The following is a 108169-nucleotide window of genomic DNA, read 5'->3' on the forward strand; positions in this document are numbered from 1 at the left end:
CCGTCGCAGACGAGGTCGTATTTCGGCACATTCTCCCACGCCCAGGCGGCATCGAGGCGCCTGGCATGGATCTCCACCTTCACCTCCGGGTTCAGGGCGCCGATCGTCTCCGCCGCGCTGTCCGCCTTGTTGCGGCCGATCCGGGCGGTGACATGGGCGACCTGGCGCTGAAGGTTCGACAGTTCCAGCCGGTCATCATCGATGATGCCGAGCGTGCCGATGCCCGCCGCCGCCAGATAGAGCGCGAGCGGCGAGCCGAGGCCGCCGGCGCCCACCAGCAGCACCCGCGCCGATCGCAGGCGGGATTGGCCGATCGCGCCCACTTCCTCCAGCAGGATGTGGCGGGAGTAGCGGCGGAGCTCCGCCTCGGTGAAGTCGAGGTCCATCGGCGTGATATGGGCGCGGGCCGGGGGGCGGCGCAATACGGCGCGCGGCACGCCACGGTGTGACATTTAAGTCGCTTAGCCGTTTAGCCCGATTATGCCGATTTAGGACGTTTAGCACCGTGTTCGCGGCCAGGCCGGCACCCGGGACGGGGCGGCGCGGACGCGATGCGGGTCCATGACCATCGGAACATAGAGCGAACAAGGCGGTCGGCGCCATCTTTTTCGTGATTCCTGGCGAAACCCTTCCGGGGGTTGGCGCGCTGCGCCCGCCGGGTTATGCCCCCGGCCCCGCCTTCCGGCGGGTTCCCCCTGCCGCGCGCCAACATGGCCCGCAGGGGTTCCGCGCCCCGGCCCCGCCGGCGCTCGGGCGGGGCCCATGGCCCCAGGCACAGCCCGTTCCGGGTTAACGCCATGGTAGCAACCCCGGCGCCAGATGCGCCGGCGATCGCAGGAGGTGATGGCGGAGCATGCGCATGCGGACGCGCCTTGGGCTGGACGGCCGATCAGTGAAGGACCGTGCCCGTCGCCATGGCCGATGGACCCTGCTGCTGCCGCTGCTGGGCTGGCTCCTCGCTGCCCCGGCGCCTGTTCATGCCCAAACCGGCTGCCCCGACGTGCTGCTGGGCGACAGCCTGGCCGTCGGCATGGCCCCCTTCGCCCAGGCCCAGGGGTTCGAGGTGATCGCCCGCAACGGCGCCGGCATCGCCTGGCTGCGCCAGCAGGAACCCCGCTGCGCCCGCCGCCTGGTGCTGGTCTTCGGCACCAATGATCTGCGCGGCATGCGGAACGAGGAAGCGGACCAGTACCTCCGCCAGATCAGCGCGGTGATGGAGCGCTGGCCGGCGGCGCGCATCATCTGGGCGACGCCCGGCTGCTTCAACCGCGACGCCCAGCTGGAACAGGGCAGCACGGCGCTGGACCGCGTCCTGGCGCGCCGCGTGAACCAGGCCGATGACGCGCTGCGCCACCTGCCCGCCATCCATCGTGGCCGCGAAGCCCGCTGCACCTATGAATCCCATGACGGGGTGCACCCGACCGGGGAATGGTACCGCAACTGGTGGTCCGCCCTGGTGCGGTCGATGGAGCGGACCCAGGTGGCGGGGATGCGCTGACCTCCCGGGCTACGGGGCGACCGGCCGGGAAGCGAGGTAACTCTCCAGCGACACCCGGTCGGGCGGCGGCGTCCAGGGTGTGGGGGTGAGGCCCGCGAAGGCCGTCGCCTCGTCGAACCAGCAGCGCGGGGCCGGGTAGCCCCAATCCATCGTATTGGCCCGCCGCGCCGCATCCCAGCGCACGGGTTCCTGTTCCAGGTCGGTCATGTGGTGCGGGGCTTCCAGCACCAGCTCCACCCGATGGCCGTCCGGGTCGCGGAAATAGACGTATTGCACATGGCCGAGACCGTGCCGCCCCGGGCCGCGTTCGACCGAGGGGCCGTATTTGTGCAGCCCCGCGGCATCGCAGGCGCGGAACATGTCGATCATGCTGGGCGTGACATAGGCGAAATGGTGCAGGCGCGGGCCCGGCCCGGCGAGAAACACCAGGTCCCAGGGGATGTCCTTGCGGTGCATGAAGGCGCCCATCAGCGCATCCTGCGGCCCCGCCACGATGTAGTCCGAGGTGCGGAAGCCGAGCCTCGTGTAGAATTCCGCCGCGGCGGCGACATCCGCCATGTGGATCTGCTTGTGGTCGAAGCGCAGCGCGGCGCCGCCGGGGTGGTGGTCCGTCTGCAGCAGGCGGCGGTCCACCGCCTGCATCCGCGCGCAGAATTCCAGCGGCGTGCCCATGGGGTCCGCCACCTGCATGGTGCGGCCCTGGAAGGGCACATCGACGAAGCGGGGCGTCAGGCCGATGCCATCGAAGAAGGCGGCGGCCTTGTCCAGCTCCTCCTCCGTCTGCACGCGCAATCCCACGCGTTCGCAGATCGGCGGCGCATCGGACTGCCGCAGGACGAGGCTGTGATGGGCGATCTCCTCGATCCCCCGCAGCCAGGCCACGGCGCCCTCGCGCCCCGTCACCACCAGCCCGATGACGCGGGTGTAGAAGGCGATCGCGGCATCGAGGTCCCGCACCGTCAGCACCACATGGCTGGCGCGGGTGGTGTTGAAGGGGGGGTAGTGGACGGGCGGCGGGATCGACATGGGCGGGACTCCGGAACGCTTCATACCAATGGCAGGATGGAGTGACCTGCGGCCGACGAAGTCGGCCGAGGCCGCGAATGCGGCCCGCGGCCAGTGCCGCGAAGCCAAGCCCGCGGAGCGGGCGCCGGCGTTTGAGGCATCAAAAAGAAATACCAACGAGTCGCTGAAAGCGGCCGTTGGCTTCAGATTGTGCGGAACCAGTCTTCGTTCTCGACCTTCAGCGGGCCGTTGATGCGCGCGACCGCATTGTACCAGGCGACCGCCATGACGAGGTCCATCGCCTCCCGCAGCGGGAAGGCGGCGATGAGGGCGGACCAGGTGGCGTCGGAGACCTCGATCTGGCGGGTCGCCTCCGCCGCATAGGCGCAGACCGCGCGTTCGCGGTCGCTGAACAGCGGCGATGTCGCGTGGTCGTCGAGGGCGAGGAGCTGTTCGCGCGTGACGCCGGCGCGGATGGCGTGGTTCCAGTGATGGTCGAATTCGTAGCGGGAATTGGCCGCGCGCGCCGTCATCATGATGCCGAGTTCGCGGTGGTGCTGGTCCATGACGGAGCCGTGGCGCATCTCCTTCGTGAAACTCAGCAGGGAATCCATCAGGTTCGGCATGTTGGCGAGTGCGAGGAAGACATGCGGCGTCGGGTTGCCGCGTTCCCGCTGCATGCGGTCATAGGTGGCGCGGTGTTCCTCGGGGAACTCCTCGCGCGTCGGCAGGGGAACGCGGGCCATGCGGGCGGAACCTCGTGTCAGGCGCGGCGGAAGATGGAATGGCTGCGGCGCGCGGCGATGCGCCACCCCGCCGGGGTGAGCACGAAATCGTCATGGTATTCGACGATCGCTTCCGGCCCGGTGAGCGGTGCCTCCCCGCCCGCATGGCCTTCGTGCCGATAGACCGTGGCGTAGGAGATGCCGCGCGCGGTCGCCGGCCCCGTCACCGTCACGACGGCGTTGGAGGAGACGTGGTAGGACAGCACGTCCCGCGGCCGCCGTACCATGAAGTCCCGTAGCGCCGCATGCCCCTTCAGGCTGGCCTTGGGACGGATCCATTCGCCGTCCTCGGTGAAGATGCCGACAAAGGCCTCGGCATCATGATGGTCGGCGGCCACGGCGTAGGTGGCGATCAGCTTCAGGCAATCCTGTTCGATCGCGCGGCGTTCGTCTTCCGTCATCCCCGCGCTCATGTGCCGAGGATGTTGCGGTCATGGATCACGCGGCCCCATTCCTCCCACTCCCGCTCCACCTTGGCGCGGAGCGCGGGCAGGGGCAGGGGGTCGGTCAGCATGGAGACCTCCGCCGCGCGGGCCCGGCCTTCCGCGCCCAGGGTGATGGCGTTGATCTCGTTGTGCAGGCGCTCCACGATCTCCGCCGACGTGCCGGCGGGGGCGAGCAGGCCGAGCCAGAAATCCATGGCGAGGCCGGGGGCCACGGTTTCCGACACCAGCGGCGCATCGGGGAAGATGGGCGACCGTCTTTCGCCGACGGTGGCGAGCACGCGGCCGCGGCCGGAGGCGATGAGCGGCCTGGCCGTCAGCACATCCAGCAGCGCGACATGGACGTCGCCCGAGAGGAAGGCCGCGCCGAGCGGGCCGCCGCCATTATAGGGCAGGTGCACCATCTCCGTCCGCGTCTGGGCCATGAACATCTCCATGGCGACGTGGCTGAAGGCGCCGACGCCATGGCTGCCGAGGTTGTACTTGCCCGGATTGGCGCGCAGCTCCGTCACGAAATCGCCGATGGTCCTGGCGGCGACATTCTGGTTGACGACGATGACGGAAGGGCCGCTCAGCGTGATCGCGATCGGCACCAGGTCGCGCGGCGTGTTGTAGGGCGCGGGGCGGCGCAGATGGGGGGAGATGAGGAAGCCGCTGTTGGAGGCGTAGAGGATGGTGTGGCCATCGGGGGCCGCGCGCACCGTTGCCAGCGTGCCGACGATGCCGCCCGCGCCCGGCTTGTTCTCCACCACCACCGGCCGGCCGAGGCGCTGGGCGAGTGGGGCGGCGAGGGTGCGGGAGAAGATGTCGGTCTGGCTGCCCGGTGCGGCGGGGGAGATCAGGCTGATCGTGCGGCTGGGATAGGCCGTCTGGGCCCAGGCCGGCGACGGCGCCAGGGACGGCGCCACGACGGTTGCGGCGCCTGCCGCGCCGACCAGGCCGCGGCGCGTGATGCCTCGCATGGGACTTCCTCCGCATTGGTCTTCTTGTGGCGGAGACGCTTTCACGCGTGGCAGGGAGCGTCAAGCGAAAATCGATATTTCGGCGTGGCGGCTAGGCGCCCTGGCCCCAGCGGCTGCGGGGGGTGATGGCGTCGCCCAGGCCCTGGTTGCGGGCGGCGGCCTCGATATCCTCCGCCGTGCGGCGCAGATGGGCGGCGAGGAGGGCGACGGCATCCTCCTCCGCCCCATCCTGCACGGCCTCCACGATCTGCCCGTGTTCGGCCTGCACGTCGCGCGACAGGCCGCGCACCAGGCGCGACATGCGGCGGTAGCGTTCGCTCTGCTCATAGAGCGTGGTGCGGAAGCGCATCAGCCAGTCGAGCCCGCAGGCGCCGACCAGCGCCGCGTGGAAGCGGGCATGCAGGGCGGACCAGGAATCATGCGCCTCCGCACTGTCACCCGGCAGGGGGTGGCGGCTGGTGCGGAGCGCGGTCCAGGACGCCTGCACCGCCTCCCGCCACGCCGCGTCGCCGCGGGCCATGGAGCGGCGGAGCGCCAGGCATTCGATCTCGGCCCGCGTCTCCGCCAGGTCGCGCAGATCGGGCAGGGTCAGCGGGCTGGCGCGGAAGCCGCGCTGGTCTTCGGCCACCACGAGCCCGTCGGCGAGGAGGCGGGAGAGGGCTTCACGGATGATCGCGGCGCTGACCTTGAAGCGCTGGGCCAGCAGGCCGATCAGCAGCTTCTCCCCGGGCCTGATGCGGCAGGCGATGAGGTCGTCGCGCAGCCGGCCATGCACCGCCGTGGTCAGGGTCCGGGCTTCCTCCACGCCCGGGAGGGCGATGGCGACCGGGGTGGTGCGATGGGGGCTCATGGCCATGCCGGAGGATTGGCGAAACCCGCTTCCACGGTCAAACGAAAAACGATATTCGACGGGCATCGGCGTCCCCGACGCCCAAGCCGGCAGTGCCGGCGGCCAGACGCGCTGCCGGCAGCGGTGCCGGCGACCAGTGAGGATCAAGGCATGAGCCAGACGCTGCTGCCCACCACCGTCGTCGGCAGCTACCCCCAGCCGGCCTGGCTCGTGGACCATGACCGGCTGCGCAGCCGCCTGGTGCCGCGCATCCGCACCCCCGACATCTGGCGGATCGAGGAGCCGCGCCTGGAACAGGCGCAGGACGACGCGACGCTGATCGCGATGCGGGACATGGAACGCGCCGGCATCGACATCATCACCGATGGCGAGATCCGGCGGGAGAGCTACTCCAACCACTTCTCCTGCGCGCTCGAAGGCATCGAACACGTCGTGCCCGGCGAGATCATCGGCCGCACCGGCAAGCCGACGCTGGTGCCGCGCATCGTCGGCCGCATCCGCCGCATCCGCGCGGTGGAGGTCCGCGATGTCGCCTTCGCGCGGGCCAACACGGACCGCCCGGTGAAGATCACGCTGCCTGGCCCCTTCACTATGACCGCGCAGTGCAAGAACGAGTTCTATGGTGACGAGGCCGAGGTGGCGATGGATTTCGCCGCCGCGCTGAACGAGGAGATCCGGGAACTGAAGGCCGCGGGCGCCGATGTGATCCAGCTCGATGAGCCCTGGATGCAGGCGTTCCCGGACCGCGCGCGCCGCTTCGCCATCGCCGCCATCAACCGCGCGCTGGAAGGGATCGAGGGCACGACCGCCATCCATCTCTGCTTCGGCTACGCCGCGATGGTGAGCAGCAAGCCCACGGGCTATTCCTTCCTGCCCGAACTCTCCGCCGCCAACGCCCAGCAGATCTCGATCGAGGCGGCGCAGCCGAAGCTCGACCTCGGCATCCTGCGCGACCTGCCGGGCAAGACGGTGATGGTCGGCGTCATCGACCTCGGCACCACGGAGGTCGAGACGGCGGAGACGGTGGCGGGCCGCATCCGGGAGGCGATGAAGGTGCTGCCGCCGGAGCGGATCGTGCCCGCGCCGGATTGCGGCATGAAGTACCTGTCGCGGGAGACCGCCTTCGCCAAGCTGAAGGCGCTGGCGGATGGCGCGGCGATCGTGCGGCGCGAGATCGCGTGACAATCCTGGTGTTCGGCGAGGGGGTGGACCTCTCGCTCGACGCCCTCTCGGCCGCGGCGCCGGGGTATGACTACGTCCTCGCCGATGGCGGGGAGGGGATGATGCGGGCGGCGGCGGAGGCGGAGGTCATCATCGGCCTCGCCCACGCCATCCCCGGCCGCGTGCTGGCGGCCGCAACCCGGCTGCGCTGGATCCAGGCGCTGACAGCCGGGACGGACCAGCTGGAGGCGCTGCCCGAATTGCGGCCCGACGTGCTGGTGACGGCGATGCGCGGCATCCAGGGGCCGCAGATGGCGGAACTCGCCTTCCTGATGATGCTGTCGCTGCTGCGCGACATGCGCGGCGTGCTGGAACGCCAGGCGGCGCGGGTGTGGGACCGCAGGCCGCAGCGGCTGCTGCAGGGGCGCACCGTCACGATCCTCGGCGTCGGCGCCATCGCGGAGCATCTGGCGGAACGCTGCCGGCTGTTCGGCATGACGGTGATCGGCGTCAGCAATGGCCGGGCGCGGGTGCCGCATTTCGACGCGATCCTGCCGCGCGATCGCCTGGCCGAGGCCGCGTCGCGCACCGATTTCCTGGTCGTGCTGGTGCCCTATGCGGCGGAGACGCGCCACATCGTCGATGCCGGCGTGCTGGCGGCCATGCGGCCCGACGCCTTCCTCATCAACATCGCCCGCGGCGCGGTGGTGGATGAGGCGGCGCTGGCGGCGTGCCTCGCGGCGGGCGGGATTGCCGGCGCCGGGCTCGATGTCTTCGCGACCGAGCCGCTGCCGAAGGAAAGCCCGCTCTGGGCGATGCCGAATGTCATCGTCACGCCGCATGTCGGCGGCGTCAGCGACATCTACATGCAGCAGGCCCTGCCGGCGGTGGCGGAGAATCTGCGGGCGTGGCGGGAGAAGGGGCCTTCCGGGCTGCGCAACCTCGTGCAGCGGCGGGGCGCGGCGTCGGCGTAGGGGTCGTCCTCCGGCGGCAGGCGCCGCGCAGCCGGTGGACGATCCCGCCGATCACAAGCCGCCTGTTCCTCACCACACAGGCAGGCCCTCGGCTGCGGTGGCGACGATGCGGGCCGCGTCGGGCTGCAGCAGGAAGCCATCGCGCAGGTTGCGCTCCGTCACCTCCCGCACGCGCTGCAGATAGGCGTCGCGCGACGGGTGGAGGCGGCGCAGGGTCGCCGCATCGAAGGGGACATGCGTGCCAGCCTGGCGGCAGGCGCCGTCCGGCACCGGGGCCACGCCGCCCGCATTCCAGCCCGTGTTGAGCGCCACCGGCACCTCGACATCGGCCAGGCGGACGCCGCCACGCGCGATGCCGTGCTCGTCGCGCAGCGCCACCGGCGGATCGCGGGAGAGATCCACGTCCATCGGCGCGGGCATCGAGGGCGGGCGCTCGCCCCCCAGCCAGCGCGCGGTCCAGGCATAGGCCGCCTGGGTGACCAGGTGCAGCCGCACGCGGCTGCGGGCGGGGTCGATGCAATTCGCGGTGTCCGGCGTGATGCCGCGCACGCCGACGTCGCGGAAGCGCACCGGGCTGTTGACGACGAAATTGTGGTAGTCGCTGTGGGAGGAGCCCGCGATCTCCCAGGCAATGTAGCGGTCCGTGTCCGGTCGCCGCAGCCGCGCTTCGGACCGCAGCAGGTCCCATTCGCTGATGATCTTGAAGACGGGCTGGCGCACATCGGTGCGGATCGGGATGTCGATCGGCCCGCCGAGCACGAAGGCGGCGTAGATGGGATCGAGCGGATGCACCACGTTCGCATAGGTCGCCAGGTTGACCGAGGACTGCGAATCGCCGGTGGCGATCAGCGTCCGCGCGCCGGGCAGCCCGCCCAGCGGATCGACGCCGCGCGGCCGCGCGATGGCCTGGCCCGCCTGGCTGAAGATGTCCCATTTCAGGCTGTCATCGGTGATGGTCCCGCCCGCCGTCACGTCCAGCGTGCCATACCGGCGCGGGTTCCAGGCGCGCAGGCCGTTCGGCGTGCCGTGCACGCCCGCGCGCTGCGGCCCGACGCCGACCCAGGCATAGCCTTCGCGGATGAAATACTCCGACGCGCGGTACCACTGCACGTCGAGTTCCCAGTTGTTGGTGACGTTCTGCCACTCCACGATCACGCGCCCGTTGAAGCGCGCCGGATCGGCGGGGCGGCGCACCACCAGGCGGATGCGATAAGGGTGGCCATCGCTCACCACCCGCGCCGGCTCCTCCGAGGCCGCAGCGGCGCAGAGCGTCTGCGGGCAGGCGGTCGTGTAGCGGTTCGCCGTGCCCGCAAGGAAGAACTCCTCCTCGACATAGCCGCCCCCCGGCGGGAAGAGGGTCGTGGCGAGGAAGGGATAGTCGCGCGCGGGATCGCCTGGCGCGACGGTCGCGGGGACGGGGGCGGTGACGACGGGATCCGGGATCGCCCGGGCCGGTGACGCCGCAAGGCCGAGCAGCAGTGCAGCAGCGGCCAGCGCGCGGATCATCGCCCGCTCCTCCCGCTGCCGAGCGTCGTGGCGAAGAAGTCCAGCGTGCGCGCCAGCATCGCGCGGCTGGTGTCGCGCGTCTGGTCGTGGCTGCCGCCGATGAAGCTGTGGTCGATGCCGGGGAGGATGACGAGATCCGCGGCGACGCTGGCGGTGCGCAGCCGCTGGTGGAATTCCTGCGACTGCGCCACCGGCACGGTGCGATCCGCATCGCCATGGATCAGCAGAAAGGGCGGGTCGCTGCGGTCGACGTAATGCGCGGGGCTCGGCGTATTCAGCCGTTCCTCAGGGCAGGTCGCGCTGCCGCAGTTGAGGTAGGGATGCTCGCGGTGGTTTGTCGTGCCGGCCGGCGGGCGGCGCAGCGTCGCGAAGTCGAAGATGCCGTACCAGGCGGCGACGGCCTGCGCGCAGTCGGATTGCTGCAGCAGCCCGGCGGGCGGGCTGATCGGCTGTTCGACATTGGCGTTCATCCGCGGCGCCACGACGGGTGGCGCCAGGGCCTCCACGCCGCAACTCGTGCCCGCCAGCGCCGCCAGCTGCCCGCCGGAGGAGGCGCCCCAGAGCCCGACCCTCTCCCGGTCGATCCCCCAGCGATGCGCATGGGCGCGCAGGAACCGGATCGCCGTCTTCACGTCGTGGATGGCGGCCGGGAAGGGTTCCTCCCCGGCGAAGCGATAGGCGACGGAGGCGACGACGAAGCCCTCCGCCGCGACGGAGGCCAGGACCTCCGGCCAGTTCGCGAAGGCGGCTGAAAGCCGCGGCCCGCCGCCCATCCAGCCGCCGCCATGGATGTAGACGATGAGGGGCCTCGGCCCGCCGCCCGGCGGCGGCAGATAGAGGTCGAGCTTCATGGGCCGGTAGCCCGCGATGGTCGAATAGGTGATGTCGGCCAGCCCCGTGACGCCACCCGTGAAGGTGTGGCGCCGTTCCGGCCAGGGTTCGTGCACATCGCCGAAGATGCGGTAGTTCACGACCGCCTGGCCGGCCACCCGTTCGCCGGGCGTTTCGGCCAGGGCGACGCCGCCCCAGGCCAGGATACCGAGCGCGAGGCCCGACAGGCCCTTCCACATCGTCATCGATCCTTCCTCCCCGTCAGTTGGCGGCGTTATCGAGCATCTCCCGCAGCGACCGGATCGCGGTGGCGTAGCCGCGCGCGCCGAGGCCCGCGATCACCGCCGTCGCCACGGTGGAGACCAGCGAATGCTGGTGCAGCGCATCGCGGCGATGGATGTTGGAGATATGCAGTTCCACGACCGGCCGCGTGAACATCCGCAGCGCATCGACCAGCGGGATGGAGCGGAAGCTGAGCCCGGCGGGGTTGATCACCAGGCCGGCCGCGTCGCTGTCGATGGCGTCGTGGATCCACTCCACCAGCTGGCCCTCGTAGTTGGTCTGGCGGAACACGACCGTGTCCGGCCCGGCAGCGTCGCGGCACAGCGCCTCGATCTCCGCCAGGGTGGTGCGGCCGTAGATCTCGGGCTCCCGCTTGCCGAGGCGATCCAGGTTGGGGCCGTTCAGCACATGCAGCCTGCGGGTCATCGCGTTCAGCCTTGGTAGCCGAGCTGCCGCGGCAGCCAGAGCACGAGTTCGGGGACGTAGGTGATGAGCGCGAGCGCCGCGATCATGGCGAGCAGGAAGGGCAGCGTGTCCCGCACCACCGCCATCAGCGGCTGGTTCGACAGCTTGGCGACGATGAACAGCAGCAGCCCGTAGGGCGGCGTCACGAGGCCGATCATGATGTTGACGACGACCATGACGCCGAAATGCACCATGTCCACGCCCAGCGCCTGGGCGGCGGGCACCAGCACGGGCACCACGATCAGCAGGATGGTGCTGCCTTCCATCAGGCAGCCCAGCACCAGCAGGATGATGTTCACCAGCAGCAGGAACTGCCACTGCGACAATTCCCAGCCAGCCAGGATGCCGCGCACGGCATTGGGCACGTTCTCGCTGGTGATGACGAAGTTCAGCGCCAGCGCGCCGGCGATCAGCATGCCGATGGCGGCGGTGGACCGCGCGCTGTCCACCACTGCGGACCAGGTCTGGCGCAGCGTCAGGCTGCGGTAGAAGACGGCGGCGATCAGCCAGGCATAGGCGGCGGCGACGGCCGCGGCTTCCGTCGGCGTCATCACCCCGCCATAGATGCCGCCCAGCAGGATGACGGGCATCAGCAGCGCGGGCAGTGCCTCCACCGTCAGGCGCGGCACTTCGCGCAGCGGCACCTTCTCCGCGATCGGCCAGTTGTGGCGATGCGCCATCCAGCTGTTGATGCCCATCTGCGCCGCCGCCATCAGCAGCCCGGGGATCACGCCGCCCAGGAACAGGTAGCCGATGGAGGCATCGGCGACGAGCGCGTAGAGCACCATCGGGATGGAGGGCGGGATGATCGGCCCGATCACGGCGGTGACCGCGGTGAGGGCAGCGGCGTAGCTCGGCGTGTAGATGCCGCCCTTCGTCATCATGTCGATCTGCACCTTGCCGCTGCCGGCGGCATCGGCGACGGCGGAACCGGACATGCCCGCGAAGATCACGCTCTGCACGATATTGACGTGGCCGAGCCCGCCGCGGAAGCGGCCCACCAGCAGGTCGCAGAAGCGCAGCAGCCGGTCCGTCAGGCTGCCCGCATTCATCAGCCCCGCGGAGAAGATGAAGAGCGGCACGGCCAGCAGCACATAGCTGCCGTTCAGCCCGTTCAGAACCTGCTCCGCCGCGATCGACATGTCCTGGCCCGAGGCGCCGAGATAGACGATGGAGGCGCAGATCATCGCGACGCCGATCGGCAGGCCGAGGCAGGAGAGGCCGAGCAGGGTGATGAGGCAGAGCGTGAGGGGGGAGAGCATGGTCAGGCCCCCCGCGCCAGGCCGCGCCCGGTGACACTGCGCCCGGTGACGGACCGCCAGACGATCAGCGCATGGCGCACGATCTGCGCGATGGCGAAGATGACGTAGACGGAGAAGACGAGGTCGAAGCGAAGCCCCAGATAGGCGGTCTTCTCCACCTTCATGAAGGTGACGTAGTCCACCACCGCGGGCAGCGACCAGGTGAAGATCGCGACCACGGCGGTGCCGGTGACGGCATCCGCCACGCGCTTCACCGCGGGCTTCATGGCGCCGTAGATGACGTCGAAGCGGATCTCCTCCTCATCCCGCAGCACCAGGCCGGCGCCCCAGAGGATGCCCCAGACCCAGCACAGGGTGGAGAACTCGGCCGTCCAGCTCAGCGGTGCGTTCAGCACGTAGCGCGTGACGATCTGCAGCAGGAAGGCGACGAACATCGCCACCAGCAGGGCGGAGAGCACATCCTCCGCCCGGCGGCCGAGCCAGTGGACCACGACGCGCGATCAGCGGATCGCGTTGATGCGGTCGAGGATCCCCGCCGGCCAGCCCTGGGACTGGGTGGAGGCGAGGTAGCGGCGCTGCGCCTCCGCCCGGAAGGCATCGACGTTGGGGGCATAGACCTCCAGCCCCTGGGCGCGGAAGAAGTCCAGCATCTCCTGCTCCTGCGCCACATGGCGGCGGCTGCTTTCCGCGATCGCCTTGTCGGCGGCGGCCTGCATGGCGGCGCGCTGGGCGGGCGTCAGGCCATCCCACACGCGGGCGGAGACGGAGAGCAGGTCATAGGCGACAAGGTGGCTGGTCAGGACGAACTGCGTCGTCACCTCATGGAACCGCATGGTGCGGCTGGTCGGCAGCGGGTTGTCCTGGCCATCCACCGTGCCGGATTGCAGCGCGGTGTAGAGTTCCGCGAAGGCGACCGGCGTCGGGTTGGCGCCGAGTGCCTCGCCCAGGAACTGCCAGGTCTCCCCGGGCGGCATGCGCAGCTTGATGCCGCGCATGTCGGCCGGCGTCGTGATGCGCGTGCGCGGCTTCAGGTTGACATGGCGCGTGCCGAAATAGAGCGGGCCGAGCACCTGCACGTTCAGCTGTTCGCGCGCCATGCGCTTGAAGTCGTCGCCGATCGGGCTGGCGAAGACCTTGGTCATGTGGTCGACGTCGCGGAACAGGTAGGCCGACGCCATCACGGACCAGGCGGGAATCTGGCGGGAGAAATCCTGCGGCGCGAGGTTCGCCATCTCCACATTGCCGCGCTGGATCGCGACCAGTTCCGTGCCCTGGCGGAACAGCGTGGCGTTGAGGTGGAGTTCGACGTCGAAATCGGCCGCCAGGTCGCGCTGGAAACCCTTCATCGCATCCGCGCGGATGTCCTGGTCGGAGAAGACGGCGGTGAAGCGGATGCGGCGGCGCTGCTGGGCGCGGGCCGGCAGGACCGGCGCGGTGGCCAGCGCGGCGGCGGCGGCCAGCAGCGGGCGGCGCCCGATGAGCGATGACATGGCGTTCTTCCTTCCCTCGGTCGTCCTTGGCCGCCAGGCGGCATGGAGGCGGAAGGCTACTGGCGGCGATACCGGCGATCAAGCGGGATTTCCGCTGATATCGGAGATTCAGTCTTTCATCCGATGTTGCGGCAGCCGATCCGCCGGCCAATACTGCGCCTGCCAGGGAGGGACAGCGCGGTGATCCGCAGCACCGGCGGCAGCGGGGAGGGGGAGGGCGGCGATGCCGCCTATCGCCGGCTGCGCGCCGATGTCGTGCTCGGCCGGCTGCGGCCGGGGCAGAAGCTCGGCCTCGATGCGCTGCGGCGGGAGTACGGCTTCGGCGTCGGCACGCTGCGGGAGGCGCTGAACCGCCTGGCGAGCGAGGATCTGGTGGTGGCGGAAGGACAGCGCGGCTTCACCGTCGCCCCCGTCTCCGCCGCCGATTTCTGCGAGATCGCCGATCTGCGCCTGCTGCTGGAACGGCACGCCATCACGCTGTCCTTCGCCGCGGGGGATCTGGACTGGGAAGGCCGCGTGGTCGGCGCCCACCACAAGCTGGCGGTGCTGGAACGCCGCCTGCTGGCCGGGGAGGCAGCGGACGCCATGCTCTGGAAGCGCTGCGACCGCGACTTCCACCAGGCGCTGATCGATGCCTGCGGCAGCGCCGTGCTGATGGAAAGCTATGCGGCGGCCTATGACCGCTACCTCCGCTACCAGATGGTCGCGGTGGTCTTCCGCGGCGCCGTCGCGGCCGGGCAGCACGCACAGCTGCTGGACTGCGCCTTGCGGCGGGACGCGGAGGGCGCGGGCCGGTTGCTGGAAGCCCATATCGCGGGCTGCGTCGACCAGGTGCTGAACGACGACGCCCTGGCACCCTTCGCGGCGGCGCCGCGACGCCGCCCGGCGAGGCCGGCATGACGGCCCCGTCTGAAACGGCCCCGTCTGAAACAGCGGGGGAGCGCGCCTATCGCCTGATCCGCGCCGATATCCTGCGCGGCGTGCTGGAGCCCGGGCGCAAGCTGAAGCTGGATGCGCTGCGCGACGCCTATGATGCCGGCGTCGGCACGCTGCGGGAGACGCTGTCGCGCCTGGTGGCGGAACGCCTGGTGATCGCCGAGGGCCAGCGCGGCTTCGAAGTCGCGCCCTTCTCGCCCACGGAACTGCGGGAGCTGGCGGGCCTCCGCCTGCTGCTGGAAGGCCATGCGATGGAACAATCCTTCCGCGCCGGCGATGTGGAGTGGGAGGCGCGGGTCGTCGCCGCGCATCACAAGCTGTCCCTGATGGAGGAAAGGCTGCTTGCGGGGGATGGGGCGGCGCTGGACGGGTGGCGACGCTTCGATGCCCAGTTCCACCAGAGCCTGATCGCGGCCTGCGGATCGCGCACGCTGATGGCGATGCATGCCGCGATGTTCGACCGCTACCAGCGCTACCAGAACCGGGCACTCGGCTTTCGCGGCGCGATCGCGGCCGGGGAACATGCGGCGCTGCGCGATGCCGCGTTGCGGCGCGATTCCGGCGCCGCGCGGCGCATCCTGGACGCCCATATCCTGGGCGGCGTGAACCACGCCCTGGCGAGCGGCTTCCTGTAGCGCCGGCACCGGCCCTTGGCGGGCGTGGGCATTCGCCGTAATCGCAGCGCCAACATCCGCAGCCCCGCCGCGGCAGCAAAGGAACCACCCGCCCATGTCGTGCTCCGAGATCGAGAAGGCGGAGGCGATCGTCGCCGCGGTGACGGGCACGCTGGACCTGGCCCATGGCGCGGACCAGGACGTGGTGCCGGTCAACCTCTATGCCGATGAGGAGGCGTTCCGCCTGGCGCATCCGGCGGCGACGCGGATCGGGCCCGCCGATCACCCGCGCATCGCCCGGACCGTCGCGCGGGCGCTGCACCGGCACGGCTTCGAGGTGGCCGTGCATGTGCTGCGCGCCGCGCCGATGCGCGCCTGGCTGGCGGCGCAGGGGGGGGATGCCGACCTCTCGGCCTATCCCGGGGAGCCCGCGGACAGGCTTTCCGGCGATGCGGCGCTGCGGGCCCTCGGCCTGCGGGCCGCGGACCTGCGCGAGGCGCCGCGCAAGCCCTCCACCGGCCGGACGCTGGCCGCGCGCATCGCGCGCTGGGCGACCGACCCGGAGGCCGATGAGGACCAGATCGACCTGCTGACGGAGGAATTGCTGTCCCAGCGCCTGGACGGGGCGCTCGGCGTGGTGGAATCGATGCTGGAGCCCCAGGACTACGCCTATGCCCGCCAGGCCATCGAATTCGCGGCAGCGACCCATGTGGTGGGCGAGGCGGGGGAGGAACGCCTGGCGGCCCTGTTCGTCAGCCCGGTGCTGCGCCACGGGGAGGAACCGCGCGACCCCGCGATCCCGGCGACGCTGCAGGCGGCGCTGACGGAGGTCGCGATCGACCCGGCCTTCACGCCGGTGATCCTGGCGCCCTTCTGGATTGCGACCGCCGCCATCGCGCGGCTCCGCCCGTCCGATCTGCGGGAGGCCGCGGAGGCGCTGGTGAACGGGCAGGAACCGCCGATCCCGCGCGCGGCGCCGCTGGACCGCGATGTCTGCCTGCTCGGCCTGACCGTCTCCGTCGAGCCCGCGGGGGACCAGCCGGACGAGGCCGAGACGGGCGCGCGGCTGGACCGGTGGGAGGCGATCATCGCCGAGGCCGCGGGGGGTGGGCAGGCCTCCGCCCCGCTGCCGCTGGCGATGGCGCTGGACCTGCTGCGCCGCGCCAGGCTCGCCATCCCCGATGATGGACCCGCGGATGAGGAGGAGGGCGAGGAGGAACCGGCGGTGGACGAGGCGTTGATCGCGGCGCTGGCCGGGCACCTCGCCGGCATCGGCACCGGCAGCGCGCTGATCACCGGGGAGGAGGGTGGCGTCGTGGCGCTGTCCATCGCCGATGGCGTGGTCGACATGGCGCTGGAGGATCTGGTCGAGGTGCTGGCCGAAGCCCTGGCGGAGGGCGGCATCCTGTTCGTGGTGCCGGCGACCGCCGGGGCGGCCCGGGGCCATGCCTATGTGCTGGAGCGCGGGGAGGCCGAGGGCGTCTCCGCCGCCGATGCGGCGGCAATGTTCGCGGAGGAAGCGCCGGCCGACTGGGCCGCCGCCCCCGCCGCCTGGGCGGATGCGCCCCCGCTGGACTACGACCCCGGCGCCTGACGGGCGCGCGGCCTATCCCGCCACGGCCTGCCCGATCTGCGCGGCAGCCGTGGCCAGGGCAGCGCGCATCGCGGCCTCGTCCGGCTTGTCCATCAGGCCGAAGCTCGTGCTCAGTCCGGCGCGGATGCGCCCGTCCCGCCCGATGATCGGCACGCCGAGGGAACGGAGCCCGAGCCGCAATTCCTGGTCCACCAGGCAGGAGCCAGCCTGCCGCACCGCGGCCAGGCCGGCCAGCACATCCGGCACCGCGACGCGGGTGAAGGGCGTGTAGGCGTCGAGCGGCCCGGGCCCGAGCAGCGCCGCCACCTGCGCCGGTTCCAGCCAGGCCAGCAGCACGCGCCCGATCGCGGTGGCATGGGCGGGCAGGCGGGTGCCGACGGAGCGGTCCAGCCCCGCCACGGGGTTCGGCGCGGCATAGGCCACATAGACGACCTCCGCCCCATCCAGCACACCCACGGCGCAGGGATGGCCGAGCCGCGCGGCCAGCGGCCCGATATGGCGCTGCGCGTCCCGCCACCAGGGCTGGGAGGCGAGATAGGCATAGCCGAGGTCGAGCACCGCGGGGCGCAGGGCGAAGTGCTTGCCATCCTCGCTGGCGACATAGCCGAGGGCCTGCAGCGTCAGCAGCAGCCGCCGCGCCGCGGCCCGGCTGATGCCGGCCTGCGCCGCGGCCTCCGACAGCGTCAGGCGCGGCCGGTCCGCCCCGAAGGCACGGATGACCGCCAGGCCGCGGTCGAGGCTCTGCACATAGTCGCCATCGGCAGGCTGCTCTTGACGCTGCGGCATGGGGATTCCAGTGTTGTGCGCAATACGCCCTTGATGTGCGATAATCGCACAAATTGAGGGGCTGCGCCAGTCCCGGCCGGGGGCGGGCAGGAAGGTGATGGATGTCCGCTCGCGTGCCGCCGCGCTATCACGAGGCCATCGACCTGGACGCGCTGTGCCAGGAATTCCCGCCGGCGCCCGAATTCTTCGACACGGTCTGGACCCTGCCGGAGGAAGCGCTGCGCGCGCGGCGGGAAGCGGCCTTCCTGAAGCAGATGGAGCGCGCCTGGCAGGTGCCCTTCTACCGGCGCCGCTGGTCGGCAGCGGGGCTGCAACCCGGCGATATCCGTTCGCTCGACGACCTGAAGCTGATCCCGACCTTCTCCGTGCATGACATGCGGGAAAGCCTGGAGCGCGACCCCTTCTGGCCCGATTATTTCGGCGTGAATCCGGCGACGGACGAGGCACTGCCGCTGGTGTTCCAGACCTCCGGCGGCACCACGGGCCTGCCGCGGCCGATGATGTTCGCGCCGAGGGACCGGGAGGTGATGAATATCGTTACCGGAAGGCGGTTGTTCATGCAGGGGGTGCGTCCCTTCGACCGCCTGCAGGTCACGCTGTCGCTCGGCCTGCCGAATGGCGGGCTGCTGGTGCGGGAGGGAATCCAGAAATACACGGGCGCGGTGCCGATCATGACGGGATCGGGCGCGCAGACGCCGACGCGCCGGCAGATCGAGCTGATGCGCGCCTGGGGCGTCACGCACCTCATCGGCTTTCCCGCCTATCTCCGCCACATGGCGCTGGTGGCGCGGGACGAACTCGGGCTCGACCCGCGGGGCTTCGGCATCAAGGGGCTGATCACCCATCTCGGCGTGGAGGATCGCGGCACGCTGGAGGAGCTGTGGGGCGCCGATGTCTACGACACCTACGGGATGAACGAATTCGGCAGCGTCGCCGTGGACTGCGCCGAGAAGAGCGGCATGCATGTCTTCGAGGATTGCTTCGCGGTCGAGGTCCTGGGCCTGCCCGATGAGCACGGCACGCGCCGCCTGGCCGCGGAGGGCGAGGACGGCAGCGCCATCGTCACGACCTTCTTCAAGCATGTCGCGCCGATGATCCGCTTCGACACCAACGACATCACCAGCTTCGCCCCGGGCCGCTGCGCCTGCGGCAGCACGCATCGCCGCATCACCGGCATCCGCGGCCGCGCGGATGGGATGGTGAAGCTGCGCGGCGTGAATGTGTTCCCCGAGGCGATCGGTGCGCTCGTCGCGGCCGATCCGCGCGGCAATGGTGAATTCCTCTGTGTGCTGGAGCGCGGTGAACGCATGGTCGTGCGCGTCGAGATGTCTGACGGCAGTGTTGCGGCGGATGTCTTCGCGGCGGACCTCGCGGGCCGCTTCAAGGAAGCGCTTTCCGTCAGGCTGGAGGTGGAGGTGGTCCCGAAGGGAACGCTTGCGCCGCTCACGGGCCTCGACACCACCTCGAAGATCCGCCGGCTGATCGACCGCCGCGCGGTGCAGGAAGCCTGACATGCGGATGCTGGACGCCCATTCCCACTGGGGCACGAAGCGCGGCTACCTGTTCCGCACGCCGGAAGCCCTGGCCCGGCAGCAGGCGATCTGGGGCACGGAGGTGGAGTATTTCACCGAGGACGGCATGTGCGACGAATTCGTCCGGCACGAGACGCGCGCGATCCTCGACCTGTCCTATCCGAAGTTCTGGCCGATCGAGGAGATGCGGGCGGAGAACGACTACGCCTTCGACCTCGCGCGCCGTCGCCCGGATGCCATCGCCGGCCACTGGCTGCAATTCGATCCGCGCCGCGGCTATGAGAGCATCAAGGAGTTCGAGCGTGCGCTGGGCGCCGGCGCGGGCTTCGTCGGCATCGGCGTGAACGGCCAGGTCACGGGCGTGCCGGCCAGCGATCCGCGCTGGGACGTCTTCTACCAGGCGGCGCAGGCCCATGGCACGCCGGTGATGATCCTGACCGGCCTGACCGGCATCGGCCAGGGCCTGCCGGGCGGCGATGGCATCGAACTCGACCACGGCCATCCCCGGCACATCGACAACGTCGCCTCGCGCTATCCGAAGCTGAAGATCCTCGCCGCGCGCCCCGCCTATCCCTGGCAGGACGAGATGCTGGCGATCCTGCGGCACAAGCCGAATGTCAGCTACGAACTGCATGGCTGGGGGCCGAAGCGCTATTCGCCGGAACTCCGCAAGGCGATCGCCACCTGGCTGCAGGACCGCGTGATGTTCGGCTGCGACTTCCCGGTGCTGCGGCACGCCAAGCTGAAGGCGGACTGGCTCTCCATGGGCTTCGCCGACGATATCCTGGCGAAGGTCCTGCACCGCAACGCGGAAGCCTATTTCGGCCTGGGGGAAACAACGACATGAACGATGCCATGAAGAGGCGAACCGTCCTGGCCGCGGCGGCGGGCGTGCTGGGCGCGGCCCCGGGCGCCAGGGCGCAGGCGGCCTTCCCGGCCCGCCAGGTGCAGATCGTGGTGCCCTTCCCGCCGGGTGGCGCCACGGACCTGATGGCGCGGCTGCTGGTGGAGCCCATGACCCGCTCGCTCGGCCAGTCCGTGATCGTGGAGAACCGCGCCGGCGCGACCGGGGCGATCGGTGCCCAGGCCGTGGCGCGGGCGCCGGCCGATGGCCACACCATCCTGATGGGCACGGCCAGCGTGAATTCGGTGCTGACGGCCGTCCGGCCCGATGTGGGCTACGACACGCTGCGGGACTTCGCGCCGATCCTGCTGGTGGCGAGCTTTCCCAACATGCTGGTCGTGCATCCTTCCGTCCCCGCGACCAGTATCGCGGAACTCGTGGCCCTGCTGCGCCGGGCGCCGGACAGCCTGACCTTCGCCAGCAGCGGCATCGGATCCTCCGTCCACCTGGCGGGGGAGTTGTTCAAGCTGATGACGGGCACGCAGATGACGCATGTGCCCTATCGCGGCAGCGCGCCGGCGGTGACGGACCTGCTGGCCGGGCGCGTCAGCATGATGTTCGACAACATGACGACCGTGCTGCCCCATGTGCAGCGCGGCCAGCTTCGGGCCCTCGGCGTCACGGGGCGGGAACGGTCATCGATGACGCCGGAGGTACCGGCCATCGCGGAAACCCTGGCGGGCTATGACGCGACATCCTGGGTCGGCCTGATGGCGCCGGCGCGGACACCCGATGCCGTGGTGCAGCGCCTGGCCGCCGATGCCCGCGACGCCCTGGCCCAGCCCGTCATCGCCAACCGGATGCGCGAACTCGGCGCCGATATCGGTGGCGGATCGCCCCAGGACTTCGTCCGCTTCCTGGAGGAGGATGTGGCGAAGTGGCGGCGCGTGGTGCGGGACGCCGGCGTGAAGCCGGAATAGCGCGCCGTCGCCGCCCGGGCGGGTTTCACGAAGGCGCCGCCGATCTGTCATGCGACGGTCGCCCACCAGGACTAAGCCGAGGCCGTCAGGACAGGGCGGACCTCCATGCGGCAGCGGCGCAACGTACTTCTCATCGTCGTCGACCAGTGGCGCGCGGATTTCGTGCCGGCCCTCGGCGCGGATTTCCTGCGCACGCCGAACCTGGACCGCCTGTGCCGCGAAGGGGTGACCTTCCGCAACCATGTCACGACCGCGGTGCCCTGCGGCCCCGCCCGCGCCAGCCTGCTGACCGGCCTCTATTTGATGAACCATCGCGCCGTGCAGAACACGGTGCCGCTGGATGCGCGCCACACCAACCTCGGCAAGCAGCTGCGGCTGCTGGGCTATGATCCCGCGCTGATCGGCTACACCACCACCACGCCCGATCCGCGCAGCAGTGGGCCGAAGGATCCGCGCTTCACCACGCTCGGCGACCTGATGGACGGCTTCCGCAGCGTCGGTGCCTTCGAGCCGAACATGGATGGCTATTTCGGCTGGCTGGCGCATCAGGGCTACACGCTGCCGCCGAAGCGGGAGGATATCTGGCTGCCGGAAGGCGAGGATGCCGTGCCCGGCGCCACCAACCGCCCCTGCCGCATCCCCGCCGAACTCTCGGACAGCACCTTCTTCACGGAGAAGGCGCTCACCTACCTCAAGGGCAAGGGCGAAAAGCCCTGGTTCCTGCATCTCGGCTACTACCGCCCGCATCCCCCCTTCATCGCGCCCGCGCCCTACAACACGATGTACGACCCGGCCGACATGCCCGCGCCGATCCGGCGCGAGCGGTGGGAGGAGGAGGCCGCGCAGCACCCGATGCTGCGCCACTACCTCCGCGGCATCCGCCAGGGCAGCTTCTTCCATGGCGCCGGCGGCGTGGCCACGGGCCTCGACGAATTCGCCATCCGCCAGATGCGCGCGACCTATGCCGGGTTGATGACGGAGATCGACGACTGCCTCGGCCGCGTCTTCTCCTACCTGGAGGAGACGGGGCAGTGGGACGACACCACCATCATCTTCACCTCCGACCACGGTGAGCAACTCGGCGACCATTGGCTGCTCGGCAAGGTCGGCTATTTCGACGAAAGCTTCCGCATCCCGCTGGTGGTCAAGGGCGCCGGCGCCGAGCACCGCGCCGGTGAGATCGACACCGCCTTCACCGAGAGCGTGGACGTGATGCCGACCATCCTGGAATGGCTGGGGGGCGAGGCGCCGCGCAGCGTCGATGGCCGTTCGCTGCTGCCCGTCATCGCCGGAGAGAAGCCGGCGGATTGGCGTGACGTGCTGCACTACGAATATGATTTCCGCGACGTCCACTACTCGAAGCCCGAGGGCGAGCTCGGCCTCTCGATGGATGAGAGCAGCCTCTGCGTCGTGCAGGATGCCGACTACAAGTATGTGCATTTCGCCGCGCTGCCGCCGCTGTTCTTCGACCTGGCGCGCGATCCGAACCAGTTCGAGAACCTCGCGGAGAATCCCGACTACGCCGCCCTGGTGCGCGACTACGCGCAGAAGGCGCTGTCGCTCCGCCTGCGCCATGCCGAGCGCACCCTGACCCATTTCCGCGCCACGCCGCAGGGGCTGGAGGAGCGCAAGCCCGACCCCGCGCCCGTAGCCACGCGCGCAGCCGCCGAATAAGGAGCCACGCCGATGATCCCGCGCCGCCTGCTGCTCGCCACGCCCGCGCTCCTCCTGCCGCGCTTCGCCATCGCGCAGGCGGACCAGCGCCCTTCCATCACCATCGCCGTGCAGAAGATCAGCAACACCAACACGCTCGAAGTGCTGCGCGAGCAGTCGAATGTGGGTGAGCGGATCTTCTTCTCCTCGATCTGGGAGGGACTGATCGGGCGCGACTGGCTGGGCGGTCTCGGCCCGGTGCCGGGGCTGGCCACCGAATGGCGGCGCCTGTCCGACAGCGTGATCGAGCTGAAGCTCCGCCCCGGCGTCCGCTTCCACAATGGGGAGGAGATGACGGCGGAGGATGTCGTCTTCTCCTTCTCCCGCGAACGCATGTTCGGGGAGACGCTGGCGACCGCGCATGGCCGGACGATCCCGATCGGGGAGGGGATGCCCGCCCCGCGCCCGGGCAAGGAATTGCCGCCGGAGGTTCCCGCCGTGGCCCGCCGCGCCTGGCCGGCGCTGGAACGGGTGGAGGCGGTGGACCGCATGACGGTGCGCTTCCACAACGCGACGCCGGACGTGACGCTGGAAGGGCGCCTGTCCCGCTATGGCAGCGAGATCGTGAGCCGCCGCGCCTTCGAAGCCGCATCCTCCTGGCTCGACTGGGCGCGCAAGCCCGTCACCACCGGCCCCTATCGCGTGCAGGAATTCCAGGCCGACCGGTCGCTGCTGCTGGTGGCGCATGATGATTACTGGGGCGGCCGCCCGCCGCTGCGCCAGATCCGCTTCGTCGAGGTCCCCGAGGTTTCATCCCGCGTCAACGGCCTGCTGGCCGGCGACTACCACTTCGCCTGCGACATCCCGCCGGACCAGATCCCCGGGATCGAGCGCAACCGCGCCTTCGAGGTGCAGGGCGGCACCATCCTCAACCATCGCCTGATCTGCTTCGACAAGAGCCACGCCCAGCTGCGCGATGCCCGGGTGCGCCGCGCCATCACCCATTCGATGGACCGCAAGGCGATCGTGGAGAGCCTCTGGGCTGGCCGCACCGAGGTGCCGAAGGGCCTGCAATGGCCCTATTACGACCAGATGTTCCATGCGGATTGGGACGTGCCGGCCTATGACCCCGCGGAAGCGCGGCGCCTGCTGCGGGAGGCCGGCTATCGCGGCGATCCCATCCCCTATCGCCTGCTGAACAACTACTACACCAACCAGAACGCGACCGCGCAGGTGCTGGTGGAGATGTGGCGCTCCGTCGGCCTCAACATCCAGATCGAGATGAAGGAGAACTGGGCGCAGATCCTGGAACGCACGCCGACGCGCGCGGTGAGGGACTGGTCGAACAGCGCCCCCTTCAACGATCCCGTCTCCTCCCTGGTCGCGCAGCACGGCCCGAACGGCCAGCAGCAGCAGGTCGGCGAATACAGCAATGACGAGTTGAACCGGCTGTCGGTGGAACTGGAGACGGGCACGGACCGCGCCCGCCGCCGTGCCGCCTTCCGCCGCATGCTGGAGATCGCGGAGCGCGAGGACCCCGCCTACACCGTCATCCACCAGAACGCGACCTTCACCGCCAAGCGCCGCGATATCCGCTGGAAGGCCAGCCCCGCCTTCGCCATGGATTTTCGTCAGTCGAATTGGGGTGTTTGAGCCGATGATCTCGCGCCGTCTCCTCCTCGCATCACCCGCGCTCCTGGCGGCGCCCGCGCTCGCGCAGGCCGATCAGCGCCCGGTGATGACGATCGCCGTGCAGAAGATCGCCAACACCAACACGCTGGAGACGCTGCGGGAGCAGTCGAACGTCGGCAGCCGCACCTGGAATTCCTATGCGGAGACGCTGATCGACCAGTCCTGGACCGGCGACCTTTCCCTGCGTCCGGGCCTGGCGGAATCCTGGCGGCGGATCGATGACCGGACGCTGGAACTGACGCTCCGCCAGGGTGTGCTGTTCCATGACGGCCGGACGATGACGGCGGAGGATGTCGCCTTCACCTTCAGCGCGGAGCGCATGGGCTGGAACCTGACGGTGGAGCAGGCCCGCAACCTGTTCGGCTCCGTCCCGGGCCAGACCCAGGGCCGCACACCGCCGCCGGAGGCGCTGGCCGTGGCGCGCCGCACCTTCCCCGGCCTGGATCGCATCGAGATCGTCGATGCCCGGACGATCCGTTTCCACAACCGCGTGCCCGACGTGACCCTGGAAGGCCGCATCAGCCGCAACGTCGCGATGATCCTGTCGCGCGATGCCTTCGAGAAGGCGGGTTCCTGGCTGGACTGGGCGCGCCGGCCCATCGGCACCGGGCCCTTCCGCGTGGTGGAGTTCCGCCCCGACCATTCGCTGGTGCTCGACGCCTTCGACAACTATTGGGGCGGCCGCCCGCCGGTGCGGCGGCTGCGCTTCCTGGAAGTGCCGGAGGTGTCGTCGCGAATCAACGCGCTGCTCTCGGGCGAGGTCGATTTCGCCTGCGACATACCGCCGGACCAGATCGCGACGGTGGAACGAAGCCCGCGCCACCATGTCGTCGGCGGGCCCATCATGAACCACCGCCTGACGGTGTTCGACAAGAACCACCCGCATCTGCGCGACGCCCGCATCCGCCGCGCCTTCACGCACAGCATCGACCGCGATGCCATCACGCAGGCGCTGTGGGGCGGCCGCGCGCCGGTACCGCGCGGGCTGCAATTCGAATTCTACGGCCCGATGTACCACGCCGACTGGTCCGCGCCCCGCTTCGATCCCGCGGAGGCCCGCCGCCTGCTGCGGGAGGCCGGCTACCGCGGGGAACCGATCCCCTATCGCCTGCTGAACGGCTACTACACCAATCAGGTGCCGACCGCGCAGATCCTGGTGGAAGGCTGGCGCGCCGTTGGCCTCAACGTTGTCATCGAGATGCGGGAGAATTTCCCGCAGGTCCTTTCGCGCGAAGGACAGCGCGGCGTGCGGGACTGGTCCGGCAGTGCCAGCTTCAACGACCCCGTCTCCTCCATCGTCGCCGCGCATGGGCCGGAAGGCCAGCAATGGCAGATCAATGAATGGCGGAACGAGGAATTCGGCCGCCTGTCGAACGCGCTTGAAACGGGCACCGATCCTGCCGAGCGTCGTCGCACCTTCCGCCGGATGCTGGAGATCGCGGAGCGCGAGGACCCCGCCTACACCGTGCTGCATCAATCCGTGAACCTGACGGCGAAGCGACGCGACCTCGGCTGGACGCCCGGTCAGTCCTTCCAGATGGATTTCCGCAGCCGGAACTTCACGGCGTGAGTGCGCTCGTCTCGCTGCGCAACCTGCGCGTCAGCTTCGACGGCCAGGCGGCCCTGCGGGGCATCGACCTGGATGTCGCAGCGGGCGAGGCGGTGGGTCTTGTGGGCGAATCCGGCTGCGGGAAATCCGTGACCTGGCTGGCTGCGCTCGGCCTGCTGCCGGGCAAGGCCCGCGTGACGGGCAGTGCCACGCTGCAGGGGCAGGAACTGCTCGGTACCGCCCCCGCCACGCTGGACCGTGTGCGCGGTGGCCGCATCGCGATGATCTTCCAGGACCCCGCCAGCAGCCTGAACCCGGTGATCCGCATCGGGCGCCAGGTGGAGGAGGCGCTGCGCCTGCATCGTGGGATGCGCGGCGCGGCGGCGCGGGCGGAGGCGAAGCGGCTGTTCGACCAGGTCGGCATCCCCGATGCCGCGCGGCGGCTGGATGCCTGGCCGCATGAACTCTCCGGCGGGCAGAACCAGCGCGTGATGATCGCGATCGCGCTTGCCGGGCGCCCCGAATTGCTGGTGGCGGATGAACCGACCACGGCGCTGGACGTCACCATCCAGGCGCAGATCCTGACGCTGCTGCAGGATCTGCGGCGCGATACCGGCATGGCGCTGGTGCTGATCTCCCACGATCTCGGCGTGGTGGCGGATAGCTGCGACCGCGTCTGCGTCATGTATGCCGGGCGCATCGTGGAACAGGCGCCGGTGGCGCGGTTGTTCGCGGCGCCGACGCATCCCTATACGCGCGGCCTGCTGGGCGCGCTGCCACCGCTCGACGGACCCCGGCGTCGCCTGGCGGCGATCGGCGGCAGCGTGCCGGAGCCCTGGGCCATGCCCAGGGGCTGCGCCTTCGCGCCGCGCTGCGCGGAACGCTCCCCGGCCTGCGACCTCGCCGTGCCGGACGCCGTCCATCTCGCATCCGGCCACCAGGCCGCCTGCATCCGCGCGACCGCCATGGACCTGCTGAAGGAAACCGTCGCCGCATGACGCCGATGCTGGAGGCCAAGGGCCTGGTGCGCCGCTACGCCATGCGGCGCGGGCTCATGGGACGCAGCGTGGAGGTCCGCGCCGTCGATGGTGTCTCGCTCTCCGTCGAACGGGGCCGCACGCTCGGCCTCGTCGGTGAATCCGGCTGCGGCAAATCGACGACGGGCCGCCTGGTGCTGGGGCTGGAGGCGCCGGATGCCGGCAGCGTCGCCTTCCAGGACAAGCCCATGCCGCCGGCGGGCACGCCCGCCTGGCGCGCGCTGCGGTCGCGCATGCAGATGGTGTTCCAGGACCCGCTGGGCGCGCTGGATCGCCGCCTGCCGATCGGCGCGCAGGTGCAGGAACCCCTCGACATCCATGCGATCGGTGAGGCGAAGGACCGCCCCGCCCGCGCGATCGAGGCGCTGCGCGCGGTCGGGCTGCGGCCGGACCAGGCCGCGCGCTACCCGCATGAACTCTCCGGCGGCCAGCGCCAGCGCGCCGTGCTGGCGCGGGCGCTGGCGACGGAACCCGCGCTGCTGGTCTGTGACGAGCCGATCAGCGCGCTCGATGTCTCGATCCAGGCGCAGGTGATGAACCTGCTGATGGAGCAGCAGGAACGCCTCGGCCTTGGCATCCTGTTCATCAGCCACGATCTGCGCGCGGTGCGGCAGGTGAGCCACCGCGTCGCGGTGATGTATCTCGGCACCATCGTGGAGGAGGGGGAGCCCGATGCGGTGCTGCACGACCCCGCCCATCCCTATGCGCAGGCCCTCGTCTCCGCCATCCCGCATCCCGGCCGCACGGGCAACCGCATCGTGCTGCAGGGGGATCCGCCGAATCCCGCGGACCGCCCGACCGGCTGCGCCTTCCACCCGCGCTGCCCCGTCGCGACCGCCTTCTGCGCGCGGGAGGCGCCGGTGCTGAAGCCGCGCAACAGCGATGGCCGCCTCGTCGCCTGCCATGTCGCGCAGGGCGATGTCGCGCCTGCCGTCACGCAAAGGGCTGCCTGAGATGATCCGCTTCCTCGGCAGCCGCCTGCTGCGCGCCGCCATCACCATCGTGATGGTCGTGACCTTCGCCTTCGTCGTGCTGCGCCTGTCCGGCGACCCCGCGCAGATCATCATGGGCGCGGATGCGCCGCCGGAGGCGGTGGATGCCTTCCGCGCGGCCTGGGGCCTCGATCGCCCCGTCTGGATCCAGTACTTTCATTACTTCGGCGCGATCCTGCAGGGAGACCTTGGGCGATCCATGCGCGACGGGCGCGATGCCATCGTGCTGGTGGCGGAGCGGATTCCCGCGACGCTGGCGCTGACCCTGCCGGCGCTGGCCATCAAGGTGGGGCTCGGCATTCCCGCGGGGATCACCGCGGCGCTGCATCGCAATTCCTTCATCGACCGCGCGGTGATGATGCTGGCGGTGGCCGGCTTCACCGTGCCGTCCTTCGTGCTCGGCCTGCTGCTGGTGCTGGTCTTCGCGGTGCAGCTGGGGTGGTTGCCGTCGGGCGGGCAGGACAGCTGGCGGCACGCGATCCTGCCCATCATCACGCTCGGCATCGGCGGGGCCGCCGTGCTGGCGCGCTTCACCCGCAGCGCCATGCTGGAAGTACTGGGCCAGCCCTATATCCGCACGGCCAGCGCGAAGGGCGTGCCCTGGCGCGCCGTGGTCTGGGGCCATGCGCTGCCCAACGCCGCCATCCCCACCGTCACCATCGTGGGCTTCATGGTCGGCAGCCTGATCGCCGGCGCCGTCGTCGTCGAAAGCGTCTTCTCCTGGCCCGGGGTCGGGCGGCTGCTGGTGGTGGCCGTCGCCAACCGGGACCTCGCGGTGGTGCAGTGCATCCTGCTGCTGGTGGCGATGACCATGGTGACCTCCAACCTCATCGTCGATCTGCTCTACGGGCTGCTCGATCCGCGGCTGCGCAACCAGCCGAAGCGCGCGGCGGGGATAGCCTGACATGTCCGACATGACCCTGCCCGCCATCGCGGACGCGCCGCCGCGCGCGAAGCGCGCCCTGCCGCCGCCGATGGTGCTGTTCGGCCTCGTCTGGCTCACGCTCATGCTGCTGACGGCGGTGCTGGCCGATGTCATCAGCCCCTATGCCTATACCGCTCTCGACCTCCGCAACCGCCTGGCGCCGCCGGCCTTCATGGGCGGCACCTGGCTGCATCCGCTGGGCACGGATGAGCTGGGCCGCGATGTGCTGGCCCGCCTGATCTATTCGATCCGCATGAGCCTGCTGATCGCCTTCGGCGCCACGATCATCGGCGCGCTGATCGGCACGACGCTCGGCTTCCTCGCCGCCCATTTCAGGGGTTTCGTGGAGCAGGTGGTGCTGGCGCTGGTCGATTTCTCGGCCAGCCTGCCCTTCCTGATCCTGGCGCTGGCGGTGCTGGCCTTCTTCGGCAATTCGATGGTGCTGTTCATCTGCCTGCTCGGCCTGCATGCCTGGGAACGCTACGCCCGCATCGCGCGGGGCCTCGCCATCAGCGCGGGGTCGCAGGGCTATGCGGCGGCGGTGCGGCAGCTCGGCGCCTCTCCCTGGCGGATCTATGGGCGCCACGTTCTGCCGAACATCGCCTCCACGCTGATCGTGTCGATGACCTTGGCCTTCCCGGAGATCATCCTGCTGGAAAGCGGCCTGTCCTTCCTCGGCCTCGGCGTGCAGCCGCCTTCGACCTCGCTCGGCTCCATGGTGGGTTATGGGCGCGAATACCTGACGCGCGCGCCCTGGATCCTGCTCTCTCCCGCCCTCACCATCGTGCTGACCACGCTGTCCGTCTCCCTCATCGGCGACTGGCTGCGGGACCGGCTCGACCCCACGCTGCGATAGGCCCTTCCCCATGACGCGCTTCATCCTCGTGGCCCTCGATGGGCTGCGGCCCGACATGGTGTCAGCGGCCGCAACGCCATATCTGGCGGCGCTGGCCGCCGCGGGCACGCGCTTTGCCAATGCGCGCAGCGTCTTCCCGAGCGAGACGCGCGTCGCCACGCCCTCCCTCATCACGGGGTGCCGCCCCGGCGGGCATGGCATGGTGGCGAACACGCTGTTCGACGCCAGCGTGGCGCCGGACAGACTGCTGCGCACCAAGCTCGTCAGCGATGTCCTCGCCATGGCGCAGGGCGGTGAGAGCCCGCTGGAACGGCCGAGCCTGGCGGAGCGCCTGGCGCCGCAGGGCCTGTCCTTCGCCCTCGTCAGTGCCGGCACCGCGGGCGCGGCGCGGCTGCTGCACCCGGCGGCGGAACGCCTCGGCAGTTTTCGGTGGAACGTCGAGGATGAGGCAGGCGAGACCGCCCGCCTGGTCAGCGACCGGCTGGGGCCGACGCCGCCCCATGCCGTGCCCAACCTCGCGCGGCTGCGCCACGCCGCGCGCGTGATGCTGGAGATCGTGCTGCCGGAACGCCGGCCCGATGTGACGCTGCTGTGGCTGTCGGAGCCCGACATCGCCTTCCATTGGGGAGGGCTGCTGTCGCCGGAGGCGCAGGCGGGCCTGCGCGCCGCCGATGAGGTGCTGGGCGATATCGTCGCCTGGCGCGATGCGCAGCCGGATGCCGATGACATCGCCATCATCGTGCTGTCCGACCACGGCCACGTCACCGGCCGCGGCAAGACATCGCTGCGCGATGAACTGTGCCGCGCGAGCTTCCGGGCCGGCACGGGGCTGGGGGAGGGCATCGACATCGCGGTCGCGCCCGCGGCGGCGCCGGGCCTCTGGTTCCGCGATCCGTCGCTGGCGCCGCAGGTGGCGGCCTTCCTGGCGGAACAGAACTGGGCCGGGCCCTTGCTGGCGCGCGATCCCGCGATCCTCCCGCCCGGGCAGGCCACGCCCCTGTCGCTGCTGGGCAGTGGGCACCGCCGCAGCGCCGACCTCGTCGTCACCTTCGCCGGCAGCGAGGCGTCCGACGAATGGGGCCTGCCCGGCTTCGCGCCCTTCGATGCGCCGGATGTGCCGGAGGGTGGCGGCATGCATGGCGGGCTTCACCGGGCGGAGCTGGCGACCGTGCTGGTGATGCAGGGCGGGCCGTTCCGCGAAGGCGCGGTGGCGCAGATGCCGGCGGACCTGACCGACATCGTGCCGACCATCCTGCATCTGCTGGGGCTGGAGCAGGAGGGCCTGGAAGGCCGGCCTTTGCTGGCCGGCTGGGATGCGGCGGCGGATGCCCTGCCGATGCGGGAGCGAGTGATGCTGCCGCGCGGCTTCGTGCTGGAGGCGATGCGCGCGACGCCGGAAGGGCGCCTCTACCCCACCGCGCTGCGGCGCTGTGGTTGAACAGGCGCGCTTGTCATCAAAACTTCAATGAAGCGTCATCAACCTGTCCCTGCCGCCTGTTGCCCGCGCTGACGCCGCGGTCGACCCTGCGGGGCGGATGGGGAGTGCGTGCGGATGGGCCAGGGTTGCGATGCCGGTGCCTTGCATTATCGCGGGCACTGCATCCGCGCATGGCGCCGCAAGCGCGGCTGGACCATCCGCGTCAGCCGCGCCAGCGTCACGACATTGCCGCCCGCGGTGCTCGTGATGCTCCGCAACAACGTACCCCATGGACGCGCCATGCTGATGACGGAGGCGCGCCACTGGATCGATCGCCTGGTCGATGGCCCGCCCTGGCAGGGTAGCCCCTGACGCCACGACAACGTCACGGCATCGTCAAGCGATGGCAATGCAGCCTGTCTAAAGCCCGGCTACGACATCCGGGGATGGACAGGATACGATGCGCGCCCTTCTGCTTGCCGCCACCGCGCTGATCGGGCTGGCGCCCGCGGCGATCGCCGACCAGCGCTTCGACGCGACGCTCGCCGGCCATGCGATCCTGCCCGCCTTCACCATGGCCGTGCCGCCGGCGGATGCGCCGCGGGATGCGCTGGTCTCCGGCAAGTTCGCCGGCCCCGGCAACCTCCGCGTGGACCGGCCGGGCGCCATCATGGGCGATACCGGCCCGCTGCATGGCCGGCGAGAGACCGGCATCGCCTTCCCCTTCATCGGCCAGCCCATCCAGGGCTTCTCCGGCATCAAGCCGGTGGCGGGCGATCCCGGCGCCTATTGGGTGCTGACCGACAACGGCTTCGGCACGCGCCGCAACAGCCCCGATACGCTGCTGATGTTCCACAAGGTGCGTCCTGACTTCCGCACCGGCCAGGTGGCGGTCGAACGCACGACCTTCCTCTCCGACCCCCAGCGCCGCATTCCCTTCCGCATCACCTATGAGGGTACCGAGGCGCGCTACCTGACCGGCGCCGATTTCGACCCGGAGAGCATCCAGCCGCTCGCCGATGGCAGCTTCATGATCGGCGAGGAATTCGGCCCCTTCCTGGTGCATGTCGATGCCGAAGGCCGCGTGCTGCGCGTGGTGGAGACGCGCATGGACGGCCAGGTGCTGATGAGCCCGGACAACCCCGCCCTGCAGGTCGCGGCCACGCCCACGGCGGGCGTCGCCTATCGCGTGCGGCGCTCCGGCGGGTATGAGGGCATGGCCCTGACGCCGGATGGGCAGACGCTGTGGGCGATGCTGGAACAGCCGCTCTTCGCGCCCAATTCCGACCAGCCGGAGGGTCAGTTCCTGCGCGTGCTGGAATACAGCGTGCCGCGCGGCGAATGGACCGGGCGCACGGTGCGCTTCCGCCTGGAACCCGGCGCGACCGCGATCGGCGACTTCAACTTCATCGACGCGACGCGCGCCCTGGTGATCGAGCGTGACAATGGCGAAGGCGACCCCGGCCTTGCCTGCCCGCAGGGCCAGCAGCCCACCCGCGCGCAGCCCTGCTTCCCGCTGCCCGCCCGCGTGAAGCGCGTGACGCTGGTGGACATGGCGCAGACCGATAGCGAGGGCTTCGTGCGCAAGATCGGCCATATCGACCTGATGGCGATCCGCGACAGCGAAGGCCTGGCGCGGGTGCGGGGCGACCTGCCCGCCAATGCGCCGCGGGACCGCTTCACCTTCCCCTTCTTCACGATCGAGGATGTGGCGGTGGTGGATGAGGACCACATCATCGTCGGCAACGACAACAACCTGCCCTTCAGCGCCGGCCGCCACTTCTTCCAGGCCGATGCGAATGAGCTGATCCTGCTGCGCGTGCCCGAATTGCTGCGCGCGCGCTGAGAGCTTGTGAATTAATGCCCGAAAGCGCCGGAATCCGAGGAAATATCCCAATGATTTCAACGGGCATTAATGCTCAAGCTCGCTTCTTTCACAGGCTCTGAGGACCGGCACCATGCATCGCCGTCGCATCCTGCTCTCCGGCGCCGCGAGCCTTCTCGCGGCGCCTGCCCTCGCCCAGGCGGATTGGCGGACCCAGTTCCGTGAGCTTCGCCTCGGCATCTCCTCCGCCGAGAATGAGCGGGATGCGGTGGCGCGGCAGCAGCCCTTCCAGGACTACATCCAGCGCGCGCTGGGCATTCCGCTGCGCGTCTTCCGCGCCACCGACTATGCGGGGGTGGTGGAGGCGATGCGCAGTTCCAACATCGAATTCGCCCGCATCGGCCCGGCCAATTACGCGCTGGCGCGGCGCGTGATGGGCGACCGCGTCATCCCCTTCGCGCGCGACCGCGACAATGAAGGGGAGACGGGCTACTACGCCGTCGCCTTCGTGAAGGCCGACAGCCCCTTCCGCCGGATCGAGGATCTGCGCGGCCGCAGCTTCGCCTTCGCCGATCCCAACTCCACCTCCGGCTTCGCCTTCCCCGCCTATTTCCTGCGCCGCCAGGGCTTCGTGCCGGAGCAGTTCTTCAGCCGCACCGGCTTCTCCGGCAGCCATGAGCAGAGCGTCATCGCCGTGCTGAACGGCACCTACGATGCCGCTGCCACCTTCTGGTCCAACGAACGCCACGGCAACATCCAGCGGATGGTGGAAAAGGGCATGGTCGCGCCCGGGTCCACGCGCATCGTCTGGACCAGCCCGCAGATTCCGAACTCCCCCTGGGTGATGCGCGCGGAACTGCCGGAGGGGCTGCGCCGTGCCTGGCAGGAAGCGGTCTTCGCCATGCCGGAACGCGACCCCGCCGCCTTCCGCGTCGCGGCCTCCGGCGCCAGCGGCCTCGCGCCGACGCGGCATGAGGACTACCTCGATGTCATCGCCGTGGTGGAGGAGAATCTCGCCCGCCGTCGAAACCGGGGCACGTGACCCGGGCCCTGGCGGCGGAGGCCGCCTGGCAGCGGGCGCGCCGGCACCATCGCCGGCAATGGCTGCTGTGGTCCACGGCCTTCCTGTTCGCCATGCTGCTGGCGTCATGGGTCGGGGAGGTTGACTTGGCGCGGCTGCTGCGCGGGCTGCCCATGGCGGCGGATTATGTCTGGCGCACCATTCCCACCCTGCGCGTCGCGACGCTCGGGGAGGATCTGGCGGAGTGGCTCTGGGGCCTCGATGTCTGGGTCGTGCTGCTGCTGGATACGCTGCTGATCGCCTATGCCGGCACGCTGCTCGGCGCCGTCGCGGCGCTGGTCTGTTCCTTCCCCGCGGCGGCGACGCTGGCGCCGCGATGGGCCATGGGGCCGGCGCGGCGCGTGCTGGAATTCGCTCGCACGGTGCCGACACTCGTCTTCGCGCTGATCTTCGTCTACGCCTTCGGCCTCGGCCCCTTCGCGGGGGTGCTGGCGCTGGTGCTGCACAGCTGGGGCGCACTCGGCAAGCAGTTCGCGGAGGTGCATGAGAATGCGGACCTGCGGACCGTGGAGGCGATCCGCGCCGCGGGTGGCGCCTGGCCGCAGGCCATGCGCTACGGCGTGCTGCCGCAATCCCTGCCGGACATGCTGTCCTTCGGCCTGCTGCGCTTCGAGATCAATGTGCGGGAGGCCTCCGTACTCGGCATCGTCGGCGCGGGCGGGATCGGGGAGGAGCTGTACCTCTCGGTCCGCCAGTTCAGCTATCCCGACATCTCCGCCATCCTGCTGCTGATCCTGCTGACGGTGACGGCGATCGATCTTGCCTGCGGCTGGCTGCGCCACCGCATCATCGGCCCCGGCGCGGCGGCTGGCGCATGACCGCGCGGCGTTCCGTCCTGCTGGTGTCGCTGGGCTTCGCGCTGCTGCTGCTGGCGCTGTGGCGCGTCGATGCCTCGCCGCAGCGAGTCTGGGACGGGCTCGGCAAGCTCGGCTGGCTGGTGGTGCTGATGTGGCCGCCATCGCCGGGCGGGGCGCTGCCGGACCTGCTGCGCGCGCTGGCCGAGACGCTGGCCATGGCCTTCCTCGGCACCTTGCTGGCCGCCGTCGTGGCGCTGCCCTTCGCTTTTCTCGGCGCGGGCACCATCGTCGCCAATGCCTGGGCGCGCTTCACCATCCGCCGGGGCTTCGACGGGCTGCGCGCGATCGACAGCCTGGTCTGGGCGCTGATCTTCGTCTCCGCCGTCGGCATGGGCCCTTTCGCCGGCATCCTGGCCCTCGCGCTGCCGGATATCGGGACCTTCGCAAAAACCTTCTCGGAGGCGCTGGAGGCGACGGAGCGGCGGCAGGTGGAGGGCGTGCGCGGCGCCGGTGCGTCCCGCCTGCTGGTCATCCGCTACGGGCTGATCCCGCAGGCCCTGCCCATCATGCTGTCGCAGGTGCTCTACATGTTCGAGAGCAACACGCGATCGGCGACGATCCTCGGCGTGGTCGGCGCCGGGGGCATCGGGTTGGCGCTGTCCGACCGCATCCGCATCAACAACTGGGACGAGGCCGCCTTCATCCTGCTGATGATCCTGGTCACCGTCGCCCTCATCGATGGAGCCAGCCGATGGCTGAGGCTGAGACTGATCCGCGCCTAGGTGCCTACCAGGACCCGGGGAGCGCCACGAAGGCGCTGGGCCTGAAGCCCTTCATCCACGAGACCGCCAAGGTGCGCGACAGCGAATTCGGCATCTATACCGAGGTCGGTGCCCGCAGCACGGTCGTGGAGACGGTGTTCGGGGACTACTCCTACGTCGTGCACGACAGCCAGATCATCTACGCGACGATCGGCCGCTTCTGCTCCATCGCCAGCCATGTCCGCATCAACCCCGGCAACCACCCGCTGGATCGCGTGGCGCTGAGCCATGTGACCTACCGCGCCAGCGCCTATGGGCTGGGGGAGGACGAGGCCGGGTTCTTCGACTGGCGGCGGCAGAAGCGCGTGACGCTGGGGCATGATGTGTGGCTGGGCCATGGCGTCATCGTGCTGCCTGGCGTGAGCATCGGCACGGGGGCCGCCATCGGTGCCGGCGCCGTCGTGACGAAGGACGTGCCGCCCTTCGCCATCGTCGTCGGCAATCCCGGCCGCGTTCTGCGTTTCCGCTTCCCGGACGCGGTGCGGGACAGCCTGCTGCGCATCGCCTGGTGGGACTGGCCGCGGGACAGGCTGGCGGCGGGCATCGCGGAGATGCGCAATCTGTCGGCCGAGGATTTCTGCCGGCGCCACGATCGCCACGGGGCCGATTGAGCGTTCCGGCGGCGGGGGAGGAAGCCAGCGGCGCGCAATACCGCTACCCCAGCGTACCACTAACCCACTAAAAGAAATTGGCGGACCCGATACGATTCGAACGTACGACCTTTGCCTTCGGAGGGCAACGCTCTATCCAGCTGAGCTACGGGTCCCGCACCCCCTCCATAGCCAATGCCGGCGGCGGAAGGAAGCCCCGGCGTCGCCATGCGCGGGCATTTCACCAGAAGCCCTGCCTCGGCTACCCTTCGCGGCAATGAAGGGGAGGGTCCCGGCCCATGACAGACGCGCTGCCGACCGGCACGAACGACGCCAAGGCGCTGCTCCAGGCGCTGTACGCCGAGATGGCGCCCAAGCACCTGTTCCCCTTGTGGGAAGTGCTGGCGGCCCTGGTCACGCCGACGCCGGCCTCCCCGGTGCGCCCCCATCTCTGGCGCTACGGGGAAGCGCGGGACCACCTGATGCGGGCGGGCGACCTGATCTCCGCCGAACAGGCGGAGCGCCGGGTGCTGATCCTCGAGAATCCGGGCCTGCCGGCCTCCTCCTCCGTCACCACCAGCCTCTATGCCGGGCTGCAGCTGATCCTGCCCGGGGAGGTCGCGCCCTGCCACCGCCACACCCAATGCGCTCTCCGCTTCGTGATGGAGGGCGACGGCGCCTTCACGGCGCTGGATGGGGAGAAGGCGGTGATGCGCCCCTTCGACCTGGTGCTGACGCCCAATTGGCAGTGGCATGACCACGGCAACACCAGCGCCGCGCCCATGATCTGGCTGGATGGGCTGGACATCCCGACGGTGCGCCACTTCGCCGCCAGCTTCGCCGAACGCCTGCCCGATGGTGCCATGGCGCATGCGGAGACGGCGCCGGCGGGGGACACCGCCTCCCGCTACGGCCGCAACCTGCGGCCCTTCGCGGGCACGGCCGCGGCGCGGCGGCCCGCGCACCAGCCGATGTTCCACTACCCCTATGCCGAATGGCGGGACAGCCTGGCGGCCATGGCGCGCGCCGGCGATCCCGATCCGCATCTGGGCCATGCCCTCGAATTCGTGAACCCGGCGGATGGCGGGCCGGTGATGCCGACCATCGCCGCCCATGTCCGGCTGCTGCCCGCCGGCTTCGCCACCCGCCCGCGCCGGTCGACGGACGCCATGGTGCTGGTCGTGGTGGAGGGCCACGGCACCGCCCGGATCGGCGACCAGGCATTCGCGCTGGCGGAGCGTGACCTGCTGGTCGTCCCCTCCTGGTCCAGCCTGACCCTGTCGGCCGAGAGCGACCTGGTGCTGTTCGGCTATTCCGACGCGGCCGCGCAGCAGAAGCTCGGCCTGTACCGGGAGGCGCGCCTCTAGCCGCGTCGAGGCAGGCGCGGCCGAAGCCGCGACGTTGGAAGCACGGCTGAAGCCGCGATGCGGAAAGCGCGGCCGAAGCCGCGATGCGGAAAGCGCGGCCGAAGTCGCAACGCGGAAAGCGCGGCTGAAGCCGCGACGCGGCCCGGCAACCCCGCGCGCCCCGGACGCGTTGCCAGGGCCAGGGCTGCCGGAGACCGTCCGGCGGCCGCCAGCCGAGGGCTCACGCCATGTCCGACATCACGCCGCGGGCGAAACCCGCCGAAACCGCCGACCGCCAGGTCGACAAGGGCAGCATCGACAGCTTCCCCGCCAGTGACGCGCCCTCCGGCACCACCCAGGGCAGCCGGGCCGTGTCGCCGGAAGACATGATGGCGGCGACGCGCACCCACACGCCCCACCCCGTCACCCTGACCCGCCACTTCCCCGATCCCGAATCCGCCAAGCTGGCGCTGGAGAACCTGGTCCGCTCCGTGCCGCTCGACCGCGACTGCACGGCGATCGAGGGGCTGGAACTCCGCCTGCAGGTCCCCCGCGACGATGCGGCGCGGGTCGAGGGCATGCTGATGTCGGCGTGACGTGGCCCGGGCGGCGGGGGTGCTTCCCGTCCGCCGCAGGGACGCGTAGGAACGGCCCGTGCCTGGAGAATGAATGGCCATGCGCTGGGTCCTGTTCCTGCCGTTGCTGATCCTGATCGCCCTGTTCGCCCTGTCGAATACGCAGGAGGTGGAACTGCGGCTCTGGCCCTTCGATATCGGCTGGGCCTCGCCGCTCGGCCTTGCCGTGCTGCTGCTGTCGGGCGTGGGCTTCCTGCTGGGCGCCTCGATCGCCTGGGCGGCGGCGCTGCCGGCCCGGCGCCGGGCGCGGGAACTCCAGAACGCCGCCCGCCTGATGGAAGCCGAACTCGCGGGCTACAAGGCGCGGGAGGAACAGGCGAGGCGGGATGCCGATCTCGGCCGCCTGCCCGCACCGACCGCCTGACCATGGCCACGACCCGGAACGCGCCCTGCGGCCTCTGCGTCGCGCTGGATGCGCCTGACCTGGCGACGGCGGAGGCCTGGGCGGCAGCTGTCGCACCTTCCGCCGGGCTGCTGAAGGTCGGGCTGGAGCTGTTCTCGGCCGAGGGCGCGCCCGCGGTGCGGCGGATCGCCGCGCATCGCCCGGTCTTCCTCGACCTCAAGCTGCACGACATCCCCAACACGGTGGCCGGCGCGATCCGGTCGCTGGCACCGCTCGGTGCCGCCTGGATCACAATCCATGCCGCGGGCGGCGCCGCCATGGTGGCGGCGGCGCGGGAGGCGGCGGAGAAGGCCGGCGGCGCCAATCGCCCCCGGATCCTGGCCGTGACGGTGCTGACCAGCATCGATGCCGCGACTCTGTCGGACATCGGCGTCGCCGGCGGCACCATGCAGCAGGTGCTGCGCCTCGGCCGCCTGGCGGTCGCCGCCGGCGCCGATGGCCTGGTGTGCTCGCCGCGGGAGGTCTCGGCCCTGCGGGACGCACTGGGGGAGGGGCCTGCCCTGGTGGTGCCGGGCATCCGCCCCGTCGGCAGCGTCGCCGACGACCAGGCCCGCACCGCGACGCCGGAGGCGATGGCCGCGGCGGGCGCGACCTGGGTGGTGGTCGGCCGCCCCATCACCAAGGCCGCGGACCCCGGCGCCGCGGCGCAGGGCATCGCCACCGCGCTGGGCTGGTAGGCACCCCCATGCTGGTGAAGATCTGCGGGATCAACGACGAAGCCGCGATGCGCGCGGCGGCGGGGGCCGACCTGGTCGGCTATGTCTTCTTCCCGCCCTCGCCCCGCGCGGTGACGCCGGCGCGGGCCGCGGCGCTGTCCGCCACCGTCTCCGGCGGGCCGCTGCGCGTCGGCCTCTTCGTCGATCCCACGGATGACCAGTTGGCGGAGACGCTGGCCGCCGTGCCGCTCGATATCCTGCAATTGCACGGGGAGGAGACGCCCGATCGCTGCGCCGCGATCCGCGCCCGCTTCGGCCTGCCGGTGATGAAGGCGCTCGGCATCGCCTCGGCCGCCGATCTCGATGCCCTGGCCGCCTACGCCCCGGTGGTGGATCGCTTCCTGCTGGACGCCAAGGCCCCGCCCGGCGCGCCGCTGCCCGGCGGCAATGCCGCCCCCTTCGACTGGACGCTGACCGCCGGCCGCGCCATCCCCCGCCCCTGGCTGCTGGCCGGGGGGCTGACCCCGGACAATGTGGCGGAGGCCATCCGCATCTCCGGCGCGCCCGGCGTCGACGTATCCTCGGGCGTCGAGGCCTCTCGCGGTGTGAAGGACCCGGCGCGGGTCGCCGCCTTCGTGGCGGCCGCCCGGGCGGCGTGATCCGGCCCGCGACCCGCGCCGACGCCCCCGCGATCGGGGAGATGCACGCCCGCGCCTGGACGGAAACCTACCCTGGCCTGGTTCCCGCGGCGCTGTTCGAGGAGATGACGAACCCCGCCCGCCGCCGCGCCGCCTGGGCGCGCAACCTGGCCGAACCGCTGCTGGAAGGCGGCACGTTGGTGGCGGAGGAGGCGGGCGCCATCATCGGCTTCGTCAGCGTCTGCCGGGCGCGGGACGCCGCCCTGGGCACGGCGGGGGAGGTCTCCGGCCTCTACCTGCTGCGCCAGGCCCAGCGCCGCGGCCTCGGCCGCGCCTTGCTGGCGGCCGGCGCCGCGCGGTTGATGGCGGCGGGCATCACGGACGCCGCCGCCTGGGTGCTGGATGCCAATCACCAGGCCCGCGCCTTCTATGCCGCCACCGGCGCCGTCCCAGGCATCAGCCAGACCGGCTACCACCGCGAAACAGCCGTTTCCGAGACCGCCTATCTCTGGCGCGATCTGTCTTGCATCCCACCTCATCACCACACGGGTCCCGCTTCGGCGTCAGCCGCCGCGAAAGCCCGCGGTATCTGACGCCGAAGCGAGACGCCCCGGGCCCGTGACCCTTCCGCCGCCCTGCGCTAAAGACGGCCCGACGCCCAGGAATAATGCCCGTGAACAAGCCCCTTCCCAATTCCCTTCGCCAGGGTCCTGACGGCCGCGGCCGCTTCGGTGAATTCGGTGGCCGTTTCGTCGCCGAGACCCTGATGCCCCTGATCCTCGAGGTCGAGGCCGCCTACGAGGCCTCCAAGAAGGACGCGGCCTTCCAGGCGGAATGGCGCCGGCTGCTCACGCATTACGTCGGCCGGCCGAGCCCGCTCTGGTACGCGGAACGCCTCACGACCCATCTCCGCAAGAAGGCGGCGCCCGGCAAGGGTGCCAAGGTGTATTTCAAGCGGGACGAGCTGAACCACACCGGTGCGCACAAGATCAACGCCGTGCTCGGCCAGATCCTGCTGGCGAAGAAGATGGGCAAGACGCGCATCATCGCGGAGACGGGTGCGGGCCAGCACGGCGTCGCGACGGCCACCGCCTGCGCGCTGATGGACCTGCCCTGCGTCGTCTACATGGGCGCCACCGATGTGGAGCGGCAGCAGCCCAACGTCTTCCGCATGAAGCTGCTGGGCGCGCAAATCGTGCCCGTCACCTCCGGCGCCGCGACGCTGAAGGATGCGATGAACGAAGGCCTTCGCGACTGGGTCGCGAATGTCCACGACACCTACTACTGCATCGGCACCGTCGCCGGCCCCCACCCCTATCCCGCCATGGTGCGCGACTTCCAGAGCGTGATCGGCACCGAAGCCCGCGCGCAGATGCTGGAAGCCGAAGGCCGCCTGCCGGATGTGCTGGTCGCCGCCGTCGGCGGTGGCTCCAACGCCATGGGACTGTTTTATCCGTTCCTCGACGACAAGGATGTCGCGATGGTCGGCGTGGAAGCTGCGGGCCGTGGCCTCGACACGCATGAACACGCCGCCGCGCTCTCCCGCGGCCGGCCCGGTGTGCTGCATGGCAACCGCACCTACCTGCTGCAGGATGGCGACGGCCAGATCACGGAAGCGCACAGCATCTCCGCCGGCCTCGACTATCCCGGCGTCGGCCCCGAACACTCCTGGCTGCATGAGATCGGCCGCGTGCAATACGTGGGCGCGACGGATGACGAGGCGCTGGAAGCCTTTCAATTGTGCTCCCGCCAGGAAGGCATCATCCCGGCGCTGGAGCCCGCGCATGCGCTGGCCCATGTCATCAAGGCGGCGCCCGAGATGCCGGCCGACAGCATCATGCTGATGAATCTCTGCGGCCGCGGGGACAAGGACATCTTCACCGTGGCGAAGCACCTGGGCGAGAACATCTGAGATGAGCCGCATCGCCGCCAAATTCGCCGCCCTCCGCCAGGAAGGTCGCGGTGCCCTCGTCACCTACCTCCAGGCCTTCGATCCGGACCGGGAGACCTACCGCGCCATCCTGCACGGCCTGCCCGCCGCCGGCGCCGATGTCATCGAAGTGGGCGTGCCCTTCACGGATCCCATGGCCGATGGCCCGTCGATCCAGAAGGCCGGGCAGCGCGCGCTGAAGGCCGGCGCCACGGCGGCCGGCGTGCTCGACCTGGTGCGCAGCCTGCGGACGCTGGATGACACCACCCCGGTGGTGCTGATGGGCTACTACAACCCGATCCTCACCTACGGCGTCGAAGCCTTCTGCAAGGATGCCGCCACCGCCGGCGCCGACGGCCTCATCATCGTCGATGTCCCGCCGGAGGAAGCGGATGAGGTGGAGCCGCATGCAACGGCCAACGGCCTCGACCTGATCCGCCTGATCGCCCCAACCACGGACGAGGCGCGGCTGCCCAAGGTTCTCGCGGCCACCACGGGCTTCATCTACTACGTCGCCATCACCGGCATCACCGGCACGCGCAGCGCGGACTATGCGTCCATGGCGCCGACCATCGCGAACCTCAAGCGCCACACCGACCTGCCCGTCGCGATCGGCTTCGGCATCCGCAGCCCCGCGCAGGCGGCGGAAGCGGCGCAGGCGGCGGACGGTGCCGTGGTCGGCACGGCCCTCGTGGACACGCTGGCGGCGAGCCTCGACAGCGAAGGCCGCGCCGGCCCGGACACCGTGAAGAACGTGCTTGGCCAGGTCAGCGGCCTGGCGCAGGCCGTGCGCGCGGCGCGGAAGGTCGCGGCGTGAGGCAAGCAGCAGGGGGACGCTGTCCCCCTGCACCCCCTGCCAGGGTCCAACGGGACCCTGGACCGCGAGGTTTTATCGGCGGGTGAAGGGAGGGGCCTGGAACGCGCGCTTGTCCGGCGCGGGCTCGGTGCCCCTCCCTCCACCCGCCGATCAATTCATGGGTTCCCAAGGGGCCGCTGCCCCTTGGCATGGGGGTGCGGGGGAACGGCGTTCCCCCGCGGGCAACCGCAGCCGCCCTCAGCCCGCGGCGGGCAGGCCCTTGCTCGTGCTGTACTCGAAGTGCAGCGCCTCGCCCGGGAAGACCCGCGGGTGGATGGCGTGGGCGGCCATCGCGGCTTCGGAGAAGCCTTGCAGGATCAGTTTCAACTTGCCCGGGTAGGTCGCGATGTCGCCGATGGCGTGGATGCCGGGGATGGTGGTTTCGCAGGTCGCGGGCGTGACGGCGATGTGGCTGCGTTCCAGCCCGAGCCCCCAATCCGCGATCGGGCCGAGTTCCATGGACAGCCCGAAGAAGGCCAGCAGGTGGTCCGCCGGCACGGTCTTCACCTCCCCCTTAAGGGTCGCGAGCGACACGCCGGTGAGCTGGCCGCCTTCGCCTTCCAGCCCGTGCAGCTGGTAGGGAATCGCCAGCTCGATCTCGCCGCGTTCGGCCGCCTGCTTGAGTTGGGCCGCGCTTTCGGGCGCGCAGCGGAACTTGTCGCGGCGATGCACCACCGTGACCTTGGCGGCGATCTGCTTGAGGCTGAGTGCCCAATCCACCGCGCTGTCGCCGCCGCCCGCGATCACCACCTGCTTGCCGCGGAAATCCTCGCGGCGGCTGACCATGTAGCGCACGCCGCCCGTGGCCTCGAACTCGGCCAGGCGGTCGAGGGGCGGGCGGTTGGGGCCGAAGGCGCCGGCGCCGGCGGCCACCACCACCGCCTTGCAGCGGATGGTGTCGCCCGTGCTGGTGGCGAGGACGAAGCCATCGCCCTCCTGCCGCAGGGCATCGACGCGGCGGCCCATCATCAGCAGCGGGTTGAAGGGCGCGCATTGCTTGTGGAGTTGCGCGATGAGGTCGGCGCCCGCGATCTCGGGATGGGCGGGGATGTCGAAGATCGGCTTCTCCGGATACAGCGCGGCGCATTGGCCGCCGATCTCCTCCAGCGCGTCGATCACCACGGTCTTCATCCGCAGCATCCCGCATTCGAACACCGCGAACAGCCCCACGGGCCCGGCGCCGATGATCGCCACATCCGTCTCGACCACTGCGGTCATCCGATCCGTCCCCATGCCATCCTCGCGCGCACCCCTTGGCCGAAGCCCTCGGCCCGATCAAGAGCGCAGGATCAAATTGGGAACGGGTCCGCTTGTGCCAGGGGGGTGCGGGAGGGCAGATTGGCCCCGCATGTCGCGCACGCTGCTCCTCCCCGATGAAGGCGCCACCGCCGCGCTGGCCGCCCGCCTGGCGCGGCTGGCCCGGCCCGGGGACGCCGTGCTGCTGGAAGGCCCGCTCGGCGCTGGCAAATCCGCCTTCGCCCGTGCCTTCCTGCGCGCTGCATCCGGCGATCCGGCGCTGGAGGTGCCATCGCCGACCTTCACCCTGGTGCAGTCCTACGACCTTCCCGCCGGCCCTGCCTTCCACTTCGACCTCTGGCGCCTCGATGGCCCCGGCGGCCTGGCGGAGCTGGGGTGGGAGGAGGCGCGGGAGGGAATCGTGCTCGTGGAATGGCCCGACCGCCTGGGCGATTGGCGGCCCGACAACGCCCTGGTCATCACCCTGGCGCCTGGTGCCACGGAGGATTCGCGCGTGGCGACGTTGGCGGGATGGGACGGGCGGCTGCAGGACCTCACGGCATGATGCGGGCGGCGGAAGCGGCTTCCTTCCTGGCGGAGCATGGCTATGGCGCGGCGGATTATGCGCCGCTGCCGGCCGATGCCTCCTTCCGCAGCTACGCCAGGCTGCGCGGCGGCCCGCGCCCCGTGCTGCTGATGGACGCGCCGCCGCCGCAGGAGGATCTGCGCCCCTTCCTCGCCATCGCGGCCCATCTGCGCGATGCCGGGCTCTCGGCGCCGGACATCATCGCGGCCGATGTGACGCGCGGCTTCTGCCTGGTCGAGGATTTCGGCGCGGCCACGGTGGCGCAGTTGCTGGATGCCGGCGATGACCCGGCGCCCCATTACCTGGCCGCCACCGCCGCGCTGGCCCGCCTGCACGCCGTGCCCCCGCCGGACGGCCTGCCCGCCTGGGGCATCGACCGCATGACGGAAACCGCCGGCGCCACTTTTCTTCAGTGGTGGTGGCCGGCGACTTTCGGCGCGGCGCCCACCGCGGACGTCATCGCGGCGTTCGAGGGCGCGATGCGCGCCATGCTGGCCCCCTTCCAGGGGACCGGCTTCGTCCACCGCGACTATTTCCCCGCCAACCTCATGCCGCTGCCGAATCGCGAGGCGCCGCTTGATGTCGGCATCCTCGATTTCCAGGACGCCGCCATCGGCCACCCCGCCTATGACCTCGTCTCCTTGACCGAGGATGCCCGGCGGGACGTGGACCCGGCGCTGAGGGCGGCCTGCATCGCGCGCTACCTGGCGCTGCGGCCGGACCTCGATGCGGGCGATTTCCGCGCTGCCATGGCCGCCTGCGCGGCGCAGCGGCATCTGCGTGTCGCGGCGCTCTGGGTGCGGCTGGCGCGGCGGGACGGGAAGCCGCATTACCTGGTGCACGGGCCGCGCTGCTGGGCGCAGCTCGGCCGCGCGCTCTCCCACCCCGCCACGGCACCGCTGCGCGACTTCCTGGATGCGCATGTGCCGCCTTCCATGCGACAGAATCCCCTCGTTCTTCAGGACGCCACGGCATGATCGCCCTCTCCCACGCCATGGTGCTCGCCGCCGGCCTCGGCACCCGCATGCGGCCGTTGACGGATGACCGCCCGAAGCCGCTGCTGCCGCTGGAAGGCCGCAGCCTGCTGCACCATGCGCTGGACCGCCTGGCCGCCGCTGGTGTCACGCATCACGTCGTGAACGCGCATTACTTCGCCGACCAGGTCGCGGAATCCGTCGCGGCGCATGACGCGCCCGGCCGCCTGGTGCTGCGGGAGGATGTGCTGCTGGAAACCGGCGGCGGCATCACCAACGCGCTGCCGCATCTGGGCGAAAGCCCCTTCGCCGTCATCAATGGCGATGCCTTCTGGCTGGATGGCCCGACCCCGGCGCTGGACCGCCTGGCCGCCGCCTTCGACGGTGCGGAGATGGACGCGCTGCTGCTGCTGGTCCGCACCGCCCAGGTGGATGGAGAGGTCGGGCGCGGCGACTTCCTGCTCGACCCGCTCGGCCGCGTGCGCCGGCCGAAGGAGCGGGAGATCTCCCCCTACCTCTTCGCCGGCGTGCAGATCCTCTCGCCGCGACTGTTCCGGGAGGCGCCGCCCGGTCCCTTCTCCCTCAACGTCCTGTTCGACCGCGCGATCGAGGAAGGGCGCATGTTCGGCCTGGTGCATGATGGCGCCTGGTTCCACCTGTCCACACCGCGCGACCTGGACCGGGCGGAGACGATGCTGCGCGCGGGCATGCTCACCGCGTTGTTCTGATGCACCTCTACGACATCCCCGCCGAGCTGCCCTTCCTGGACTGCCTCGCGGCGGGGGTGCTGGATGCGTTGAAGGACCGGCCGCCGGAAGCCCTGGCGCGGGCCACCATCCTGCTGCCCACGCGCCGTTCCGCCCGCGGCCTGCGCGATGCCTTCCTGGCCGCGGCGGAAGGCCGGGCCCTGCTGCTGCCGCGGATGCGCGCCCTGGCCGGGCTCTCGACCGAGGATGCCGACGAACTCGCCTTGCCCGCGCTGCTGGACCTCCCCCCCGCCGTCGCGCCGCTGACGCGGCAGGCCGTGCTGACGGGGATGGTGATGCGCCTGCCGCCCCGCCATGGCGGCCCCGCCACCCCCGAACAGGCCTGGGGCCTGGCGGCCGAGATGGCGCGGCTGTTCGATGAGGTGGCGCTGGAGGAGAAGGACCCCGATCTGCTCAGCCAGGGCAACCCGCTGGCCTATGCCGAGGCCTGGTTGGCACGCCTCGAAGCCCTGGTGCCCGGCGAACAGGCGACCCATTGGCAGATCACCACCACCTTCCTCCGCGGCGTCGCCACCGCCTGGGCCGGGTGGCTGGAGGGCGAGGGGCTGCTGGATATCGGGCTGCGCCGCGTCCTCGCGCTCCGCGCCCAGACGGAAGCCTGGCGCAGCGCGCCGCCGGAGGAGCCGATCATCGCCGCCGGCATCGGCGTCGGCGGCACCATCCCGGCGGCGGTCGAGTTGCTGAAGGTGGTGGCCGCCCTGCCGCGCGGCGCCGTGGTGCTGCATGGGCTGGACCGCGCGGCGCTCGGCCAGGTCTGGGATGCGGTGTCGCAGGCGCCGACCCACCCCTTCTGCAGCCAGGCGCGGCTGCTGGCGGATATGGGCGTGGAGGCGCGGCAGGTCCGCCGCTGGCCCGGCTGCGGCCTGCACCAGCCCCGCGCCGTGCCGGAAGCGCGCCCGACGCTGCTGGAAATGGCGCTCCGCCCGCCCGCCGGCATGGCGCCCTGGACCGTGCCCGCGCCCGATTCCTGGCGCCCGGGCCTGCAGGGCCTGCAGGTTCTGGCCGCCCCCGACGCGCAGACGGAAGCCGCCGCCATCGCGCTGCTGCTGCGGGAGGCGCTGGAAAAGCCCGGCGCCCGCGCCGCCCTCATCACCCCCGACCGCGACCTGGCGCGGCGCGTCTCAGCCGAGCTGATCCGCCACGGCATCATCGCCGATGACAGCGCCGGCGAACCGCTGGGCCAGACGCCGACCGGCACCTTCCTGCGGATGCTGGCCCGCGCGGTGGCGGAAGATCTTTCGCCGGTTCCGCTCCTCGCTTTGCTCAAGCACCCGATCTGCGCGGCGGGGATGGCGCGGGCGGATTTTCTCGATGCCGTGCGGCTGCTGGAACGCCGCGTGCTGCGCGGGCCGCGTCCCCAGGGCGGCCTTTCCGGGCTGCGCGCCGCCATCGAATCCCTGTCGGAGGGCGCCAGCAAGCCGAAGCTCGTTGCGCTGCACGCCGCGCTCGAAGCGTCGCTCGGCGATTTCGCGTCGCTGCACGGCGCGCCCCGGCCGCCCGCCGACCTGCTCGCTGCCCATCTGGCGGCGGCGGAAGCCCTGGCGACCACGCCGGAGGCGCCGGGCGGGCTGCGCCTCTACGCGGCGGAGGAGGGGGAGGTCCTGGCCTCCCACCTCGCCGACCTCGCTCCCGCCATGGCACGCCTCCCGCCGCTCGACCCCGGCGCCTGGCCGGCGCTGTTCGATGCCGCGATCGAGGGCATCGCCGCGCGATCCGTCCGCGCCCAGGCCGGCCGCGATGCCGGCGCCCATCCGCGGGTGGAAATCCTCGGCCTGCTGGAAGCCCGGCTGCTGGCCTTCGACCGCGTGGTGCTGGGCGCGTTGGACGAGACGGTATGGCCGCTGGCGACCGATCCCGGCCCCTGGATGAGCCGCCCCATGCGCGCCCAGTTCGGCCTGCCCGAACCCGAGGCCCGCATCGGCCGCGTCTGCATGGATTTTTTCCTGTTCGCCTGCGCCGCGCCGGATGCGGTGCTGTCCCGTGCGGCACGCCGGGGGGGGGCGCCGACGGTGCCTGCGCGTTGGATCACGCGCCTCGAAACCTTCCTGTCCGGCCAGGACCTCAAGCTGCCGGAAAGCCAGGCCGCCCGCATGGCCGCCGCGCTCGACCAGCCCGCCGAGATCCTGCCTCTGCGCCGCCCCTCGCCCTGCCCGCCCGCCGCGCTGCGGCCGCGGGAGATCAGCGTGACGGAAGTCGCGACCCTGCTCGCCGACCCCTACGCCTTCTACGCCAGGCGGGTGCTGGGCTTGAGAAAGCTCGACCCGCTGGATGCCGATGTCGGCGCGCTGGACTACGGCATCATCGTCCATGCCGCGCTCGCCCGTTTCGTCCGCGATGTCTCCACCGCGCGGGCGGGCTGGCCGGGGGATGACGCCGCCCGCGCGATCTGGGCGGAGGCGGCCGAGGAAGCCCTTGCCGCACAGGGCCCGCGCCCCGCGCTCGCCGCCTTCTGGCGCCCGCGCCTGGCGCGCATCGGTGCCTTCGTGATCGAGATGGAGCGCGACATGCGCCGGGACGGCCATATCCGGCAGAGCTGGGTGGAGCGGGAAGGGCGCCTCGACCTGCCGCGCCCGCGCGGCAAGGTGGTGTTGAAGGCGCGCGCCGATCGCGTGGACCAGCTGGGCGACGGGACGCTGGCGGTGCTGGACTACAAGACCGGCACCCTGCCCAGCACCGAGGATCTCGTGGACGGCACCGCGCCGCAATTGCCGCTGGAGGCCGCCATGGCCTGGCGCGGCGCCATCCAGGGCGTGCCGGACAGCCCCGTGCGGGCGCTGACCTACTGGAAGCTCTCGGGCGGGGAGACCGCCGGCGAGGTCAAGGCGATGATCACGGAGCCGGAGGAGGTCGAATCCGCCGCGGAGGATGCGCTGGATCGCCTCGGCCTGCTGGTGGACCGTTTCCTGCTGGGCGACGTCCCTTTCACGGCGCGGCCGCATCCCGCGCGCAGCACCAAGGGCGATGACTACGACCAACTCTCCCGCGTCGCGGAATGGGCGGATGCGGAGGGGGAGGAATGAGGGGGCGCCGAGGTTGCCCGGGGGGAGCGCTGCTCCCCCCGATATGCCCATTGACGACGGTCCAGGGCCGGTTCGGCCCTGGCGGATGGGGTGTGGGGAAGGCAGCGCCTTCCCCACGACTGTCCCGCCCATGAACCTCCCCCTTACCCCCCGCCAGGAAGCCGAGTTCGAGCAGGGCCGCGCTTCCGACCCCGCCTCCTCCGCCTGGGTCGGCGCCTCCGCCGGTTCCGGCAAGACCAAGGTGCTGACCGACCGCGTGCTGCGCCTGCTGCTCGCCCCCGGCACGCGCCCCGCCAGCATCCTTTGCCTCACCTTCACCAAGGCCGCGGCGGCGGAGATGGCGACGCGGCTGGCCCGCGAGCTCGGCCGCTGGGCGGTGGAACCGGAATCCCGCCTGGCGGATCGCCTGGCGCGCCTGCTGGGCCGCGCGCCAACGCGCGACGATTTGGATACGGCCCGCGCCCTGTTCTGCCGCGTGCTGGAATTGCCGGGCGGCATGCGCATCAGCACCATCCACGCCTTCTGCCAGTCCCTGCTGCGCGCCTTCCCGCTGGAGGCCGGCCTCGCCCCGCAATTCGGCGTGGTGGAGGACGCCGATGCCCGCACCCTGCTGGCCGAGGCGCGGGAGGCCGTGCTCGCCGGGCCGATGACGCCGCGTGAGGCGCTGGAGGCCCTGGCCAGCCTGGTGCCGCCCGAATCCTTCGCCCGCCTGGTGCAGGCGCTGGACGGGGACCGCGAACGCCTCTCCGCCGCTTTGCGCGGCACCGGGTCGCTGGAGGGCCTCTGCGCCGCCATCGCCACGCATCTCGGCCTGCCCGAGGGCGCGCATGAGGCGACGCTCGTCTCCGACGCGGCGGAGCAGGCGGACCGCGATGCGGTCATGGCCGCGCGCCTGCTCCAGTCCAGCCGGAACGAGAATGACCAGGCGCGGGGCTTGCGCATCCTCACCTGGCTGGAACTCCACCCCGCGCATCGCGTGGCGCGCTGGGCGGAATGGGTGGAGATCTTCCTGACGAAGGAGGGCACGCCCCGCAAATCCATGGCGACCAAGCAGGTCGGCCCCCGCCAGGGCGAATGCGCCGCGATCCTGGCGCGGGAGGGTGAGCGGGTGGCGGCGGTGGAGGGCAGTCGCCGCGCCTGCCGCCTGCTGGCCGCCACGCGCGCGCTGCTCGCGCTCGGCGCGCCGGTCCTGGCCGGCTACGCCGCCCGCAAGCAGGCGCGCGGGCTGATGGATTACGACGATCTGATCCTGTCCGCCCAGCGCGTGCTGCAGGACCCCGGCAGTGCCTGGGTGCTGTTCAAGCTGGATGGCGGCCTGGACCACGTACTGCTGGACGAGGCGCAGGACAGCAACCCCGCGCAATGGGGCATCGCCGCCGCGCTGACGGAGGAGTTCTTCGCCGGCGCCGGGCGGGAGAAGCCGCGCGACGAACCGGCGGTGCCGCGCACGGTCTTCGCGGTGGGCGACATCAAGCAGTCCATCTACGGCTTCCAGGGCGCGGATGCCGCGGGCTTCGCGCGGTGGAAGGGGCATTTCGGGCGGCGCATCGCCGCCCTCGGTGATGCGCTGCGCGACGTGCAGCTCAAGGTCTCCTTCCGCTCCACCGCGCCGGTGCTGGCCCTGGTGGACGCCGTCTTCGCGGATGGCGAGGCGCGCGACGGCGTGGTGAACCCAGGCGAGGACTTGCTGCACCGGCCCGACCGCGCCGGCCATGCCGGGCGGGTCGAGCTCTGGCCCATGCTGGAAGCGGCCCCCACCGAACCGCCGCCGCCCTGGGAAGTGCCCGAGGCCCCCGCCCAGGCCACCGGCGCCGATGCCCTGCTGGCGGAGGCGATCGCCGCGCGCATCGCGCATTGGATCCGCAGCCGCGCGCCGCTGGAAAGCCGCGGCCGCCCGATCCGCGCGGGCGACATCCTGGTGCTGCTGCGCAAGCGCTCCGGCGGGCTGCTGCCGCGCCTGGTCCGCGCGCTGAAGGAACGCGGCGTGCCCGTCGGCGGCGCCGACCGCATCCGGCTGATCGAGCAGATCGCGGTGCAGGACCTGCTGGCGCTGGCCGATGTCCTGCTGCTGCCGGATGACGACCTTCAGCTCGCCGCGCTGCTGAAATCGCCGCTCATCGGGCTCGATGAGGACCAGCTCTTTGCCCTCGCCCATGGCCGCACCACCAGCCTCTGGGCCGTGCTGCAGAAGGCGCGCGGCGCCGCGACGCCGGAAGGCAAGGCCGCCGACTGGATCGCGGGGCTGATGGCGCGCGCCGACCTGGTCACGCCGCACGCCCTCTTCGCCGAAGTGCTGGGCGAGCATCGGGGGCGGGAGAGGCTGCTGAAGCGCCTCGGCCCCGATGCCGCCGACCCCGTGGATGAATTCCTCAACGCCGCGCTGGACCATGGCAGCCGCCACCCGCCCAGCCTCCAGCATTTCGTGGGCTGGCTGCGGCGCGGCGGCGCGGAGGTGAAGCGCGAACAGGAAGGCGCGGGCGATGCCGTCCGCATCATGACCGTCCACGGCGCCAAGGGGTTGCAGGCGCCCGTGGTGATCCTGCCGGACACGATGGGCGGCGGCCGGGACAATGCCGATGTCCGCTGGCATGAGCCGGCGGAGGGCGTGCCCCTGCCGCTCTGGGCGCCAAACCGCGACCACCACGCCCCCGCCTATACCGCCCTGCTGGCCGCGGAGAAGCAGGCGCGGGCGGAGGAGGAGCACCGCCTTCTCTATGTCGCGCTGACCCGGGCGGAGGACCGGCTGCTGGTCTGCGGCTGGCAGAAGAAGCGACCCAAGGACGCGCCCTGGAAGGAAGGCACCTGGTACGACCTGGTCGCCCGCGGGTTCTCCCGGCTCGACGCCGCGGTGGCGGAGCCCTTCGACCCCGAGGCCTTCGGCGCCCCCGCCGGATGCCGCTTCGCGGCGGGGGAGGCCCTGGCCCTCTCCGCGCCGCAGGAAACCGCCGCCGTGCCCGATGGGCGCGACGCCCCGCCCCCCGCCGCGGCCGACCTGCCCGCCTGGGCCCGCACCCCGGCGCCGCCGGAGGGGGTGGTGGATGCCCTCGCGCCCTCCGCCGTGCCAGGGGAGAATGAGGGGGAGAATGAGGGTGGCCCCGCCGCCGCCCCGCATGGCGCCGCGGACCCCACCGGGCGTCGCTTCCGCCGCGGCCGCATCGTGCACGCCCTGCTGCAGCATCTGCCCGAGCAGGACCCCGCCCTGCGCGAAGCCGCCGGCCGCGCCTTCCTGGCCCGGCCCGGCCACGGGCTGGACGCCGCGGAGCAGGCGGAGACGCTGGCGGAGGTGATGGCCCTGCTGGAAGCCCCCGGCATCGCCGCCGCCTTCGGCCCCGGCAGCCTGGCGGAGGCGCCCATCGCCGGCCAGGTGGGCGATCTGCTGGTCAGCGGCCAGGTGGACCGGCTGCTGGTCACGCCCGGCCGGGTGCTGGTGCTGGACTACAAGACCAACCGCCCCCCGCCGGTCACGGTCGACTCGGTGCCGCGCCTCTACCTCCGCCAGATGGCGGCCTACCGCGCCGTCCTGGCCCGCGCCTTCCCCGGGCGGGCGGTGGATTGCGTGCTGGTCTGGACCTATGGCGCGCGACTCATGCCGCTGCCGAACGAGTTGCTGGATCGGCATGCGCCGGGCGCATGACGCCACGCATGCGCCTCACGCGGCGCTTGCTTGACCGCGGCCGACCCCGCCACGATCTTGCCATATAACAGCCGGGCCCCCGCCCGGCGCTGGAGACGACCCCCGATGAGCGAACTCACCAAGGCCGTGACCGACGACAGCTTCCGGCAGGACGTGCTGGAAGCCCCCGGCCCCGTGCTGGTGGATTTCTGGGCCGAGTGGTGCGGCCCCTGCCGCATGGTCGCGCCGATCCTGGACGAGATCGCCAAGGAATACGAAGGCAAGCTGACCATCGCGAAGGTCAACATCGACGACAACCCGATGACGCCGAACGACTACGCGGTGCGCGGCATCCCGACCATGATCCTGTTCAAGGACGGCAAGCCGGTGGACACCAAGGTCGGCGCGCTGCCCAAGGGGGCGATGAAGGAATGGGTCGCCAGCAAGCTGGGATGAAGTATCCCAGCGAGCTGGGATGACATCCGAGCAAGCTGGGATGGCTTGATTCCAGCCGCGGGGCGCTTTCCGGCGCCCCGCGGCTGACTACATGCGGGCGATGATCGATCGCCGCACGCTGCTCGCCTCCACCCTCCTGCCCCTGCCGGCACTCGCGCAGGCCGGCGATCTCGTGCGGTCGGACCGCGCCGCCTTCCGGCTGACCACCCTCGCCACCGGCCTGGAACACCCCTGGGGCGCCGCGCTGCTGCCGGATGGGCGATTGCTGGTGACAGAACGGCCCGGGCGGCTCCGCGTGGTGACGCCGGGCGGCCAGGTTTCCAATCCGCTGGCTGGCGTGCCGGAGGTCGAGGCGCGCAGCCAGGGCGGGCTGCTGGACGTTGCCCTTGCCCCGGATTTCGCGCGGACGCGGGAGGTCTACCTCTCCCACGCCATGCTGGTGCAGGGCGGCGCGCTGACGCGCCTGACCCGCGCGCGACTCTCCGCCGACGCCTCGGCGCTGGAGGGCGCGACGCCGATCCTGGATGCGACCCCCGCCCAGCCCAGCGGCCGCAACCACTATGGCAGCCGCATCGCCTTCGGCCCCGATGGTCGCCTGTATCTCTCCACCGGGGACCGCCAGAACGACAAGATGCGGTCCCAGCGCCTGGACGATCTGGCGGGCAAGGTGCTGCGGCTGGAACGGGATGGCAGCCCGGCCGCCGGCAACCCCTTCCTCGGCCGGGCCGAGGCGCGGGCGGAGATTTTTTCCTATGGCCACCGCAACCCCCAGGGGCTCGCCTTCAACCCCTGGACCGGCAGCCTGTGGCAGGCGGAATTCGGCGCCCGCGGCGGGGATGAGGTGAACATCGTCCGCCCCGGCCTCAACTACGGCTGGCCCGTCGTCAGCCATGGCGTGGACTACAATGGCAGCCCCATCGGCACCGGCCAGAAACTCGCGGAGGGGATCGAGGCGCCGCTGCATTTCTGGACGCCCTCGGTCAGCCCCTCCGGCATCGGCTTCTACACCGGCGGCGCCTTCCCGGGCTGGTCCCGCAGCCTCTTCGTCGCGGCCCTCAACCCGCCCGGCCTGGTGCGGCTGCAGACGGAGGGCGACCGCGTGGTGGCGGAGGAACGCCTGCTGTTCGATCGCCGCATCCGCATGCGCCAGGTCGTGGTCGCCGCCGATGGCGCGCTGCTGGTGCTGACGGATGAGGCGCGCGGGCGGATCCTGCGCCTCAGCCCGGCCTGAGGTCAGCGGTCGTCTTCAGTGGTCGTAATGCAGGCGGAGTTCGCGGCGCCCATCGGGCAAGCGCGATTCCGCCACGCGGTCGGCGGCATGCCAGAGCAGCAGCGCGGCAAGGCGCGTCGCCACTTCCTCCCCGTCCGCCTCTGCCGACAACAGCGGCGCGGCGTCCTCCCGCAACGACCGCCCATGCCAGCGGAGCGTCACATCCAGGTTGAACTCGTCGAAGCGCCCCGTGAGCGCGACCACCGTGCCGGGATCGGCCTGGCGGGTCAGCAGCCCGGCCGCCTCCTCCATAGCTCCTCGTAGCCGGGCCACCACCTCCGCCCGCGCACCCCAGGCGCTGCCGGCATCGGTGGCGAAATCCTCCATCGCCTCATGGCCCTCCGTCGGCCTCCACACCGCCTCCCGCTGTCGTGTCGCGCCGGCGCGGAAGGCGGCGTTCAGCACCAGGCCGACGATCAGCCCCAGCACGAGGGAGGAGGTCAGCAGCATGCGCGCGCTATCGGGCAGCGAGACGAAGAGTTGCGGCGTGGCGTCATAGGACACGCCGACCACAAAGGCCGCACCCACCACCAGGCTGCGCCGCGCATCCAGCGCCCGCTGCACCACGATCCCCATGCCGGTGACGACGATGAAGGCGGCCGCGAAGAACAGCGCCGCCCCCAGCACACCCCGCGGCACCGCCAGCACCAGCGCCGGCGCCCCCGGCACCAGGCCGAGCGTGATCCACAGCACGCCGACCGCGATCGCGACCCGCCGCGCCATGACGCCGCTGGCGATGGCAAGGCCGACGCTGGCCGTATAGGTGTTGGTCCCCGGCACGCCGATGACGCCGGCCATGACGGTGCCGAGCCCATCGGCCAGCACGCCCGCACGGATGGACCCGAAATCCGGCCGCTTCCAGCCCGGGTCGTTCGCGCGCTGGCAGGCCACGATGTCGCCGGAAGCGCGCACCAGGCAGGCCAGCGCCCCAACCAGCACCCCCGGCAGCAGCGCCAAGGGCAAGGACGGCATGGCGATGGGCCAGTGCGGCCACTGCACGGCCTGCGCCACGTCTGGCACGTGATGCTGAACCAGCGCGATGTCGAGGAGATGCGCCACCACCCCCGCGCCCAGCCCCGCCAGCACCGCCACCGGCCGCCACCGCGCCCCGCCCCAGACCGTCAGCACGATGATGACCAGGATGGTGATGGCCGGTGCCACCAGATCATGCGCGGGGTTGCGGGCGCCCGGCCCGAACCCCGTCATCAGCCGCAGCCCGAGCAGCCCCAGCACCAGGCCGATCATCAGCACGACCAGCCCCGCGAGCTCCGTCGGCAGATAGGGCCGCAACCGCTGCACCAGGAACGACAGCCCGACCTGCGTGATCCCCGCCGCCAGCGTCAGCCCGGCGACGGCGCCAAGGCCGCCCATCTGGGCCGCCACCAGCGATGGCGGCAGGTACACCGCGGTGAAGACAGCCGGCAGCAGGAAGCCGGACCCGATGCCCCGCTGCCCCCAGGCCTGCAGCAGCGTCGAAACGCCAAGCGCGATCATGGCCAGCGCGATGTAGTTGGTGAGCGTGGCGTCATCCGCCCCCGCCGCTTCCGCCACCACCCGAGGGAAGACCAGCGTGACCGCGCCAAGCCCGACATGCTGCAACGCGGCGGGCCAGATGACCGAGGCCGGCGGCGCGGAGGCGAGCGTCCAGGACGGCCTGCTACCCGTGGTCATCCCCCGCCCGCTCCCCGTTGGTGTCGGCACATCGCACCCTTGCCGGGTGGCGTCAAACGGTCCGTGCCAGGATCAAGGTCAGCGGAAAATCAGCTCTGCTCGAGCTTCAGCACCTCGCCCGCGAGGTAGAGGCTGCCGCAGATCAGCACGCGGGCCGGCGGGCCATCCTGTGGCAGCCGGGCCAGCGCCTGTTCCACCGTGCCGCCGGCGGTCGCGGTGCCGCCGCTGGCGGCAATGATGGCCTCGATCGGCATGGCCAAATGCTGGCCGGGTTCCGCGATGGCCTGGATGGAGGTGGCGGCGGGGATCAGCGGCGCCAGGAACTCCGCCGCCTGCTTCGACCCCTTCATACCCACCAGCAGATGGCAGGGCCGGTCCGCGAAGGCGGTGCGGAGGTGTTCGCCGATCACCACGCCGGCGCCGGCATTATGCCCGCCATCCAGCCACAACTCCCAGCCATCCGGCAGCAGCGCCGCGAGCCGCCCGGTCAGCCGCTGCATCCGCGCGGGCCAGGTGGCGGTGGCGAGGCCGCGGGCGATCGCCGCTTCCGTCAGCCAGGCGGGGTTCCAGGCCCGCAGGGTTGCGATGGCGATGCCGGCATTGTCCGCCTGGTGCGGCCCGGCCAGCGCCGGCGGCGGCAGGTCCAGCACGCCTGCCGCATCCCGCCAGCGCAGCCGCCCATCCGGCTGCCGCGCCACGTCCCAGGCATCGCCACGAGCGAACAGGGATGCGCCCTGGTCGGCAGCGACCTGGCGCAGCACTGCAAGTGCGCCCGGCGCCTGCGCGCCGGTGGCGCAGGGCACACCGGGCTTGATGATCCCAGCCTTCTCGAAGGCGATTTTTTCGAGCGTGTCGCCGAGGAAATCCATGTGGTCCATCGAGATGGACGTGATCGCGGTGGCGACGGGGTCGATGACGTTGGTGGCGTCGAACCGCCCGCCGAGGCCGACTTCCAGCACCAGCAGGTCGGCCTCCACCGTCGCGAACAGGTGCAGCGCGACGGCGGTCGTCACCTCGAACACCGTGATGGGGGCGCCGGCATTGACGCGCTCCACATGCTCCAGCGCCTGGGTCAGCGCCTCCTCGCTCACGAGTTCCCCGGCGAGGCGGATGCGCTCATGGAACCGCACCAGGTGGGGGGAGGTGTAGACATGCACGCGCAGCCCAGCGGCCTCGGCAATCGCGCGCAGGAAGGCGCTCGTGCTGCCCTTGCCGTTGGTGCCGGCGACATGGATGACCGGCGGCAGGCGTCGTTCGGGATGGCCGAGCTTCGCCAGGCAGTCGCGCATCCGACCCAGGCTGAGGTCGATCAGCACGGGGTGCAGCTTGTGCAGGCGGTCGATGATCGTTTCGCTGCGCGAGGCTGGGATGGCCTCGCTTCGCGACGGGGGAAGGGTGCTCACGCCGGCCTGGCGGCCTCGGCCGGGGCATCGGGCGCGGGCAGTGCGGGCAGGTCGGGCGTCGGTGTCACCAGGGGCATCGGCTCCCGCAGCAGGGAGATCACGCGGGCGAGGGTCGCGCGCATGTCATGCCGCTTCACCACCATGTCGAGGATGCCGTGCTGCAGCAGGTATTCGGCGCGCTGGAAGCCCTCCGGCAGCTTCTCCCGCACCGTCTGCTCGATCACGCGCGCGCCGGCGAAGCCGATCAGCGCGCCTGGCTCGGCGATGTGGATGTCGCCCAGCATGGCGAAGCTGGCGGTGACGCCGCCCGTCGTCGGGTCGCACATCACGACGATGAAGGGCAGGCCCGCTTCCTTCACCATGCGCGTCGCGATCACGGTGCGCGGCATCTGCATCAGGCTGACCGTGCCTTCCTGCATGCGCGCGCCGCCGGAGGCGGTGAAGACGATCAGCGGCGCGTCCTGCAGCACGGCCAGCTTGGCGGCCGTGACCAGCGCCTCGCCCACTCCGGCGCCCATCGACCCGCCCATGAAGGCGAATTCGAAGGCGGCGACCACGGCCTTGCGGCCCTCGATGCTGCCCTGGGCGACCAGCACTGCGTCATCCATCGCGTTCTTCTGCTGGGCTTCCTTCAGCCGGTCGCCATAGCGCCGCTGGTCGCGGAAGCGCAGCGGGTCCGCCGGCGCCTTCGGCAGCTCGATCCGGGACCAGCCCTCATCCAGCGTGGCCTTCACCCGGGCATTGGCGGAGATCCGCATGTGGTGCCCGCAATGGGTGCAGACATGCAGGTTCCGCTCGAGGTCGCGGTGGAAGATCATCTGCTCGCAGGACGGGCATTTGTGCCAGAGGTTGTCCGGCACTTCCCGGGTTCCCCCGAAGATCGCCTTCACCTTGGGCAGGGCCCAGTCGCTGATCCAGTTCACTCTGTTCACGCCCTCAAGCGCCGGGCGCGCGGGTCAGTCCCCTTGCCGCGCGCAGGCTCGCCGGACTGCCGGCGGCGCCCGTCCGGGCGCTCGGCGCGCCAAGCAGCGCGCCGCCAGTCCACGACGGGGAGGTAGGGGCAGAAGGGGGGCGGGTGCAAGCCCCGTGGCTACCCGCCCGGTCTGCGGAACCGCACCAGGATGTCCACCTCCCCCGGCCGGTCCTTGAGGGCCTGGCGGAGGATGGCGATCAGCGTCTCCGCCGAGACGTCGAGGTCCACGACCTGGGACGTCTCCTCATACAGCAAATGCGAATGGGGCGCGGGCACCGTGTCGAAGACCGGCTCCGCCGCCGTGCTGGGCAGGCGGCCGAGCAGCCCGTGCTCCACCAGCATGTCGAGGTGGCGGGCGATGTCGGGTTCCTTGGCGGCCAGGCCCTCCGCCGCGGCCAGGCGGGTGATCTCGCCGAGCGTCAGATGCGTCTCCGGCGTCGCCCGCAGCAGCGCCAGCAGCCGCGCCAGCGGCCCCTGGGCCGGCAGGCCGGCATGGCGCAGCGCATCCCGCAGCACGGCGTCCACCGCGCGCCCCATGGCGGTCCTCCTCCCCGGTATCGTCGCCTTGATGGCTTGCAGGCACGTCGTGAAAAGGGGGGCGGCCCGCCTGCCGGCGCGCCGCCCCCCGCCTCGACCTCAGGCGAGGTCGAAGCGGTCCGCGTTCATCACCTTCGTCCAGGCGGCGACGAAATCCTCCGCGAAGCGCTGCTGGCCATCGGCCTGGCCATACACTTCCGCGATCGCCCGCAGCTGGGAGTTGGAGCCGAACACGAGGTCCACCCGCGTCGCCGTCCACTTCACCTGGCCGGTGGCGCGGTCACGCCCCTCGAAGGTCTGCGCGGCTTCCGAGGTCGGCGTCCAGGCCGTCCCCATGTCGAGCAGGTTGACGAAGAAGTCGTTCGTCAGCGTGCCGGCGCGCTTGGTGAAGACGCCGTGGCTGTTCGGCCCGACATTGGTGCCGAGCACCCGCAGCCCGCCGACCAGCACCGTCATCTCCGGCGCCGTCAGCCCCAGCAGCTGGGACTTGTCCACCAGAAGCTCCTCCGCCGGCAGGGCGAAGGCGGTCTTCAGGTAGTTGCGGAAGCCATCGGCTTCCGGCTCCAGCACCGCGAAGCTCTCGACATCCGTCTGCTCCTGCGTCGCGTCGGCGCGACCCGGCGCGAAGGGCACCGTGATGCCGAGGCCGGCGCGCCGCGCCGCTTCCTCGATCGCCGCGCCGCCGCCCAGCACGATCAGGTCGGCCAGCGAAACCTGCTTGCCGCCGCCCGCGCTGGCGTTGAATGCCTTCTGGATGCCCTCCAGCTTGCCCAGCACCACGCTGAGTTCCGCCGGCTGGTTCACCGCCCAGTCCTTCTGCGGGGCCAGCCGGATGCGCGCGCCATTGGCGCCGCCCCGCTTGTCCGACCCGCGATAGGTGCTGGCGGAGGCCCAGGCGGTCGTCACCAGCTGGGAGATCGACAGCCCGGAGGCCAGGATCTGCGCCTTCAGCGTCGCGATGTCGCCGGCATCCACCAGCGCATGCGTCACCGCCGGCACCGGGTCCTGCCAGATCAGGTCCTCGGCGGGGACGAGCGGGCCGAGGTAGCGGACCTTCGGCCCCATGTCGCGATGCGTCAGCTTGAACCAGGCGCGCGCGAAGGCGTCGGCGAACTGCTCCGGGTTCTCATGGAAGCGCTTGGAGATCGGCCCGTAGATCGGGTCGAGCTTCATCGCCATGTCGGCCGTCGTCATCATCGGCGGGTGGCGCTTGGACGGGTCATGCGCGTCCTCCACCAGCGTCCAGGCGGCACGGTCCTTCGGGTGCCACTGATGCGCGCCGGCCGGGGACTTGTGCAGCTCCCACTCATGGCCCAGCAGCATGTCGAAATAGCCCATGTCCCAGGTCGTGGGGTTGGGCTTCCAGGCGCCCTCGATGCCCGACGTGATGGCATCGCCGCCCTTGCCGGACTTCCAGGTGCTGATCCAGCCGAGGCCCATCTGCTCGATCGGCGCGCCCTCGGGCTCCCGCCCGACATGCTCGGCCGGGCCGGCGCCATGCGCCTTGCCGAAGGTGTGGCCGCCGGCCACCAGCGCCACCGTCTCCTCGTCGTTCATCGCCATGCGCGCGAAGGTCTCGCGGATGTCGCGGCCGGAGGCGAGCGGGTCCGGGTTGCCGTTCGGGCCTTCCGGGTTCACGTAGATCAGGCCCATCTGCACGGCGGCCAGCGGCGTGGCGAGTTCGCGGTCCCCGCTGTAGCGCTTGTCACCCAGCCAGGTGTCCTCGGCGCCCCAGTAGATGTCCTCCTCCGGCTCCCAGATGTCGGCGCGGCCGCCGGCGAAGCCGAAGGGCTTCAGGCCCATGGACTCGATGGCGCAATTGCCCGCGAAGATGAACAGGTCGGCCCAGGAGATGCGGTTGCCGTATTTCTGCTTGATCGGCCACAGCAGGCGCCGCGCCTTGTCCAGGTTGCCGTTGTCCGGCCAGCTGTTCTCCGGCGCGAAGCGGTGCGCGCCATTGCCGGCGCCGCCACGGCCATCGCCCGTGCGGTAGGTGCCGGCGCTGTGCCAGGCCATGCGGATGAAGAAGGGCCCGTAATGCCCGTAGTCTGCCGGCCACCAGGGCTGGGAGACCTTCATCAGCGCGAAGATGTCCTGCTTCAGCGCCTCGATGTCGAGCTTGTTGAACTCCTCCGCATAGCTGAAGCCCTGGCCCATCGGGCTGGACTTGGCGGAGTGCTGGTGGAGGATCCTGAGGTTCAGCGCATTGGGCCACCAGTCGCGGTTCGACCGGCCGCCGAAGGTCGCATGCTTCGCCACGCCATGCGCGGCGCCATGCATGACGGGGCATTTGCCCGCACCCGTCCCACCATGTCCGTCCATTCTTCTCTCTCCATTACTGGCCGTGCCACAGCCCCACGCCCGGTGACGGGCATGCGGCGTTGCGTCAGCCTAGGCTGTCAGGGAGATAGACGGAAGCGAATTGGTTCTACCGGTTCGATAGATCATGACTATAATGTCAGCCCGCCTGACGCGATGAACGCCCATCCCCTGATCCCGAGCCGATGAACCTCCGCGACCTCCGCTACCTCCTCGCCGTCGCCGAGCACGGCCATTTCGGCCGCGCCGCGGAGGCCTGCGGCATCAGCCAGCCCACCCTCTCCGTCCAGCTCCGCAAGCTGGAGGAGCTGCTCGGCGTCACGCTGTTCGAGCGGGCGAGCAAATCCGTGGTACCGACCGCGGCCTGCGAACGCCTGATCGGCCATGTCCGTACCGCGGTGGCGGAGGCCGACACCATCCTCGATGTCGCGCGCAGCCTGCGGGACCCGCTGGCCGGCCGCTTCCGCCTCGGCATCATACCGACGCTGGCGCCCTACCTGCTGCCCCTGGTCTTCGGCCCGCTGCGCGATGCGCTGCCGGCGCTGGCGGTGGAGCCGTGGGAGGACCAGACCGCCGCGCTGCTTGATCGCCTGCGCGCGCATGACCTGGACGCGGCGCTGCTGGCGACGGAAGCGGATGGCCCGGACCTGGCCGGCCTGGCGCTGTTCACGGAGCCCTTCCTGGCCGCCCTGCCCCCCGACCACCGCCTGGCCGGGCGCGATACGGTGTCGGAGGCGGAACTGGCCGGGGACATGCTGGTTCTGTCGGATGGCCATTGCCTGCGGGACCAGGTGCTGGCGGCCTGCGGCGCGCCGGGCGGGGGCAGCCAGGGGGGACCGCTGGGCGGCACGCTGCGGGCGGCGAGCCTCTCAACCCTGCTGAACATGGTGGCGGCGGGCTATGGGACCACGCTGATCCCGGGCCTCGCCGCCGGGGTGGCGCAGGATGCGGGGCTGGTTCTGCGACCGCTGTCCACGCCCGCCGGCCGCACCATCCGGATCGTCCACCGCGCCAGCTACCCGCGCCGCGTGGCGGCGGAGGCCGTGGGCGGCGTCATCGCCGGGCGACTGCGGCACTTCGCGGCGCCGTGACGTCGCAGGGGGGCGCTGCCCCCCTGAACCCCCCGCCAGGGTCGAGGGCGACCCTGGACCGCCGGGGTTCTGGTTCCGCTCCTCCAAAGGCCGTCATGCGAGGGCGCCGAAGGCCACGCCCGGCGGGGGCAGCGCCGTGGGGTCCGCCGCCAGGGCCATGCTGGCCGCGGTGAAATAGCGGCAGAAGCGGTCCAGATGCCGGCCCGTGCCGATGGGATACTGGCAGAGCTTCCAGCGATTGCCGGCCGAACCCTCGAACCGCAGCGACCCCGCATTATAGGCGGCCGCCACCAGGGGCGGGTCGAAGCGGGTCCGCGCCGCCTGGCGCCAGATGAACGCCATCCCCGCCCGGATGGAGAGGGAAGGGTTCTCCAGCGCCGCCAGCGAGATCGCCTCATCCCCCAGCACCTCCCGCGCCGTGGAGAGCAGGGTCTGCATCAGCCCGACCGAGACGCGCCGCGGCGTCAGCGCGGGGTCCACCGGGTCGCAGCCCGGCTCCAGCCGTCGCGCGGCAGGCAGGCCGCCGGATTCCGTGCAGATGGTCGCCACCACCAGCTCCACCGGCACGGGGAAGCGGGCGGCGGCGGTGGCGATGGCATCGGCGCGGTCGCGCAGCACCCGCGCCGCCAGCGCCGCCTCCGCCGGGGATGGCTTCGCCAGTTCCCCATCCACCTCGATCCCCCCCGGCACCAGGCGCCACAGGACGCCGCCGGGAAAGCGGGTATGGGGGGTGCGGAGCGCCGCCAGCGTCGCGGGGTCCAGCACGGCGCCGAGGCCCGTCGGCAGCGCCAGCCGCCGGTCCCCCTGCAGCGCCGCCCAGGTGACGGGGCCGAGCACCCCATCCTCCGCCAGGCCGCGGCGGCGCTGGAAGGCCATCACGGCATCGCGCGTCGCCGCGCCGAACAGCCCGTCCGGCTTCAGCCCCGCCCCGGCGCGGTCATTCAGCAGGCGCTGCGCGCGGAACACGTCGTCACCCCGCATCATCGGCTGGGTGAACCAGTAGCTCCGCGCCAAGGGCGGCGCCGAGGTGGGCGCCAAGGCGGAGACGGGCGAGTCGATTGTCTGGGACATCAGGGGCACCCCGGGTTCTGGGCGGCACGGGCCATGGCAAGGGCCGCGCGGCGCTGGGCGACGCGGTCATCGAGGGACGGCAGGCCGGGGGCGGAGGAGGCGGCGGCGATCTCGGCCGCCACCGCCGCCAGCGCGCCGCAGCGCCCCGCCGGCGGGACATCCCCGGCCAGCACCCGGTTCAGCCCGACCCCGGCGCGGTAATGCGCCGCCGGCCCGGCGGGCAGCGGCGCCAGCGCTGCCAGGATCGCGTCATTGTCGGCGCGCCGCGCGGCCGCCACCGCGCGATCCCGCCGGCGTTCCAGCGCATCGGCCAGGCGCAGGGCGGCTTCCGCCCGCTCCGCCGCCGGGGCGTCGGCGGGGGTCAGCGCATCGGCCTCCCGGAAGGCCGCGATGGCGCAATCCATCCGCTCCTGCCGCGCGCAGGCGGCGCCGCGGGCCAGCCAGAGCGTGGCGCAGGCGCGGTCCCGCACCGCGCAATCGAAGGGCCGGTCGGCCATGGCCTGGGCCACCGCGGGGTCCCGCCGCACCGCGCCGGCCAGCGTCACGGCCTCCCGCGCCACCTCCGGCGCGCAGGCGGTGAGGAGGAGGACAGGAAGGATGATCGCGCGCATCTCAGCCGCTCCCCCCTTCCAGGCCGGCGGGGGGCGGCGGGGTCCGCGCCGCCGCGTCCCGGGCCGCGCCCTCCACGAAGGCGGGGTCGGCGAGCCGGGCTGAGACCCGCGCCAGGGTGGCCGGATCGGCGCGGCCCAGCGCCTCCGTCATATAGACCAGGCGCTCGATCTCGGCGGCCACGCGGCCATCCTGGCGTGCTTCGCGCACGGCCGAGGCCAGGGCCGCGGTCGGGATGCTGGCGCCGGCCACCGTCACGCGGGGCAGGTCCAGCCCGGCCAGCGCGGCCGCGCCGGTCATGGCGGCGCGCAGATCCTCGATCGCATCGGCCAGCGCCTCCGCATGGCCCTCGAAGGCGGCCCGCAGCGCGGCGGCGCCGTCCCCGCCCACCCCGCCCGCCAGGATGCGCGCCGCCAGGGCATCCGGGGCTTCCGGCGGCGTGCCGGCCACGGCCTCCCACACCGCCAGCGCCAGCGCCGGCTCCACCGCGCCCTGCCGCGCCAGCGGCGCCATGGGCGGGCAGCGCAGCAGCGCCGCGGCCGCCAGGCCGGCATCCACCACGGGCGGCAGCAGGCCGAGGTCGAGCGGCGTGTCCAGCATGGCGGCCTTCCAGCGCGCGAACCTCTCCCGGTCCCGCACCAGGCCGATGCCACCCACCACCACGGCGGCGACAAGCCCGGCCGGCCCGGCACCGCCCATCAGCCCGCCCAGCATGCCCGCCAGCTTCGTGCTCTCCGCCGCCGCGCGGCCGACCGTCGCCATGGCATCCGCCACGGCCGTGCCGACCGGGCCGAGGTCGCCGACCTCCCGCAGCACCGTGCCCGCTTCCTCGGCCAGCCTGCCGAGGCTCTCCGCATCCGCCCGGCCGCCCAGCACCGGCGCGATGCGGTCGAGCAGCCCGTCCACCCGCGCCAGCGCGCGATCCGCCCCCGCCAGCGCCCCGCTGCCGACGCCCAGCGTGCCGACCGCCGAGACCACGGCGCGGAGCGACTGGAGATGCCCCTGCACCTCCCTCAGTCGGCTGTCCCCGCCCGGCTCCGGGGGTGAGGGGGGTGCGGCGGGCGCCTCGGCCGCCGCACCGGTCACGCGCTCCGCCGCCCCGGCCGCCACGCGCGCCGCATCCGCCGCCGTCTCCGCCGCCTGCCGCGCCTGCTCCCCGCTGCGGGCCGCGAAGTAGAAGGAGATGACGGCGCCGATGAAGCCCGTCACGGCCTCCCCCGCATCCAGGCCGAGCGGGCCCTTGAGGGCCAGCATCAGGAAGCCGAGCACGATGATGAAGATCGACAGCAGGGCGCGGATCGACCCCTCCGGCACGCCAAGCGGCAGGTCCATCAGGCGTCCGGTCAGGCGCGGGCGCTCCGCCTCCGCCACGCTGCCCGCCCGCGCCTGCATCTCCCGCGCCAGGCGGCGCAGCATCACCCAGGACCCCGCCAGGAACAGGACCAGGACGAGCACCACCCCGGCCGCCGCGACGGGTGCCGGCGCCAGGCTCCCGCCATGAGGCGCGGCCTGCGCCAGCGCGCTGCCGGGCGCGGCGAGCAGGGCCAGCGCCACCGGGACCGCGCCCGGGCGCGGGATGCTTGCCGGATCGGATTGAGACAGGACCATGCCGCCACCTCCTGAGAAGCTGACGCGGACTTAAGTCCTATCAATCGAACAAATCAAGAACAAAATCCGCGCGCATCGAAACGCGGGGCGAATGCCTTGTCTCAGGCCTTGGCGGTGGCGGGGCGGATCTTGCGGGGGGGTTCCTGCAGCGGGCCGCCATTCACGCGTTCCCGCAACTCCTTGCCCGGCTTGAAGTAGGGCACGGCCTTGCCGTCCACCGCCACGGCGGTGCCGGTGCGGGGGTTGCGGCCGGTACGGGGGTCTCGGCGCTTGGTGGAGAAGGCGCCGAAGCCGCGCAGTTCCACGCGATCGCCGCGCGCGAGCGCGGTGATGATCTCGTCGAAGATCGTGGTGACGATCAGCTCGACGTCGGGCTGGCGGAGATGCGGGTTCGCCGCCGCCAGGTGGGTGATCAGTTCGGACCGGGTCATGGCAACCCTGCAGCCTTCTCCCTCGTTGCGCTCAAGGCTGCCAAAGCGCGCGCACGCGGTCAACGCCAAGCCATTCATTCACAAGGCCTTTCGTGAAGGCCCCGAAGACGGCGCCGAAGGTGCGTTCGGTGAAGGACCGCGTCTCGACGTCCCGGACGGGCAGGGTGGCGGGAATCGCGTGGGTCGCGGCCAGCCATTCGCGGGCCTCGGGCTCCCCCCCGATCGCGTCGATGAGGCCGAGGGAGAGCGCCTGGCGGCCGGTGAAGATGCGGCCATCGGCCAGGGCGCGGACCTGCGCGACCTCCATCCGCCGCCCCGTCGCGACCATGTCGACGAACTGGTCGTAGAGGTCCATCACCACGCGGTTGAGCTCGGCGCGGCCTTCCTCCGTCAGCGGGCGGAAGGGGCTCGGCTGGTCCTTGAAGACGCCGGAGGCCACCGTCTCCGCCCGCACGCCGAGGCGCGCCATCAGCTCCGTCGCCTCGAAGTTCTGCAGGATGACGCCGATGGAGCCGGTGACGGTCGCCTCCCGCGCGAAGATTCGGCCGGCGGGCATCGCGACCATGTAGCCGGCGGAGGCCGCGGTGCCGCCCAGGACGGCGACCACCGGCTTGTCGGCGGCGAAGCGGGTCAGGGCGCGGTGCAGGCCCTCTCCCCCGGCCACGCTGCCGCCTGGGCTGTCGACCGCCAGGATCACGCCGCGGACGGAGGCATCGCGCCGCGCGCGTTCCAGCGCCTCCAGCAGCTTGCGGTCGTCGCCGATGAAGCCCTGGAGGCTCAGGCGGGCGAGGTGCGGGCCGCTGCTGCCGGTGATCGCGGCGCGGACATCCGGCTGCCAGGTGAGGAACACCGCCGCCGCCGCGACGGCCATCACCGCGAGGGCGCGCCAGAGGGAGAGGCGGCGCTTCAGGCGCCGGCGGTCGAGGAGAAGGTCGGCATCGAGGGGCATGGCTGTCAGATAGGGCCGGCGGGCAGCGACGGCCACTCCGCAATGTGGCCTGCCGCCAGGTATCGCGGGACTTTCGCGACCTCCCCCAGCACACGGTCGCACGCGCGGGCATCGAGGTGCCAGGCGCCGCGGCGGACGGGGCCGTACTCCACGGCGCGGCAGCGCTTCTCCGGCGCCGGCCAGTGGCGGTGCAGCGTCATGGCGTAGCGGCGGCCGGTGCAGAACAGGCCGATGCAGAAGACGCGCCGCGCGGAGAGCAGGCCGGCGGCGGCGATCAGGGGGAGGGAAAGGGTGACGTTCTCCCCGGTATGGGTCGCCCGGTGTTCGAGGATCAGCGCGTCGCTCGGCACGCCGAAGGCCACGATGGCGTCCGCGATCACCGTGGCTTCCGTGTCAGGGCCGCCGGGTGTGGCGCCGCCTGTGACGAGGATGCGAGGGGCGTGGCACTTGAGAAAAAGCGAAGCGGCCGCCTGGGCCATCCCGGCAACCGCGATGCGGTTGCCGAAGACGATGGCCAGGTCGGCCGCTTCTGCCGGATGGTCCAGGCAGTGGTCACGCTCGATGCGGGCGATCTCGCCCGCATCGGGCATGGGCTGGTTACTCGTCGGTCGAGCTCTGGTTGCGGCGGCGGATGGCCGCGCCCAGGATGTCGCCCAGCGAGGCGCCGCTGTCGGTGGAGCCGAACTCCTTCATGGCCTCGCGCTCCTCCTCCACTTCCTTGCCCTTGATGGTCAGGGCCAGGCGGCGGCCGGCGCGGTCCACGGCGGTGATCTTCGCATCGACCTTCTCGCCCACGGCGAAACGGTCGGGGCGCTGGTCGCCACGGTCGCGGGCCAGTTCGGCGCGGCGGATGAAGCCCGTCAGGACCTCGTCGACCTTCACCTCGATGCCGTTCGGCTCGATCTTCGTCACGATGCAGGTGACGACATCGCCCTTGCGGATCCGGTCCAGCACTTCCGCGGCCGGGTCGGCCTGGAGCTGCTTGACGCCGAGGGAGATGCGCTCCTTCTCCACGTCAACGTCCAGCACCTTCGCCTTGACGTTGTCGCCCTTGCGGAAGGCGGTCATCGCCTGCTCGCCAGGGACATCCCAGCTCAGGTCGGACATGTGCACCATGCCGTCCAGATCCGGGCCGAGGCCGACGAAGAGGCCGAACTCGGTGATGTTGCGGATCTCGCCCTCGATCACCGTGCCGGGCGGGTTGGCCTCGGCGAACAGCTCCCACGGGTTGCCCTGGGCCTGCTTGAGGCCGAGCGAGATGCGGCGCTTCGGGCCGTCCACGTCCAGGATCATGACGTCCACTTCCTGCGAAGTGGCGACGATCTTGCCGGGGTGCACGTTCTTCTTGGTCCAGGACATCTCGCTGACATGCACGAGACCCTCGACACCAGGCTCCAGCTCCACGAAGGCGCCGTAGTCCGTGATGTTGGTCACGCGGCCGGAGAACTTGCCGTTGACCGGGTACTTGATCGCCACGCCATCCCAGGGATCGGCCATCAGCTGCTTCATGCCGAGGCTGATGCGCTGCGTCTCCGGGTTGAAGCGGATGACCTGCACCTTCACGGCCTGGCCGATGGTCAGGGCCTCGCTCGGGTGGTTGATGCGGCGCCAGGCGATGTCGGTGACATGCAGCAGGCCGTCCACGCCGCCGAGGTCCACGAACGCACCGTAATCGGTGATGTTCTTGACCACGCCGTCGAGCACCATGCCTTCCTTGAGGCCCTGGATGAGCTCGCTGCGCTGCTCGGCGCGCGTCTCCTCCAGCACCGCACGGCGGCTGACGACGATGTTGCCGCGGGCGCGGTCCATCTTGAGAATCTGGAACGGCTGCGGGCTGCCCATCAGGGGCGTCACGTCGCGCACCGGACGGATGTCGACCTGGCTGCCGGGGAGGAAGGCGACCGCGCCGCCGAGATCGACGGTGAAGCCACCCTTCACGCGGCCGAAGATCACGCCGTTCACGCGCTGCTGCGCGGTGAAGGACTTCTCCAGGTTCGTCCAGGCTTCCTCGCGCCGCGCCTTCTCACGCGACAGGATGATGGAGCCGTCGCGGTCCTCGTAGCGCTCCACGAAGAGCTCGATGACGTCGCCGACCTTGACCTCGGGCTTCGCACCCTGGGGGGCGAACTCCTTGAGGGGGACGCGGCCTTCCGACTTCAGGCCGACATCGACCACGGCGAAGTCATCGTCGACGCGGATGACCTTCCCGGTGATGACGGAGCCGTGGAAGGAAGAGTTCTCGCCCAGCGTCGCGTCGAGGAGGGCGGCGAAGTCCTCGCCGGGATCGGTGGCGAGGGTGTTGGCGGTTGCCATGTAGCAGATGTTTCCCGGTCGATGCCCCGCGAGGCGGGGCATGGGGTGTGCGCCCCCGCGGCTAGCCGCCACGGGCACGACCTGGCCGGCATCGGTCCCCTGGATCCGCGCGGCCCACAGTCTGATGACGGGATGACGGTCCGCCGATGCCGGCCCCGGCCAATGCGGTGAACAGCGGGCGCGACTGGCGCTCCCCCTGGCTCCCCTTCCGCGATGGCATGGGCACCGCGGTGTCCCCGAGAGGGCGGCGCGGTTCAGGCATCGCCTACGCCCCGGGGCTTAGGCGAGTCAAGGGTGAATCCCTTGTGCAGCGCGGTATCAGGCCGTCGCCATCCGGGCGCGGACCAGGCGGAGCGCGGCGGCGTAGGCGGCCTCCGCGTCCAGCGCGGTGGTGTCGAGCACGGTGGCGTCCTCGGCCGGCTTCATGGGGGCGACGCTGCGGCCGGCATCCTGGGCGTCGCGGGCGCGGAGCTCGGCCTCCACCTGGTCGAGGTCCGCGGCGACGCCGCGGGCCTGCAGCTCCGCCCATCGGCGGCGGGCACGTTCCTTGGCGCCAGCGGTGACGAAGAGCTTGATGGGGGCGTCGGGGAAGACGACGGTGCCGATGTCCCGGCCATCCATCACGGCGCCATGGCGGCGGCCGAACTCCCGCTGCCAGTCCAGCAGCGCGGCGCGGACGGCGGGGATGGCGGCGACGGCGCTGGCGGCCATGTCGGCGGCGGGGCCGCGGAGATCGGTGCGGGCCAGGTCCTCGGCCGTCATGGCCCTGGCCTCGGCCTCCGCCACCACGACGTCACGCGGGTCCAGCCCGCGGTCCAGCACGCGGCGGCCGACCGCGCGGTAGAGCAGGCCGGTGTCGAGGTAGGGAAGGTCGAGCGCCGCCGCCAGGCGCCGCGCGAGGGTGCCCTTGCCGGCAGCGGCGGGGCCATCGACGGCGATGACGAGCGGGCGGGCATTCATGGCGCGGCGATGGGTTCCGCGCCCGCCAAGCCATTGATCAGGCTGGCGAAACCGGGGAAGGAGGTCTCGATGAAGGCGGCGTCGTCCGCCGTCACGCCGCGCTTCGAGGCCAGGCCCATGACCAGCGCCGACATGGCGATGCGGTGGTCCATGTGGGTTTCCACCAGGCCGCCGCCCTCGATCGGGCCGCCGGCGCCATGGACGATGAGGTCATCGCCATCCACCTCCACCCGCGCGCCATTGGCCACCAGCATCGCGGCGGTGGCGGCCAGGCGGTCGCTTTCCTTCACGCGCAGCTCCTTCAGCCCGCGCATGCGGGTGGTGCCGGAGGCGATGGCGGCGGCGACGGAGAGGACCGGGTATTCGTCGATCATCGAGGGTGCGCGGAGTGCGGGCACATCGACGCCGCGCAGCGCGGAGGCGCGGATGACGAGGTCGGCGACGGGCTCGCCACCCTCGATCCGGCGGTTGGTTTCCGTGATGTCGGCGCCCATTTCCTGGAGCGTCAGGAAGATGCCGGCGCGGAGCGGGTTCATGCCGACGCCCTGGATCGTCACCTCCGACCCCGGGACCAGCAGGGCGGCGATGGCGGGGAAGGCGGCGGAGGAGGGATCGCCGGGGACGACCACGGGGGCGGCGAAGAGTTCGGGCTGGCCGAGCAGTTCGATCACGCGGCCATGGCCTTCGACCTGGACGTCCACGACGGCGCCGAAGTGGCGGAGCATGTTTTCCGTGTGGTCGCGGGTGGCCTCGGCCTCCACGACGCGGGTCACGCCGCGGGCGCAGAGGCCGGCGAGGAGGCAGGCGGACTTCACCTGGGCGGAGGGGACGGGGACCACATAGTCAAGGGAGAGCGGATCGGCCGCGCCTTCGACGGCGAGCGGCAGGCGGCCGCCGGCGCGGGTGGTGAAGCGGGCGCCGGTGGCGGAGAGGGGGTCCGTCACCCTCTTCATGGGGCGCTTCCGGAGCGACGCATCGCCCGTCATCACCGCGAAGATGGGATGGCCGGCGAGCAGGCCGCAGAGCAGGCGGGCGGCGGTGCCGCTGTTGCCCATGTCCAGCACATCGGCGGGCTCCACCAGGCCGCCGATGCCGCGGCCGGCGACGCGCCAGTGACCCTGGCCGAGATTGTCGACCGTGGCGCCCAGCGCCCGCATGGCGGCGGCGGTGCGGAGGACGTCCTCACCCTCCAGCAGTCCCGTGATGTCGGTGGTGCCGACGGCCAGGGCGCCGAACATCAGGGCGCGGTGGCTGATCGACTTGTCGCCGGGCACGGTGACGGTGCCGCGCAGCGGGGATGAGGGCGCGGCAGCCCTCAAGGGCCGGGCGATGGGGGCCTGGTGGGCGCTGGGCGCGAGTTCCTGCATGGCAAGGCGTTTGACATGCAGGGCGCGAAGTGGCAATCGCGCGCACCGTTTCCGCCCACCCCTCCGCCCCGGCCGCGCCCTGTTGAAGGTGCGAGGCCCGGGCCTGACACGAGGCTGATGTTCCCCATGGCGAAGCCTGAACTCGGATTGAAGCGCGTCTGCGTCGCCTGCGGCACGAAGTTCTACGACCTGACCCGGGCGCCGGCGGTGTGCCCGAAGTGCGGGACGGAACAGCCGGCGGAGCAGCCGCGGCTGAAGCGTGCCTCCCAGGTTGCGGATGAGCGGCTGAAGAAGCGGGCCGTGGTGGCGGAGGTTGACGCCGAAGAGGGTGTCGAGGTCGAGGCGGATGACGACGCCGAGGCGATCGAGGACGCGGACGAGCTGGAAGACGACGCCGAGGCGATCGGCGAGGAGCTTGAGGTCGAGACGGACCGCGAAGAGGAGACCTGAGCTTTTTAGGTCCTTTAGTGGTTTTAGGGGATTGAGGGCGCCATCCGCGGCCCTTTTGGACAAATTCCCCGGGTTGAGCATCTACCGAACCCCCGGCGCCGCGAGGCCCGGGGGTTCTGTCGTTCTGAACAGTTTCGGCCTTCCGGCGATGAGGCGGTGGAAGCGGGAGAGCCAGTCCAGCTGCGAATGGCTCGGCCGGGGGCGATCCGGGCTTCTGAATAAATTCCTGACGACCCGGAGGAGCAGGGGCTCCAGCTCCGGATAGGGGAGGCACCAGGAGGGGGCCGGCATGGCGGAGACCATCCCGAGGCGGCGCACCAGCGCCATGCTGGCGGCGGGCAGGAGGCGGGCAGCGCGCCGCCAGGCTCGGACGATCCTCCATTCCAGGCTTTTGACGGATGCGAAGGCCATGGGGTGGCGGGAGGCGGCGAGCAGCAGGCGATCCAGCGCGCCGCTATGCGCCAGGCGGGCGAGCAGGCGATGGGCGGAATTGGCGGGGCCGTATTCGGCGGGGAGAGCGCGCCAGGGGCCGGCGGAACAGGCGACCCAGAAGATGGCGTCCATGGTGCGGCGGGTGCGTTGCGCCGGGCGGCCGCGGGGGTCCGTGCGGGCGATGAGGGGGGCGAGGGCGGCCCATTCGGCGTCGGTGAGGGGGGAGAAGGGACGGGGGGTGGTGCGGTGGAGGGGGAAGGTGAGGGGTGGGGTGGGCATGGGGGGAGGGCCTCGCCGGGGGAGGGGAGGCGGGGGAGGATATAGGAATATTTACCGAAACACAAGCGATTTTCGCTTGCCGCTGCACTACCGCGGTCGCTCCGGTTTTCAGCTATTGATCAACTTTTTGAGCGTTGAGCACGATATAGCGTTTCGGGGTCTCGTCCATCGCTAATATTCGTGTGTATTGAATGTTTATTCGCCTATTCGTTCTGTTGGCATACTGGTCAAGACCCCAGCTGAATACTCCACCGTAATCGGCGAGAGCACGAGAGCTCATGCTAAACGCTACCGTCCTCCCTAGATCGAAATCAAACACCGATCCGTAGCCCGAGTTGGCGTTAAATGATGCGACGCTAAAATCTTTCTGCTTTATAGCATTGTCCTGATAATTGCTGTTTACATAGTCTTTGGTGGCTCTGTCCAAATTCGCAATCATGTTATAGCCGCCAAGCACGCTGATCTTGGCTGCGCCATTATCAATCACTCTGTGCGTCTGTTTTATTGCTGGCTCAACCTTTGCTGTTAGCGCCTCAACGTCCCCCTCTCTCTTTTCTATAAGTGCCTGCAAGAGAGGCGTTGTTGGCGTGCTTGTGCGTCCAAGATTACGGTCAAACAACCGCTTGACCAAGTCTGTCAAGAAAACAGAACTGCTGACGCCTGCAAGCGCCGTCCCATAGTTGAAGGTTGCGATTGGGTCGTTAAGCAAAACGACGCTGAAGTCGGCGATAATGCTTCCTGGTTTCGGAATATTCGCGCGAACCGCTTGTCGGCCTGTAAAATCGCCTCGCTGCCTAACAGTGCCGGTGTCAGCGAAATGAGCCGCAAGGGCGAGCGCCCACGCAAAGCCGGCTAGGGCGGTGTAGCCGTCGTATCCCTGAAACTCGTGCCTATCTGAAGTGTCGCCACTAAGCTTTAGCTGAAAATCTGCTACTTCAACCACTGCTCTTCGCGCTCCACTGAAGATGCTGGTATCTTCCAGACGCTACAGTATCGATATAGCAACAGTCTGTCGACTGTAAAGTTAGTGCCTCCCTGGGGCGGGCAGCCGGGCGTTCGCCTTTCGATGTGCTTGCGGCGTAGACTGCGAGAATGGCGGACCCCAGGATTAGAATTGCTGCGGCAATTTTTGCTGCGCGAAATGTCGTCTCGCCTGCTTTCACGCGCGCCCACTCTGCGCCGAGCAGTTCATGACACGCGGAAAGTAGCTGGGCTTCGAAATGTCTGATATTCTGAACGGTAAACAAATTCTCATCCCGCGCTATGAGATTGAAGCCTTCCATGACCGACAATAAGTTGCGCGAGAGGCGATCTTTTGGAGCGATGCGCAGAAGAATATTAAAATTAGCTGTGTTTAATGCGACGTAAAGCGACCTCAGTGTCTCGATTTTTTTGGAATCATCAGAATATTTGGCATTCATTGCGTCATGGATAGCGTTTATGTGAGTCAGAAATATTGCCATATCGGCTCGTAGGGCGTCAATCCAAGTCTGTCGAAAATCGGATATTTTCTGCTCTTTGCTGATAATTAGACCAATAAAAGTTATAGTCCCGGCGATAGCCGCTGCTCCGATTGCTCCCAAAGCTGCATCAGGTAGATTAATCATATTCCTCGTTGTTATCCGAAGGCTGCTACGCTCAACTCAGTTCCGACTTTGCCATAGTGGAAAAGCATGAGCAACATGATTTAGAGCACACAGCCGGTCGTCTTGCCGCCAGCGGTAGGGTATGCTTGCGGCGACGACTACATAGCTATGATTAGCTTGTATATCGTGATTTATTTGAGCGTGCCTGCGCATATGCACATCAAGCGAGACCGATACCTGTGTTGCAAGGGCCCGCTGGCCCTTGCTGGGGGAGTTTGAGGGGGCGAAGCCCTCTCAAGGCGACTCGCAGCGGGCTCCGTCCCCGCGTTCATCGCTGGCAAAGTGGCCTTGCCGCACCCTACTATCTTCCAGGACCCGACCCCGCAGGAGCCGTCGTGCCATGCCGGTTGAATGGAGTTTCACCGCCGAATCCTACCTCGACCAGTTGCCCCATGCGGCGCGGGCGCAGGTGTTGCATGCGCTGGAGGGGTTGCCGGGTGCGTGGGATGGGCTGCTCGGCGGGCGGCTGGCGCCGGTAAAGGGGGAGCGGCCGGACCTGTTCCAGTTGCGGGTGGGTGGTGATCTGCGCGTGTTGTTGCGGCGGCGTGGCGCGGTGATCACGGTGGTGGATGTGGTCCGGCGCAGTCAGATCGATGGGTTGCGGCGGGCGGCGATGCCGCAGACCGCGGCGGGGTGAAGACCTTCGCGCCGTTGCGGCTGGACCCGGCCGTGCTGGCCGGGGACCTGGATGCGTTGGAGGCGCTGCTGGCGGCGGAGGCTCGGCTGAAGGAGCGGGACATGGTGATCCCCTTCTTCAAGGCCCGGCCGAATCTGTCGGCCGCGCTCGGCTTTGCCAACAATGATGTGGAGTTGCCGGACCGGGTGGCGCAGGAGCTCGACCTGTTCGGCGATTTCGCCTGCGATGTCGCGGCGGGGGACAGCGAGGCGAATGCGTATACGCTGGTGGAGTTCGAGGATGCGCAGGAGCGCAGCATCTTCGGCGCCCTGCCCGTGGGCAAGACCGTGAAGCGCTGGTCGCCGCGGTTCGAGCATGGGTTCTCCCAGTTGGTGGACTGGGCCTGGCGGATTTCGGCCGAGGGGCAGGGCAGCGATGCGTTCCGGCGGGTGTTCGGGGATGCCAATCCGTCGATCAAGCTGTTGCTGGTGATCGGGCGGGATGCCGATCTGACGCGGGATGATCTGGCGCGGTTGCGGTGGCGGGCGAAGCACACGTCGCTCGGCGCTTTCAGTTTTTCCTGCTTCACCTTCGACGGTTTCCTGCAATCGGTGCGGCGTCGGCTGCTGTTGGCGTCGCAGCCTGGCGCGGATTGAGGGGCGGGCTCCCATACCTGGGTTGCAAGGGCCCGCTGGCCCTTGCTGGGGGAGTTTGAGGGGGCGAAGCCCTCTCAAGGCTGATGGTGGCTGGGGTTGGCGGAGGTTGCGCGATCCCCCACCCCGACCCTCCCCCGTAAGCACGGGGGAGGGAGTTAAGGCGCGGCGAGGAGGAGGCGGTTGAGGGGTTCGAGGGCGGCGACGAGGGCGGCGCGGTCGCGGGTGATCTGGTCGGCGGGGGCGGGGATACTCGAGACAATCTCGGACCAGGGGGTGCGGCCGTCGATGCGGGTGAGGAGGGCTGCGGCCAGGCGGGGGAGGGGGATCTGGACGCGGAGGCTGTCGAAGGTGACGGGGAGGAGGCCGTCCGGGCGCAGGGCGCGGGCCATGGCGGGGCCGTCGAGTTCGCGGAGCACGGGGATGGCGGCGTCGTCGGCCCAGTCGGCTTTCGGGGCTTCGTCGCGGGTGAGGTAGGCGATGTGGATGCCCATGTTGCCGCAGAGCGCCTCGGCCAGGGCGGCGCGGGCGATGGGGTCCAGCCCCGCGGTGCGGGCGCGGAGCTTCGGGTCGGTCAGCCAGGTGTCGGGGTTGTAGCGCAGCGGCTCCACCAGGCAGGCGATGCGGAGGCCGGCGCCGGCGACCAGGGCCGCGAGCTGGGGGATGGTGTAGGCGCGGTCGCGGGGGTTCAGCAGCAGGTCGTAGAAGCCGGAATCGCCGCCCTTCAGGTGGTCGTCGATCCAGGGGTTGCGTTTCAGCCAGGCGGTCTCGGGCAGTTGCTTCCAGACGCGCTTGCCGGTCTCGACGCGGGTGGCCGGGGGTTCGTCGGTGGGGGCGAGGAGGCGGAGTGCCTCCTGCAGCATGTAGACGCCGGTGCGGCCGTGGGGGGCGTAGACCATGATGCCGATGCCGCCGCCGGGGGCGAGGACGGAGGCGAGTGCGGCCAGGCCTTCGTCGGGGTTCGGGAGATGGTGCAGGACGCCGCAGCAATCGATGTAGTCGAAGGGGCCGAGGCCGGAGCGGGGCAGGTCGAGGAGGGAGCCTTCCTCGAAGGTGATGTTGGTCAGGCCGCGGGTCCTGGCGCGGGCTTCGGCGATTCGGCGGGCTTCGGTGGAGCGGTCGAGCCAGGTGACGCGGCCGGGGCGGTTCAGCGTCGTCATCTGCTGGGCGAGCATGATGGTGCCGTCGCCGGAGCCGCCGCCGGCCATGAGGGCGTTGAGTGGCTGGGAGGCCGGGCGGCGGGCGCCGAAGATCCAGTGATCGATCTCGCGCAGGTGTGAGGGGCTGCCGATGATGAGGCGCTTCGCTTCCTCCCGCGGGTCTCGCGCGGGGTAGGGAAAGGCCTCGTATTGGGCGGCGAGCTGGGCGTCGGTGGTGTCGCGAGGGGGCATGGGGACTGCATAGGGAAGTTGGGGCGGGGGCGGAAGAAGCGGGGGTTGCGCGGTTGCCCGGGGGCGGGGGTGGACGTATCTAGGCTGCATGCTCCGCACAGCCCTGATCCTTGCCGCACTGGCCGTGCCGCTGGCTGCCGTCGCGCAGCAGCGGGCCACGCCGGCCCAGCCCCAGCGCCTCGGTACCCATCAATCCTGGATCGCGGCGACGCATCAGGAGAACGGGCAGAAGGTCTGCTATGCCTTTGCCCGGGCGTCCCGGAGCGAGAACGGGCCGGCGAACCGGCAGACGGTGACGCTGACGATCACGCATCGGCCGGGGGGGCGGGACCAGGTCGCGATCTCGGTCGGGTATCCCTATCCGCGGCAGGGGGAGGCGGTGCTGAGCGTGGGGACGACGGAGTTCCGCAGCTACGGCGTGGTGCAGTCCAGCGCCTTCTTCCAGAACGGGCAGAGCCTGGTGAGCGCGTTCCGCGGTGGGCGGGAGGCGGTGGTGCGGAGTCCGGGGCCTCCGGGCCGGCCGACGGTGACGGATACGTTTCCGCTGGCGGGGTTTTCGGCGGCGTATGACGCGATCAACCGGGAATGCCCGGCGAATCCGGCGGCGCGCAGGTGAGCGCGGAACTCAGCAGCGCGGAGCGGGATCGGATCCTGGCGAAGGCGGCGCTGTTCTCGCCGCCGCCGGCGACGCTGGCGGATGGGCGGCGGGATCTGGTGGGGCTGAGCCGGGAGGAGCTGGCGGCGGAGATGGTCGCGATCGGCGAGAAGCCGTTCCGGGCGAAGCAGCTGTGGCACTGGATGTATCACCAGGGGGTCACGGATTTCAGCCGCATGCCGACGATCGCGAAGCCGATGCAGGCCAGGCTGGCGGAGCGGTTCGTGGTGGGGCGGCCGGATGTGGCCACCGAGCAGACGAGCACGGACGGGACCCGCAAATGGCTGTTCCGGTGGCGGGACGGGCAGGAGGTGGAGACCGTCTACATCCCCTCGCCGGATGAGGATCGGGGGGCGGTCTGCATCTCGACGCAGGTGGGGTGCACGCTGTCCTGCACCTTCTGCCATACGGGGACGCAGAAGCTGGTGCGGAACCTGGGGGCTGCCGAGATCGTGGGGCAGTTCATGGCGGCGCGGGACAGCTATGGCGAATGGCCGAGCCCGAAGGACGGGACGGCAAGGCACCTGTCGAACATCGTCGTGATGGGGATGGGGGAGCCACTCTACAATTACGAGAACACCGCCAAGGCGCTGCGGATCGTGATGGACCATGAGGGGATCGCGCTGTCGCGCCGGCGGATCACGCTGAGCACGTCAGGCGTGGTGCCGATGATGGACCGGTGCGGGGCAGAGCTGAATGTGAACCTCGCCGTGTCGCTGCATGCGGTGACGAATGAGCTGCGGAACGAGATCGTGCCGCTCAATCGGAAGTATCCGATCGAGGAGCTGATGGCGGCGTGCCGGCGGTATCCGGGGGCGTCGAATGCCCGGCGCATCACCTTCGAATACGTGATGCTGCGGGGGGTGAATGACAGCCCGGCGGAGGCGCGGGAATTCGTGCGGCTGCTGAAGGGGTTGCCGGCGAAGGTGAACCTCATTCCGTTCAATCCCTGGCCGGGGTCGCCGTACAAGACGTCTACGCCGGAAGCGGTGCGGGCCTTTGCGGCGGTGATGGAGGAGGGGGGGTATTCCAGCCCGGTGCGGCGGCCGCGCGGGCGGGATATCCTGGCGGCCTGCGGGCAGCTGAAGACGGCGAGCGAGCGGGCGCGCAAGGCATCGGCCAAGGTGGACGCTGCGTGACAGTGCCGGGGGGCGGGCGGCGGTGAATCCGCCCGTCTGGCTGATGGCGACCGCGGCCTTCACGGTGGGCTGCGGGATGCGGATGATCGAGCCGCTGCTGCCCATGATGGCGCAGGATTTCGGCACGGGGCTCGGCGGTGTCGCGCCGCTGATCGGGGGCTTCGCGCTGGCCTATGGGGTCGGGCAGTTCGCGATCGGGCCACTCGGCGACCGGTTCGGGAAGATCCGGGTCGTGGCCATTTCGCTCGCCATCTATGCGGGGATGCTGGTGGGGGCGGGGCTGGCGGAGGGGCTGTCCACGCTGCTGCTGTTCCGGGTGCTGATGGGGCTGGCGGCGGCGGCGATCGTGCCGCTGTTCATGGCGCATATCGGGGACAGCGTGCCCTATGGCCAGCGCCAGGCGGTGCTGGGGAAATTCCTCAACGGGATGGTGCTGTCGCAGCTGCTGGCGGGGCCGCTTTCGGGCATCGTGGGCGAGTATGCGGGGTGGCGGTGGTCGTTCCTCGGGCTTGGGATCGTTGCCGTCCTCATCACGGCTTTCTTCATCGCCCGGCTGGGCGCGCCGCTGTGGCGGGCGCCGGCGGAGGGCGGGCGCGGGGCGGGGCTTTCGGGGTTTCTCAAGCTGCTGCGGAAGAAGGCGGGGCGGCGGCTGATGATCGGCACGGCGCTGGATGGGCTGCTGATGTTCGGCGGCGCGTTTCCGTTCCTCGCCTCGCTGCTCATCGAGCGGTTCGGGATGAGTGCCGCGGAGGCGGGGCTGGTGGTGGCGAGCTTCGGGATCGGATCGCTCGTCTACACGCAATCCGCGGGGCGGCTGCTGGGGTGGCTCGGCGAGCGGGGGATGGTGATGGTGGGGGGGATGGGGGTTGCCGTCGCGCTCGCCATCTTCGCGCTGTCGCCGTGGTGGTGGGCGGTGGCGGTGGCGCAGGCCTTCGTCGGCCTGCTGTTCTTCATGCTGCACGGGTCGCTGCAGGCGCGGGCGACGGAGGCTCTGCCCGAGGCGCGCGGCACGGCGGTGGCGGGGTTCGCGATGGCGCTGTTCCTCGGCCAGTCCGTGGGGGCCGTGATCTTCGGGACGCTGATCGTCTGGGCGGGCTTCACCGTGAGCCTGCTGGTGGCCTCGGCGGGGCTGGTGGCGCTGACCTTGTGGCTGCGGGGCGTGGTGCTGCGGCCGGCGTGATGGTGCTGGCCTTTTCGCGGTTCCTTTTGGCAGGCTGGGGGCCTCGACCAGGAGGATGAGCCATGTGCGATGCCTGCGTGATGGGCGTTGTGTCCCGGCGGCTCGGCCGGCGGGGCGTGATGGCGGCGGTGGCGGCGGGGGTGGCGGCGATGGGGCTGTCCGCCAACCCGGCGGGGGCGCAGGCGGTGCGGAGCGCGCCGGTGACGCGGGTGGTCGATCTGACCCACACGCTGCATCCGGCTTTTCCGACCTTCGGCGGGACGCCGGCGATCGAGATCGAGAAGGTGCTGTCCTTCGCGCGCGATGGCTACAACATCAACAAGCTGACCTACACGGAGCATGTCGGCACGCATTTCGACGCGCCGATCCATTTCACCGCGGCGGGGGCGACGGTGGATGCGCTGCCGGTGGCGTCGCTGGTGTGCCCGCTATTCGTGCTGGACGTGACGGCCAAGGCCGCCGCCGACCCGGACTACCAGGCGACTCCGGAGGATCTTTTTGCCCTCGAGGCCTCGGCCGGGCGGCTGCCGGCGGGGGCGTGCCTGGCGCTGCGGTCCGGCTGGGACGCGCATGTGGCGGGGCCGATGTTCCGCAACGCGGGCGCGGGCGGCGCGATGCGGTTCCCGGGGTTCCGGCCGGATTTGGTGCCGCTGCTGCTGGAACGCGGGGTGGCGGGGGTGGCGGTGGATACGCTGTCCCTGGACCATGGCGGGTCCTCGACCTTTGCGTTCCACACGGGATGGCTCGGCGCGGGGCGCTGGGGGGTGGAGTGCGTGGCGGGGCTTCGCGACCTGCCCGTATCGGGGGCGACGCTGGTGGCGGGGGCGCCGAAGATCGCGGGGGGGACCGGGGGGCCGGGACGGGTGGTGGCGTTGGTGTGAGGGGGTGCGGTGGGGTAGTTGTATTCTATTTTTCGCCGAGATGCTTGCTGCCCGGTCATTGATGGCCACAAATCTGGTCGCCGTAGGGCGTATGTTACAGCCTATCGTCAGCTGTCGTTAGCCATTGCACTGCTGGCCGGGAGGTTGATGAGCTTTTTTTGCTTTCGGACTTAATGGCGGGGTAAAGATCTTAAATTTTTGTGAGGCGATAAGCATGGAGTTGGCGAGCATTATTTTCACGGCGGGTTCGTTGGAACGCGAGGCGTTGGTTCTTCGGCAATTCGAGTGGCGCGTTGAGATATCCAGCTTTTTTGGCAGGGCGATTTGGCGCGGTGATTGCCGTGGATGAGAAGGAAGATAAATCTCTTTGCCCATCAGCGGCTAGAATAATTAGCCTGATCGGGCGGGGCTACTTCCCAACCGAGTTGCCGCCACCGTTCACAAGTGCACGCTACGCAAAGCACGCCATAGCATTCACTGAACGATGGGATGGTCAAAAAATAAGAAAATTCTGGACGCGTCCGGAAAATTACAGTGTGCCTCGATATGGCCATGCTCGCCGCATGCTTTCTATTGTCAATCCAATTAATCAGCTTCATGTTTCTGATTTAATTGGAAAAAATTGGCTCGAAATAAAAAAGAGAATTGCGCGGTCAACGATAAGCGAATTTGATCCGCAGATAGTTCTGGTGGGCAATACGCGCGCAGTGACGGGAGTTAATTTTGATGGCGTGGCGCGTCGGCGCGCTGAAATCCTCGGCGCCTACGGTCGCTATGTAAGAACTGACGTTGCTCGATTCTATCCATCAATTTATACTCACGCGATCCCTTGGGCGATTTTGGGCAAAGAGTACGTTAAGGCGAATCAAAACAATAGCGATTTTAAAACCTCTTTCGGCAACCTTCTCGATAAAGCCGTCGCGGCTGGTCAGCAAGGGCAAACGGTCGGTATACCCATAGGTCCTGACACTTCGCGCATTGTCTCTGAGCTAATTGCATCAGAAGTCGAGGCAATCGCGCATACGCAAATTCGCAACCTAGAGCACCGCGCGGTGCGTTATGTTGATGATATGCTTATAGGGCTGCATGAGACCGAAACCCCTTCGGCTGTTTTGTCGGCGTTGTCCAATGCACTTTATGAGTTCGAGTTAGAACTGAACGCCGACAAAACTTCTACCCATGGAATAGGGGCCAGCCACTCACCAGAATGGATACATTACATAAGAACATTTGATTTAAATCAGAAAAAATCACGCCAGCGAGACGATCTCGACTCTTATTTCGAACAAATATTCCATCTCGCTGATTCACACCCGAAGGACAATGTTGTCCTATTCGCTGCGAAGCGCGCGGCTAGCTTTACCGTCGACCAAACTAACATGTCTCATCTTGTCCGATGGCTGCTTTACGCAGCGCGTCGAGCGCCTAGTTGTCTGAGCTTCATAGTTGAGCATTTGTCTGCCATTAGTGTGGAAGATTTTATGTCTGATAATGAGATTAAAGCTTATATCTTGCAACAGCTTCCCCGTAAGGCTGAAGCTGTACATACTCATGAGGTTGCGTGGCTTCTCTTTTGGGCTCGGGAGATGCGTTTGAGTTTGCCAAGTACTGTTATGGGGAAAATTACGGATCTGCGTAGTTCGGTAGTTGCAATGCTCACTCTCGATCTAATGCAAAATAATCTCATTGCTGGCGAGATAGATATTTCTGCTTGGAGGGCGTCAGCCACTGCCGAAGGATTGCGTTCAGGGTTATGGCTCGTGGCCTATGAAGCTACAAAAAGGGAGTGGTGGCCCATGCGCCAAGCCTCTGGCTTCGTGTCCGGGCACCAATTTTTCGGAGATATTTGGGAAAGAAATATTTATTTCTACGATCCCGCCAAGAAAATTCGCAGCAAATCCAATTCAAGTTTTTCGCTAAACATAGATTCAGGGAGTGGCTTCAGCTTCGGTAGTTATCCAGATGTCAGATTGTGACCGAAGGGCAGCGAAACATTTATTTTTTGCGCGACTTCGAAGTCTTTCGCTAAATCACCCTCGCCCCGCCGACAGCACCCCCCGCACCGTCTCCACTACCATCGGCACGCCGATGGCCTGCATCGCGCCGTCCCACACTTCCGCCACAGCGATGACGGTTTCCGTCCCCGCCACCACGGGCAGCCCGTAGGCGGCGTCCAGTATTTCGGGGGATCGGCCCGCCGCCATTACCACCAGCGCGATGCCAACTGCCAAGGTGACGCCGCCCGCGCTTCGGGTGGCACTGTGGGGGGAGAAGTCGTCCGGCACGCCGCGGGGGGCGGGGGTGTCGGCGGTGTGGAGCCAGGGTTGGCGCATCGTTTCCTCGCTCGGTCCTTCAATCTCGCGGTCCAGGGTCCCGTTGGACCCTGGCGGGGGGTTCAGGGGGGCGGCGCCCCCCTGCGCTGAGCAAAGTCAGAACTGGAAGTAGATGAACGGCGCCACGCCTTCCGGCGCCGCCAGCAGGATGCCCAGCAGCAGCGCGCCGAAGACCAGGCCGAGCAGCGCCGGGTGGAGTGGTGCCAATACCGCTTCGCTGCGCTGGCGGAGGTCGGCGGGCAGGAAGTGGAGCGCGAGGCCCAGCGCCACGAAGGCGAGCAGGCGCCAGGTCCAGGCCTCGCTCGGCATTTCCACGTCGACCAGGCCGGCGGCCATGGTGCCGACGGTGGCGAGGTCCGGGGCGCGGAACAGCACGAAGGCGGCGACGACGATGTGGAAGGTGATGGCCCAGCGCAGGATGCGCCCTACCCAGCCGGACGGCACGGCGCGGAGGCCGAGGGCGCGTTCGATGACGAGGGCGGCGCCGTGCAGGGCGCCCCAGGCGACGAAGGTCCAGGCGGCGCCGTGCCAGATGCCGCCGAGCACCATGGTGAGCATCAGGTTGCGGGCGGTGCGGCCCTCGGTCCCGCGGCTGCCACCGAGCGGCTTGTAGAGGTAGTCGCGCAGCCAGGTGGAGAGGGAGATGTGCCAGCGGCGCCAGAACTCGGAGAGGGAGAGGGCGCGGAAGGGCTGGTCGAAATTCTTCGGGAAATGGTAGCCGAGCAGCGCGGCCAGGCCGATCGCGATGTCGGAATAGCCGGAGAAGTCGCACCAGATCTGGATGGTGTAGCCATAGGCCGCGAGCGCGATGTCGAACGGGCCGTAGGAGGCGGGGTCGCGGAAGACGGGGTCGACGATGCCCGTCGCGATCTCATTCGCCAGGACCATCTTCTTGAAGAGGCCGCCGAGGATGAGGAGGCCGCCCATGGCGAGGGGCACGCGCCAGCGGTCTGGCAGGGCGGCGACCTGGGGCAGGAAGTGGGCGGCGCGGACGATGGGCCCGGCGGCGAGGTGCGGGAAGAAGGTGAGGTAGACGAGGACGTTCAGCGGCGATCGCTCGGCCGCGACGTCGCCGCGGCGGACATCGACCATGTAGGAGATGGCCTGGAAGCAGTAGAAGCTGATGCCGACGGGCAGCAGGATCTCCGGCGCCGGCAGGGGCGGGAAGCCGAGTGAGACGGCGAGGGGCGTTGCCTCCCGCAGCAGGAAGCCCGTGTATTTGAAGTAGGCGAGCCAGCCGAGCGTGCCGCCGACGCCGAGGATGAGCCAGTTCTCGTCATCGCGGACCTTGAGGCCGATGGCCCAGGCGAAGAGGCCGATGGCGAGGAGGGCGGCGCAGAAGGGGATGCTCCAGAAGCCGTAGAAGGCCAGGCTGGCGACCAGCAGGAAGGGCCGCACCAGCGCGGGCGCGGCGCGGACCAGCAGCCAGTGGGTGGCGAAGACCACGGCGAAGAACAGGGCGAAGATGCCTGTCGGGAAGAGCATGGCGGGTGGTCAGGCTCCGGTGGCGCGGGGGGCGATGCCGGCGCCGTGCAGGATGGCGGCGTGGAGTTTCTCGGCCGTCAGGCGGTAGCCGTCGGGCGTGAAGTGCACGAGGTCCCGCTGCATCAGGGGGGGCGAGGCGGCGGCGAGGGCGGGGAGGCGGCAGGCATCGCGGGTGACTTCCGCCGACCAGTCGAAGAAGCCGGCGCGGGTCTGTTCCACGGCGCGGCGCTGCGCGGCCTTGACGGTGGCGAGCGAGACGAGGGGGGTGACGCCGCCGCAGCCGGTCGCGGGGCGCGCGGGCTGGCCGGGGCGGCGCGGGGCTGGGCGGGCGGGGCGGCCGGCATCGGGGGCGCCCATCAGCATGATGCCGCTCCGCGGCAGGGCGGTGCGCAGGGCGCGGATGCGGCGCGCCAGGGCGGCGGCATAGGCATCGGCGTCGAGGTCGCGGTCCGTCGCCTCGTTGGTCCCGTATTCCAGGATCACCAGGGCGGGGGGCGTGAGGGCGAGTTCGCGGGCGAGGATGGAGGGGTCGCGGTTGTCGAGGGTGGAGAGGGTGGCGCCGTTGATGCCGAAGGCCTCCACCAGCACGCCGCGGCCGCGGCGGTCGATGCCCCAGCCCAGCAGCTCCACCGGCCCGTCGCCGAGGAGTTCCAGCGCCATCTCCTTGGTGCCGGGGGAGACGTCGTAGCGCATCTGGCGCAGGTCGGGCGCGGGGGTGGCGGTGGCGTGGGGGGCATCGGGCGTGCCGGCGGCGCGCAGGCGGAAACTGCCGGAGGAAGGGCCGGTGGCGAGCGTCAGGCTGATGCGGTCGAAGCCGCGGGGGTCGGTGGTGCGGAGCGTCAGCGTATCGCCGGCCCGCGCGCCGGTCAGGCGGTAGCCGGTCAGGCCGAAGGGGCCGGGGCTGGTGGAGCGCAGCGCGTTGCGTGCCTCCCATTCGCCGTTCTGGGCGATGAAGAGGCCGGCGGGGTTCCAGAATCGCTGCGCGCGGGCGGGGGGCAGGCGGCCATGGCCGATGGCGCCGTAGCGGGACTGGAACAAGTCGCGCAGGCGTTCGGAGAGGATGGGGCCGGCGGCGTGGCTGTCGCCGAGGATGAGGACCAGGGCGCGGCCCTCCGCCCCGGCTTCGAGGGCGCGGAGCGCATGGCCCAGGGGGGCGAAGGGATCGGGGCCGGCGGCGGGGGGGAGAAGGCCCTCGAAGGCCGGGTCGGGGGGCAGGGCGAGGCCCTCCGCCCAGCGGGCGGCCTCGGCCGGGCTGGCCGGGCGGTCGCCCGTCTCCCGCCCGCAGGCGGCCAGCAGCGCACCGAGGCCGAACGTCGTCATCAGGCGCCGTCGGGCGAACATTGAGGCTGGCTGGTCCTTACCGATTAACCCTCTGCATGATATAGCCGATTCACGCCACACGCGAAGTCGGAGTGCCTGCATGCGGGCTGAATGGTGCCGAAACGGCCAGACGCGGCGAAACAGCCTGCTGGGCGCCGCCGCTGGCCTGTTCTCACTTTCCGTTCCGCGTCTCACGCAGGCGGCAACGCCCCCCGCGCCGGGGGCGACAGCACCGGCCGGCGGGGTGGTGGAGCGCAATACGCCGCCGCGGGTGGATTTGCTGTTCTGCGGGGACAGCCTGGCGCAGGGGATGTTCCTGTCGCTCCAGCCCGCGATGCGGCGGCGTGAGACGCTGCGCATCATCAACGGCACGCTGCACGCCACCGGGGTGACGCGCGGCGACGAATATGACTGGACCGCGGTGTCGCGGGACCTGGTGCAGCGGCACCGGCCGCACCTGGTGGTGTTCTGGATCGGCGCCAACGACTTCCGCCCGATGGTGCTGCGGTCCATGCGGGCGCGCTATCCCTTCGGCACGGCCGCCTTCGCGGAGCTCTATGGCCAGCGCGTGGCGGAGATGGTGGGCAATGCCGTGCAGGGCGGCGCGCGGGCCGTGTGGCTCGGCCTGCCCAACATGCGGGAGAGCCAGTTCGCCGGCGCGGCGCGGCAGTTGAACGCGATCCAGCAGGCGGCGGCGGAAGGGGCGGGGGCGGTGTTCCTGCCGACCTGGGAGGCCACCAGCGACGCGCAGGGCCGCTACATGCCGGCGGTGGCGCTGGAACGGTCCGTGCAGACGATGCGGGCGGAGGATGGGGTGCATTTCACCCATTTCGGCTACCGCCGCATCGCCAGCCTGCTGTTCGACGCCGCCGGCCAGCGCTTCCCCGAACTGGCCCCCTGCCTCGGGCGGGTCAGCGAGGCCTGAAGCACGCGCTTGCCGACCCGAGGCGCCGCTTCCATCATTGCGCCGATGGGATGAGGGGGCGCGGGCGATGATCGGGCGGCGAAGCCTCGGCATGATGGCGGCAAGCCTGCCGATGGGGGGCCTGTCCATGGCGGCCCTGGCGCAGGGCAGCGCCCGACCGGTGCGCATCCTGGTGCCCTTCCCCGGCGGCGGCACCATGGACCTGGTCGCGCGGCTCTTCGCGCCGACCATCGGGCCGATGCTCGGCGCGCCCATCGTCATCGACAACCGGCCGGGCGGCGGCACCGTGATCGCGACCCAGGAAGCCGCGCGGGCGGCGCCGGATGGCACGACGCTGCTGATGGCCTCCAACTCCTTCACCATCAACCCCTTCATCCAGCGCAGCCTGCCCTATGACGGGGAACGCGACTTCGCGCCGCTGGCGCATGTGGCGGTGCTGCCGCACATGCTGGTGGTGCATCCCTCCCTCGGCGTGCGGGACCTGGCGGGGCTGGTGGCGCTGTCGCGCAGCCGGCCGGGGGGGCTGAGCTACGCCACCTATGGCACCGGCACGTCGAACCACCTCAGCACCGAATTGCTGAAGGCGCGCACGGGGGGCGACTTCACCCATGTGCCCTATCGCGGGTCGGGCCAGTGGCTGCCGGACCTGCTGGAGGGGCGGGTGCACATGGTGCTCGGCATCCTGGCGGAGGTGGTGCCCCCGGTGCGGGAGGGGCGGCTGGTGCCGATCGCGCTGGCGCATGGGCAGCGCCTGGCGGCGGCGCCCGATGTGGCCACCTTCGCGGAACTCGGGATGGCGGATTTCTCCTCCAATTCCTGGTTCGGCTTCTTCACCAATGCGGCGGTGCCGGAGGCGCAGCGGGCGCGGCTGGAGGAGGCGGTGCGCGCGCCCCTGGCGCAGCCCGCCGTCAGGACCCGCTTCGGCGAATTGTGGATCGAGCCGACCGGCCAGGGCGCCGCCGACTTCGCCGCCTTCCTGCGCGCCGAACGCGCGCAATACGCGGAAGCGGTGCGCCTGGCCGGGCTGCAGCCGCAATAGGGCGCGCGGGGACGGGGCTGGACAGGGGCTTGATGACCATGCGGTCACTGATCGGGGCGGCCTTCCTGTGGGGCCTGGCGGCCATGCCCGCCGCCGGCCAGCCCCGCCCCGAACCGCCGCCGCCGGAGGCGCTGGCAGCCCCCGGCCGGCCCGGCTGGATGGTCGATGCCCGGCAGGGCTGCTGGCTGTGGAACGCCGCGCCGCGGGCGGGGGAGACGGCCAGCTGGTTCGGCGACTGCCCCGCCGGCCCGGCGGAGGGCCGGGGCAGCGCCGAGTTCCGCGCGCCGGCCGACGGCGCCGGCCCGGCGATCCGCTACATCGGTGCGATGCGGAACGGAAGGCCGGACGGCATGGGCCAGGCCCGCGGCGCGGCCGGCGATGGCTATGCCGGCGAATGGCGCGCCGGGCTGCCGCATGGCTTCGGCATCCTGATCGCGGCGAATGGGGACCATTTCGAGGGCGCCTGGCAGGATGGCCGCCGCGCCGGCCCCGGCGCCCAGGTCTTCGCCAATGGCGACCGCTTCGAAGGCGCCTGGCAGGACGACCGGCCGCATGGCTATGGCCGCGCCGTGCTGGGGGGCGTCGAGCATAGCGGCCTCTGGACCGAGGGCTGCCTGCGCGATCCGGCCGGCGGCACCGTCGCGCTGGGGCGGGCGGCGTGTCCGTAGCGGCGGGCGGGCAGGACGAGACCTTCTGGGCGGAACTGCGCGCCTGGCGCCGCGACTTCCACGCGCATCCCGAAATGGGGTTCGAGGAGCACCGCACCAGCCGCCTGGTGGCGGAACGTCTGCGCGGCTTCGGCATCGCCGATGTGGTGGAGGGCGTGGGCGGCACCGGCGTGGTCGCGACGATCACGCGCGGCAGCGGCAATCGCTGCATCGCGCTGCGCGCCGACATGGACGCGCTGCGCATCACGGAGGATTCCGCGCTGCCCTACCGGTCGCGCAACCCCGGCGTGATGCATGCCTGCGGCCATGACGGGCACACCACCATGCTGCTGGGCGCGGCGCGCATCCTGGCGGCGGAAGGCGGCTTCGACGGCACGGTGCGCTTCATCTTCCAGCCCGCGGAGGAATGGGGGAAGGGCGCGCTGGCCATGCTGGCCGACGGGCTGATGGCGCGCTTCCCCTTCGACGAGATCCACGGGCTGCACAACCAGCCCGGCCTGCCCCTCGGCGCCTTCCGCACCCGCGCCGGCGCGGTGATGTCGGCGGAGGACAATTTCGAGATCCTGCTGCGCGGCCTGGGTGGCCATGCCTCCCGCCCGCAGGAGGGGCGGGAGGTGCTGGTGGCGGCCTGCGCGCTGGTGCTGAACCTGCAGGCCATCGTCGCCCGCCGCGTGGCGCCGACCGAGACGGCGGTGGTGTCCGTCACCGAACTCCTCACCGATGGCACGCGCAACGCGCTGCCCGGCACGGCGCGCATCCTGGGCGATGCGCGCAGCTTCGACCCGGCGGTGAGCGCCACGATCGAGGCGGAGATGCGAAGGATCGCCGCCGGGACCGCCGCCGCGCATGGCGTCGATCACGCCGTGACCTACACGCGCGAATTCATCCCCACGATCAACGATGCCGAGGCGACGGCGGCGGCGCTGGCGGCGGCGCGCCAGGTGTTCGGGGATGCGCAGGTGGCGGAGGCCGCGGCGCCGCATACGGCATCCGAGGATTTCGCGCGCTTCCTGGCGCAGGTGCCGGGCTGCTTCGCCTTCATCGGCAATGGCGAAGCCTCCCGCCCCCTGCACAATCCCGGCTACGACTTCAACGACGACGCGCTGCCGGATGGCACGCGCTTCCTGGTGCGGATCGCGCGGAACCGGCTGCCGGGCGCGGATGTCGGCGCGGCGGACCAGGGCCTGGAGGCGCGCCGCCCCCGATCGCAGGAAGGCGTCGAATTCCGCCGGCGTGGGTGATCCGTGCAGGGAGCCGGGAACGATCTGCGTTCAGATGGAATCGTCTGAACGCATTTCCTGCGCTGGATTCGAATGCTTCCGCAGCCTGCCAGGGTCGAAGCGCGTGCCGACACGCTCGATCACTGCCTGCACGTCGTCGCGCGGATGATGCGCGCGGGAGCATATCGGCCAGGCCCTGAGGCGCGGTCCCATGCCGAGGATCGACCCGTCCCGCCCCGCATGGAGCGGCCTGTCGCGGTCGATCTCCGTCATGGCGCGCGGTTGGTAGGGAAGGCTACCCATCGGCTTGACAAGCGTCGAGCGGGGCAAACAACAATACCCCCGCGCCGATCCTGATGATGGACCGGGTGCCGCCGGTGGCGGCCAATCAAGGGGAGGGCGCGGCATGAAGCGCGGATGCTTGCTGATCGGATCGCTGATCGGCTGTCTTGGATGGCTGGCGGCGACGCTGCCGGCCGCCGCGCAGACCGCGCCCTGGCCCACGCGGCCGCTGCGCCTCATCGTTCCCTTCGCGCCGGGCGCCACGGCGGACCTGCTGGGGCGCATGGTCGGGCAGCGGCTCAACGAGGAACTCGGCCAGCCCGTGGTGGTGGAGAACCGCGCCGGCGCGGGTGCCACGCTGGGCAGCCAGGTCGTCGCGCAGGCGGCGCCGGATGGCTACACGCTGCTGCTGTCCAACGCCGCATCGCAGGGCACGGCGCCGGCGATGGGGCGCGTGCCCTACGACCCCGTCGCGGATTTCGCGCATGTCGCGCTGGTCGGCACCATCGCGCAGTACCTGGTCGTCAATCCCGCGGTGCCGGCGCGGGACCTGGCATCCTTCATCGCCCTCGTCCGCGCCCATCCCGGCCGCTACAACCTTGGCACCGCCGGCAACGGATCCATCGGCCATTTCGCCGGCGCGCTGTTCATGTCCCGCGCGCAGCTCGACATGGTGATCGTCCCCTATGGCGGCACCGCGCCGGCCACGCGGGACCTGCTGGCGGGCAATGTCCATGCCGTGTTTCAGAACGCGCCGGAGGCAGGCCCGCATGTCCGCGACAACCGCCTGCGCCTGCTGGCCGTGACGGGAGAGGCGCGGGAGGAGGATTTCCCGCAGGTGCCGACCTTCGTCGAAGGCGGCTTTCCCGGTTTCGTGAACTACACCTGGTACGGCCTGTCCGCGCCGCGCGGCACGCCGGATGCGGTGGTGCAGCGGCTGAACGCCGCGATGCTGCGGGCGCTTGCGACACCCGCCATGCGCGACACGCTGCGCAACATCGGCGTCATGGCGGGCCACACCACCCCCGCGCAATACACCGCATTCGTGGCGGCGGAGGTGGCCAAGTTCACGCGCCTGGCGCAATCCACCGGCATCAGGGCTGAATGAGGAAGCGGCAGCATGGAATTCGCCTTCGACGCCCGGGAAGATTCGCTGCGGCGTGAGGTGCAGGCCTTCATCGCGGAGGAGCTGACGGCAGCGATCCGCGAGGATATCGATGCCGGTGAACTCGGCGTGCAGTTCGGCCCCATCGCCACCGCCTTCTTCGACAAGGTGCGCGCCCGCGGCTGGACCGGTGTTTCGTGGCCGGTGGAATATGGCGGCCAGGGCCGCACCGCGATGGACCAGTTCATCATCGAGGAGGAGTTCGGCCGCGCGGGCCTGCGCATCGGTGGCGCCGGCACCGGCGCGCCCGCCATCCTGGCCAGCGGGACGGAGGAGCAGAAGCGCGCCTTCGTGCCGGGCTGCATCCGCGGCGACATCATCTTCGCGCAGGGCTACAGCGAACCGGGATGCGGCACCGACCTGGCCGGCATCCAGTGCCGCGCCACGCGCGTCGGCGACACCTATGTGATCCGCGGCCAGAAGACCTTCATGACCTCGGCCCATGTGGCGACGCATATCTTCCTGATGGTGCGCACCGACCCGGCCTCCAGGCGCCATGCGGGGCTGTCGATCCTGCTGGTGCCGATCGATGCCGCGGGCATCACCATCCGCCCGCTCTGGACCATCCAGAACGACCCGGTCGCGCCCCGCGGCACCACCTATGGCGAGAACCGCACCAACGAGGTGTTCTTCGACGATGTCGTCGTCCCCGCCTCCTGCCTGCTGGGGGAGGAGGGGGATGGCTGGAACGTCGCGCAGCGCGGGCTCAGCATCGATCGCGTCGGCGCGCGCCGCTACCTCATGTCCGTCCTGCGGGACGAGGATATCGTCAACTGGCTGAAGAAGGACGAGGCGCCGAACCGGGCGCTGCGCGCGGACCCCGTGGTGCGCGACAAGGTGGCGGAGCTGTGGATCGAGGGGCAGGTCTGCCGCCTGTTGACCATGCGCAGCATGACCATCGCGCGGCGCGGCGGCGACTTCGTGCACGAGGCCTCCGCCGAGAAGGTCTTCGCGCCGGAACATGGCGTGCGCGCGACGGAGGCGATCGGCCAGATCCTGGGCCCGCATGCGCAGCTGCTGAGTTCGTCGCCGGAAGCGGTGGAGGAGGGCGTCTTCGCGCACAACCTGCTCGGCGCCTTCCAGTCCACCATCAACCACGGCAGCGTGCAGGTCATGCGCGACCAGATCGCGCGCAAGGGACTCGGCCTGCCACGGCCGGGCAAGCGCGGAGAGACCGTTTGAGAACGCTGGCGGCTGAGGGTTCGCGAGGGATTTTTCGGCCCTGGCAGGAGCCGGGCGCGGCCGATGCTGGTTGCATCGGCAAGCCGGGCGACGAACCAGGGGCGGAAAAGCCCAGCGAAACCGACCCGCCAGTCTTCTCAAACGGTCTCTGAGGCAGGGGAACCACCATGGACGTCCTGCCCGATGAGGATGAGGCCGCCATCCAGGCGACCGCGGAAGACTTCCTTGCCGCCGAATGCACGCCCGCGCTGGTGCGCGCTGCCGAACGGGATGCGGCGCGCTGGTCGCCCGCGCTGTTCGCACGCATCGCGGAACTCGGCTGGCTGCGGCTCTGCCTGCCGGAGGAGGATGGCGGGGACGGGCTGCCGCTGACGCATCTGGCGGTGCTGTTCGACGTGCTGGGCCGCCACCTGGCCCCCGTGCCGATGCATGGCACGATGGTCGGCGCCATCACGCTGGCGCGCTGCGGCACGCCGGCGCAGCGCGCCATCCTGCCGGCGGTCGGGCGGGGGGAGGCGCGGATCGCACTCGCCATCCAGGAAGCCGATGGAAGCTGGTCCGCCGATGCGCTGGCCCTGCGCGGGCGGCGGGAGGGGGATGGCATCATCCTCGATGGTGCGAAATCCTTCGTCGATGGTTTCCGCGAAAGCACCCACGCCATCGCGGCCTTCCTGCTGGATGGCGCGCCGGCGCTGGCGCTGCTGGAGAGCGATGCGCCGGGCCTGTCGGCGACGGATCTGGTGACGACGGCGAAGGACAGCAGCGCATCGCTGGTCTTCGATGGCGTCCGCGTGCCGGCATCCCGCATCATCGCGGGCGCGGCGCCGCTGCGGCTGTTGATGGACCTGGCCGCCGCCTTCCTGGCCGCGCAGATGGCGGGCGCGGCGCGGCGGGCGACGGAACGCGCGGCGGATTACGCGAAGGACCGCGTGGCCTTCGGCCAGCCCATCGGCGCCTTCCAGGCCATCCAGCACATGGCGGCGGACATGCTGATCGGCGCGGAGGGCGCGCAGCTTCTGGCGCGGGAGGCGATCTGGCGGCTGGGGGAGGGCCTGCCCGCGACGGTGGAGGCCGCGCAGGCCAAGGCCTTCGCGAACGAGAAATGCCTGGCCGCCTGCCGGTCCGCGCAGCAGATCCATGGCGGCATCGGCTTCATCGAGGTGCATGACCAGCAGCTCTGGTACCGCCGCGTCGCGGCCTGGGCGCATCGCTGCGGCACCGCGCGCGAACACCGCCGCACCGTCGCCGCCGCGCTGCTGGACCAGCAGGGGCCCGTGCGGCTCGACGTTCCTCTCGTGGCGGAATGACCATGCTCCCGACATCCATCCAGATCGTCGAAGTCGGCCCGCGGGAGGGCTGCCAGTTCGAGGGCATCGGCCAGCCCGACAAGATCAGCACCGCCGACAAGATCCGGCTGATCGAGGCGCTGGCCGAGACGGGGCTGACATCCATCCAATGCGTCAGCTTCGTCCATCCGAAGCAGGTGCCGCAGATGGCGGATGCGGAAGCGGTGGTCGCCGGGCTGACGCCGCGCGACGGCGTGCGCTATTCCGGCATCTACCTGAACGATGTCGGCATCCGCCGCGCCATCGCGACGGGCAGGCTCGCCATTTCCGGCAAGATCACGCTGACGGCCTCCGCCAGCTTCGCGCAGCGCAACCAGAAGCGCAGCCTGGAGGAGGACCTGGCGATGCAGCGCCGCATCGCCGCGATCTACCGGGAGAACGGGATCGCCGTGACGTCGGCCAGCGTGATGGCGGCCTTCGGCTGCAACGACGAGGGCGCCATCCCGCCCGCGCGCATCGTGGCGCTGGTCGCGCAGCTGCATGAGGTGGCGGAGGAGGCGGGTTCCTCCCTGAAGCTGCTGAGCCTGGCGGATACGATGGGCTGGGCGGACCCCGAGCTGGTGCGCCGGCTGGCCGGCATGGTGCGGGAACGCTGGCCCGCGCTGCGCCTGCGGCTGCACCTGCACGACACGCGCGGCCTCGCCATCGCCAACACCTATGCCGCGCTGCTGGAAGGCGTGGACAGCTTCGATACCGCGGTGGGCGGGCTCGGCGGCTGCCCCTTCGCGGGGCACAAGGGCGCGGCCGGGAATGTGTGCACGGAGGAGGTGGTCTTCCTGTGCCAGCAGCTCGGCATCGAGACCGGCATCGACCTGCCCGCGCTGATCGACTGCGCGGCGCTGGCGGAATCCATCGTCGGCCATGAATTGCCGAGCACGCTGGTGCGGTCCTGCCGGGGCGGCGGGTCGCGCCTCAGGGCGCCAGGCGCTTCCTGAAGAAGCGGCGCGCCTGGCCGGGCGGGTAGTCCTCCAGCGCGCCGAATTCCTCATAGCCCCGGGCGTGGTAGAAGCCGGCGGCCTGGAAGGTGTCGAGCCAGGCGCCGATGGCGCCTTCCTCCCGCGCCGCATCTTCCGCCTGGGCCAGCAGCCGGGCGCCGAGCCCCTGGCCGCGGCGCGCCTCCTCCACCCACAGCGCCTCGACGAACAGCCAGCGCCAGGACAGCACGCCGATGAGGCCGGCGGCGATGGCGCCGGCCTCGTCGCGCAGCAGCCAGGCGATGCGCCGCTGGTCGGGCGGCACGGTCCGGGCGTGATGGGCGTTGATCGCCTGCGCCAGCGCGCCGCGGGTCTCCGCCCCCGGCGCTTCCTCGACCACGAGGGTCAGCCCCTGTTCCGCCATGTCAGCCCCGTGTTTCCGACGCCATCATGCGGCATAACCCGCCCGGGCGCCGCATGCGCGCGCGCCGGAGAACGCCGCCCGATGTGCCTGGCCTGCCCCGTGACGCGGCGCGGCGTCGCCACCGCCCTCGCCTGCATCCCCGCCCTGCCGGCAATGGCCGGGGAGGGGACGGCGCTGGTGGAGCCGCGCATGCGGCTGGCGCAGCCCGAGGGCATCGCGCTGACGCTGGATTGCTGCGGCGGCGGCTTCGATGACCGCATCGCCGGGCTGCTGGTGGAAGCCCGCATCCCCGCGACTCTCTTCGTCACGGCGCTGTGGCTGCGGCGGAACGGCGCGGCCATGGACCGGCTGCGCCAGCACCCCGACCTCTTCGGCTTCGGCAATCATGGCGGCCGCCACCTGGCGGCGGTGCTGGGCGGCGGGCGGGTCTTCGGCCAGCCGGGGGTGGGGGATCTGGCGGGGCTGCGGCAGGAGATGGCGGAGGGCGCGGCGGCGATCGCGCAGGCCGGCGGCGGCGCGCCGCGCTGGTTCCGCGGCGCCACGGCGCGCTACAGCCGCGATGCCCTGCCCGCGATCCGGGACGCCGGCTTCGCCATCGCGGGCTATTCGCTGAACGCCGATGGCGGCGCGTCCCTGCCGGCCGCCACCGTCGCGGCGCGGGTCGGGCGCGCGGTGCCGGGCGATGTCATCCTCGGCCACCTGAACCACCCCGAACGCCCGGCCGGCGCCGGCATCGCCGCCGGGATCGCCGCGCTGCACCGGCGCGGCGCGCGCTTCATCCGGCTGGACCAGCGGGGGCCGGCGGAGGTGGCCTATGCCACCGAACCGGCGGACCGCAGCGCCGCGATCCGCGCGGCATCGTAGCCGATCTCCGCCAGCACATCGTCGGTATGCTCCCCGACCGCGGGGGGCTGCAGGCGCAGGCCCATCGTCTGCCCGTCGATGGCCAGCGGCAGCGGCGGCAGCTTCGCCACCGCCCCCGTGCCCATCCGGATCGGCAGCATGCGGCCTTCCGCATTGGCCTGCGGATCCTCGAACAGGTCGGACGGTGTCCGGACCGGGGAGAAGGGGATGCCCGCGGCCTCCAGCGCCTGGCAGAGCGCGTCATGCTCCATCGCGCGCAGCGCGGCGATGATCGGGGGCATCACCTCCTCCCGCAGCCGGATGCGGTCCGCGTTCTTCTGCAGGCGGGGATCGGTGCCGAGAGGGCCGAGGCCGAGCAGCCCGCAGAGCGCCTGCCAGTTCCGCTCCGACAGCACGGCGATGAAGACCTGGCGGCCATCGGCGGTGTCGAAGGGTTCGTAGATGCTCCAGGTCTTGGCGCGTGCCGGCATGGGCACGGGCGGCCTGCCCGTGACCGCCTGCTGCGCCATGTGCGGGGCGACGAAGAAGGAGGCGGTTTCGAACAGCGTGCCCGTCACGCGTCGGCCGATGCCATCGGCATCCCGCTGCCGCAGCGCCGCGAAGATGCCGAGCGCGCCCATCAGCCCGCCGGTGATGTCCACCACCGACGCCCCGGCCCGCATCGGCGTGCCGGGCGGCCCCGTCATGTAGGCGAGGCCCGTCATGTACTGCACCACCTCATCCATCGCCGGGCGGCTTTCATAGGGGCCGGGCAGGAAGCCCTTCAGCTCGCAGTAGATGAGGCGCGGGTTCAGCGCATGCACCGCATCCCAGCCGAGGCCGAGGCGGTCCATCGTGCCCGGGCCGTAATTCTCGATCAGCACATCCGCGCTGGCCAGCAGGTCCTGCGCCGCGCGCAGGCCGTCGGGGGATTTCAGGTCGATGCAGATGCAGCGCTTGTTGCGGTTGAAGTAGGAGAAGAAGCCGGTCGCGAAGCCGAGCAGCCCGCGCGTCGGATCGCCGAGCGGGGCGGGTTCCACGCGGATCACCGCCGCCCCGAGATCCGCCAGCGCCACGCCGCAGGCCGGACCCATCACGGTGTGCCCGAATTCGATGACCTTCAGCCCATCCAGCGGAAGCATGGCGTTCAATCCCGCGGCGGCACGAAGGGATAGGGCACGGCGGGACCGCCGCGATAGGGCAGGGCGATGGTGGCGCGGCCCGGGGTGTTGTCCTTGCCGGCGCGGTTGAGGATGCCGAATTCGACCTCGACCAGGCCGTAATCCGCCGCCCTTCGCGTCGCGGCGACGTGGCCCTGCACGGTCAGCACCTCATCCACCACATCCATGCCGCGGAACTGGTAGCTGACCTTCCACAGCCAGCCGCGCGGGCCGGCCCAGTCCTTCAGGCACTGCACGATGAATTGCTGCTTGAAGGACCCGTTCACCAGGATGTCCGGCAGCCTGTCATGCCCGATGGCGAAGTCCCGGTCGTAGTGGATGCGGTGCCAGTTCTCCATCGCCGCCGACCAGCGCATCAGATGCGCGGTGCGCAGCGGTCCCTTCACCAGCGGCGGCAGCGCATCGCCCGGTGCCACATCCTCGAAGCAGGGGGTTGTCGTCGCGGGCATCAGACGGGCCTCCGCAAGGAGGTGCGGCGCACGCGCATCAGCAGCTCCCCCTCCGCCGTGGTGAATTCGCTGAGGATGTGGATGAGGAAGAGCGGCCCCTTGCTGGTCTGCTTCGCCTCGATATCCGCGTAGCTCGACCGCACGCGGACCTTCTCGCCCCAGCGGGCGTAGCGCAGGAACTCCACCTCCGACCCGCCGGCGAGGACGTTGTAGCCGCGGAAGGGCAGGATCTCCGGCAGGCCGAGGGTCGCCACGGTGCCCGCGCCATCATGGTCCGGATCCTCCGCGAAGGCGGCGAAGGGGTCGGGCGTGCCGAAGGGGCGGCGGAACATCGCCGTCGGGAACAGCGGGGGCGCCACGGGGCCGCCATGCCGGGCGCTGGCCTCGTCATCCCGCCAATAGGCGGGGTCGTCATCCATGATGGCCTGGGCGAAGCGGCGGACCGCGCCGGGCTCCACCGCTTCCGGCGCGAATTCATGGTCGGTCGACACGCCGATATAGGCGGCGACCCCCTCGGGCAGCATCGACATGCGCTTGGTGTTTCCCCCGTATTCCCGCGGAGGATTGGAGGCGCGGCGCCGGGCGAAGGCAACCCCGCCCGGGCCCGAACACCGCCTCAGATCACCTTCGCCCGTCGCAGCGCGGCCAGGCCATCCGAATCGTAGCCGAGTTCGCCGAGGATGACGGCGGTGTCCTGCCCGAGTCCGGGCGGCGGCGAGGGCGGCGGCTCGACCTCGCCCTTCATGGTCAGGCCGATGCCGCCGACCTTCACGTCAGAGCCTTCGCAGTGGCGCTGGAAGCCGCGATCCCGCAGCTGCGGCAGGGCCAGTGCCTCGGGGATGCCGAGGATGGGGCCGCAGGGCACGCCGTGGCGCGCCAGGATCGCTTCCCACTCCGCGGTGGTGCGGCCGGCCAGCGCTCCATTCACCAGGGCCTTCACCGCCGCGCCGCGGCGGAAGCGGGCCTGGCGGTCCGCGAGTTGCGGATCCGTCTTCCAGCCCGGCTGTCCCACGGCGTCGCACAGCGCGTGGAACTGGTGATCCTCGTTGCAGACGATGTTGATGTGGCCGTCCTGCGTGCGGAAGGTGCCGGAGGGGACGGAGGAGCGGCTGTCATTGCCGAGGCGCGTCGGCACCGTGCCGGCATTGACGAAGTCGGAGACGATCCAGGCCGCCATGACCAGGGTGGATTCCAGCATGGAGACATCGACCATCCCGCCGATGCCCGTCTGCCGCGCGCGGAAGAGGGCGGCGACGGTGCCGAGCGCGGCGATGGCGGCGGCGAAGCTGTCGGAGACGACGAAGCCGGCGCGGCTCGGCGTGCCGTCTTCCGGGCCCGTCAGGCTCATCAGCCCCGACATGCCCTGGATGATCTGGTCATAGGCGGCGCGCTGCGCCAGCGGCCCGTCCTGCCCGAAGCCGGAGACGGCGCAATAGACCAGGCCGGGCCTGATGTCCTTCAGCTGCGCGTAGCCGAGGCCGAGCTTGTCCATCGTGCCGGGGCGGAAATTCTCGAACACCGCATCCGCCGTGGCGACCAGGCGGCGGAAGATGGCGGCGCCCTCCGGCGACTTCAGGTCCAGCGTGATGGATCGCTTGCCGGCATTGGTGCCGAGGAAGGAGGCGCCCATCAGCGCCGCGTTGCGCGCGGGATCGGTGCCGATCCGGCGGGCCAGGTCGCCGGTGCCGGGGCGCTCCACCTTGATGACCTCCGCGCCGAGGCTGGCGAGGAGATAGGTGCCGAGCGGGCCCGCGATGACGGTGGAGACATCGATGATGCGCACGCCTTCCAGCGGGCGCGGCGTGCGAGCGGGGAGGGCGGTGTCCGTGGCGGCGGTGTCGGGCGGCACGCTGCGTCTCCTGGGTGGTCGAGAGGAGGCCTGGATGCGCGGCCCGCACGGGCACGGCCCGTCGCCGCCCCCACGCCCCCGGTTTCACGGAGGGCGGCCCCGGGATCAAGATGGGCCGCGGCGCCGCGGTGCGGTGGCGGGGCGATGGTGACCTGCTGCGCGATCGGGCGCCCGGGGCCTGATCAGTGGCCATCGGTATCGCGAGGCAGCGGAGCGCTTGCGAGGCCCTGCGTCCGGCGAAGGAGGTGGGGCGACTCATATTCGAAGACGGTTGAATTTTCGAATATGCTGTGAGAGGTTGGACCCCAACGGAAGGTGGAGCCCCGATGCAGGGCGGCCGCACCGTGGCAGGCAGCCAAGGCCGGCCATCGGTTCAGGGAGGGAGTTTCTGGGTGACAGATCGGATCAATGTCCGCCGGCTTGTGCCCGGCGCCCTCATCGACACGCCGCCCTTGTCGCGTCGGCTCCTGCTCGGCAGCCTTGGTGCCCTTGCCGCCGGCCCGGCCCTGGCGGCCTATCCGGAACGTCCGATCACCATGCTGCACGGTTTCGCGCCGGGCGGTTCGGCGGATGCGCTGGCGCGGGTGCTCGCCCCCTCGCTGGGCAGCCTGCTCGGCCAGACCGTCCTGGTTGAGCCGCGCCCGGGCGCTGGCGGGATGGTTGCTTCGTCGGTGATCAGCCGGGCCCCGGCGGATGGCTACACGATCGGCCTGATCACCGGCGGCCATGCCGTGGCGGCTGCCTTCGGCCGCAATATCACCTTCGATCCGGTCGGCGGCTTCTCCTGGATTTCCCGCGTGGTCGAATTCGGCTTTGTGATCGCCGTGCGGGCCGAAAACCAGGCGCGCGACCTGGCTGCGCTGCTGCGCTCGGCCACCGCGGCCAATGGGCTTACATTCGGGTCGGCCGGCACGGGATCGACCCACCATTTGGCTGGCGAGATGCTGGGGGTGATGTCCGGCGCGCAACTGGTCCACGTTCCCTACCGCGGGGAGTCGGATGCGATCGTCGGCCTGATGGCGGGAAATCTGGACTTCGCGGTCATCACCACCGTCACCGCGGGCCCTCATATCCAGGGCGGCAGGCTGCGGGCGCTGGCGGTGACGGCACCCGAGCCCTTGCCGGCCTTCCCCAACGTGCCGCCCGTGGGCGAGACGGTGCCGGGCTACGCGGTCACGACATGGGCCGGCCTGGCCGCCCCCGCCGGCCTGCCCGAACCGGTCCTGCAAAGACTCCATCAGGCGGTGATCGCCTTGTCGGGGCAGCCGGAGCACCGGACCAGGCTGGCGGCGTTGGTGGATGGTCGGGTCCACACCAGTTCCCCGTCGGAACTGCGCAACCTCGTGGCGAGCGAGATCGCACGGTGGCGCGAGCTGATCGCCGCCAGGCAGCTGACGCCCGGATGAGGCTGGACCCCTGGATGTCGTTGCTATGGAGGTTGTCCCTCCGGGGCTGAGTTGGTTGGCTGTGGTTGCGAGGCCAACACCCAGCAACTCGGAGCCCCGGATGGACAGCCATGAGAATGCCCGAACCACGCCGAGCGCGCCCGCAGGCTGACTGCCCATAGGCACTGGGAGCACGCTGCGTTCAGATGGGCTCATCTGAACGCATTGCCTGCGCTGGATTCAATGATTTCCAGAGCACGAGCCGTGTTGAAGCGAACGCAGCGCCCCCTGGCGTGCCAAGGCAGGCGGCATCGCCATTCCCAGGGCCGCCGCGGCGCTGGCGAGGCATTCGATCATCAACGACAACCCCGCCCCGTCCGGCCCGGCCATCGGCAGCAGGGTGGCGACGGCGGCCGGGTCCGTGGCGTGCCGGCGTGGCGATTGGCTTGGCGGAGACCGCCGCGCCCGCGCTGCCCGGCCATGCCCTGTTCCGCAGCGCGCGGGGCGGGATGCCCCATCGCGCGGTTCACCGCCACGGGGCCGGGCCGACTTCCGGCAGGCCGATGGCGCCCGCCGCCATCCGCAGCGCCATCCGCATCTCCATCCCTGGGCGCGGGTTGATCGCCCCGGCGCCGATCAGTTCGCGGTAGCCGGGATGCGCGGAGCGCATCGGGCGCTCATGCCGCGGCCAGCGGGAAGTAGCGGTCGAGCCAGCCCTTGAGGATGTCGCGGCCGCGATTGTCGTTGCCGAAGATCGGGAAGTGGTCGGTGCCGGTGATCAGCACGAGGTCCTTGGGCTGCGACGCGCGCTCCCACAGGCGGATCGATTGTTCCACCGGGGTCACGGTGTCGTCCGCGCCATGCATGAACAGCACGGGGCGCGGGCCGAGCTGGCCGATCACCTCCTCGGCCTTGAAGTCGAACATGCTCTGCGCGGTGTCCGCGGCGACGACGGTCTGCGCGAGGTGCGAGAGGTTCTTGCGCAGATGCTCGGCCATCGGCACCACGTCCCAGCGGCTGACCATCAGCGCCTCGCCGGTGCGCTGCTTGTGGGCGCGGCCTTCCGCGAGAAGGCCGGTGAACTTCTCCCAGGCCTCGGGCGTGGGGTGCTGGCCGCGGAACTTGCGCTCGCCATTGCCCCAGCCGCAGGAGATGATGGCGGCGGCGAAGCGGGTATCGGTGCTGGCGGTGTAGGCGGCGATGGCGGCGCCGAAGGAATGACCGAGGACGGCGATGCGCGCCGGATCGACCTCCGGCCGCTGCGCCAGCCAGGTCATGGCGTTGCGCGTATCCGCCACCTGGTCGTGGCACAGCACATAGCCGCGCTGGCCCTCGCTCTTGCCGCAGCCGCGGAAATCGATGCGCAGCACGACATAGCCCCAGGATTCCATCAGCCGGCTGACCACCTCGGAGTAGGATTTGTCCTTCGCTCCGATGAAGCCGTGCAGGACGATCAGCGCGGGCAGGCGCTGGTCCGGCCCGCGCGTATCCGGCACGTGCAGGCTGCCGGCCAGCGTCAGCCCGTCCGAGGTGAAGGTGATCTCGCTGTCCATGTCCTGGCCTCCCTGCCCACGACCGGCAGCATGACCACATCTTCGAAAATTACAAGATCTTCGATAAACCGGGTTCAGCCGGGCGGGTCGATGAATTGCGGCGCGTAGCGGCGGACATTGTCCACCGTCCATTGCAACTGCTTGCGCAGCAGTTCCGCCGCCTCCGCCCCGCGCCGGGCCAGGGCGGCGTCCTTGATCGCGGCATGCTCGGCCAGGCGGCCGGGGCCCTGCGGGCGGTGGCGCTGCGACAGCAGGCGGTAGCGCTCCATGTGGTCATGGAGCAGGGCGCGCATGTGCAGCAGCCAGCGCGATCCGCAGGCGGAGACCAGCGCGTGGTGGAAGTCGCGGTGCAGCGCCACCCATTCGTTGAAGCGTTCGGCGCGCTCCGCCCGCGGGCGGGATTCGATGCCGGCCAGGCGATGGAAGGTCAGCACCACGGATTCCTCCCAGGCCTTGTCGCCATTCTCGATGGAGGAGAGGATCGCGCGCTGTTCGAACTCGATCAGCAGGCTGGAGACATCCTGCAGGTCGGCGGCGGAAACCGGCGCGACGCGGAAGCCGCGATTGGCGTCCACCTCCACCATGCCGACCGAAGCCAGGTGCGACAGGGCTTCGCGCAGCGTGCCGATGCCGACCTCGTAGGCGGCCTGCAACTCCGCGAATCGCAGGCGTGCGCCGGGCGGGTAGCGGCCATCGAGGATGTCGGCGAGCAGCCGGTTCAGCACCGCCTGGCTGACAAGCATCGCGGCCGGGGCGGCGCGCTTCGTGACGGCCCTCGCGGACATGATTCGCGTCAACTCCCTGTGGCGCTGCCTATGTGACGCGCCGCCCGGCGCTACTCAAGGCCCCGCCTTGGCTGCCGGGGGTGGCGCCGGCGCGGGGGATTTCACCGAATGCCAGGCGAACAGGCGCGGCTCGGGCGCATGGCGGTAGATGGCGGTGTAGGTCATGCGGGTGCTGATTCCGCCGCCGGGCCGCTCGATCTCGGCATCGGCCTCGCCGAACACGAAGCTGAAGCCGCCCTCCTGGTGCACGCTGCGCGCCAGCGCCGAATAGGCGCGGTAGCGCCGTTCACCGCTGCGCAGCTTGCGCAGGAACTCCTCCTTGTCCTCGACCATCCCGTTGGAGTGCACGAAGTGCAGGTCGTCGGCCAGCAACGGCGCCAGCGTATCCAGGTCGCTTTCGGTCATCGCCAGGAAGCGCCTGTCCTCCGCGCCGAGGATGGCGGCCGGGTCGGGTGCGGGCGTCATCGCACCGGCTCCGCGGGCGGCATCTCAGTGTCGCTCCTCGGGCAGTTGCAGCCGGTGCATCTCGAGAAAGGCCTGCGATGGCGGCAGCCCCCAGACATCGCGCGGCAGCCCGACCCAGGTCTTGGGCCGCTGTGGCCGGTCGCGGTGCCAGGGGCGCGGGTCCCAGAAGCCCAGCGCCTCATCGGTCATGCAATCCAGGCCGTAGAACAGTTCGATGGCGTTGCCCTCGGGGTCGCGGTGATACATCGCCACATTGTGCCCGGGGCCGTGCCGCACCGGGCCCCACAGGATCGGCACCTTCTGCCCGCCGAGGATGTCGGCGGCGCGGTGCATATGCGCGGCGTCGCGCAATTCGAACGCCATGTGGTGCATGCGCGCATCGGGGCCGCGCGTGAAGTTCACCGTGTGGTGCTCATGGCTGCAGCGCAGGAAGACGAACCGGTCCTCGATCCAGTCCGAGACCCGGAAGCCGAGCGTTTCGGTGTAGCACCGAGCGATCGTCGCCGGATCGGGCGCGTAGCAGGCGACATGGCCGAGCTTGAGCGGCCCGATACCGGGCAGGGGCTGGCGGTTGTCGTGGCAGTGGATGCCGGCATGCAGTTCCAGCGCCCGGCCATCCCGATCCCGCGACCGCAGCGCGACCGGGCAGCCAGGCGCGGGGTCCGCACACCGCTCGGCGGGCAGCCCGGCATCACGCAGGGCGCGCTCGATCGTCGCGAGGTCCTGGTCCGGCGGCAGGTCGAAGGCGAGCCGTGCGAGGCCTGGTGCCGGCCCCTTCTCGATCACGATGGCCAGTTGCCCGGCCTCGCTGGCGAGGAAGATGCGGCCATCCGCGCGCCCGACCTCGGCCAGGCCGATGACGTCGCGGTAGTAGGCAAGCTGCCGCTCGGGGTCGATCGCGGCGAGGGCGAGGTGCCGCAGGCGCTTCACGGGGATCATGCGCGCATCATCCCATCCAGGCGCGCGGCTGCGTGACATTGGCTGTGCATGTTCCCCCTCGGGCACGACTTGGCCTGCCAGCCTTGCGCGTACTATCGAAAAGGTCAATATTTTCGAAAATGCTTGCCGGGCTCGATGCCCTGGTGTCCAGTGTCGCCAGGCCCGCCTTGCCGTATCGACCCTGCAGGAGCATCGCATGCTGTTCCCCTTCCGCCGGTCCCGTCCCGAGCCGCGCCCGCCGCTGCTGGCCGAGGCGGTCATCCCGGGACGACGCCAGTTGCTGGCCCTTGGCTGTGCCTGCTGCGTCGGCCTCGCCTTGCCGCCGAGCCCCGCCGCGGCGCAGAACCCCGCCGTGCAGCAGCACCTTGCCGCCGCCCGTGCCGCTGCCGGGGATGACCTGCGCGCCTATCTGCGCCTGGGGGAGGTCGCGGCGCCGACGCCGGGCCTCGTCTCCCAGACGCCGGACCAGCTGCGTGCCCTGCCAACGCCACCCCCCGGTGCCGCCTTCGACAATCTGCATTTCGTCGGCAGCCGCTGGGTCAGCGCCTGGGCCATCACCACCACCGAGGGGCTGATCCTGGTGGATGCGATGGACAATGACGAGGATGCCGAGCGCATCGCCGATCGCGGGTTGCGCAGCCTGGGGATGGATCCCGCGCGGATCCGCACGCTCGTGGTCAGCCACGGGCATGGCGACCATTACGGCGGCGCCGGGCATTTCGTGCGGCGCTATGGCTGCCGCGTGGTGTGTTCCGACGCGGACTGGACGATGATGGAGACCGGGCTGGAGTTCGACCGCCCGGATTGGGGCCGCCCGCCGCGCCGCGACATCTCGGTGCGCGATGGCGAACTGATCCGCCTGGGAGACACCTCGCTCGAGGTGATGATCACACCCGGGCACACCATGGGCACCGTGACGCTGCTGTTCGATGTGCGCCAGGGCGGGCGCACCCATCGCGCCATGCTGTGGGGCGGCACGGCGTTCAATTTCGGCCGCCGACCGGACCGCATCCCCCGCCTGCAGGGCTACATCGATGCCACCGCCCGCGCGCGGGAAGTCGCGGCCCGGCAGAATGTCGAGGTCTTCCTGTCGAACCACAACGGCTATGACGAGGCGGTGGAGAAGCTCGCGCGGATGCAGCCGGGCGCTGCCAATCCCTTCGTCATCGGCGCCTCGGCAACGCAGCGCGCGCTGACCGTCATGCATGAATGCGCGCGCGCCACCATGGCGGCCTGGACCGCGTGAGGCATCGCGGGGCGCGCCGGGTGAAAGCGATGAAGGTCGTGGAGCCAGTCTACTGACTCCTTGGCCCTTATGTCGCGGAGCTTCCCCCGGAAGGCGTGGCATGATTGCCAGCGATCCCGCCCCGATCGTGCAGGAAGGACCGTCATGCGCCGTTTCGACCTCTCGCGCCGGCATGTCCTGGCAGTGGCCGCCGGAGGCTGTTTGATGCGAGTGAGGCCGGCAGGGCTGTGGTCTCCTGGGCGGCAAAGCAGCGCGCCTCTGCCTCGGTGGGCGGGATGTTGCCGATCGGTGCGGGGAGGCGGCGGTTGTTGAAACAGTCCACCCATTCGAGGGTGGCGAACTCGACGCCTTCCAGGCCGCGCCACGGGCCGCGGCGGCGGATGACCTCGGTCTTGAACAGGCCGATGACGCTCTCGGCCATCGCGTTGTCGCAGCTGTCGCCGACGCGGCCGACGGAGGGCTCGATGCCAGCTTCGGCCAGGCGATCGCTGTGATGGACGAGACCGCCGCCCTGGACCGGCCGCCGGTCATGCGGCGCCTGCGCCGGAGCATCGAGGACAAACCCGGCATGGGCGGTCCGCGACCCCCGCCAGCCGACGATCCGCCGCGCGACGGTGTCGATGACGAAAGCGACGTGGGCGTTGCCCCGCCAGGTCGCGACGCAGGTGAAGTCCGACACCCAAGCAGGTTTGGCCGCGGTGCGAGGAACTGTCGGTTCACGCGGTCGGCCGGGCATGGCGGGCCCTTGTCGGGCACCGTCGCCCTGGTCTCCTTCCCGCGCACCACGCCCTTCAGGCCCATCTGCCGCGCCACCGTGCAGCCGATCTTCGCCGCGATCGAGCCGATCGCCGCCCATCGCGAGCCGTGCTCCCCGGTGCCGTCCAGCACCAGACGCACCGACCGCTCCCGAACCTCTGGCGAGTAGTTCACCGCCGTCTTCTTCGCCGTCATCGCTCCACCCTCTGAATGGTTGGAGCCTCCGGCAAAGCCGGGGCGGTTCAAGGCGGCTTCCGTGGCCCGGCTGATGCGCCACTCTTCAGGAAGGCGGGTTGGGTAGGCCTGAAATGCCGACCAGTGCACGGCCCCGGATCAAGGCGGGTCTGCCGCGGATCTTCCCCCATCGGTGAATTCGGGATCGCGGATCAGCTATGGGACCACGGAGGCCCGAGCGCAGCAGGCGCGTTGGGACCGCTGTTGGGGCGAAGATCGCGGGTTGGATAATTTTTACATTCAGATCAGTAACTTATGGTAAATTACTGACGGGGCGAGACGAGCCGGAAATCGACGGTCTCTGCAAACCTATCCGCCCGCTGTCGGATGCCGGGGCGACCCGACAGACGGCGATGGATCACTTCGGCCCGCTGACCTCTCCTTCGGAGCGTATCGGTGGCGAGGGCAGTCCGAAATCCTTGAAGTCCCCAAACCAGGACAACCTGCCCTGCGCGTTCTCTGCACAACTCTCCACGTCAACCGAAATGCAGTAGATCGCGTTCACCAGCGCCTGCATGGCATCCTCACCGCCAAATCGCCCCCTGCGGTTTGTCAGTGGTCCGACAATTTCATAGGCGCAGAACCAGGATCTACCCTCTGGCGCAAGCTTCGGGCGGCCAATCCTGACGTGGAACTGTGGCTTACCATCTACCTCCATGACCCGGGAGGCGATGATTTCCGTGAGATCGTCCGCTGGAATGCCAACCATCTTGAGCTACCTCCCGATTACGAGCGGTGGGATGTAGGCACCGCGACCACATTGCGCATAACGTTCCATGGCGCTGGCCCAGCAAGACCGGGTCGTGTCCCATCGCGTGGTGTAGGAGCGCGATGATTCTCGGCGGGTTGGGCTGCCGGGTCAGGCTGGCACGGCCGAGAGCCTGACGGTGGCATTATCGCTGACGGTGCTGATGGCTTCCAGGGTCATGTAGCGGGCGCGCTGGGTTGCCGATTCGTCGGACTGCTCGAGGAGGATGGCGCCGACCAGGCGGACGACGGCGGCTTCGTTGGGGAATATGCCGACGACGTCGGTGCGGCGCTTGATCTCGCCGTTGAGGCGCTCGATCGGGTTGGTCGAATGCAGCTTCGTGCGGTGCGCGGCGGGGAAGTGCATGTAGGCGAGCACGTCCTCCTCG

General features: G+C 70.5%; 106 protein-coding genes, 1 tRNA gene and 1 pseudogene (1 of these 108 only partly in view). 58 read left to right on the plus strand and 50 right to left on the minus strand.

Translation table 11 applies throughout. From position 1 onward, the window contains the following. Positions 1 to 386, minus strand: partial view of a HesA/MoeB/ThiF family protein gene (locus tag BM041_RS11850; RefSeq protein ID WP_092959604.1) — the start only. It extends 439 nt beyond the left edge of the window; only the first 386 of its 825 coding nucleotides appear in the window; the start codon lies at positions 384 to 386; its stop codon lies off the left edge, out of view. 473 nt (positions 387 to 859) lie between these two features. Between BM041_RS11850 and BM041_RS11855 the strand changes: the two genes are divergently transcribed. After that, entirely contained in the window at positions 860 to 1498 is a 639-nt protein-coding gene (locus BM041_RS11855) for an SGNH/GDSL hydrolase family protein (protein WP_139226032.1), read from the plus strand. A 9-nt stretch (positions 1499 to 1507) separates the two neighbouring features. Here BM041_RS11855 and BM041_RS11860 read toward each other — a convergent pair whose 3' ends face one another. The 5 genes from BM041_RS11860 to BM041_RS11880 all read right to left on the minus strand — a co-directional run bounded on the left by BM041_RS11860 (position 1508) and on the right by BM041_RS11880 (position 5549). Then, a complete protein-coding gene (locus tag BM041_RS11860) occupies positions 1508 to 2524 on the minus strand; it encodes a VOC family protein (protein WP_175533881.1) in 1017 nt (338 codons plus the stop codon). Between the two features lie 182 nt (positions 2525 to 2706). After that, positions 2707 to 3249, minus strand: a complete 543-nt coding sequence (locus BM041_RS11865; protein WP_092959610.1) for a carboxymuconolactone decarboxylase family protein — start codon at positions 3247 to 3249, stop codon at positions 2707 to 2709. Between the two features lie 17 nt (positions 3250 to 3266). Next, entirely contained in the window at positions 3267 to 3701 is a 435-nt protein-coding gene (locus BM041_RS11870; RefSeq protein ID WP_175533882.1) for a nuclear transport factor 2 family protein, read from the minus strand. Next, complete coding sequence (locus tag BM041_RS11875; RefSeq protein ID WP_092959614.1) at positions 3698 to 4693, minus strand: Bug family tripartite tricarboxylate transporter substrate binding protein; 996 nt, start codon at positions 4691 to 4693, stop codon at positions 3698 to 3700. Before BM041_RS11875 ends, BM041_RS11870 begins: the two co-directional genes overlap by 4 nt. 91 nt (positions 4694 to 4784) lie before the next feature. After that, positions 4785 to 5549, minus strand: a complete 765-nt coding sequence (locus BM041_RS11880; protein ID WP_217648695.1) for a GntR family transcriptional regulator — start codon at positions 5547 to 5549, stop codon at positions 4785 to 4787. Positions 5550 to 5693: 144 nt separating this feature from the next. On the opposite strand from BM041_RS11880, the gene BM041_RS11885 reads away from it, so the two are divergent. Further along, positions 5694 to 6725, plus strand: coding sequence for a uroporphyrinogen decarboxylase family protein (locus BM041_RS11885; protein WP_092959618.1), 1032 nt, complete (start codon positions 5694 to 5696; stop codon positions 6723 to 6725). Continuing rightward, the gene (locus BM041_RS11890) at positions 6722 to 7678 is read left to right on the plus strand and encodes a D-2-hydroxyacid dehydrogenase (RefSeq protein WP_092959620.1); all 957 of its coding nucleotides are present in this window, start codon (positions 6722 to 6724) and stop codon (positions 7676 to 7678) included. The genes BM041_RS11885 and BM041_RS11890 overlap by 4 nt, the downstream gene beginning before the upstream one ends. Before the next feature lie 69 nt (positions 7679 to 7747). Here BM041_RS11890 and BM041_RS11895 read toward each other — a convergent pair whose 3' ends face one another. Genes BM041_RS11895 through dctP form a run of 6 tightly spaced genes read right to left on the minus strand, consistent with a single transcriptional unit; the run spans position 7748 to position 13514 of the window. Beyond that, complete coding sequence (locus tag BM041_RS11895; RefSeq protein WP_092959622.1) at positions 7748 to 9184, minus strand: alpha/beta hydrolase domain-containing protein; 1437 nt, start codon at positions 9182 to 9184, stop codon at positions 7748 to 7750. Then, positions 9181 to 10260, minus strand: a complete 1080-nt coding sequence (locus tag BM041_RS11900) for an alpha/beta hydrolase (RefSeq protein WP_092959624.1) — start codon at positions 10258 to 10260, stop codon at positions 9181 to 9183. The genes BM041_RS11895 and BM041_RS11900 overlap by 4 nt, the downstream gene beginning before the upstream one ends. Before the next feature lie 16 nt (positions 10261 to 10276). Next, positions 10277 to 10723: a type II 3-dehydroquinate dehydratase gene (locus BM041_RS11905; protein ID WP_092959626.1), complete on the minus strand. Its 447-nt coding sequence runs from the start codon at positions 10721 to 10723 to the stop codon at positions 10277 to 10279. A gap of 5 nt (positions 10724 to 10728) precedes the next feature. Beyond that, positions 10729 to 12024, minus strand: a complete 1296-nt coding sequence (locus BM041_RS11910) for a TRAP transporter large permease (RefSeq protein ID WP_217648696.1) — start codon at positions 12022 to 12024, stop codon at positions 10729 to 10731. A 2-nt stretch (positions 12025 to 12026) separates the two neighbouring features. Beyond that, on the minus strand, positions 12027 to 12515 hold the full coding sequence (locus BM041_RS11915; RefSeq protein WP_217648697.1) for a TRAP transporter small permease: 489 nt from the start codon (positions 12513 to 12515) through the stop codon (positions 12027 to 12029). A 9-nt stretch (positions 12516 to 12524) separates the two neighbouring features. Beyond that, complete coding sequence (gene dctP / locus BM041_RS11920; protein WP_092959630.1) at positions 12525 to 13514, minus strand: TRAP transporter substrate-binding protein DctP; 990 nt, start codon at positions 13512 to 13514, stop codon at positions 12525 to 12527. A 180-nt stretch (positions 13515 to 13694) separates the two neighbouring features. Between dctP and BM041_RS11925 the strand changes: the two genes are divergently transcribed. From BM041_RS11925 to BM041_RS11935, 3 genes are all read left to right on the plus strand, one after another. Then, positions 13695 to 14414, plus strand: a complete 720-nt coding sequence (locus BM041_RS11925) for a GntR family transcriptional regulator (RefSeq protein WP_245762042.1) — start codon at positions 13695 to 13697, stop codon at positions 14412 to 14414. After that, positions 14411 to 15085: a GntR family transcriptional regulator gene (locus tag BM041_RS11930; RefSeq protein WP_092959633.1), complete on the plus strand. Its 675-nt coding sequence runs from the start codon at positions 14411 to 14413 to the stop codon at positions 15083 to 15085. Before BM041_RS11925 ends, BM041_RS11930 begins: the two co-directional genes overlap by 4 nt. Positions 15086 to 15179: 94 nt before the next feature. After that, positions 15180 to 16658 carry a hypothetical protein gene (locus BM041_RS11935; protein ID WP_092959635.1) on the plus strand — a complete coding sequence of 493 codons (1479 nt, stop codon included), beginning with the start codon at positions 15180 to 15182 and terminating at the stop codon, positions 16656 to 16658. A 12-nt stretch (positions 16659 to 16670) separates the two neighbouring features. Here BM041_RS11935 and BM041_RS11940 read toward each other — a convergent pair whose 3' ends face one another. Continuing rightward, positions 16671 to 17444 carry an IclR family transcriptional regulator domain-containing protein gene (locus BM041_RS11940; RefSeq protein ID WP_092959637.1) on the minus strand — a complete coding sequence of 258 codons (774 nt, stop codon included), beginning with the start codon at positions 17442 to 17444 and terminating at the stop codon, positions 16671 to 16673. Positions 17445 to 17545: 101 nt separating this feature from the next. Here BM041_RS11940 and BM041_RS11945 point away from each other — a divergent pair, with 101 nt between their 5' ends. The 17 genes from BM041_RS11945 to BM041_RS12025 all read left to right on the plus strand — a co-directional run bounded on the left by BM041_RS11945 (position 17546) and on the right by BM041_RS12025 (position 36056). Further along, positions 17546 to 18955 carry a phenylacetate--CoA ligase family protein gene (locus BM041_RS11945; protein ID WP_092959639.1) on the plus strand — a complete coding sequence of 470 codons (1410 nt, stop codon included), beginning with the start codon at positions 17546 to 17548 and terminating at the stop codon, positions 18953 to 18955. A 1-nt stretch (position 18956) separates the two neighbouring features. After that, on the plus strand, positions 18957 to 19823 hold the full coding sequence (locus BM041_RS11950; protein WP_092959641.1) for an amidohydrolase family protein: 867 nt from the start codon (positions 18957 to 18959) through the stop codon (positions 19821 to 19823). Between the two features lie 8 nt (positions 19824 to 19831). Next, the gene (locus BM041_RS11955) at positions 19832 to 20800 is read left to right on the plus strand and encodes a tripartite tricarboxylate transporter substrate binding protein (RefSeq protein ID WP_175533884.1); all 969 of its coding nucleotides are present in this window, start codon (positions 19832 to 19834) and stop codon (positions 20798 to 20800) included. Between the two features lie 105 nt (positions 20801 to 20905). Further along, positions 20906 to 22474 (plus strand): phosphoric/sulfuric ester hydrolase PehA, encoded by a 1569-nt coding sequence (gene pehA, locus BM041_RS11960; RefSeq protein WP_092959645.1) that lies wholly within the window; start codon positions 20906 to 20908, stop codon positions 22472 to 22474. 12 nt (positions 22475 to 22486) lie between these two features. After that, positions 22487 to 24106: an ABC transporter substrate-binding protein gene (locus tag BM041_RS11965; RefSeq protein WP_092959647.1), complete on the plus strand. Its 1620-nt coding sequence runs from the start codon at positions 22487 to 22489 to the stop codon at positions 24104 to 24106. Positions 24107 to 24110: 4 nt separating this feature from the next. Further along, positions 24111 to 25715 (plus strand): ABC transporter substrate-binding protein, encoded by a 1605-nt coding sequence (locus tag BM041_RS11970; protein WP_092959649.1) that lies wholly within the window; start codon positions 24111 to 24113, stop codon positions 25713 to 25715. Next, the gene (locus BM041_RS11975) at positions 25712 to 26692 is read left to right on the plus strand and encodes an ABC transporter ATP-binding protein (RefSeq protein ID WP_092959651.1); all 981 of its coding nucleotides are present in this window, start codon (positions 25712 to 25714) and stop codon (positions 26690 to 26692) included. Before BM041_RS11970 ends, BM041_RS11975 begins: the two co-directional genes overlap by 4 nt. After that, entirely contained in the window at positions 26689 to 27684 is a 996-nt protein-coding gene (locus BM041_RS11980; protein ID WP_092959653.1) for an ABC transporter ATP-binding protein, read from the plus strand. The genes BM041_RS11975 and BM041_RS11980 overlap by 4 nt, the downstream gene beginning before the upstream one ends. Position 27685: 1 nt before the next feature. Then, the gene (locus BM041_RS11985) at positions 27686 to 28627 is read left to right on the plus strand and encodes an ABC transporter permease (RefSeq protein ID WP_092959654.1); all 942 of its coding nucleotides are present in this window, start codon (positions 27686 to 27688) and stop codon (positions 28625 to 28627) included. 1 nt (position 28628) lies between these two features. Next, on the plus strand, positions 28629 to 29504 hold the full coding sequence (locus BM041_RS11990; protein ID WP_217648698.1) for an ABC transporter permease: 876 nt from the start codon (positions 28629 to 28631) through the stop codon (positions 29502 to 29504). A gap of 10 nt (positions 29505 to 29514) precedes the next feature. Next, on the plus strand, positions 29515 to 30942 hold the full coding sequence (locus BM041_RS11995; protein ID WP_092959656.1) for an alkaline phosphatase family protein: 1428 nt from the start codon (positions 29515 to 29517) through the stop codon (positions 30940 to 30942). A 114-nt stretch (positions 30943 to 31056) separates the two neighbouring features. After that, a complete protein-coding gene (locus tag BM041_RS12000) occupies positions 31057 to 31293 on the plus strand; it encodes a hypothetical protein (RefSeq protein WP_092959658.1) in 237 nt (78 codons plus the stop codon). A gap of 88 nt (positions 31294 to 31381) precedes the next feature. Further along, entirely contained in the window at positions 31382 to 32767 is a 1386-nt protein-coding gene (locus BM041_RS12005; RefSeq protein ID WP_092959660.1) for an esterase-like activity of phytase family protein, read from the plus strand. Between the two features lie 112 nt (positions 32768 to 32879). Further along, the gene (gene phnD / locus BM041_RS12010; protein ID WP_092959662.1) at positions 32880 to 33788 is read left to right on the plus strand and encodes a phosphonate ABC transporter substrate-binding protein; all 909 of its coding nucleotides are present in this window, start codon (positions 32880 to 32882) and stop codon (positions 33786 to 33788) included. After that, positions 33785 to 34645, plus strand: coding sequence for a phosphonate ABC transporter, permease protein PhnE (phnE, locus tag BM041_RS12015; RefSeq protein WP_245762043.1), 861 nt, complete (start codon positions 33785 to 33787; stop codon positions 34643 to 34645). Before phnD ends, phnE (BM041_RS12015) begins: the two co-directional genes overlap by 4 nt. Beyond that, positions 34642 to 35406 (plus strand): phosphonate ABC transporter, permease protein PhnE, encoded by a 765-nt coding sequence (phnE, locus tag BM041_RS12020; protein WP_092959664.1) that lies wholly within the window; start codon positions 34642 to 34644, stop codon positions 35404 to 35406. The genes phnE (BM041_RS12015) and phnE (BM041_RS12020) overlap by 4 nt, the downstream gene beginning before the upstream one ends. Next, positions 35376 to 36056, plus strand: coding sequence for an LbetaH domain-containing protein (locus BM041_RS12025; protein ID WP_092959666.1), 681 nt, complete (start codon positions 35376 to 35378; stop codon positions 36054 to 36056). Before phnE (BM041_RS12020) ends, BM041_RS12025 begins: the two co-directional genes overlap by 31 nt. Positions 36057 to 36134: 78 nt before the next feature. On the opposite strand, the gene BM041_RS12030 is transcribed toward BM041_RS12025, so the two are convergent. Next, positions 36135 to 36211, minus strand: a tRNA-Arg gene (locus tag BM041_RS12030). Between the two features lie 123 nt (positions 36212 to 36334). Here BM041_RS12030 and gtdA point away from each other — a divergent pair. From gtdA to trpA, 8 genes are all read left to right on the plus strand, one after another. Continuing rightward, complete coding sequence (gene gtdA / locus BM041_RS12035; protein ID WP_092959669.1) at positions 36335 to 37402, plus strand: gentisate 1,2-dioxygenase; 1068 nt, start codon at positions 36335 to 36337, stop codon at positions 37400 to 37402. Positions 37403 to 37629: 227 nt separating this feature from the next. Next, the gene (locus tag BM041_RS12040; RefSeq protein ID WP_092959671.1) at positions 37630 to 37977 is read left to right on the plus strand and encodes a hypothetical protein; all 348 of its coding nucleotides are present in this window, start codon (positions 37630 to 37632) and stop codon (positions 37975 to 37977) included. A 79-nt stretch (positions 37978 to 38056) separates the two neighbouring features. Continuing rightward, entirely contained in the window at positions 38057 to 38380 is a 324-nt protein-coding gene (locus tag BM041_RS12045; RefSeq protein ID WP_175533886.1) for a LapA family protein, read from the plus strand. Between the two features lie 2 nt (positions 38381 to 38382). After that, a complete protein-coding gene (gene pyrF, locus BM041_RS12050) occupies positions 38383 to 39096 on the plus strand; it encodes an orotidine-5'-phosphate decarboxylase (protein WP_092959675.1) in 714 nt (237 codons plus the stop codon). A gap of 8 nt (positions 39097 to 39104) precedes the next feature. Continuing rightward, complete coding sequence (locus tag BM041_RS12055; protein WP_092959677.1) at positions 39105 to 39734, plus strand: phosphoribosylanthranilate isomerase; 630 nt, start codon at positions 39105 to 39107, stop codon at positions 39732 to 39734. After that, positions 39731 to 40306, plus strand: coding sequence for a GNAT family N-acetyltransferase (locus tag BM041_RS12060; RefSeq protein ID WP_139226033.1), 576 nt, complete (start codon positions 39731 to 39733; stop codon positions 40304 to 40306). The genes BM041_RS12055 and BM041_RS12060 overlap by 4 nt, the downstream gene beginning before the upstream one ends. 80 nt (positions 40307 to 40386) lie before the next feature. Continuing rightward, positions 40387 to 41625, plus strand: a complete 1239-nt coding sequence (trpB, locus tag BM041_RS12065) for a tryptophan synthase subunit beta (protein ID WP_092959876.1) — start codon at positions 40387 to 40389, stop codon at positions 41623 to 41625. A 1-nt stretch (position 41626) separates the two neighbouring features. Next, the gene (gene trpA, locus BM041_RS12070; RefSeq protein ID WP_092959681.1) at positions 41627 to 42460 is read left to right on the plus strand and encodes a tryptophan synthase subunit alpha; all 834 of its coding nucleotides are present in this window, start codon (positions 41627 to 41629) and stop codon (positions 42458 to 42460) included. Between the two features lie 237 nt (positions 42461 to 42697). Here trpA and BM041_RS12075 read toward each other — a convergent pair whose 3' ends face one another. Further along, positions 42698 to 43717: an NAD(P)/FAD-dependent oxidoreductase gene (locus BM041_RS12075; RefSeq protein WP_092959878.1), complete on the minus strand. Its 1020-nt coding sequence runs from the start codon at positions 43715 to 43717 to the stop codon at positions 42698 to 42700. Positions 43718 to 43847: 130 nt separating this feature from the next. Here BM041_RS12075 and tsaE point away from each other — a divergent pair, with 130 nt between their 5' ends. From tsaE to BM041_RS12110, 7 genes are all read left to right on the plus strand, one after another. Further along, a complete protein-coding gene (gene tsaE, locus BM041_RS12080) occupies positions 43848 to 44300 on the plus strand; it encodes a tRNA (adenosine(37)-N6)-threonylcarbamoyltransferase complex ATPase subunit type 1 TsaE (RefSeq protein WP_092959683.1) in 453 nt (150 codons plus the stop codon). Next, the gene (locus BM041_RS12085) at positions 44297 to 45298 is read left to right on the plus strand and encodes an aminoglycoside phosphotransferase family protein (RefSeq protein ID WP_245762044.1); all 1002 of its coding nucleotides are present in this window, start codon (positions 44297 to 44299) and stop codon (positions 45296 to 45298) included. Before tsaE ends, BM041_RS12085 begins: the two co-directional genes overlap by 4 nt. Next, positions 45295 to 46023, plus strand: a complete 729-nt coding sequence (locus BM041_RS12090; protein WP_092959685.1) for a nucleotidyltransferase family protein — start codon at positions 45295 to 45297, stop codon at positions 46021 to 46023. The genes BM041_RS12085 and BM041_RS12090 overlap by 4 nt, the downstream gene beginning before the upstream one ends. Further along, complete coding sequence (addB, locus tag BM041_RS12095) at positions 46023 to 49082, plus strand: double-strand break repair protein AddB (RefSeq protein WP_092959687.1); 3060 nt, start codon at positions 46023 to 46025, stop codon at positions 49080 to 49082. The genes BM041_RS12090 and addB overlap by 1 nt, the downstream gene beginning before the upstream one ends. A gap of 130 nt (positions 49083 to 49212) precedes the next feature. Next, the gene (gene addA / locus BM041_RS12100; RefSeq protein ID WP_092959689.1) at positions 49213 to 52716 is read left to right on the plus strand and encodes a double-strand break repair helicase AddA; all 3504 of its coding nucleotides are present in this window, start codon (positions 49213 to 49215) and stop codon (positions 52714 to 52716) included. 105 nt (positions 52717 to 52821) lie between these two features. Next, on the plus strand, positions 52822 to 53151 hold the full coding sequence (trxA, locus tag BM041_RS12105; protein WP_092959691.1) for a thioredoxin TrxA: 330 nt from the start codon (positions 52822 to 52824) through the stop codon (positions 53149 to 53151). Between the two features lie 100 nt (positions 53152 to 53251). Continuing rightward, a complete protein-coding gene (locus BM041_RS12110) occupies positions 53252 to 54382 on the plus strand; it encodes a PQQ-dependent sugar dehydrogenase (RefSeq protein WP_217648699.1) in 1131 nt (376 codons plus the stop codon). A gap of 15 nt (positions 54383 to 54397) precedes the next feature. Here the strand turns inward: BM041_RS12110 and BM041_RS12115 are convergent, their stop codons facing one another. The 5 genes from BM041_RS12115 to katG form a co-directional block, all read right to left on the minus strand. Beyond that, a complete protein-coding gene (locus BM041_RS12115; RefSeq protein ID WP_092959695.1) occupies positions 54398 to 56092 on the minus strand; it encodes a solute carrier family 23 protein in 1695 nt (564 codons plus the stop codon). Positions 56093 to 56181: 89 nt separating this feature from the next. Further along, on the minus strand, positions 56182 to 57495 hold the full coding sequence (locus tag BM041_RS12120) for a bifunctional folylpolyglutamate synthase/dihydrofolate synthase (RefSeq protein WP_245762045.1): 1314 nt from the start codon (positions 57493 to 57495) through the stop codon (positions 56182 to 56184). After that, positions 57492 to 58418, minus strand: coding sequence for an acetyl-CoA carboxylase, carboxyltransferase subunit beta (gene accD, locus BM041_RS12125; RefSeq protein WP_092959697.1), 927 nt, complete (start codon positions 58416 to 58418; stop codon positions 57492 to 57494). Before accD ends, BM041_RS12120 begins: the two co-directional genes overlap by 4 nt. Positions 58419 to 58585: 167 nt before the next feature. Further along, on the minus strand, positions 58586 to 59005 hold the full coding sequence (locus BM041_RS12130; protein ID WP_092959699.1) for a Fur family transcriptional regulator: 420 nt from the start codon (positions 59003 to 59005) through the stop codon (positions 58586 to 58588). A 99-nt stretch (positions 59006 to 59104) separates the two neighbouring features. Next, complete coding sequence (gene katG / locus BM041_RS12135) at positions 59105 to 61327, minus strand: catalase/peroxidase HPI (RefSeq protein WP_092959701.1); 2223 nt, start codon at positions 61325 to 61327, stop codon at positions 59105 to 59107. A gap of 182 nt (positions 61328 to 61509) precedes the next feature. Here katG and BM041_RS12140 point away from each other — a divergent pair, with 182 nt between their 5' ends. Further along, positions 61510 to 62415 (plus strand): LysR substrate-binding domain-containing protein, encoded by a 906-nt coding sequence (locus tag BM041_RS12140; protein ID WP_092959703.1) that lies wholly within the window; start codon positions 61510 to 61512, stop codon positions 62413 to 62415. Between the two features lie 93 nt (positions 62416 to 62508). On the opposite strand, the gene BM041_RS12145 is transcribed toward BM041_RS12140, so the two are convergent. From BM041_RS12145 to aroA, 9 genes are all read right to left on the minus strand, one after another. After that, positions 62509 to 63486, minus strand: a complete 978-nt coding sequence (locus BM041_RS12145; protein ID WP_092959705.1) for a peptidoglycan-binding protein — start codon at positions 63484 to 63486, stop codon at positions 62509 to 62511. Next, on the minus strand, positions 63486 to 64097 hold the full coding sequence (locus BM041_RS12150) for a hypothetical protein (protein ID WP_092959707.1): 612 nt from the start codon (positions 64095 to 64097) through the stop codon (positions 63486 to 63488). The genes BM041_RS12145 and BM041_RS12150 overlap by 1 nt, the downstream gene beginning before the upstream one ends. A gap of 1 nt (position 64098) precedes the next feature. Then, positions 64099 to 65703, minus strand: a complete 1605-nt coding sequence (locus tag BM041_RS12155) for a hypothetical protein (protein WP_092959709.1) — start codon at positions 65701 to 65703, stop codon at positions 64099 to 64101. 101 nt (positions 65704 to 65804) lie between these two features. Further along, positions 65805 to 66134, minus strand: coding sequence for an integration host factor subunit beta (gene ihfB / locus BM041_RS12160; RefSeq protein WP_092959711.1), 330 nt, complete (start codon positions 66132 to 66134; stop codon positions 65805 to 65807). 31 nt (positions 66135 to 66165) lie between these two features. After that, complete coding sequence (sppA, locus tag BM041_RS12165) at positions 66166 to 67083, minus strand: signal peptide peptidase SppA (protein WP_092959884.1); 918 nt, start codon at positions 67081 to 67083, stop codon at positions 66166 to 66168. A gap of 5 nt (positions 67084 to 67088) precedes the next feature. Then, on the minus strand, positions 67089 to 67673 hold the full coding sequence (locus BM041_RS12170) for a YdcF family protein (RefSeq protein ID WP_092959713.1): 585 nt from the start codon (positions 67671 to 67673) through the stop codon (positions 67089 to 67091). 7 nt (positions 67674 to 67680) lie between these two features. Then, the gene (rpsA, locus tag BM041_RS12175) at positions 67681 to 69396 is read right to left on the minus strand and encodes a 30S ribosomal protein S1 (RefSeq protein ID WP_092959715.1); all 1716 of its coding nucleotides are present in this window, start codon (positions 69394 to 69396) and stop codon (positions 67681 to 67683) included. A 318-nt stretch (positions 69397 to 69714) separates the two neighbouring features. After that, entirely contained in the window at positions 69715 to 70356 is a 642-nt protein-coding gene (gene cmk, locus BM041_RS12180; protein ID WP_092959717.1) for a (d)CMP kinase, read from the minus strand. Then, a complete protein-coding gene (aroA, locus tag BM041_RS12185; protein WP_092959719.1) occupies positions 70353 to 71723 on the minus strand; it encodes a 3-phosphoshikimate 1-carboxyvinyltransferase in 1371 nt (456 codons plus the stop codon). Before aroA ends, cmk begins: the two co-directional genes overlap by 4 nt. 126 nt (positions 71724 to 71849) lie before the next feature. On the opposite strand from aroA, the gene BM041_RS12190 reads away from it, so the two are divergent. Further along, positions 71850 to 72173 carry a TIGR02300 family protein gene (locus tag BM041_RS12190; RefSeq protein ID WP_092959886.1) on the plus strand — a complete coding sequence of 108 codons (324 nt, stop codon included), beginning with the start codon at positions 71850 to 71852 and terminating at the stop codon, positions 72171 to 72173. Between the two features lie 81 nt (positions 72174 to 72254). Here the strand turns inward: BM041_RS12190 and BM041_RS12195 are convergent, their stop codons facing one another. The 3 genes from BM041_RS12195 to BM041_RS29975 all read right to left on the minus strand — a co-directional run bounded on the left by BM041_RS12195 (position 72255) and on the right by BM041_RS29975 (position 74491). Then, on the minus strand, positions 72255 to 72884 hold the full coding sequence (locus BM041_RS12195) for a transposase (protein WP_092959721.1): 630 nt from the start codon (positions 72882 to 72884) through the stop codon (positions 72255 to 72257). Positions 72885 to 72996: 112 nt separating this feature from the next. Then, positions 72997 to 73827 carry a DUF7946 domain-containing protein gene (locus BM041_RS29970; RefSeq protein WP_139226034.1) on the minus strand — a complete coding sequence of 277 codons (831 nt, stop codon included), beginning with the start codon at positions 73825 to 73827 and terminating at the stop codon, positions 72997 to 72999. Next, positions 73820 to 74491, minus strand: a complete 672-nt coding sequence (locus BM041_RS29975; protein ID WP_139226035.1) for a hypothetical protein — start codon at positions 74489 to 74491, stop codon at positions 73820 to 73822. The genes BM041_RS29970 and BM041_RS29975 overlap by 8 nt, the downstream gene beginning before the upstream one ends. Positions 74492 to 74870: 379 nt before the next feature. Between BM041_RS29975 and BM041_RS12200 the strand changes: the two genes are divergently transcribed. Continuing rightward, positions 74871 to 75167 (plus strand): hypothetical protein, encoded by a 297-nt coding sequence (locus BM041_RS12200; RefSeq protein ID WP_092959723.1) that lies wholly within the window; start codon positions 74871 to 74873, stop codon positions 75165 to 75167. Further along, positions 75164 to 75802 carry a Shedu anti-phage system protein SduA domain-containing protein gene (locus BM041_RS12205; protein ID WP_092959725.1) on the plus strand — a complete coding sequence of 213 codons (639 nt, stop codon included), beginning with the start codon at positions 75164 to 75166 and terminating at the stop codon, positions 75800 to 75802. The genes BM041_RS12200 and BM041_RS12205 overlap by 4 nt, the downstream gene beginning before the upstream one ends. 155 nt (positions 75803 to 75957) lie before the next feature. Here BM041_RS12205 and BM041_RS12210 read toward each other — a convergent pair whose 3' ends face one another. Further along, complete coding sequence (locus tag BM041_RS12210; protein WP_092959727.1) at positions 75958 to 77190, minus strand: class I SAM-dependent methyltransferase; 1233 nt, start codon at positions 77188 to 77190, stop codon at positions 75958 to 75960. Between the two features lie 88 nt (positions 77191 to 77278). Between BM041_RS12210 and BM041_RS12215 the strand changes: the two genes are divergently transcribed. The 5 genes from BM041_RS12215 (at position 77279) to BM041_RS29980 (ending at position 83021) form a co-directional block, all read left to right on the plus strand. Beyond that, positions 77279 to 77806: an invasion associated locus B family protein gene (locus BM041_RS12215; RefSeq protein ID WP_092959729.1), complete on the plus strand. Its 528-nt coding sequence runs from the start codon at positions 77279 to 77281 to the stop codon at positions 77804 to 77806. Next, positions 77776 to 78984 (plus strand): 23S rRNA (adenine(2503)-C(2))-methyltransferase RlmN, encoded by a 1209-nt coding sequence (gene rlmN, locus BM041_RS12220; protein ID WP_092959731.1) that lies wholly within the window; start codon positions 77776 to 77778, stop codon positions 78982 to 78984. Before BM041_RS12215 ends, rlmN begins: the two co-directional genes overlap by 31 nt. 43 nt (positions 78985 to 79027) lie before the next feature. Continuing rightward, on the plus strand, positions 79028 to 80164 hold the full coding sequence (locus BM041_RS12225; protein WP_092959733.1) for an MFS transporter: 1137 nt from the start codon (positions 79028 to 79030) through the stop codon (positions 80162 to 80164). A gap of 62 nt (positions 80165 to 80226) precedes the next feature. Beyond that, positions 80227 to 81045: a cyclase family protein gene (locus BM041_RS31805; protein ID WP_092959734.1), complete on the plus strand. Its 819-nt coding sequence runs from the start codon at positions 80227 to 80229 to the stop codon at positions 81043 to 81045. Positions 81046 to 81386: 341 nt separating this feature from the next. Further along, positions 81387 to 83021 (plus strand): RNA-directed DNA polymerase, encoded by a 1635-nt coding sequence (locus BM041_RS29980; protein WP_139226037.1) that lies wholly within the window; start codon positions 81387 to 81389, stop codon positions 83019 to 83021. Positions 83022 to 83075: 54 nt separating this feature from the next. Here BM041_RS29980 and BM041_RS12235 read toward each other — a convergent pair whose 3' ends face one another. From BM041_RS12235 to BM041_RS31810, 3 genes are all read right to left on the minus strand, one after another. After that, positions 83076 to 83378 carry a hypothetical protein gene (locus tag BM041_RS12235; protein WP_092959736.1) on the minus strand — a complete coding sequence of 101 codons (303 nt, stop codon included), beginning with the start codon at positions 83376 to 83378 and terminating at the stop codon, positions 83076 to 83078. Positions 83379 to 83474: 96 nt separating this feature from the next. After that, complete coding sequence (locus tag BM041_RS12240; protein ID WP_092959738.1) at positions 83475 to 84863, minus strand: MBOAT family O-acyltransferase; 1389 nt, start codon at positions 84861 to 84863, stop codon at positions 83475 to 83477. A 9-nt stretch (positions 84864 to 84872) separates the two neighbouring features. After that, a complete protein-coding gene (locus tag BM041_RS31810; protein WP_139226038.1) occupies positions 84873 to 86183 on the minus strand; it encodes a GDSL-type esterase/lipase family protein in 1311 nt (436 codons plus the stop codon). A gap of 100 nt (positions 86184 to 86283) precedes the next feature. Between BM041_RS31810 and BM041_RS12250 the strand changes: the two genes are divergently transcribed. The 4 genes from BM041_RS12250 (at position 86284) to BM041_RS12265 (ending at position 90056) form a co-directional block, all read left to right on the plus strand. Then, positions 86284 to 87108: a DUF459 domain-containing protein gene (locus tag BM041_RS12250; protein WP_092959742.1), complete on the plus strand. Its 825-nt coding sequence runs from the start codon at positions 86284 to 86286 to the stop codon at positions 87106 to 87108. A 67-nt stretch (positions 87109 to 87175) separates the two neighbouring features. Continuing rightward, positions 87176 to 88147, plus strand: a complete 972-nt coding sequence (locus BM041_RS12255; protein ID WP_175533887.1) for a Bug family tripartite tricarboxylate transporter substrate binding protein — start codon at positions 87176 to 87178, stop codon at positions 88145 to 88147. Positions 88148 to 88179: 32 nt separating this feature from the next. Further along, entirely contained in the window at positions 88180 to 88815 is a 636-nt protein-coding gene (locus BM041_RS12260) for an MORN repeat-containing protein (RefSeq protein WP_092959746.1), read from the plus strand. After that, positions 88806 to 90056: an amidohydrolase gene (locus BM041_RS12265; RefSeq protein ID WP_245762046.1), complete on the plus strand. Its 1251-nt coding sequence runs from the start codon at positions 88806 to 88808 to the stop codon at positions 90054 to 90056. Before BM041_RS12260 ends, BM041_RS12265 begins: the two co-directional genes overlap by 10 nt. Before the next feature lie 30 nt (positions 90057 to 90086). Here BM041_RS12265 and BM041_RS30550 read toward each other — a convergent pair whose 3' ends face one another. Further along, complete coding sequence (locus tag BM041_RS30550; RefSeq protein WP_092959747.1) at positions 90087 to 90308, minus strand: hypothetical protein; 222 nt, start codon at positions 90306 to 90308, stop codon at positions 90087 to 90089. A 133-nt stretch (positions 90309 to 90441) separates the two neighbouring features. Between BM041_RS30550 and BM041_RS12275 the strand changes: the two genes are divergently transcribed. From BM041_RS12275 to BM041_RS12290, 4 genes are all read left to right on the plus strand, one after another. After that, entirely contained in the window at positions 90442 to 91425 is a 984-nt protein-coding gene (locus BM041_RS12275; protein WP_092959749.1) for a Bug family tripartite tricarboxylate transporter substrate binding protein, read from the plus strand. Positions 91426 to 91437: 12 nt separating this feature from the next. Further along, entirely contained in the window at positions 91438 to 92664 is a 1227-nt protein-coding gene (locus tag BM041_RS12280) for an acyl-CoA dehydrogenase family protein (protein ID WP_092959751.1), read from the plus strand. Between the two features lie 167 nt (positions 92665 to 92831). After that, complete coding sequence (locus BM041_RS12285; protein WP_092959753.1) at positions 92832 to 93971, plus strand: acyl-CoA dehydrogenase family protein; 1140 nt, start codon at positions 92832 to 92834, stop codon at positions 93969 to 93971. 2 nt (positions 93972 to 93973) lie between these two features. Further along, positions 93974 to 94945: a hydroxymethylglutaryl-CoA lyase gene (locus BM041_RS12290; RefSeq protein ID WP_245762047.1), complete on the plus strand. Its 972-nt coding sequence runs from the start codon at positions 93974 to 93976 to the stop codon at positions 94943 to 94945. Here BM041_RS12290 and BM041_RS12295 read toward each other — a convergent pair. After that, positions 94923 to 95348: a GNAT family N-acetyltransferase gene (locus BM041_RS12295; RefSeq protein WP_092959757.1), complete on the minus strand. Its 426-nt coding sequence runs from the start codon at positions 95346 to 95348 to the stop codon at positions 94923 to 94925. The genes BM041_RS12290 and BM041_RS12295 overlap by 23 nt on opposite strands. Before the next feature lie 81 nt (positions 95349 to 95429). Between BM041_RS12295 and BM041_RS12300 the strand changes: the two genes are divergently transcribed. Next, positions 95430 to 96212 (plus strand): polysaccharide deacetylase family protein, encoded by a 783-nt coding sequence (locus BM041_RS12300; protein WP_175533888.1) that lies wholly within the window; start codon positions 95430 to 95432, stop codon positions 96210 to 96212. Here the strand turns inward: BM041_RS12300 and BM041_RS12305 are convergent. The 4 genes from BM041_RS12305 to BM041_RS12320 all read right to left on the minus strand — a co-directional run bounded on the left by BM041_RS12305 (position 96161) and on the right by BM041_RS12320 (position 99670). Further along, positions 96161 to 97333 (minus strand): CaiB/BaiF CoA transferase family protein, encoded by a 1173-nt coding sequence (locus BM041_RS12305; protein ID WP_092959761.1) that lies wholly within the window; start codon positions 97331 to 97333, stop codon positions 96161 to 96163. The two genes, BM041_RS12300 and BM041_RS12305, sit on opposite strands and share 52 nt — an antisense overlap. A gap of 5 nt (positions 97334 to 97338) precedes the next feature. Then, a complete protein-coding gene (locus BM041_RS12310) occupies positions 97339 to 97821 on the minus strand; it encodes a hotdog family protein (RefSeq protein WP_092959763.1) in 483 nt (160 codons plus the stop codon). After that, a complete protein-coding gene (locus BM041_RS12315; protein WP_092959765.1) occupies positions 97821 to 98351 on the minus strand; it encodes an FAS1-like dehydratase domain-containing protein in 531 nt (176 codons plus the stop codon). Before BM041_RS12315 ends, BM041_RS12310 begins: the two co-directional genes overlap by 1 nt. A gap of 86 nt (positions 98352 to 98437) precedes the next feature. Further along, positions 98438 to 99670 (minus strand): CaiB/BaiF CoA transferase family protein, encoded by a 1233-nt coding sequence (locus tag BM041_RS12320; protein ID WP_092959767.1) that lies wholly within the window; start codon positions 99668 to 99670, stop codon positions 98438 to 98440. Between the two features lie 326 nt (positions 99671 to 99996). Between BM041_RS12320 and BM041_RS12325 the strand changes: the two genes are divergently transcribed. Then, positions 99997 to 101076: a tripartite tricarboxylate transporter substrate binding protein gene (locus BM041_RS12325; protein WP_092959769.1), complete on the plus strand. Its 1080-nt coding sequence runs from the start codon at positions 99997 to 99999 to the stop codon at positions 101074 to 101076. 505 nt (positions 101077 to 101581) lie between these two features. Here the strand turns inward: BM041_RS12325 and BM041_RS30555 are convergent. From BM041_RS30555 to BM041_RS12345, 5 genes are all read right to left on the minus strand, one after another. Continuing rightward, positions 101582 to 101725, minus strand: coding sequence for a hypothetical protein (locus BM041_RS30555; protein ID WP_175533889.1), 144 nt, complete (start codon positions 101723 to 101725; stop codon positions 101582 to 101584). Positions 101726 to 101732: 7 nt separating this feature from the next. Next, entirely contained in the window at positions 101733 to 102608 is an 876-nt protein-coding gene (locus BM041_RS12330) for an alpha/beta hydrolase (RefSeq protein ID WP_092959771.1), read from the minus strand. Positions 102609 to 102682: 74 nt separating this feature from the next. After that, positions 102683 to 103393 (minus strand): GntR family transcriptional regulator, encoded by a 711-nt coding sequence (locus BM041_RS12335; RefSeq protein ID WP_092959773.1) that lies wholly within the window; start codon positions 103391 to 103393, stop codon positions 102683 to 102685. A 54-nt stretch (positions 103394 to 103447) separates the two neighbouring features. Continuing rightward, a complete protein-coding gene (locus BM041_RS12340; protein ID WP_092959774.1) occupies positions 103448 to 103858 on the minus strand; it encodes a nuclear transport factor 2 family protein in 411 nt (136 codons plus the stop codon). 24 nt (positions 103859 to 103882) lie between these two features. Beyond that, positions 103883 to 104797, minus strand: coding sequence for a VOC family protein (locus BM041_RS12345; protein ID WP_092959776.1), 915 nt, complete (start codon positions 104795 to 104797; stop codon positions 103883 to 103885). Between the two features lie 196 nt (positions 104798 to 104993). On the opposite strand from BM041_RS12345, the gene BM041_RS12350 reads away from it, so the two are divergent. Next, complete coding sequence (locus BM041_RS12350) at positions 104994 to 106043, plus strand: MBL fold metallo-hydrolase (RefSeq protein WP_092959778.1); 1050 nt, start codon at positions 104994 to 104996, stop codon at positions 106041 to 106043. Positions 106044 to 106257: 214 nt separating this feature from the next. Here the strand turns inward: BM041_RS12350 and BM041_RS12355 are convergent. From BM041_RS12355 to BM041_RS12360, 3 genes and pseudogenes are all read right to left on the minus strand, one after another. Continuing rightward, a pseudogene (locus BM041_RS12355) lies at positions 106258 to 106862 on the minus strand (DDE-type integrase/transposase/recombinase); the annotation flags it as partial. 529 nt (positions 106863 to 107391) lie between these two features. Beyond that, positions 107392 to 107742, minus strand: coding sequence for a DUF6968 family protein (locus BM041_RS29985; protein ID WP_139226039.1), 351 nt, complete (start codon positions 107740 to 107742; stop codon positions 107392 to 107394). Positions 107743 to 107892: 150 nt separating this feature from the next. Beyond that, on the minus strand, positions 107893 to 108169 hold a 277-nt coding region (locus BM041_RS12360; protein ID WP_175533890.1), incomplete at its 5' end, for a transposase.

This window comes from Falsiroseomonas stagni DSM 19981 (genome assembly GCF_900114315.1).
In the GTDB taxonomy this organism is placed as follows: domain Bacteria; phylum Pseudomonadota; class Alphaproteobacteria; order Acetobacterales; family Acetobacteraceae; genus Falsiroseomonas; species Falsiroseomonas stagni.

Bases quoted from the DNA above. Each gene is read 5' to 3' on its own strand.
- tsaE (WP_092959683.1), top strand. From the start codon at position 43,848: ATGTCGCGCACGCTGCTCCTCCCCGATGAAGGCGCCACCGCCGCGCTG.
- BM041_RS12155 (WP_092959709.1), bottom strand. From the start codon at position 65,703: ATGGTCCTGTCTCAATCCGATCCGGCAAGCATCCCGCGCCCGGGCGCG.
- BM041_RS11860 (WP_175533881.1), bottom strand. From the start codon at position 2,524: ATGTCGATCCCGCCGCCCGTCCACTACCCCCCCTTCAACACCACCCGC.
- BM041_RS12000 (WP_092959658.1), top strand. From the start codon at position 31,057: ATGGGCCAGGGTTGCGATGCCGGTGCCTTGCATTATCGCGGGCACTGC.
- BM041_RS11940 (WP_092959637.1), bottom strand. From the start codon at position 17,444: ATGCCGCAGCGTCAAGAGCAGCCTGCCGATGGCGACTATGTGCAGAGC.
- trxA (WP_092959691.1), top strand. From the start codon at position 52,822: ATGAGCGAACTCACCAAGGCCGTGACCGACGACAGCTTCCGGCAGGAC.
- BM041_RS12140 (WP_092959703.1), top strand. From the start codon at position 61,510: ATGAACCTCCGCGACCTCCGCTACCTCCTCGCCGTCGCCGAGCACGGC.
- trpA (WP_092959681.1), top strand. From the start codon at position 41,627: ATGAGCCGCATCGCCGCCAAATTCGCCGCCCTCCGCCAGGAAGGTCGC.
- BM041_RS11905 (WP_092959626.1), bottom strand. From the start codon at position 10,723: ATGACCCGCAGGCTGCATGTGCTGAACGGCCCCAACCTGGATCGCCTC.
- ihfB (WP_092959711.1), bottom strand. From the start codon at position 66,134: ATGACCCGGTCCGAACTGATCACCCACCTGGCGGCGGCGAACCCGCAT.
- BM041_RS12085 (WP_245762044.1), top strand. From the start codon at position 44,297: ATGATGCGGGCGGCGGAAGCGGCTTCCTTCCTGGCGGAGCATGGCTAT.
- BM041_RS12045 (WP_175533886.1), top strand. From the start codon at position 38,057: ATGCGCTGGGTCCTGTTCCTGCCGTTGCTGATCCTGATCGCCCTGTTC.
- BM041_RS12295 (WP_092959757.1), bottom strand. From the start codon at position 95,348: ATGGCGGAACAGGGGCTGACCCTCGTGGTCGAGGAAGCGCCGGGGGCG.
- BM041_RS12145 (WP_092959705.1), bottom strand. From the start codon at position 63,486: ATGTCCCAGACAATCGACTCGCCCGTCTCCGCCTTGGCGCCCACCTCG.
- BM041_RS30555 (WP_175533889.1), bottom strand. From the start codon at position 101,725: ATGCGCTCCGCGCATCCCGGCTACCGCGAACTGATCGGCGCCGGGGCG.
- rpsA (WP_092959715.1), bottom strand. From the start codon at position 69,396: ATGGCAACCGCCAACACCCTCGCCACCGATCCCGGCGAGGACTTCGCC.
- BM041_RS12240 (WP_092959738.1), bottom strand. From the start codon at position 84,863: ATGCTCTTCCCGACAGGCATCTTCGCCCTGTTCTTCGCCGTGGTCTTC.
- BM041_RS11895 (WP_092959622.1), bottom strand. From the start codon at position 9,184: ATGATCCGCGCGCTGGCCGCTGCTGCACTGCTGCTCGGCCTTGCGGCG.
- gtdA (WP_092959669.1), top strand. From the start codon at position 36,335: ATGACAGACGCGCTGCCGACCGGCACGAACGACGCCAAGGCGCTGCTC.
- BM041_RS12115 (WP_092959695.1), bottom strand. From the start codon at position 56,092: ATGACCACGGGTAGCAGGCCGTCCTGGACGCTCGCCTCCGCGCCGCCG.
- BM041_RS12225 (WP_092959733.1), top strand. From the start codon at position 79,028: ATGGCGACCGCGGCCTTCACGGTGGGCTGCGGGATGCGGATGATCGAG.
- BM041_RS12350 (WP_092959778.1), top strand. From the start codon at position 104,994: ATGCTGTTCCCCTTCCGCCGGTCCCGTCCCGAGCCGCGCCCGCCGCTG.
- BM041_RS12260 (WP_092959746.1), top strand. From the start codon at position 88,180: ATGACCATGCGGTCACTGATCGGGGCGGCCTTCCTGTGGGGCCTGGCG.
- BM041_RS11935 (WP_092959635.1), top strand. From the start codon at position 15,180: ATGTCGTGCTCCGAGATCGAGAAGGCGGAGGCGATCGTCGCCGCGGTG.
- BM041_RS11985 (WP_092959654.1), top strand. From the start codon at position 27,686: ATGATCCGCTTCCTCGGCAGCCGCCTGCTGCGCGCCGCCATCACCATC.
- BM041_RS11885 (WP_092959618.1), top strand. From the start codon at position 5,694: ATGAGCCAGACGCTGCTGCCCACCACCGTCGTCGGCAGCTACCCCCAG.
- BM041_RS12335 (WP_092959773.1), bottom strand. From the start codon at position 103,393: ATGTCCGCGAGGGCCGTCACGAAGCGCGCCGCCCCGGCCGCGATGCTT.
- BM041_RS30550 (WP_092959747.1), bottom strand. From the start codon at position 90,308: ATGACGGAGATCGACCGCGACAGGCCGCTCCATGCGGGGCGGGACGGG.
- BM041_RS12330 (WP_092959771.1), bottom strand. From the start codon at position 102,608: ATGGACAGCGAGATCACCTTCACCTCGGACGGGCTGACGCTGGCCGGC.
- pyrF (WP_092959675.1), top strand. From the start codon at position 38,383: ATGGCCACGACCCGGAACGCGCCCTGCGGCCTCTGCGTCGCGCTGGAT.
- sppA (WP_092959884.1), bottom strand. From the start codon at position 67,083: ATGCCCCTCGATGCCGACCTTCTCCTCGACCGCCGGCGCCTGAAGCGC.
- BM041_RS12200 (WP_092959723.1), top strand. From the start codon at position 74,871: ATGCCGGTTGAATGGAGTTTCACCGCCGAATCCTACCTCGACCAGTTG.
- rlmN (WP_092959731.1), top strand. From the start codon at position 77,776: ATGCCCGGCGAATCCGGCGGCGCGCAGGTGAGCGCGGAACTCAGCAGC.
- BM041_RS12315 (WP_092959765.1), bottom strand. From the start codon at position 98,351: ATGTCGATGCTGCCCGAGGGGGTCGCCGCCTATATCGGCGTGTCGACC.
- BM041_RS12275 (WP_092959749.1), top strand. From the start codon at position 90,442: ATGAAGCGCGGATGCTTGCTGATCGGATCGCTGATCGGCTGTCTTGGA.
- BM041_RS31805 (WP_092959734.1), top strand. From the start codon at position 80,227: ATGTGCGATGCCTGCGTGATGGGCGTTGTGTCCCGGCGGCTCGGCCGG.
- BM041_RS12255 (WP_175533887.1), top strand. From the start codon at position 87,176: ATGATCGGGCGGCGAAGCCTCGGCATGATGGCGGCAAGCCTGCCGATG.
- BM041_RS11980 (WP_092959653.1), top strand. From the start codon at position 26,689: ATGACGCCGATGCTGGAGGCCAAGGGCCTGGTGCGCCGCTACGCCATG.
- BM041_RS29985 (WP_139226039.1), bottom strand. From the start codon at position 107,742: ATGGTTGGCATTCCAGCGGACGATCTCACGGAAATCATCGCCTCCCGG.
- BM041_RS11865 (WP_092959610.1), bottom strand. From the start codon at position 3,249: ATGGCCCGCGTTCCCCTGCCGACGCGCGAGGAGTTCCCCGAGGAACAC.
- BM041_RS12005 (WP_092959660.1), top strand. From the start codon at position 31,382: ATGCGCGCCCTTCTGCTTGCCGCCACCGCGCTGATCGGGCTGGCGCCC.
- BM041_RS12340 (WP_092959774.1), bottom strand. From the start codon at position 103,858: ATGACGCCCGCACCCGACCCGGCCGCCATCCTCGGCGCGGAGGACAGG.
- BM041_RS11875 (WP_092959614.1), bottom strand. From the start codon at position 4,693: ATGCGAGGCATCACGCGCCGCGGCCTGGTCGGCGCGGCAGGCGCCGCA.
- BM041_RS11970 (WP_092959649.1), top strand. From the start codon at position 24,111: ATGATCTCGCGCCGTCTCCTCCTCGCATCACCCGCGCTCCTGGCGGCG.
- BM041_RS12090 (WP_092959685.1), top strand. From the start codon at position 45,295: ATGATCGCCCTCTCCCACGCCATGGTGCTCGCCGCCGGCCTCGGCACC.
- BM041_RS11955 (WP_175533884.1), top strand. From the start codon at position 19,832: ATGAAGAGGCGAACCGTCCTGGCCGCGGCGGCGGGCGTGCTGGGCGCG.
- BM041_RS11855 (WP_139226032.1), top strand. From the start codon at position 860: ATGCGGACGCGCCTTGGGCTGGACGGCCGATCAGTGAAGGACCGTGCC.
- BM041_RS12325 (WP_092959769.1), top strand. From the start codon at position 99,997: ATGCAGGGCGGCCGCACCGTGGCAGGCAGCCAAGGCCGGCCATCGGTT.
- BM041_RS12305 (WP_092959761.1), bottom strand. From the start codon at position 97,333: ATGCTTCCGCTGGATGGGCTGAAGGTCATCGAATTCGGGCACACCGTG.
- BM041_RS11990 (WP_217648698.1), top strand. From the start codon at position 28,629: ATGTCCGACATGACCCTGCCCGCCATCGCGGACGCGCCGCCGCGCGCG.
- BM041_RS12110 (WP_217648699.1), top strand. From the start codon at position 53,252: ATGATCGATCGCCGCACGCTGCTCGCCTCCACCCTCCTGCCCCTGCCG.
- BM041_RS12025 (WP_092959666.1), top strand. From the start codon at position 35,376: ATGGCTGAGGCTGAGACTGATCCGCGCCTAGGTGCCTACCAGGACCCG.
- BM041_RS12300 (WP_175533888.1), top strand. From the start codon at position 95,430: ATGTGCCTGGCCTGCCCCGTGACGCGGCGCGGCGTCGCCACCGCCCTC.
- BM041_RS12345 (WP_092959776.1), bottom strand. From the start codon at position 104,797: ATGATCCCCGTGAAGCGCCTGCGGCACCTCGCCCTCGCCGCGATCGAC.
- BM041_RS12290 (WP_245762047.1), top strand. From the start codon at position 93,974: ATGCTCCCGACATCCATCCAGATCGTCGAAGTCGGCCCGCGGGAGGGC.
- BM041_RS11900 (WP_092959624.1), bottom strand. From the start codon at position 10,260: ATGACGATGTGGAAGGGCCTGTCGGGCCTCGCGCTCGGTATCCTGGCC.
- BM041_RS12195 (WP_092959721.1), bottom strand. From the start codon at position 72,884: ATGCCCACCCCACCCCTCACCTTCCCCCTCCACCGCACCACCCCCCGT.
- BM041_RS31810 (WP_139226038.1), bottom strand. From the start codon at position 86,183: ATGACGACGTTCGGCCTCGGTGCGCTGCTGGCCGCCTGCGGGCGGGAG.
- phnE (WP_092959664.1), top strand. From the start codon at position 34,642: ATGACCGCGCGGCGTTCCGTCCTGCTGGTGTCGCTGGGCTTCGCGCTG.
- BM041_RS12040 (WP_092959671.1), top strand. From the start codon at position 37,630: ATGTCCGACATCACGCCGCGGGCGAAACCCGCCGAAACCGCCGACCGC.
- BM041_RS11880 (WP_217648695.1), bottom strand. From the start codon at position 5,549: ATGGCCATGAGCCCCCATCGCACCACCCCGGTCGCCATCGCCCTCCCG.
- pehA (WP_092959645.1), top strand. From the start codon at position 20,906: ATGCGGCAGCGGCGCAACGTACTTCTCATCGTCGTCGACCAGTGGCGC.
- BM041_RS12150 (WP_092959707.1), bottom strand. From the start codon at position 64,097: ATGCGCGCGATCATCCTTCCTGTCCTCCTCCTCACCGCCTGCGCGCCG.
- BM041_RS12055 (WP_092959677.1), top strand. From the start codon at position 39,105: ATGCTGGTGAAGATCTGCGGGATCAACGACGAAGCCGCGATGCGCGCG.
- BM041_RS12280 (WP_092959751.1), top strand. From the start codon at position 91,438: ATGGAATTCGCCTTCGACGCCCGGGAAGATTCGCTGCGGCGTGAGGTG.
- BM041_RS11995 (WP_092959656.1), top strand. From the start codon at position 29,515: ATGACGCGCTTCATCCTCGTGGCCCTCGATGGGCTGCGGCCCGACATG.
- BM041_RS12190 (WP_092959886.1), top strand. From the start codon at position 71,850: ATGGCGAAGCCTGAACTCGGATTGAAGCGCGTCTGCGTCGCCTGCGGC.
- BM041_RS12215 (WP_092959729.1), top strand. From the start codon at position 77,279: ATGCTCCGCACAGCCCTGATCCTTGCCGCACTGGCCGTGCCGCTGGCT.
- BM041_RS11945 (WP_092959639.1), top strand. From the start codon at position 17,546: ATGTCCGCTCGCGTGCCGCCGCGCTATCACGAGGCCATCGACCTGGAC.
- BM041_RS12285 (WP_092959753.1), top strand. From the start codon at position 92,832: ATGGACGTCCTGCCCGATGAGGATGAGGCCGCCATCCAGGCGACCGCG.
- katG (WP_092959701.1), bottom strand. From the start codon at position 61,327: ATGGACGGACATGGTGGGACGGGTGCGGGCAAATGCCCCGTCATGCAT.
- BM041_RS12250 (WP_092959742.1), top strand. From the start codon at position 86,284: ATGCGGGCTGAATGGTGCCGAAACGGCCAGACGCGGCGAAACAGCCTG.
- BM041_RS12235 (WP_092959736.1), bottom strand. From the start codon at position 83,378: ATGCGCCAACCCTGGCTCCACACCGCCGACACCCCCGCCCCCCGCGGC.
- dctP (WP_092959630.1), bottom strand. From the start codon at position 13,514: ATGTCATCGCTCATCGGGCGCCGCCCGCTGCTGGCCGCCGCCGCCGCG.
- aroA (WP_092959719.1), bottom strand. From the start codon at position 71,723: ATGCAGGAACTCGCGCCCAGCGCCCACCAGGCCCCCATCGCCCGGCCC.
- BM041_RS12170 (WP_092959713.1), bottom strand. From the start codon at position 67,673: ATGCCCGATGCGGGCGAGATCGCCCGCATCGAGCGTGACCACTGCCTG.
- BM041_RS12210 (WP_092959727.1), bottom strand. From the start codon at position 77,190: ATGCCCCCTCGCGACACCACCGACGCCCAGCTCGCCGCCCAATACGAG.
- BM041_RS12310 (WP_092959763.1), bottom strand. From the start codon at position 97,821: ATGCCCGCGACGACAACCCCCTGCTTCGAGGATGTGGCACCGGGCGAT.
- BM041_RS11930 (WP_092959633.1), top strand. From the start codon at position 14,411: ATGACGGCCCCGTCTGAAACGGCCCCGTCTGAAACAGCGGGGGAGCGC.
- phnD (WP_092959662.1), top strand. From the start codon at position 32,880: ATGCATCGCCGTCGCATCCTGCTCTCCGGCGCCGCGAGCCTTCTCGCG.
- BM041_RS11950 (WP_092959641.1), top strand. From the start codon at position 18,957: ATGCGGATGCTGGACGCCCATTCCCACTGGGGCACGAAGCGCGGCTAC.
- addA (WP_092959689.1), top strand. From the start codon at position 49,213: ATGAACCTCCCCCTTACCCCCCGCCAGGAAGCCGAGTTCGAGCAGGGC.
- BM041_RS12130 (WP_092959699.1), bottom strand. From the start codon at position 59,005: ATGGGGCGCGCGGTGGACGCCGTGCTGCGGGATGCGCTGCGCCATGCC.
- BM041_RS11870 (WP_175533882.1), bottom strand. From the start codon at position 3,701: ATGAGCGCGGGGATGACGGAAGACGAACGCCGCGCGATCGAACAGGAT.
- BM041_RS29975 (WP_139226035.1), bottom strand. From the start codon at position 74,491: ATGATTAATCTACCTGATGCAGCTTTGGGAGCAATCGGAGCAGCGGCT.
- BM041_RS12075 (WP_092959878.1), bottom strand. From the start codon at position 43,717: ATGACCGCAGTGGTCGAGACGGATGTGGCGATCATCGGCGCCGGGCCC.
- cmk (WP_092959717.1), bottom strand. From the start codon at position 70,356: ATGAATGCCCGCCCGCTCGTCATCGCCGTCGATGGCCCCGCCGCTGCC.
- addB (WP_092959687.1), top strand. From the start codon at position 46,023: ATGCACCTCTACGACATCCCCGCCGAGCTGCCCTTCCTGGACTGCCTC.
- BM041_RS11910 (WP_217648696.1), bottom strand. From the start codon at position 12,024: ATGCTCTCCCCCCTCACGCTCTGCCTCATCACCCTGCTCGGCCTCTCC.
- BM041_RS11965 (WP_092959647.1), top strand. From the start codon at position 22,487: ATGATCCCGCGCCGCCTGCTGCTCGCCACGCCCGCGCTCCTCCTGCCG.